At 66.8% G+C, this 115343-nt stretch carries 89 protein-coding genes and 1 tRNA gene (2 of these 90 cut by a window edge); 29 read left to right on the forward strand and 61 right to left on the reverse strand.

What is annotated here, in order from left to right; translation table 11 throughout:
- A protein-coding gene (locus tag KF833_06725) for a potassium transporter Kup (protein MBX3744987.1) crosses the window boundary here: on the reverse strand, window positions 1-1083 show its 5' portion. It extends 798 nt beyond the left edge of the window; the window shows 1083 of its 1881 coding nt (coding positions 1-1083); the start codon lies at window positions 1081-1083; its stop codon lies off the left edge, out of view.
- A 232-nt stretch (window positions 1084-1315) separates the two neighbouring features.
- Between KF833_06725 and acs the strand changes: the two genes are divergently transcribed.
- The 4 genes from acs to KF833_06745 all read left to right on the forward strand — a co-directional run bounded on the left by acs (window position 1316) and on the right by KF833_06745 (window position 6690).
- On the forward strand, window positions 1316-3328 hold the full coding sequence (acs, locus tag KF833_06730; GenBank protein ID MBX3744988.1) for an acetate--CoA ligase: 2013 nt from the start codon (window positions 1316-1318) through the stop codon (window positions 3326-3328).
- A 249-nt stretch (window positions 3329-3577) separates the two neighbouring features.
- Entirely contained in the window at window positions 3578-4045 is a 468-nt protein-coding gene (locus KF833_06735) for a PTS sugar transporter subunit IIA (protein MBX3744989.1), read from the forward strand.
- Between the two features lie 77 nt (window positions 4046-4122).
- Complete coding sequence (argS, locus tag KF833_06740; GenBank protein ID MBX3744990.1) at window positions 4123-5886, forward strand: arginine--tRNA ligase; 1764 nt, start codon at window positions 4123-4125, stop codon at window positions 5884-5886.
- Between the two features lie 15 nt (window positions 5887-5901).
- Window positions 5902-6690 carry a gamma-glutamyl-gamma-aminobutyrate hydrolase family protein gene (locus KF833_06745; protein MBX3744991.1) on the forward strand — a complete coding sequence of 263 codons (789 nt, stop codon included), beginning with the start codon at window positions 5902-5904 and terminating at the stop codon, window positions 6688-6690.
- Between the two features lie 368 nt (window positions 6691-7058).
- On the opposite strand, the gene KF833_06750 is transcribed toward KF833_06745, so the two are convergent.
- Both KF833_06750 and KF833_06755 read right to left on the reverse strand, forming a co-directional pair.
- Window positions 7059-8255, reverse strand: a complete 1197-nt coding sequence (locus tag KF833_06750) for an outer membrane beta-barrel protein (GenBank protein MBX3744992.1) — start codon at window positions 8253-8255, stop codon at window positions 7059-7061.
- Window positions 8256-8498: 243 nt separating this feature from the next.
- Window positions 8499-9434: an MBL fold metallo-hydrolase gene (locus tag KF833_06755; GenBank protein MBX3744993.1), complete on the reverse strand. Its 936-nt coding sequence runs from the start codon at window positions 9432-9434 to the stop codon at window positions 8499-8501.
- A 104-nt stretch (window positions 9435-9538) separates the two neighbouring features.
- Between KF833_06755 and KF833_06760 the strand changes: the two genes are divergently transcribed.
- Window positions 9539-10015 (forward strand): hypothetical protein, encoded by a 477-nt coding sequence (locus KF833_06760; protein MBX3744994.1) that lies wholly within the window; start codon window positions 9539-9541, stop codon window positions 10013-10015.
- Between the two features lie 126 nt (window positions 10016-10141).
- A complete protein-coding gene (locus KF833_06765) occupies window positions 10142-10759 on the forward strand; it encodes a gamma carbonic anhydrase family protein (GenBank protein ID MBX3744995.1) in 618 nt (205 codons plus the stop codon).
- On the opposite strand, the gene mutY is transcribed toward KF833_06765, so the two are convergent.
- Complete coding sequence (gene mutY / locus KF833_06770; GenBank protein ID MBX3744996.1) at window positions 10701-11819, reverse strand: A/G-specific adenine glycosylase; 1119 nt, start codon at window positions 11817-11819, stop codon at window positions 10701-10703. The genes KF833_06765 and mutY overlap by 59 nt on opposite strands.
- Before the next feature lie 441 nt (window positions 11820-12260).
- On the opposite strand from mutY, the gene KF833_06775 reads away from it, so the two are divergent.
- The gene (locus KF833_06775) at window positions 12261-13751 is read left to right on the forward strand and encodes a sulfatase (protein MBX3744997.1); all 1491 of its coding nucleotides are present in this window, start codon (window positions 12261-12263) and stop codon (window positions 13749-13751) included.
- Between the two features lie 17 nt (window positions 13752-13768).
- On the opposite strand, the gene lipA is transcribed toward KF833_06775, so the two are convergent.
- Window positions 13769-14683, reverse strand: a complete 915-nt coding sequence (gene lipA / locus KF833_06780; protein ID MBX3744998.1) for a lipoyl synthase — start codon at window positions 14681-14683, stop codon at window positions 13769-13771.
- A gap of 62 nt (window positions 14684-14745) precedes the next feature.
- Complete coding sequence (locus tag KF833_06785; protein ID MBX3744999.1) at window positions 14746-17607, reverse strand: PAS domain S-box protein; 2862 nt, start codon at window positions 17605-17607, stop codon at window positions 14746-14748.
- Between the two features lie 156 nt (window positions 17608-17763).
- Here KF833_06785 and KF833_06790 point away from each other — a divergent pair, with 156 nt between their 5' ends.
- Window positions 17764-18057 (forward strand): hypothetical protein, encoded by a 294-nt coding sequence (locus tag KF833_06790; protein MBX3745000.1) that lies wholly within the window; start codon window positions 17764-17766, stop codon window positions 18055-18057.
- A gap of 107 nt (window positions 18058-18164) precedes the next feature.
- On the opposite strand, the gene KF833_06795 is transcribed toward KF833_06790, so the two are convergent.
- Together KF833_06795 and KF833_06800 are read right to left on the reverse strand one after the other, a co-directional pair.
- The gene (locus tag KF833_06795) at window positions 18165-20984 is read right to left on the reverse strand and encodes a hypothetical protein (protein MBX3745001.1); all 2820 of its coding nucleotides are present in this window, start codon (window positions 20982-20984) and stop codon (window positions 18165-18167) included.
- A complete protein-coding gene (locus tag KF833_06800; GenBank protein ID MBX3745002.1) occupies window positions 20981-21745 on the reverse strand; it encodes a type II secretion system protein in 765 nt (254 codons plus the stop codon). The genes KF833_06795 and KF833_06800 overlap by 4 nt, the downstream gene beginning before the upstream one ends.
- A gap of 557 nt (window positions 21746-22302) precedes the next feature.
- Here KF833_06800 and KF833_06805 point away from each other — a divergent pair.
- Window positions 22303-25431 carry a PSD1 domain-containing protein gene (locus tag KF833_06805; GenBank protein ID MBX3745003.1) on the forward strand — a complete coding sequence of 1043 codons (3129 nt, stop codon included), beginning with the start codon at window positions 22303-22305 and terminating at the stop codon, window positions 25429-25431.
- A gap of 32 nt (window positions 25432-25463) precedes the next feature.
- Entirely contained in the window at window positions 25464-26945 is a 1482-nt protein-coding gene (locus tag KF833_06810) for a DUF1501 domain-containing protein (GenBank protein ID MBX3745004.1), read from the forward strand.
- 30 nt (window positions 26946-26975) lie between these two features.
- On the opposite strand, the gene KF833_06815 is transcribed toward KF833_06810, so the two are convergent.
- The 3 genes from KF833_06815 to KF833_06825 all read right to left on the reverse strand — a co-directional run bounded on the left by KF833_06815 (window position 26976) and on the right by KF833_06825 (window position 29291).
- Window positions 26976-27060: transfer RNA gene (locus KF833_06815), tRNA-Leu, on the reverse strand.
- 324 nt (window positions 27061-27384) lie between these two features.
- Window positions 27385-28734, reverse strand: coding sequence for a Gfo/Idh/MocA family oxidoreductase (locus KF833_06820; protein MBX3745005.1), 1350 nt, complete (start codon window positions 28732-28734; stop codon window positions 27385-27387).
- Between the two features lie 185 nt (window positions 28735-28919).
- Window positions 28920-29291 carry a hypothetical protein gene (locus tag KF833_06825; GenBank protein ID MBX3745006.1) on the reverse strand — a complete coding sequence of 124 codons (372 nt, stop codon included), beginning with the start codon at window positions 29289-29291 and terminating at the stop codon, window positions 28920-28922.
- A 250-nt stretch (window positions 29292-29541) separates the two neighbouring features.
- Between KF833_06825 and KF833_06830 the strand changes: the two genes are divergently transcribed.
- Window positions 29542-31329 (forward strand): carbon-nitrogen hydrolase family protein, encoded by a 1788-nt coding sequence (locus KF833_06830; protein ID MBX3745007.1) that lies wholly within the window; start codon window positions 29542-29544, stop codon window positions 31327-31329.
- Between the two features lie 444 nt (window positions 31330-31773).
- Here the strand turns inward: KF833_06830 and KF833_06835 are convergent, their stop codons facing one another.
- The 34 genes from KF833_06835 to KF833_07000 form a co-directional block, all read right to left on the reverse strand.
- Entirely contained in the window at window positions 31774-32184 is a 411-nt protein-coding gene (locus KF833_06835; protein ID MBX3745008.1) for an ApaG domain, read from the reverse strand.
- A gap of 104 nt (window positions 32185-32288) precedes the next feature.
- Window positions 32289-32894: a YceI family protein gene (locus KF833_06840; protein ID MBX3745009.1), complete on the reverse strand. Its 606-nt coding sequence runs from the start codon at window positions 32892-32894 to the stop codon at window positions 32289-32291.
- Between the two features lie 30 nt (window positions 32895-32924).
- Window positions 32925-33188, reverse strand: a complete 264-nt coding sequence (locus tag KF833_06845) for a hypothetical protein (GenBank protein ID MBX3745010.1) — start codon at window positions 33186-33188, stop codon at window positions 32925-32927.
- 53 nt (window positions 33189-33241) lie between these two features.
- On the reverse strand, window positions 33242-34117 hold the full coding sequence (gene hflC / locus KF833_06850) for a protease modulator HflC (protein ID MBX3745011.1): 876 nt from the start codon (window positions 34115-34117) through the stop codon (window positions 33242-33244).
- A gap of 19 nt (window positions 34118-34136) precedes the next feature.
- Window positions 34137-35192, reverse strand: coding sequence for an FtsH protease activity modulator HflK (hflK, locus tag KF833_06855; protein MBX3745012.1), 1056 nt, complete (start codon window positions 35190-35192; stop codon window positions 34137-34139).
- A gap of 136 nt (window positions 35193-35328) precedes the next feature.
- Complete coding sequence (locus tag KF833_06860) at window positions 35329-35619, reverse strand: glycoside hydrolase family 13 (protein MBX3745013.1); 291 nt, start codon at window positions 35617-35619, stop codon at window positions 35329-35331.
- A complete protein-coding gene (locus KF833_06865) occupies window positions 35616-36626 on the reverse strand; it encodes a hypothetical protein (GenBank protein MBX3745014.1) in 1011 nt (336 codons plus the stop codon). Before KF833_06865 ends, KF833_06860 begins: the two co-directional genes overlap by 4 nt.
- Before the next feature lie 327 nt (window positions 36627-36953).
- Complete coding sequence (locus KF833_06870; GenBank protein MBX3745015.1) at window positions 36954-39935, reverse strand: hypothetical protein; 2982 nt, start codon at window positions 39933-39935, stop codon at window positions 36954-36956.
- A gap of 400 nt (window positions 39936-40335) precedes the next feature.
- Window positions 40336-40575: a hypothetical protein gene (locus KF833_06875; GenBank protein MBX3745016.1), complete on the reverse strand. Its 240-nt coding sequence runs from the start codon at window positions 40573-40575 to the stop codon at window positions 40336-40338.
- Between the two features lie 222 nt (window positions 40576-40797).
- Window positions 40798-41352, reverse strand: a complete 555-nt coding sequence (locus KF833_06880) for a 4Fe-4S dicluster domain-containing protein (protein ID MBX3745017.1) — start codon at window positions 41350-41352, stop codon at window positions 40798-40800.
- A 22-nt stretch (window positions 41353-41374) separates the two neighbouring features.
- Window positions 41375-42451: an NADH-quinone oxidoreductase subunit D gene (locus KF833_06885; protein ID MBX3745018.1), complete on the reverse strand. Its 1077-nt coding sequence runs from the start codon at window positions 42449-42451 to the stop codon at window positions 41375-41377.
- 104 nt (window positions 42452-42555) lie between these two features.
- Window positions 42556-43179 (reverse strand): NADH-quinone oxidoreductase subunit C, encoded by a 624-nt coding sequence (locus KF833_06890; GenBank protein MBX3745019.1) that lies wholly within the window; start codon window positions 43177-43179, stop codon window positions 42556-42558.
- Entirely contained in the window at window positions 43179-43853 is a 675-nt protein-coding gene (locus tag KF833_06895) for an NADH-quinone oxidoreductase subunit B (GenBank protein ID MBX3745020.1), read from the reverse strand. Before KF833_06895 ends, KF833_06890 begins: the two co-directional genes overlap by 1 nt.
- Before the next feature lie 22 nt (window positions 43854-43875).
- Window positions 43876-44256 (reverse strand): NADH-quinone oxidoreductase subunit A, encoded by a 381-nt coding sequence (locus tag KF833_06900; GenBank protein MBX3745021.1) that lies wholly within the window; start codon window positions 44254-44256, stop codon window positions 43876-43878.
- Window positions 44257-45711: 1455 nt separating this feature from the next.
- Window positions 45712-46257 (reverse strand): PEP-CTERM sorting domain-containing protein, encoded by a 546-nt coding sequence (locus tag KF833_06905; protein ID MBX3745022.1) that lies wholly within the window; start codon window positions 46255-46257, stop codon window positions 45712-45714.
- Between the two features lie 87 nt (window positions 46258-46344).
- Window positions 46345-46974: a hypothetical protein gene (locus KF833_06910; protein MBX3745023.1), complete on the reverse strand. Its 630-nt coding sequence runs from the start codon at window positions 46972-46974 to the stop codon at window positions 46345-46347.
- A 252-nt stretch (window positions 46975-47226) separates the two neighbouring features.
- Window positions 47227-48486: a competence/damage-inducible protein A gene (locus tag KF833_06915; GenBank protein MBX3745024.1), complete on the reverse strand. Its 1260-nt coding sequence runs from the start codon at window positions 48484-48486 to the stop codon at window positions 47227-47229.
- Between the two features lie 608 nt (window positions 48487-49094).
- A complete protein-coding gene (locus KF833_06920) occupies window positions 49095-50528 on the reverse strand; it encodes a TolC family protein (protein ID MBX3745025.1) in 1434 nt (477 codons plus the stop codon).
- An 11-nt stretch (window positions 50529-50539) separates the two neighbouring features.
- Complete coding sequence (locus KF833_06925; GenBank protein MBX3745026.1) at window positions 50540-51829, reverse strand: hypothetical protein; 1290 nt, start codon at window positions 51827-51829, stop codon at window positions 50540-50542.
- Window positions 51830-51851: 22 nt separating this feature from the next.
- Window positions 51852-53093: a cell division protein FtsA gene (gene ftsA, locus KF833_06930; protein MBX3745027.1), complete on the reverse strand. Its 1242-nt coding sequence runs from the start codon at window positions 53091-53093 to the stop codon at window positions 51852-51854.
- Window positions 53086-53994, reverse strand: coding sequence for an FtsQ-type POTRA domain-containing protein (locus tag KF833_06935; GenBank protein ID MBX3745028.1), 909 nt, complete (start codon window positions 53992-53994; stop codon window positions 53086-53088). The genes ftsA and KF833_06935 overlap by 8 nt, the downstream gene beginning before the upstream one ends.
- Window positions 53995-54040: 46 nt before the next feature.
- Entirely contained in the window at window positions 54041-54964 is a 924-nt protein-coding gene (locus KF833_06940; GenBank protein MBX3745029.1) for a D-alanine--D-alanine ligase, read from the reverse strand.
- Window positions 54961-55884 carry a UDP-N-acetylmuramate dehydrogenase gene (murB, locus tag KF833_06945; protein ID MBX3745030.1) on the reverse strand — a complete coding sequence of 308 codons (924 nt, stop codon included), beginning with the start codon at window positions 55882-55884 and terminating at the stop codon, window positions 54961-54963. The genes KF833_06940 and murB overlap by 4 nt, the downstream gene beginning before the upstream one ends.
- A 35-nt stretch (window positions 55885-55919) precedes the next feature.
- Window positions 55920-57101, reverse strand: a complete 1182-nt coding sequence (locus KF833_06950) for a UDP-N-acetylglucosamine--N-acetylmuramyl-(pentapeptide) pyrophosphoryl-undecaprenol N-acetylglucosamine transferase (GenBank protein MBX3745031.1) — start codon at window positions 57099-57101, stop codon at window positions 55920-55922.
- Window positions 57098-58234, reverse strand: a complete 1137-nt coding sequence (locus tag KF833_06955) for a cell division protein FtsW (GenBank protein ID MBX3745032.1) — start codon at window positions 58232-58234, stop codon at window positions 57098-57100. Before KF833_06955 ends, KF833_06950 begins: the two co-directional genes overlap by 4 nt.
- Before the next feature lie 37 nt (window positions 58235-58271).
- Window positions 58272-59087 carry a LysM peptidoglycan-binding domain-containing protein gene (locus KF833_06960; protein ID MBX3745033.1) on the reverse strand — a complete coding sequence of 272 codons (816 nt, stop codon included), beginning with the start codon at window positions 59085-59087 and terminating at the stop codon, window positions 58272-58274.
- An 80-nt stretch (window positions 59088-59167) separates the two neighbouring features.
- Complete coding sequence (locus KF833_06965; protein MBX3745034.1) at window positions 59168-60511, reverse strand: hypothetical protein; 1344 nt, start codon at window positions 60509-60511, stop codon at window positions 59168-59170.
- A 10-nt stretch (window positions 60512-60521) separates the two neighbouring features.
- Window positions 60522-61670, reverse strand: coding sequence for a phospho-N-acetylmuramoyl-pentapeptide-transferase (gene mraY / locus KF833_06970; GenBank protein ID MBX3745035.1), 1149 nt, complete (start codon window positions 61668-61670; stop codon window positions 60522-60524).
- Window positions 61671-61673: 3 nt separating this feature from the next.
- Complete coding sequence (locus KF833_06975; GenBank protein ID MBX3745036.1) at window positions 61674-63071, reverse strand: UDP-N-acetylmuramoyl-tripeptide--D-alanyl-D-alanine ligase; 1398 nt, start codon at window positions 63069-63071, stop codon at window positions 61674-61676.
- 8 nt (window positions 63072-63079) lie between these two features.
- A complete protein-coding gene (locus KF833_06980; GenBank protein MBX3745037.1) occupies window positions 63080-64963 on the reverse strand; it encodes a penicillin-binding protein 2 in 1884 nt (627 codons plus the stop codon).
- 12 nt (window positions 64964-64975) lie between these two features.
- Window positions 64976-65404 (reverse strand): hypothetical protein, encoded by a 429-nt coding sequence (locus tag KF833_06985; protein ID MBX3745038.1) that lies wholly within the window; start codon window positions 65402-65404, stop codon window positions 64976-64978.
- Window positions 65388-66332, reverse strand: coding sequence for a 16S rRNA (cytosine(1402)-N(4))-methyltransferase RsmH (gene rsmH / locus KF833_06990; GenBank protein ID MBX3745039.1), 945 nt, complete (start codon window positions 66330-66332; stop codon window positions 65388-65390). The genes KF833_06985 and rsmH overlap by 17 nt, the downstream gene beginning before the upstream one ends.
- A 17-nt stretch (window positions 66333-66349) precedes the next feature.
- The gene (locus tag KF833_06995; GenBank protein ID MBX3745040.1) at window positions 66350-66820 is read right to left on the reverse strand and encodes a hypothetical protein; all 471 of its coding nucleotides are present in this window, start codon (window positions 66818-66820) and stop codon (window positions 66350-66352) included.
- 21 nt (window positions 66821-66841) lie between these two features.
- On the reverse strand, window positions 66842-67330 hold the full coding sequence (locus KF833_07000) for a hypothetical protein (protein ID MBX3745041.1): 489 nt from the start codon (window positions 67328-67330) through the stop codon (window positions 66842-66844).
- A gap of 248 nt (window positions 67331-67578) precedes the next feature.
- Between KF833_07000 and queA the strand changes: the two genes are divergently transcribed.
- The 3 genes from queA to hflX are packed head-to-tail and all read left to right on the forward strand — an operon-like array spanning window position 67579 to window position 70753.
- The gene (queA, locus tag KF833_07005; GenBank protein ID MBX3745042.1) at window positions 67579-68640 is read left to right on the forward strand and encodes a tRNA preQ1(34) S-adenosylmethionine ribosyltransferase-isomerase QueA; all 1062 of its coding nucleotides are present in this window, start codon (window positions 67579-67581) and stop codon (window positions 68638-68640) included.
- A 23-nt stretch (window positions 68641-68663) separates the two neighbouring features.
- The gene (locus tag KF833_07010) at window positions 68664-69434 is read left to right on the forward strand and encodes a dihydrofolate reductase family protein (GenBank protein ID MBX3745043.1); all 771 of its coding nucleotides are present in this window, start codon (window positions 68664-68666) and stop codon (window positions 69432-69434) included.
- A 5-nt stretch (window positions 69435-69439) separates the two neighbouring features.
- Window positions 69440-70753 carry a GTPase HflX gene (gene hflX, locus KF833_07015; GenBank protein ID MBX3745044.1) on the forward strand — a complete coding sequence of 438 codons (1314 nt, stop codon included), beginning with the start codon at window positions 69440-69442 and terminating at the stop codon, window positions 70751-70753.
- Window positions 70754-70866: 113 nt separating this feature from the next.
- Here hflX and KF833_07020 read toward each other — a convergent pair whose 3' ends face one another.
- Both KF833_07020 and KF833_07025 read right to left on the reverse strand, forming a co-directional pair.
- On the reverse strand, window positions 70867-71754 hold the full coding sequence (locus tag KF833_07020) for an EamA/RhaT family transporter (protein MBX3745045.1): 888 nt from the start codon (window positions 71752-71754) through the stop codon (window positions 70867-70869).
- Window positions 71755-71765: 11 nt separating this feature from the next.
- Window positions 71766-72272, reverse strand: coding sequence for a helix-turn-helix domain-containing protein (locus KF833_07025; GenBank protein MBX3745046.1), 507 nt, complete (start codon window positions 72270-72272; stop codon window positions 71766-71768).
- A 387-nt stretch (window positions 72273-72659) separates the two neighbouring features.
- Between KF833_07025 and KF833_07030 the strand changes: the two genes are divergently transcribed.
- The 4 genes from KF833_07030 to KF833_07045 all read left to right on the forward strand — a co-directional run bounded on the left by KF833_07030 (window position 72660) and on the right by KF833_07045 (window position 77472).
- Entirely contained in the window at window positions 72660-74147 is a 1488-nt protein-coding gene (locus tag KF833_07030) for a sulfatase (protein MBX3745047.1), read from the forward strand.
- Entirely contained in the window at window positions 74144-75355 is a 1212-nt protein-coding gene (locus KF833_07035; GenBank protein MBX3745048.1) for a class I SAM-dependent methyltransferase, read from the forward strand. The genes KF833_07030 and KF833_07035 overlap by 4 nt, the downstream gene beginning before the upstream one ends.
- A gap of 231 nt (window positions 75356-75586) precedes the next feature.
- Window positions 75587-75754 (forward strand): hypothetical protein, encoded by a 168-nt coding sequence (locus KF833_07040; protein ID MBX3745049.1) that lies wholly within the window; start codon window positions 75587-75589, stop codon window positions 75752-75754.
- A 242-nt stretch (window positions 75755-75996) separates the two neighbouring features.
- Window positions 75997-77472: a transposase gene (locus KF833_07045; protein ID MBX3745050.1), complete on the forward strand. Its 1476-nt coding sequence runs from the start codon at window positions 75997-75999 to the stop codon at window positions 77470-77472.
- Window positions 77473-77628: 156 nt separating this feature from the next.
- On the opposite strand, the gene KF833_07050 is transcribed toward KF833_07045, so the two are convergent.
- The 7 genes from KF833_07050 to KF833_07080 form a co-directional block, all read right to left on the reverse strand.
- The gene (locus KF833_07050) at window positions 77629-78087 is read right to left on the reverse strand and encodes a transcriptional repressor (GenBank protein ID MBX3745051.1); all 459 of its coding nucleotides are present in this window, start codon (window positions 78085-78087) and stop codon (window positions 77629-77631) included.
- A complete protein-coding gene (locus tag KF833_07055) occupies window positions 78084-78911 on the reverse strand; it encodes a metal ABC transporter permease (protein ID MBX3745052.1) in 828 nt (275 codons plus the stop codon). Before KF833_07055 ends, KF833_07050 begins: the two co-directional genes overlap by 4 nt.
- Window positions 78901-79665: a metal ABC transporter ATP-binding protein gene (locus tag KF833_07060; protein MBX3745053.1), complete on the reverse strand. Its 765-nt coding sequence runs from the start codon at window positions 79663-79665 to the stop codon at window positions 78901-78903. The genes KF833_07055 and KF833_07060 overlap by 11 nt, the downstream gene beginning before the upstream one ends.
- Window positions 79662-80633 (reverse strand): zinc ABC transporter substrate-binding protein, encoded by a 972-nt coding sequence (locus KF833_07065; GenBank protein ID MBX3745054.1) that lies wholly within the window; start codon window positions 80631-80633, stop codon window positions 79662-79664. Before KF833_07065 ends, KF833_07060 begins: the two co-directional genes overlap by 4 nt.
- A 270-nt stretch (window positions 80634-80903) precedes the next feature.
- On the reverse strand, window positions 80904-81158 hold the full coding sequence (gene rpsR / locus KF833_07070) for a 30S ribosomal protein S18 (protein ID MBX3745055.1): 255 nt from the start codon (window positions 81156-81158) through the stop codon (window positions 80904-80906).
- Window positions 81159-81164: 6 nt separating this feature from the next.
- Window positions 81165-81332, reverse strand: coding sequence for a 50S ribosomal protein L33 (rpmG, locus tag KF833_07075; protein MBX3745056.1), 168 nt, complete (start codon window positions 81330-81332; stop codon window positions 81165-81167).
- Window positions 81333-81334: 2 nt separating this feature from the next.
- Complete coding sequence (locus tag KF833_07080) at window positions 81335-82057, reverse strand: TraR/DksA C4-type zinc finger protein (protein ID MBX3745057.1); 723 nt, start codon at window positions 82055-82057, stop codon at window positions 81335-81337.
- A gap of 168 nt (window positions 82058-82225) precedes the next feature.
- On the opposite strand from KF833_07080, the gene ftsH reads away from it, so the two are divergent.
- Window positions 82226-84271 (forward strand): ATP-dependent zinc metalloprotease FtsH, encoded by a 2046-nt coding sequence (gene ftsH / locus KF833_07085; protein ID MBX3745058.1) that lies wholly within the window; start codon window positions 82226-82228, stop codon window positions 84269-84271.
- 101 nt (window positions 84272-84372) lie between these two features.
- A complete protein-coding gene (gene alaS, locus KF833_07090; protein ID MBX3745059.1) occupies window positions 84373-87105 on the forward strand; it encodes an alanine--tRNA ligase in 2733 nt (910 codons plus the stop codon).
- 15 nt (window positions 87106-87120) lie between these two features.
- Here the strand turns inward: alaS and KF833_07095 are convergent, their stop codons facing one another.
- Window positions 87121-87693 carry a cob(I)yrinic acid a,c-diamide adenosyltransferase gene (locus KF833_07095; protein ID MBX3745060.1) on the reverse strand — a complete coding sequence of 191 codons (573 nt, stop codon included), beginning with the start codon at window positions 87691-87693 and terminating at the stop codon, window positions 87121-87123.
- A gap of 104 nt (window positions 87694-87797) precedes the next feature.
- Between KF833_07095 and KF833_07100 the strand changes: the two genes are divergently transcribed.
- Window positions 87798-88049, forward strand: coding sequence for a hypothetical protein (locus KF833_07100; protein MBX3745061.1), 252 nt, complete (start codon window positions 87798-87800; stop codon window positions 88047-88049).
- 2 nt (window positions 88050-88051) lie between these two features.
- On the forward strand, window positions 88052-89032 hold the full coding sequence (locus KF833_07105; protein ID MBX3745062.1) for a hypothetical protein: 981 nt from the start codon (window positions 88052-88054) through the stop codon (window positions 89030-89032).
- Here the strand turns inward: KF833_07105 and KF833_07110 are convergent.
- On the reverse strand, window positions 88969-90060 hold the full coding sequence (locus KF833_07110) for an N-acetylmuramoyl-L-alanine amidase (protein MBX3745063.1): 1092 nt from the start codon (window positions 90058-90060) through the stop codon (window positions 88969-88971). The genes KF833_07105 and KF833_07110 overlap by 64 nt on opposite strands.
- A gap of 85 nt (window positions 90061-90145) precedes the next feature.
- On the reverse strand, window positions 90146-90934 hold the full coding sequence (locus KF833_07115) for a type II secretion system protein (GenBank protein ID MBX3745064.1): 789 nt from the start codon (window positions 90932-90934) through the stop codon (window positions 90146-90148).
- Between the two features lie 312 nt (window positions 90935-91246).
- Between KF833_07115 and KF833_07120 the strand changes: the two genes are divergently transcribed.
- The 5 genes from KF833_07120 to KF833_07140 all read left to right on the forward strand — a co-directional run bounded on the left by KF833_07120 (window position 91247) and on the right by KF833_07140 (window position 101774).
- Window positions 91247-96820 carry a hypothetical protein gene (locus KF833_07120; GenBank protein MBX3745065.1) on the forward strand — a complete coding sequence of 1858 codons (5574 nt, stop codon included), beginning with the start codon at window positions 91247-91249 and terminating at the stop codon, window positions 96818-96820.
- 22 nt (window positions 96821-96842) lie between these two features.
- Window positions 96843-97466 carry a response regulator transcription factor gene (locus KF833_07125; GenBank protein ID MBX3745066.1) on the forward strand — a complete coding sequence of 208 codons (624 nt, stop codon included), beginning with the start codon at window positions 96843-96845 and terminating at the stop codon, window positions 97464-97466.
- A gap of 327 nt (window positions 97467-97793) precedes the next feature.
- Window positions 97794-99578 (forward strand): (E)-4-hydroxy-3-methylbut-2-enyl-diphosphate synthase, encoded by a 1785-nt coding sequence (ispG, locus tag KF833_07130; protein MBX3745067.1) that lies wholly within the window; start codon window positions 97794-97796, stop codon window positions 99576-99578.
- 269 nt (window positions 99579-99847) lie between these two features.
- Window positions 99848-101539 (forward strand): beta-lactamase family protein, encoded by a 1692-nt coding sequence (locus tag KF833_07135; protein MBX3745068.1) that lies wholly within the window; start codon window positions 99848-99850, stop codon window positions 101537-101539.
- Window positions 101540-101618: 79 nt separating this feature from the next.
- Window positions 101619-101774: a hypothetical protein gene (locus KF833_07140; protein MBX3745069.1), complete on the forward strand. Its 156-nt coding sequence runs from the start codon at window positions 101619-101621 to the stop codon at window positions 101772-101774.
- 341 nt (window positions 101775-102115) lie between these two features.
- Here the strand turns inward: KF833_07140 and KF833_07145 are convergent, their stop codons facing one another.
- The 4 genes from KF833_07145 to KF833_07160 form a co-directional block, all read right to left on the reverse strand.
- Entirely contained in the window at window positions 102116-102316 is a 201-nt protein-coding gene (locus tag KF833_07145; protein MBX3745070.1) for a hypothetical protein, read from the reverse strand.
- A 527-nt stretch (window positions 102317-102843) separates the two neighbouring features.
- The gene (locus KF833_07150; GenBank protein ID MBX3745071.1) at window positions 102844-103035 is read right to left on the reverse strand and encodes a hypothetical protein; all 192 of its coding nucleotides are present in this window, start codon (window positions 103033-103035) and stop codon (window positions 102844-102846) included.
- A gap of 428 nt (window positions 103036-103463) precedes the next feature.
- Window positions 103464-103673, reverse strand: coding sequence for an addiction module protein (locus tag KF833_07155; protein ID MBX3745072.1), 210 nt, complete (start codon window positions 103671-103673; stop codon window positions 103464-103466).
- Window positions 103674-104032: 359 nt separating this feature from the next.
- Window positions 104033-104281, reverse strand: coding sequence for a transposase (locus KF833_07160; protein ID MBX3745073.1), 249 nt, complete (start codon window positions 104279-104281; stop codon window positions 104033-104035).
- 515 nt (window positions 104282-104796) lie between these two features.
- Here KF833_07160 and KF833_07165 point away from each other — a divergent pair.
- Both KF833_07165 and KF833_07170 read left to right on the forward strand, forming a co-directional pair.
- Window positions 104797-108183, forward strand: coding sequence for a VCBS repeat-containing protein (locus KF833_07165; protein MBX3745074.1), 3387 nt, complete (start codon window positions 104797-104799; stop codon window positions 108181-108183).
- A 290-nt stretch (window positions 108184-108473) separates the two neighbouring features.
- Window positions 108474-115343 carry the 5' portion of a VCBS repeat-containing protein gene (locus KF833_07170; protein ID MBX3745075.1) on the forward strand. Its footprint extends 1446 nt past the window's final position, so only the first 6870 of its 8316 coding nucleotides appear in the window; the start codon lies at window positions 108474-108476; the stop codon falls past the right edge of the window.

The following is a 115343-nucleotide window of genomic DNA, read 5'->3' on the forward strand; positions in this document are numbered from 1 at the left end:
AAAACCCACCACCAGACCCACACACACCACCATCAGCAGCCAGTTCACCGCCCCCACATACACCTGACCGCGTTCCGTCGAGGACGTGTGCCGCACCATCAATCGCGGCAGAAACCCCAGCTGCATCGCCTGCCGCGTGATCGAAAAGGCCCCCGATATCATCGCCTGCGACGCCACAATGCTTGCCACCGTCGCCATCCCCACCAGCGGGTACAACCCCCACGACGGCACCAGACTGTAAAACGGATTCACCGCCGCCTCCGGGTGCGCCAGCAGCCACGCCCCCTGTCCCAGGTAATTCAGGAGCAGCGCCGGAAACACCAGCCCGAACCACGCCAGCCGGATCGGCCCGATCCCGAAATGCCCCATGTCCGCGTACAACGCCTCCACCCCGGTCACCGTCAGGAAGACAGCCCCCAGCACGAAGAACGCCTCCCACCCCTGGTGGACCAGGAATCGCACCCCGTGCGTCGGATCGAATGCCTGCAGCACTCCGGGCGACTCCAGGATCCCCCGCACTCCCAGCGCCGCAATGGTCAGAAACCACACCAGCGTGATCGGTCCGTACCATCCCCCCACCCGCCCCGTCCCCACCCGTTGCATCGTGAAAATCCCCAGCAGAATGGCCACCGTGAGCGGCACCACGTACGGCCCCAGTTCCGGCGTCGCCACCTCCAACCCCTCCAGCGCGCTCAACACCGAGATCGGCGGCGTGATCATGCCCTCCCCGATCAGCAGCGCCGCCCCGCACGCCCCCAGGACCAGCAGCGGCGTCTTCGATTTCCCCGTCGGCCACCGGCTCAACGTCAACGCCAGCAGCGCCATGATCCCCCCCTCCCCCCGGTTGTTCGCCCGCGTCACCACCCCCAGATACTTCACGCAGACAATCAGGATCAGCGTCCAGATCACCGCCGACAGCACCCCCAGCACCGTGTCCTCCCGCACCGGTTGCGCGTGCGCCCCGTGAAAACACTCCCGGATCGCGTAAAGCGGGCTCGTCCCGATGTCGCCGTACACCACACCCAGGGCCCCCAGCGCCAGTCCCGCCTGGCGCCCCGGAGTTCGATCGGTCTTCATCATCATGTCCAAGCCCGACGGTCCCCCCCCGGGAGAACCCCACGGCCGGCCCGGTTCCCCATGGCGGAACCGCACCCGTCCCCGGCGGCCCCCTCGACCCTCACCCCCCGCCTTCGGCATCGGAACTCGCCGCGCGTACTGCCGGAAACCCACCCCCCTTGTCAATCCGCACACCGCTCGTCGTTGACCAACCCCACCCCGTCCTCCCTAACATCCCCGCCTGTCCTCGACGTCGCTTATGCCCAAGAAAACTCCCGCCCCTTCCGTCGGCATCACCTCCGTCCTCCAGGAGGCCCGCGTCTTCCCCCCCAACCCCGCTTTCTCCTCCAGCGCCCACATCAAGTCCCTCACCGCCTACCGCAAGCTCTACCGCGAATCCATCCAGTCCCCCGACAAGTTCTGGGGCCGCACCGCCCGCGAGGAACTGGTCTGGTTCACCCCCTTCAAGAAGGTCCTCCAATGGAGGGAACCGGTCGCCAAATGGTTCACCGGCGGACGCCTCAACCTCGCCGCCAACTGCCTCGACCGCTGGCTCGACACCCCCGTCGCCAATAAGGCCGCCATCATCTGGGAAGGTGAACCCGCCTCCGACGGTCGCCCCGGCGAGGAACGCACCCTCACCTACCGCCAGCTCCATCGCGAGGTCTGCCGCTTCGCCAATGTCCTCAAACGCCACGGCGTCACCAAGGGCGACCGCGTCCTCATCTACCTCCCCATGGTCCCCGAGGCCGCCATCGCCATGCTCGCCTGCGCCCGCATCGGCGCCGTCCACTCCGTCGTCTTCGGCGGCTTCTCCGCCCATTCCGTCGCCGATCGCATCTCCGATTCCGGCGCCAAACTCGTCATCACCGCCGATGGCGGCTACCGCCGCGGCGCCATCGTCCAGCTCAAGAAAAACGTCGATGACGCCCTCGCCCTCGAGGACGCCGATGGCCAGCGCCCCGCCGCAGGCGCCCAGACCGTCATCGTCCTCCGCCGCTGCTACAACGACATCCACATGCAGGAAGGGCGCGACTTCTGGTGGCATCGCGAACTCGAATACGTCACCCCCGATTGTCCCCCCGCCAAACTCGACAGCGAAGCCCCCCTCTTCATCCTCTACACCAGCGGGTCCACCGGCAAACCCAAGGGCATCTTCCACACCACTGCCGGCTACCTCCTCGGCGCCAAACTCACCACCCGCCTCGTCTTCGATCTCCGCCCCGAGGACGTCTACTGGTGCACCGCCGACGTCGGCTGGGTCACCGGCCACAGCTACGTCGTCTTCGGCCCCCTCGCCAATGGCGCCACCACCCTCATGTACGAGGGCGCCCCCAACTGGCCCGAACCCGACCGCTTCTGGCGCATCGTCGAGAAATACGGCGTCACCATCCTCTACACCGCCCCCACCGCCATTCGCGCCTTCATGAAATGGGGCGACCAGTGGCCCGCCAAACACAACCTCTCCTCCCTCCGCCTCCTGGGCACCGTCGGCGAACCCATCAATCCCGAGGCCTGGATCTGGTACCACACCGTCATCGGCGGCAAACGCTGCCCCATCGTGGATACCTGGTGGCAGACCGAGACCGGCGCCATCATGATCTCCCCCCTCCCCGGCGCCACCCCCACCAAACCCGGCTCCGCCACCCTCCCCTTCTTCGGCATCCAACCCGAGGTCGTGGACGACCAGGGCCGCGCCGTGCCCCGCAACGCCGGCGGCAAACTCGTCATCCGCAAACCCTGGCCATCCATGCTCCGCGGCGTCTGGGGCGATCCCGAACGCTTCCGCCAAACCTACTGGTCCGAAGTCCCCCACAGCTACTTCACCGGCGACGGCTGCCGCCAGGACGAGGACGGCTACTTCTGGATCGTCGGCCGCATCGACGACGTCCTCAACGTCGCCGGCCATCGCATCGGCACCGCCGAGGTGGAAAGCGCCCTCGTCTCCCATCCCTCCGTCGCCGAAGCCGCTGTCGTCGGGCGCCCCGACGAACTCAAAGGCCAGGCCCTCGTCGCCTTCGTCACCCTCAAGACCGGCATTCCCGCCAAACACGAACTGCGCGAGGAACTTCGCCAGCACGTCGCCCAGGAAATCGGACCCGTCGCCAAACCCGACGACATCCGCTTCGCCGAGGCCCTCCCAAAAACCCGCTCCGGAAAGATCATGCGCCGCTTCCTCAAGCAGGTCGCCTCCGGCGTCGAGATCAAGGGAGATACCACGACCCTCGAGGATCTCTCGGTTGTCGCCCGCCTCGCCCAGGAACCGGAGTAGCGCTTCGCCCCGTGCATCCCGGAGTTGTGGGTAGAGGCGCGAACTTCGCGAAGTATCGCTTCGAAGGGCCGAGTTCCACGAGGCCGCAACGACGTGGTGCGTTGGGATGAGGACTCGCGGAGCTCGTCCCTCCGATTGGCTGCCTCCTCACCGACAACTTGGGGATGCACCGCGCTTCGCCGCCGAGGCCAGTTCCGGCTTGAATCGAGGATGGCCCTCCTCCCAAATCGCTGGGCGAGTTCCGGCTCTATGCACCTGGCGGACATCCTATCCCCTTCCCAGATCATCCCCGAAATGCGGGCCAGCGATCGCTGGGAGGCGATCGACGAATTGGTGGACCAACTCGTCACCGCCGGCCGCATCGCCCCCGAACACCGCCAGGACATCGCCGCGGTCGTCAAGAAGCGCGAGCAGTCCATGAGCACCGGCATCGGGTTCGGCGTCGGTATTCCCCATGCCGTCTCCGACCTCATCTCCGAAGTCGTGGGCGTCCTCGGCCGCTCCTCCCAGGGCATGCAGTTCGAGGCCCTCGACAATCAACCGGTCAAACTGGTCATCCTCTTCCTCGTCCCCCAGGGCCAGTTCCAGAAACATCTCCATACCCTCTCGAACATCGCCAAGAACCTTCATAACGCCGACTTCCGTTCCGCCCTCGCCAAGGCTCCCGATGCCGAAACGGTGTACCGCGTGATCGCCTCGATCCGCCCGGCAAAGTGACGTCCCCCGGACGTCCCCCCCCCCCGCCCCGGGACGCCCCCGTCCGGGTCCTTCCCAGTCCCGCTTCCCCTGATTCCATGCTGATTGTCACCCTCCAGGATCGTCTCCGCGCCGCCGTCGCCTCCGTCCTTCCCGATGCCGACCTCGAACGAGTCCTCCTCCGACCCTGCGCCAATCCCCAGCACGGCGACTACGAAACCACCTCCCTGATGGCCCTCGCCAAGGCCCGCCAGCGCCATCCCCGTGAACTCGCCGCCGAGGTCCAGTCCCGCCTCGATGTCACCGACCTCTGCGAAACCGTCCAGATCTCCGGCGCCGGCTTCCTCAATTTCCGCCTCCAACCCGCCGCCCTAGGCGCCGCCATGGCCGCCGCCGTCCGGGGGGAACACCTCTTCTCACGCCCCGCCAGCCCGCCGCGGACGGTCGTCATCGACTTCAGCTCGCCCAACGTCGCCAAACCCCTCCACGTCGGCCACATCCGATCCACGTTCCTCGGCGACTGCCTCGCCCGCGTTTTCCGCCACCTCGGTCACCACGTCATCACCGACAATCACATCGGCGACTGGGGCACCCAGTTCGGCATGCTCCTCGTCGGCTGGAAACACCACCTCGACCGCCCAGCCCTCGAACGGGATCCCGTCGCCGAAATGGAGCGTCTCTACAAGGAGGTCCACCAGCGCAGCCAGGCCGACTCCGCCGTCCTCGAACAGGCCCGCGCCGAACTGGTCCGGCTCCAGTCCGGCGATCCCGAAAACCTCGCCCTCTGGCGCGAAATGCAGCGCCTCTCCCAGTCCCAGTTCGATGTCCTCTACACCCGCCTCGGCGTCCGCTTCGATGTCACCCTCGGCGAGAGCTTCTACAACCCCCGGCTCCCCGCCGTCGTCGAACGCCTCCTCGCCCTCGGCCTCGCCCGCGAAAGCGATGGCGCCGTCGCCGTGTTCTCCGACGACTCCCTGCCCCCGAAGGAGGATCCCTGGCTGATCCACAAGGACGGCGCCTGGCAGCCCAACCCCTTCCTCATCCGCAAGTCCGACGGCGGCTTCAACTACGCCACCACCGACCTCGCCACCCTCGAATACCGGCTCCACACCTGGAACCCCAGCGACATCCTCTACGTCACCGACGGCCGCCAGCAGCTCCACTTCCGTCAACTTTTCGCCACCTTCCGCCGCTGGCACCCCGACGCCACCGTCCGCCTCGATCACATCTGGTTCGGCACCATCCTCGGCGAAAACGGCAAGCCCTTCAAAACCCGCTCCGGCGATACGGTCAAACTCGCCGACCTCCTCGATGAAGCCGAGGAACGTGCCCTCCAGATCGTCGTCGCCAAGAATCCCGACCTGCCCCCCGACGAACAGCGCGCCATCGCCCGCGTCGTTGGCCTCGGTGCCGTCCGCTACGCCGACCTCCTCCCCAATCGCCAGAGCGATTACGTCTTCAGTTGGGACAAACTTCTCGCCCTCAACGGCAACACCGCCCCCTATCTCCAGTACGCCTACACCCGCACCCGCAGCCTCCAGCGCAAAGGCGCCGCCCCCTCCCCCGCCGACATCCCGCCTGCCCTCCTCCTGGAAGCCCCCGAGGAACTCGCCCTCGCCCGCCACCTGGTCAACTTCGGTTATACCCTCGAGGCCGTTGCCGCCGATGCCCGGCCCAATTTCCTCTGCAATTATCTCTACGACCTCGCCGGCCGCTTTTCCCAGTTCTGGGAAAACTGCCCCGTCCTCAAGGCCGAAGACCCCGCCGTCCGCGCCTCCCGCGCCGCCCTCTGCGACGTCAGCGGTCGCGTCCTCCGCGAAGGTCTCCACCTCCTCGGGATCGAAACCCTCGAACGTATGTAGCCCGGCCCGCGCTCCATGCCGCGCCCCACCATACTCGTCACCCCCCATACCGAGGCCGCCGGCTCCGAGTTCCCCGATCCGGGCGTCAGCCTGTCCCATCGCTACACCCGCGCCCTCTTCGACGCCGGCGCCCTCCCTTGGATCCTTCCCTGCCTCCCCGACCCCGCCGCCGTCCGCGACGCCGTCGCCCAGGCCGATGCCGTGATGCTCTCGGGTGGCGATGACATCCATCCCCACCTCCATTCCAACCCGCTGCCGCCCCACCTCCAGGCCACCGTCGTCCCCGCCGAGGGCGGACGCGACCTCTTCGAAACGCTGGTCCTCCATGAGGTCTTCCGGCAGCGCAAACCGCTCCTCGCCATCTGCCGCGGCCTCCAGATGCTCAACGTCTTCCTGGGCGGCGATCTGATCGTCGATCTCCCCCTCCAACACCCCGGCGCACCCGGTCACAACCGCCAGGCGGAACGCTTCCAACCCGTCCACCCCGTCGACATTGAACCCGGTTCCCTCCTCGACCACGTGCTCGGCTGCCGGCGTCTCGACGTCAACAGCACCCATCACCAGGCTGCCGGTCGCGTCGCCCCGCCCCTGCGCGTCTCGGCCCGCAGCCCCGACGGCGTGATCGAGGCCCTCGAGCTCGTGTCGGATGCCGCCGGTGCCCTGCCCTTCCTCCTCGCCGTCCAGTTCCACCCGGAACGCCTCTACGACCGATTCCCGGTCCACGCCCGCCTCTTCCTGCATTTTGTCCGGACCGCCACCGGAGACCGTCCGAAGCCCGGATCCATTGGCCATTCCGCTCCTTGAAACGGCGCGTGGGCGAATCGCGCATCGGGGGCCCGGCTTGGCTCCTCAGAACGGACCCACTACTGACCCTACAGACCCGTTTGCGGGGGCCCATCCTTCGCCGGCATATAGATAGTCAGGCTCCCAGTTGTTGACACCCCGAACCGGCCCGCCCCTGATCTGCTGGGGGTGACATCGTCGCCGGTAGTCAACTTAGATTGCCGGGCTCATTGACTTGCCGGGCTGATTGAAGAATCCAAGGCAAGAACAAGTACAGAAGCCGTTCGCCGCCCCCCCCGATTCGGGAGGCCTTCCTCGTCCAGACGAAAGCAAAACCCCTCCCCACGGCACCGCAGGGAGGGGTCTGAAAAACTCGGGACGCTCTGGCCTTAGAACGCGTAAATCACGTTCGCACCCACCACGAACGCGCTGTCCTTCGGATCCGCCGTGTTCCCGAAGTTCTTCGAGCCGCCCTTGAGATCGTTGTCCCAACGGAACTCGAGCCGCGTGAGCACATTCGCCCACAGGCTGTAATCCACCGTGGTGGTCAGCCCGAAGAATCGCTCCTTCATCGCGCTGGTCCCCGTCCAGGTGCCGGCCGTGCCCGCGGCGTACTCACCCCGCAGACCCAGCTTCAACTGCTGCGACATCTGGTAGGTCAGGTAACCGCCGATCGCCGTCGCCCACGCCTCGGCCCCAGGAGCCGGCTTGGTGGTGCGATAATCGACCGCGGCACCCACCGCGAGGTTCTCCACCGGGGTCGGAACCGTCAGACCCGCGTAGTACGAGGTCCGCGGCCGGTCGTCATCTCCGGTGCTGGTCAGGCCGTGCACAATGCCGCCGTACAGCGTCGAGCCTTCCAGGAAGCCGGACCCCTCGGGTGCCGTGATGGCCAGCGACCCCATGTAGGTCTGCAGCCCGAAACGGCGGTTTGCCCCCGAATCCACCCCCGGCGCGTTGATGTGCGCATCGTAGGAATTGGCGATGCCGCCGTTGACCGACAGCCAGTCCGTCAGCGCGTAGCTCAACAGCAGCCCGGTGTGCTGCGTCGGTTCGATGAAGTACCCGTAGGAACGGCTGTAGTTCGGATTGCTCCCCGACTCGAACACCTCGTACCCGATGATGGTGTCGAACACACCCACCTTGGCGATCAGGTCGTTGCCCACCGGGGTCTGCAAGGTCACGTACGCCTGCTTGATCCCGAAATCGGTTCCCGTCGTCGAGGAACTCGATCCGCTCGGGAAGGAGGGTGACGTTCCGTAGGTGTTCGCATCCGCACCAAACAGCAGATCGACCTTGTAGCCGGCCGACCAGTCGCCTTCGTCCAGCGGCTTCTCGATGCTCAGCTTGACCACATCGAGGTTGATCTTGTTGAGCTTGTCCTCCGCATCGAACGAGCGGCCGGGCAGTCTCTCCCCCCGGTCGCCCAGGTTGTAGAACGTGGATGCACTGACATATCCACTGATGGTCGTGGCGGTCAGGGCCGTCTCGACCGGGTTCATCCTCGCCTCCTCGGCGTGCCCGACGGAACCGGCGCTGACAATGCCGGCTGCCACCAGGGCCGCCGTGCGCAAATTGGTGTTCATACCTATAAGATTCCTCCGATTGATACTGTGGTGTGTGTTGTGGCCGCCCATGGTTTGCGTCCGGCCCCCTGGCGACCATGCGGGTGCTCGCACCGGACGGTGCATTAATCGCGCCGACACTAGGAAAGCCGCTTCGTCGGGACAACAGCTTTTTCTTGGCTTTTTTTGTCCGCCGCCTCCCCTTCTCCGCTGCTGCCAAGGGGTTGCCCCCGGAGCCCCCCCAACCCTGCTCGCTCACTCCGCTCAAAATACGTGGGGCATCCCCTCCTCAAGTACCTGCACCCGGTCGGTCATGCCATGATGATGGGCCAATTCCGCCAGCCACCGCGGCGGTTCGTCCAGATCCTCAAACGACAGCTTGAACGTCCCGTAGTGCATGGGCACAAACCACGCCGCCCCCAGATCGTGGAAGGCCCGCACCGCCTCGTCCGGTCCCATGTGCACCTTCCTGAAGGTCTCCGGATGGTACGCACCGATCGGCAGCAGCGCGATCTGCGGAGCCAGTTGCCGCCCAATCTCCCGGAAGCCCTCGAAATACGCGCTGTCCCCCGCGTGATACACCGATCGCCCCTGGTGTTGCAGCACGAACCCCCCGTAGCCCCGGTGATGATCGTGCAGCGTCCGCGCCCCCCAATGGCGGCACGGTGTCAGCGTCACCTTCCAGTCCCCATGCCCGAAACTCTCCCACCACTGCAACTCGATGATCCTGTGAAATCCCAACCCCCGCGCCAGATCCCCCATCCCCCACGGCATCACCCCGATCCTGGGCTCCGGCAGGCGCCGCAACGTCGGCTTGTGGAAATGGTCGAAGTGCGCGTGCGTCAGCAGCACCAGGTCGATCGGCGGCAAATCCGAGATCTTCAATCCCGTCCGGCGCAGTCGCTTCAACAGGAACAGCCAGTTGGCAAAGTTCGGATCGATCAGGACGTTCAGATCCGTGAACTGCACCAGGAACGATGCGTGCCCGATCCACGTCACCGCCACCTGCCCGTGCTCCAACCGCGGAAACACCGGCTCCTTCGTCGTCCCCGTCCGCCGCGTCAGGAACGCCTTCCACACCATCTGGTGGAAGAACGTCCGCGGGTTGAAGTGGTTGCTGGGAGTCAGTTCCTTGAAGGACCGCGGAAGACGTCGGCGCGGACGCTCCGGTTGGGCTCGGGACGAACTCGATTTGCTCATGCCAGGTGTCAACCGCCGGCCGGCGGAGTCGCCCCGCCGCACCCCGGCCTGAATACCGCAATTCATCCGGCGTCACAACCCGCGCAAAAAATCGGAAGAACGCCATGAACACCAAAACCCTCGTCGGTCTCACCGTTCTCGCCCTCTCCACCGCTTCGATGACTTCCCGCGCCAGTTCCCGTGATGCCGCCTGGTGGGCCGTCGGCGGCCTCGTCGCCGGTGCCGTCGCCGGTGCCGCCATCGCCTCCGCGGCCGACCGGCCCGTGACCTACACCACCACCGTCGTCACCGCCCAACCCCCGGTCACGGTCCCCGCCCCCGCCCCCGTGGTCGTCTATTCCGCCCCGCCCCCGCGCCGCCGCCACCGGCCCGTCGTCGTCTACCCCGCCCCGGTCGTCGTTCACGCTGCGCCCGTCGTCGTGCATCCAGCCCCGGTCGTGGTCACTCCTCCGCCAGTCTACGCCTGCCCGCCTCCCGTCGTGGTCCACCCCTTCCCGGTTGCCTATCCGCCTCCGGTCATCGTTCACCCGCATCCCCATCCCCATCCCAAGATCCACGTCGGCATCGGCGTCCGCTGGTAAACCCCCTTCCCCGAAACACCCACCCATCAACCCGCGCCGCAAGGCGCGGGTTCTTCATTGCCGCCCGCGCCGCAAGGCGCGGGTTTTTCGTTGGCGCCCGTGCCCCGCCGTCGTACACCCCCGCCCATGGACTCGCTTCGCGCCCAGCTCGAACGCCATCTCCGAAGCTCCCCGCGCCTCGGCCGCAATGTCTTCATCGCCCGCGGCGCCACCGTGGTCGGTGACGTGACCCTCGGCGATCACGCCAGCGTCTGGTATGGAGCCGTCCTCCGCGGAGACATCCACCGCATCGTCGTCGGCGAAGGTTCCAACATCCAGGACAACGCGGTCGTCCACCTGGCTGACGACTACGGCGCCCTCATCGGCCGCTACGTCACCGTCGGCCATTCCGCCATCGTTCATGCCTGCACCATCGGCGACGAATGCCTCGTCGGCATGGGCGCCACCATTCTCGACGGCGCCGAGATCGGCGAACAATGCATCATCGGCGCCCACGCCCTGGTCACCCAACGATCCCGCATCCCCCCGGGTTCCATGGTCCTCGGCGCCCCCGCCCGCGTCGTCCGCACGCTCACCGGCGAGGAACGTCGCGGCCTGCGCTATTGGGCGGAGAAATACGTGGCCAATGCCGCCTATCACCTCGAACACGGCCTCCACCTCGGCGCCCCCCTGATGGACCCTGCGTTCAATCCAATTCCGCCAACGCCCCCAGGGCCCGCACCAACCGACGGTGGGCACTGCTGAACGCCAAATCCCGCAACTCAGAATACCGTCGCCATTCCCCCCCGTTCGTACGGGCAGGAACCGCCGGCAGCTCAACCCGATACGCCCTCTGCGTCACCCGGTATCGCGTGATGGCATGCCGGACCACCATCCATTCGGACGCCCTTACCCGCCGCCCAAGTCCCGCTTCGGAGAGGAACCTTTCGGGTCCCGCCTCCGGATCCTCGACCTCGCCATTCGGAAACTCCCACAGACCCCCATTGACTTCTCCCGACGGACGCCGTCGCACCCAGTAGCGTCCCTCCGCCCGGACGATCAACACGACGTAATACCGCGCCGTCGTGGGCACCCTCACCGCACGCGTTGGATACCGTTCCGGCCGCCCCGCCTCCCTGCCCGCGCACCACGCTGCGACGGGACACCGCCCGCAATCCGGCGACTTCGGCGTGCAGACGATCGCCCCAAGCTCCATCAGGGCCTGGTTGAAATCCGAACACGCCCTTCGACGCCGCGTTCTTTGTGCCATCCGCACCAGCGCCTCCGCATCGGCCCACAATCGCTCCTGCACCGCCCGCTCCCGCGGATCCCCCGTCTCCGCCCGCAACCGCGTCAGCACCCGGATCACATTGCCGTCCACAATCGGATACGGCCGGTCGAAGGCGATGCTCCCCACCGCGCCCGCGGTATACCGTCCCACTCCAGGCAACGACCGCAGGGCCTCCAACTCACTGGGCACCGCCCCCCCGAATTCTTCCACCATGCGCCGGGCCGCGGACTGCAGGTGCCGGACCCGCCGGTAATAACCCAGGCCCTCCCATAACTTCAGCAACTGCGACTCCGCCGCCGCCGCCAGGCTCCGCACATCCGGCATCTCCCGCATCCAGCGTTGCCAGTACGGGATCACAGTCTTCACCTGCGTCTGCTGCAGCATCGCCTCCGAAATCCAGATCGCGTACGGATCCCGGCTCCCCCGCCACGGCAGATCCCGTCCCTCGACCGCGAACCAGTCCAGCAACCGCACGATCATGTCCCGCTCCCAAGTCACCCGCCCACCCTCGCGGTCCCACCCCGTCGCCGCCAAGTCCCCTCCCTCCGCACCTCCGAGGCGTAACCTCCGGCCTCGCTCCTCAGTCGCCGTCCACCGGCTGGAGTAGATCCCGCAATGAACGGGGTATGAGGATCACCTGAACCGCCAAAATAGCAGGATAGCCGGCCAGGCCGCTATTGTTGCCAACCTGCTCCAACCCGCACTCCCCGCCTCCCAAAATAGTAGGTCAGACTTAACTTGTTGACGATGTCTTCCAGCCCGCCCCTCTCGCCCAAGAAGTTCATCCAACCGCGCAGTTAAACATAAAGTCAGGCTTATATTGTTGACGCATCCAGCCGTGATGGATGCCTTGGTCGCCGGTCGGTCAACAATACATTGCCTGCCTAACTATTAAAAGAAGTATGGCTTGCAGCACGCTCCCCGCGGGTCAAAACCTCCCGCATGCCCCGCCGGTCCAACGCCCTCAACGCCCTCCTGCGGCGCCTGTCACTCCTCGCGCTGCTCCTGCTTTGCCCCGGCACCTTCCCCGCTCCCGCCATCCCGGTCCCGCCGCCGCCCAACGTCCTGTTCATCGCCATCGATGACCTGAACGACTGGGTGGGTCCTCTGAAAGGCCACCCCCACGTCCGCACGCCTCACCTCGACCGCCTCGCCGCCCGTGGCACGACCTTTCTCAACGCCCATTGCCAGGCTCCCCTGTGCAATCCGTCCCGCACCAGCCTCATGCTCGGGCTGCGGCCCACCACCACCGGCGTGTACGGACTGGCCCCCTGGTTCCGATCCCTTCCGGAGTGGCGCGATCGCGTCACCCTCCCCCAGCACTTCCGAGCCAACGGCTACCGCACCTACGCCGCTGGCAAGGTCTATCACGGTGGCGTCGGTGGACCGGAACAGCGCGCCCACGAATTCGATGTCTGGGGCCCGCCCGGAGGCATCGGGATCACCCCGCCCTCCAAACTCATTCCGCCCACGCCCATGGGGAACCATCCCCTCATGGACTGGGGCGTCTTTCCGCACCGCGATGACGAAAAGCAGGATCACCGCGTCGCCTCATGGGCCATCGACCAACTCACCGCCCATGCCGCCGACCTCCCCTTCTTCCTCGCCGTCGGCTTCTTCCTGCCGCATGTCCCCTGCTACGCAACCCAGTCCTGGTTCGACCTCTATCCCGACGACGATTCCCTCCTGCCGCTCATCCACGAGGGCGACCGCGCCGACACCCCGCCCTTCTCCTGGTATCTGCACTGGCAACTCCCCGAACCCCGGCTCCGCTGGGTCCGCGACAACGGCCAGTGGCGCAACCTGGTCCGCTCCTACCTCGCCTGTGTCAGCTTCATCGATGCCCAGGTCGGACGACTCCTCGACGCGCTGGATGCCTCCCCCCACGCCGACCGCACCCTCCTCGTTCTCTGGAGCGACCACGGCTACCACCTCGGCGAAAAGGGCATCACCGGCAAGAACACCCTCTGGGAAAGGTCCACCCGCGTGCCCCTCCTGATCGCCGGCCCCGGTGTCCGCGCCAATTCCCGAACCTCACGCCCGGCCGAACTGCTCGATCTCTATCCCACCCTGATCGAACTGTGCCGACTCGATCCCCGCACCGATCTCGAAGGACTCAGCCTCGTCCCTCAACTGCGCGATCCCGACGCCCCGCGGTCCCGCCCGGCCATCACGTCCCACAACCAGGGCAATCATGCCGTCCGTTCGGAGCGCCACCGCTACATCCGTTACGCCGACGGCACCGAGGAGTTCTACGATGTCCAAGCCGATCCCGCCGAATGGACCAATCTCGCCTCCGACCCCCAATTCGCCGACCTTCTCGCCGCCCATCGCCGCTGGTTGCCGCGCCTCGACGCCCCGCCCGCCGAAGGCAGTGCCCATCGCATCCTCACCTACGATCCCAACCAGGACATCGCCATCTGGGAGGGACGCCCCATCCACCGAAACGATCCCGTCCCGGAATAACCCCTTCCCCGGCCCGCTCACGGCACTGCCCGCCTCTCCACGGGCTCCGCCCAAGGCAGCACCACGTCGCCCGCATGGTACGAACTGCGCACCATCGGTCCGCTGGCCACGTGCCGGAACCCCATCCCCTCGGCCATTTCCCGATACTGTTCGAACCGGGCCGGGGTCACGAACTCGACCACCGGCAGATGCTCCCGCGTCGGCTGCAAATACTGCCCCAACGTCAACAGATCACATCCCGCCACGCGCAAATCCGACATCGCCGCCGCCACCTCGTCCTCGCTCTCGCCCAGCCCGAGCATCATGCCGGACTTGGTGAAGATCCTGTCTCCCGCCCGCTCCCGGACCTTTCGTAGCACGCTCAACGAACGATCATAAGTGGCCCGATGCCGCACCTGCGGCGTCAGACGGCGCACGGTCTCAAGATTGTGATTAAAAATGTCCGGCCGCGCCGCCAACACCCGGTCGATCGCGTCGTCCCGGTCCTGAAAATCCGGCGTCAATACCTCCACCACAATCCCCGGATTCTTCTCCCGCACCGCCTCAATGGTACGCCGGAAATGCTCCGCCCCGCCGTCGCCCAGATCATCCCGGGCCACCGCGGTGATCACCACATGGCGCAATCCCATCCGGTGCGTCGCCTCCGCCACACGGCGCGGTTCGTCCTCCTCCAGCGCCAGCGGCTTGGCCGTGTTCACCGCACAAAACCCGCACGCCCGGGTGCAACGGTCCCCCGCAATCATGAAGGTCGCCGTCCCCTGGCTCCAGCACTCCCAGTGGTTCGGACACTTCGCGCTCTCGCAAACCGTGTGCAACCGCAGGTCGTCCAGCAGATTCCGCGTCCGCGCAAACCGGCTCGAGGTGGGCAACCGGAGCCGCAGCCACTCCGGCAATCGGGGCCGGGCCGCCCCGCACGCTTCCAACGTCGTCATCGCGCCGCCACCCTATCCCCAACCCCCTCCCCATCGCCAAACCATTCCCGCAACCCCTCCCCTCACGCCCCGGTCATCGCCTCGTGCACCGCGGCCAGGAGGGCCGGCGCCGTGTAGGGCTTCCTCAGGAATCGACGCACCCCGTTGCCCGAACCGAAGGCCGTGGGGCCCGGACCGCTCACGCCGCTCACCGCCACAACCCTCGCTTCAGGCTCGATCTCCAGCAGCGAACGGATCGCCGTCGTCCCATCCATCGTCGGCATCATCATGTCCATCAGCACCACCGCGATCTTTTCACGGCGACGCCGGAAGATCTCGACCGCCTCGGCCCCGTCCGACGCCAGCAGCACCCGGTACCCGAACGCTTCGAGCGTCTGGCGGGTGATCTGCCGGATCGCCGCCTCGTCGTCCGCCACCAGCACCCATTCCCCGCTGCCCCGGGGGCTTGGCGTCAGACCTGCCCCGGCTTGGGCATCCGACGACGCTCCCAGTGCCGGTAGATCGATCCGAAACCGCGCGCCCTTGCCCGCCCCGCCAAACGCCCGGAGCACGCCGCCATGGCTGCGGATGATGGACAGGGAGGTGGACAACCCCAGGCCGGTGCCCTTCCCGACCTCCTTGGTGGTGAAGAAGGGATCGAAGATCTTGTCCAGAATCTCCCCCGGAATCCCCGAACCCGTGTCCTCCACCTCGATCCGAACATGCGGTCCCGGCCGCAAATCCAGACTCATCGCGGCGTCGCGCTCATCCACCATCACGTTCTCCGCTGAGATCAGGATCTGCCCCCCTTCCGGCATCGCGTCCCGCGCGTTGACGCACAGGTTGATCAACACCTGGTGAAGCTGGGTCGGTTCCGCCTGGACCGACCACAGGTCCGAGGCCAGCCGGTCGAGGGTCCGGATGCTCTTCGGAAAGGTGTCCCGGACGATCCGGATGACATCGTGGATGACCTGGGCGGGCCGCACCTCGACCCGTTGGGACTCCATCCCCCGCGCGAAGGTCAGCACCTGCCGAACCATCGCCGCCCCGCGCTCAGCGCTCCGCCCGATGGTGGACAGAATCTCCCGGCATTCCGGGTCGGTCACCAGCAGCTTGAGCAGATCGATCGACATCATGATCGGCGCCAGAACGTTGTTCAGGTCGTGCGCGATGCCCCCGGCCAGCGTCCCGATGCTCTCGAGGCGCTGTGCCCGCAGAAACTGCGCCTCGAGCCGCTTGCGCTGGGTGACGTCGGTGTTGATCGCCAGGATGCACTTGGGCTTTCCCTCATCGTCGCGCACCAGCGTCCATCGCCCCTCCACCGTCAGCGACTCCCCCTCCCGCGTGCGCTGTTCCAATTCGCCAATCCATTCCCCGTCCCGTCGGGTGGCCGCGACCACCGCCCGGTATGCCTCCGGGTCCTGAAAGAGCAACTCCTCCACCGACCGTCCGAGGATCTCCTCGACGGGCCATCCATACAGGCGTTCGGCGCTCTTGTTCCAATACAGCACCCGGTGCTCCAGGTCCCGCACAACGATCGCATCCTGCGCCTTGTCCAGGAGTTCCGCCTGCGCCCGCAGCGCCTCCCGGTTGCGCCGCTGCTCCGTCACTTCCCGGAAATACACCGCCAGCCCGTCAGGCGATGGATACGCCTTCACATCAAACCACTTCTCCAGCGTCGGGTAATGGGCCTCGACGGCCACCGTCACACCCTCCGCCACCGCCCGCCGGTACTCCGTTTCGAACCGCGTCCCCACCACCTCGGGAAACGCTTCCCAGATGGAAACGCCCAACACCTGCGCCCGGGCCCGTTCCATCAACCTCTCGGCCTCCGCGTTCAGGTAGGTGAACCGCCACTGGGCATCCAGGGTGAACAGCGCGTCGCTGATCCGCTCCAGGGTCGCCGTCAACCGCCGCCCCAGCCGGGCCGCCTCCGCCTCCGCCGTCCGCTGCTGCGTGATGTCCTCCGCCACCACCACCATCCGCACCGGCCGCCCCTTCGAATCCCTCTGTGGTGCCACGCTCACCCGAATCCACACCGCACCGCCGCCCACCCGAACAGCCCGCTTCTCCGTCACCAACCGCTCACGATAACCCCCAATCAGTTCCGTCCACCACGCCCAGAAGTGCTCCCGATCCCCCGGGTGCGTCAGGGCCGTGATGTCCGTCGCCCGCAACGCCTCCTCATCGCGCCCCAGCATCGTCCGGTAGGCCGGGTTGGTCTCTATGAACCTCCCCTCCAGCGTGGTGATGGCCAGTCCGACCGCGGCGTCGTCGAACACCCGCCGAAACCGCTCCTCACTGGCCCGCAACTCGGCCTCCTTCCGGTCCCGCTCCACCGCAATCCCCACCAGATGCGCCGTGCGCCGGATCAGCTCCAGTTCCTCCGGCCTCGGGACGCGGGATTCCCGGTAGTACAGGGCAAACGTCGCCAGCACCGCGCCCGTCGCCCCGATCACCGGCATCGACCAGCAGGCCCTCAGCCCGTTCGACAATGCCCATTCCCGGGCGTTCTCCCACAGGGGATCCGTCGCGATGTCCATCGCGATCACCGCCTCCCGTCGATAAGCCGCCGTCCCGCACGAGCCCGCCCGGGGCCCGATCGGCACGCCGTCCAGTTCGGCCGGGTGCATCTCCAGCAGCGTCGGCGCCACTCCCGGCCGCAACCGCGCACCATCCTCGTCCACCAGCAGAATCGAAGCCAGCGCCGGCGGGATCATCTCCTCCACACCCCGCGCCAGGCACATCAGCACCTCATGCAGCGCCTTCCCCTCCGAAATGCCCTCGAGGACCCGCGATTCCCAAGCCTGACGCCGCAACAGGCCCGCCACCTCTGCCATCCCGCCAGACGTTCCCATACCCGATCCCACCCCCCCCGTGTCGCCGCCCCCCGATCCTCCCCGGACTCCGCCCAGTGCATTCCCTTCCCCGGATCGTTCATTCATGGTCTGGTCGCGTCGCCGTTGGTGGACCCCGAAGACTCCCCACTCCTGCCGCGCTTCCGCAATCCCCCTAAAGGGTGAAGACCTGCCTTCACCATCAGGCACCCGACCTGCCCCTCGTGGCTTCCCCCGGCCCGATCCATCCTTCAACCTCCCCTCATGACCCGCCCTGAAGCCTCCACCCCGTCACCCCTCCAAACCCGCCGCATCCCGTCCGACTTCGCGCCCGGGTTCCTGCCCCTCATCCTGGTCGGCGTCCTCCTGACCTTTGCCGGGTGCGCCGGGAACTCCCGTTGCTGCACCCGCCCGACAGCCGTCCCGGATCCCCAGGACCGTGCCGTCCTTGAACCCGCCGCGAATTCATGGGCCACCTACCCTTCCCCCTGGGAACGGGAACGACGGCACCAGGAGAAACGCCTCGAACAGGATCGCGCCGATTTCCAACGCCGCTGACCGCAATCCGGCACCGCCCGCCACCGCCCGCGTCCGGCCCCAACACGTCCGGCAACCCACACCCCTCCCAAGGCGTGTGGGTCACCGGCGAGGGCGACGCCATCCAGTCACTGGGCCAGCCGGAAATACCCGGCCGCACCCTCCGCGGACACGGTGACCACCCAGTCGCCACCCTCCTGCGTCGCCGTTTCCGCCACCGCCGTCCACCCCCCGCCAAGCGCGCCCGTCCGTTGCAGCGCGAAGCCGGCGGCTTCCACAGGCCATCGCAATTGTACCCCCCCCGCCACCCGCACCGCCCGCAACATCGGTGGCTCCGATCCCGCTTCCACCGTCACCACCGCCACCTCGCTGCCCACCGTCCCCAACCCGTCGCTGACCAGTACCGTGTAATTCCCGGCGTCGGCCGCCATCACCCCGGTAATCCGCAGCGTCGCGGTCCTCGCCCCCGCAATCCGCCCGCCGTCGATCAACGCAACCCCATTGAGGCGCCACTGGTACCGAAGGTCTGTCCCGCTCGCCGCCGTGCTCAGTTCGAGTGTGGCGCCCGCCGCCACCTCCTGCCCCGCCGGATCCAGCGTCACCACCGGAGGCGTCCGTTCCCCGTGCACCACATGCACATCGTCCAGCAGCAATGATACGTCGCCGCCCGCCGGCCCCGTCACTTCAAACCGGATGGTCCCCTCGCTCGCCGAAGCCGTGAACGGCAGGTATAGCGCCCGGAACGGCTGCCGCCCGCCCGCCGGAAGAATCTCCTCTTCCAACAACACCTCCCCATCCACCGACACCGCCGCCGTCGGAACCCCGGAGCAGCAGTTTCGCGCGTTGATCGCCACCACCAGCGTGTAGCGCTGCCCCGGCGTCAGCCCGTGCACCGTCTGCGCCAGGTACGATCCCACATTCTGCAGAAATGCCGCCCGGTCCTGGTCCGGGGACGCCCCGTTGTCCGTGAACGGCCCCGCCCCATCCACGTTCACCCCGCGCCCGCCCGAGCCCCCTTCCCATCCGGCCATCCGGTACGGCTGCAGATATCCCACACCGGGAGGCGATCCGCTCGCCTCGAAGCTCGGATTCCATACCGGCATCTCGTCCGCCCGACGGGCCACAATGGTCACCCCATCCAGCACCACCGACGCATCCCCGCTGGCCACCTCATGCACGAATTCCAGCAGACCGGAACTTGCCTGCGCCGTGAACGGCAGGTGCGCCGCGAAGTAATCCACCTCCCCCAGCACCGCCGCCGGCAGCAGGTCCGGGAACTCCGCCAGCACCTCGCCCGCAAACCGCACCGTCAGCCCGTGCGACCTCTCCCCGCAACAGTCCCGTGCATTGTAATGAAACTGGAGCCAGTACCGCTGGCCCGGCTCCAATCCGACGATCTCCTGATGCAACCGCCCGTTCCCCTGGATGAACGCCACCTGCTCCCGGTCGGGCACCACCCCGTTGTCCCCAAACGGACCCGCCGGATCGTTCGGTCCACCCGCCCGGTTCAAGCCCGTCCCACCCTCGGCACCCCAGCCCAGGATCTCCCCATACCCCGGAAACGCCCCCGCCACGTTGCTCTCGAACGAGGCGTTCTTCACCAGCGACATCACCACCTGCACCGATGGCGCAAACAACAGCGGGATCCCCGCCGCCTCCACCACGTTGATCGCCGCGCTCCCACGCCCCACCGCCTCCACCTCGAACGTCCGCTGGGTGACCGCCGCCTCCCCGCCCATCGCCGGCGTGAACCGCAGGGTCAGCGTCCCATCCACCGACGCCCCAACCAGCCGCGCCACATTCGCATTTCCGCTCGCCAACCGGACCTCCACCGGCCCCCCTTCCAACGCCCGCACCGGGATCGTCAGCGTATGCGCCATCACCTGGCCCGGTCCCACCTCCGAAACCACCGGCGCAAAGTCCATCGGCGGCAGCGGCTCGGACGTCGCCCCCAGCACCCGCACATCATCCAGCAATACCGTGTCCGAACCCTCCCGCGTCTGCGCCAGCACCAGCGTCACCGCAGTCTCCGCCGCCGTGAACGTGCCGCTCACCTCCTGGAACGACCCCGACGGCACATCTCGTGCCACCACCACCGTCTCCCCCGCGCGCACCTCCAGACGCGGCGCGGTCCCGCTCCTCGCATTGGCCCGCAACACCACCCGGTATTCCGTCCCCACCACCAACCCCCGCAGCGTCTGCGACAACGATCCCGACCCCTCGATGAACCCGACCAGGTCCTGGTCCGGCGCCACCCCATTGTCAAAGATCCCCCCCGACCCGTCGTCCGCTCCCGCCGTCCCCTCGATCTCCCAACCCGCCATCGCCGTCAGATACCCCGTCTCCGGCAGCACCCCGCTCGCCTCGAAACTCGGATTCCGCACCACCACATCCTCCGCCGTTCGCGCCACCACCGTCACCCCGTCCAGCAGGAGCGTTCGGTCCCCCGACACAATGTGATGAATCCGGATCGTCCCGAAATCGTTCTCCGGGACGAACGGCGCGTTCATGAAGTAGTATCCGGTGTCCGACGGCCGGATGTTTGGGTCCCGACCGATCTCCTCGTCATCGAAATACACGATCATCGACTGCGCCGCCCCGCCGCCCCGCCGCCCATCATAAAAGAACTGCAGCCAGTACCGGCTCCCGGGATCGAGCCCGTAAATCTCCTGCGTGACATCTCCGCCCCCCTGTTTGAACCCCACCCGCACCCGGTCCGGCACCGGCGTCCCCGCGTTGTGAAACGGCCCGCCCGCATCGATCACCACATCGTTCACCCCGCTCGCCCCGGGCCACTCGTCCACCGCCCCGTAATAGGGCCACAGCTCCGGGAAGTTGCTTTCGAAGCTCGGGTTCCGGACGAACGCGGTCTGCGCCGACGACGCCGGGCCGCCCAGCAGGACGCCAAGCGCGGCACCGGCCACAAGGAAATGCAATGGGAGACTCATGGTTGGGTTGGCTTGAAATTCAGAATCACGTCGTTGGTCTGCCGCCGGTTCCTCGAAGACACGTGGTAGTCGAAAAACAAAATCGTCGCTGTCCCGTTTGGATGCCCATTGCCGTGCCGGTAGCCGATGTCGTGCATCCCGTCCGGCCCCCGCCCGGCCCGGATCACCGCCGGATGATTCAACTCCAGCGAAACGTCCACCCCGCCCAGCGTCTCGCTCGGACGCGGCACCGCCGCCAGTCTCTCCGTACGGGGACTCGTCACCGCCGGCGGGAACCCGGCCAGCGTGTGCTGATTCAACGCGTAGCTGATCTTCCACGGATTGCCCGGTACGCCCGGTCGGTATTCACGGTAGGTCCGGTAGTGGTTCTCCCGCATTCGCTCCGGACACGGATACACCAGGGTCGCAAAGTCGCTGTTGGTCGTCCGCGTGCCCGACCGGAACGCCGCGGCCCGCAGATACGGCTGCAGCAGATGATGGAAATTGTTCACGTCTGCCGAGTCGTTCCCCGCGTTGTACCACCAGGCGTAAGGCAGGTGCCCGTCGTGATCGTCCACGTACATCGCCATTGCCAGCCCGATCTGCTTCAGGTGATTCCGGCACTTCGTCGTCATCGCCTGCTGCTTCGCCTTCGCCAGCGCCGGCAGCAGCATGCCCGCCAGAATCGCGATGATCGCGATGACCACCAGCAACTCGATCAGTGTGAAGCCGCCACGCCGTGGGCCGCTCGACGATGCCCAAGGCACCACGCCCCCTGCCATGCGCTGCCGCTCTTCAATCTCCATAAACCGGGAATCCCAGCACCCTGCCCCCACGCCCTCCCCCTTGCCAACCGCAAATCCCCCCCCCCTCCCGGCTGCCGTCGGCACCTCCAAGTTGCGGGTAAGGAGACAGCGAATCGGCCGAGCTCCGCGAGTCCTCAATCCAACGCCCCACACCGTTGCGGCCTCGTGGAACTCGGCCCCAAGATATCAAGTCGGACTTTAAGTTGCTGACACCACTCCAGCCAAGAGCCAGGTACCCCATGGGAATCCAATCCGGCCGGGGTGGATGATTCTGTCGCACGTCGTCAACAATACAAAGTCGGTCAATAATAAAGCGTCAGTCTTACTATAGGAATTCGTCAACATTAGCCTGCCAGCCTCTTTGTTTTGGCCTCCCAGCCGCTCGCATCCTCTACGGTTTGATCCCAATCGGCCTTTCGATGGCGCCGTTGCCTTCGTGTCCTTCGTGGTTTCTTGGGCGCCGATTTGGGTCCTCCGGCTTCGGTCCTCCGGCTTCGGTTGCATCCGCCCGGGATCCTGTGAAATTGTCACCCATGCGCCCCGCGCCCGTGTCCATCGCCGCCTGGTTCTTTGGAATCGTCCTCGCCTCCGGCGGTGCCATCCCCCTCCCCTCCCCGGGGACCGACACCGTCCAGTTTAATCGCGACATCCGCCCAATCCTCTCCGACAACTGCTTCGCCTGCCACGGCTTCGATCCCAATACCCGCAAGTCCCGCCTGCGCCTCGACACTCCGGAAGGCGCCTTCGGCACCGGACGCAGTGGTGAAGTCGCCATCCGCCCAGGAGACCCCCAGGGCAGCGAGGTCTGGCTCCGCATCGCCACCGATAATCCCAACGACATCATGCCGCCCCCGGACTCCCACAAGTCCCTCACGGCGGAACAACGGGAACTCGTGCGCCGCTGGATCGAACAGGGCGCCCGCTATCAGCAGCATTGGGCCTTCGAATCCCCGTCCGCCACCCCCCCCCCGGCCGATCTCACTGCCACCCATCCCATCGACCGTTTCATCGTTGCCGACCTCCGCACCCGGAACCTCAGCCTCCAACCCGAGGCCGACCGCCCCACCCTGCTGCGCCGCCTCTCCTTCGACCTCATCGGCCTTCCTCCAACCCCCGCGGAAGTCGAGGCCTTCCTCGCCGATACCGCCCCCGGCGCCTACGAACGCGTGGTCGATCGCCTCCTCAACTCCCCCCATTACGGCGAACAGATGGCACGCCACTGGCTCGATGTCGCCCGCTACGCCGACACCCACGGCCTCCACCTGGACAACGAACGCTCCATCTGGCCGTACCGAGACTGGGTCGTGAACGCCTTCAATCGCAATCTCCCCTTCGACCAGTTCACCATCGAGCAGCTCGCCGGCGATCTCCTCCCCGATCCCACCCTCGACCAGCTCGTCGCCACCGGCTTCAACCGCAATAACGTCACCACCAGCGAAGGCGGTTCCATCGACGCCGAATTCATCTTCCGCTACGCCGTCGATCGCGCAGCCACCACCGCCCAGGCCTGGATGGGCCTTACCGCCGGTTGCGCGGTCTGCCACGACCACAAGTTCGACCCCATCTCCGCCAGGGAGTTCTATTCCCTGTACGCCTTCTTCCATAGCTCCGCCGACCCCGCCATGGACGGCAATATCCGCCTCACCAAGCCGTTCCTCCGCCTCAAATCCCCCGAAGACGAAGCCCGGCTCGCCGAATACGACGAACTCATCGCCGCCGCCCGGTCCCGCGTCGCTGCCGCCCTCGAAACCATTGCCTACACCGATCCCGCCACCCTCGATCCCGCCCCGCCCGCCCTCGACGTCGAAAACGTCTGGGCCGACGATGCCATCCCCGAAGGCTGGAAAATCTCAGCCAGCCCCGGCGCCCCGCCCAACTTCATCACCGCCTCCGACAGCCCCGTCCGCCCCTTCCGCGGCGATCGCGCCCTGCGCCGCCAGGACACCGGCCGCGCCCAGGACGTCATCGAGGCCGGCCCCGCCCCACTCGAGATTCCTGCCGATGCCCGCCTCTTCGCCCATGTGTATCTCGATCCTAACGACCTTCCCCAGGCCATCATGCTCCAATACCGCACCGGCGAATGGAAGCATCGCGCCATCTGGGGCGACTACGATGCCATCGACTGGGGCGCCGCCAATACCACCGAACGCGTCCACCAGGGCCCCCTCCCCGAGGCCGGCATCTGGGTCCGACTCGAAGTCGATGCCTCAACCCTCGGCCTCCATCGCGGCGACCGCGTCAACGGCTTCGCCCTCACCCAGCAGGGCGGTACCGTGTACTGGGACTACATCGGCGTCGCCGGCCGTATCGACCCGGCCACCGACCCCACCCGCTCCTTTCTGGTCTGGACCCGCCAGTTCGAAGGCAAGGCCCCCAGGGACCTCCCGGAGAATGTTCGTGCCATTTTCAAGGATACCCCCGCCGACCAGCGCACCGAGGAGCAGCAGCGCACCCTTCTCCATCACTTCCTCTCCCGCGTCTCCGCCGACGCCCGGCCCACCTTCGAACCCCTCCTCGCCGCGGTTGCCGATACCCGCAAGAAGCGCGAAACCTTCGAGGAGTCCCTCCCAGCAACCCTCGTCTGGAGCGACCTCGAAGACCCCCGCGAAAGCTTCGTCATGGAACGGGGCGCCTACGATCGCCCGGCGGAAAAGGTTGAACCCGGCGTCCCCGCCTTCCTCCCGCCACTTGCCCCCGCAGGTTCCCGTCCCACCCGCCTCGACCTCGCCCGCTGGCTCGTTCGAGACGACCACCCCCTCACCGCCCGCGTGACCGTCAACCGCTTCTGGCAGCAGTTCTTTGGGGCCGGCCTGGTGCGCACCCCCGATGACTTCGGTTCCCAGGGCGAACTCCCCAGTCACCCCGAGCTGCTCGATTGGCTGGCAGTCCACTTCCCCCAATCCGGCTGGGACGTCAAAGCCCTCGTCCGCCTCTTCGTCACTTCCGATGCCTACCGCCAGTCGTCCCGGGTCACCCCGGAACTTCTCCAGCGCGACCCCGAAAACCGATGGCTCGCCCGCGGCCCCCGCTTCCGCCTCGACGCCGAGCAACTCCGCGACAACGCCCTCTTCGTGAGCGGACTCCTCGTCCCCGACATGGGCGGCCCCGGCGTCAAACCCTACCAACCACCCAACATCTGGGAACCCGTCGGCTTCGTCGGTTCCAATACCCGCGAATACCGCCAGGATACCGGGCCCGCCCTCTACCGGCGCAGCCTCTACACCTTCTTCAAACGCACCGCCCCGCCCCCGTTCATGGCCGCCTTCGATGCGCCCAACCGGGAACAGTCCTGCAGCGGCCGCGAACGCAGCAACACCCCCCTCCAGGCGCTCCAGTTGATGAACGACGTCCAGCACTTCGAAGCCGCCCGCGCCCTCGCCGAACGGATGCTCGTCGAAGGCGGTTCCACACCCTCCGATCGCCTCGCTTTCGCCTACCGCGTCGTCCTCGCCCGCCCCCCGGCCCCCGAGGAACTCGAAATCGTCCAACACGCCCTCACCACCCACCTCCACCGCTATTCCCTCGATCCGGAAACCGCCAGCCGCGTGATCCACGCCGGCGAATCCCAACCCCGCCCCGACCTCCCCGTCCACGAACTCGCCGCCTACACCCTCACCGCCAACCTCCTCCTCAACCTCGACGAAACCCTCACCCGCAACTGACCCGCCCCCGAGGTCTTTCCCTCCTCCACGCCATGAATCCCCTGCTCGAACATCGCCTCCTCCAAACCCGCCGCCAGTTCTTCGGCCAGTCCGGACTCCGCCTCGGCGGCGTCGCCCTTGGCTGGCTCATGGCTGGACGCCTCGGCGGTCTCCGTGCCCTCGCCTCCGATCCCGCCGCCGGCCGCGTCCACCCCCCCCTCCCCGGCCTTCCCCACTTCCCCCCCAAGGCCAAGGCCATGATCTACCTCCATATGAACGGGGCCCCATCTCAGATCGATCTCTGGGACCACAAACCCCAGCTCAAAGCCCACTTCGATCAGGACCTCCCCGATTCCGTCCGCATGAGCCAGCGCCTCAGCACCATGACCAGCGGACAAAGCCGCTTCCCGGTGGCCCCGTCGAAGTTCGCCTTCCATCAGCACGGCCAGTCCGGTCGCTGGGTCAGCGAACTCCTGCCCCATACCGCCGGAATCGTGGACGACCTTGCCCTCATCAAGACCGTCCACACCCATGCCATCAACCACGACCCCGCCTGCACCTTCGTCATGACCGGCAGCGAAGTCCCCGGCAAGGCCTCCATCGGCTCCTGGCTGGCCTATGGCCTCGGTTCCGAAAGCGACGACCTCCCAGCCTTCGTCGTCCTCACCCCCGCCTTCCCTTCCACCGGCAACGGACAGGCCCTCTACCACCGCCTCTGGGGCAGCGGTTTCCTCCCCGGCAAGTACTCCGGTGTCGCCCTCCGTGGCATCGGCGACCCCGTCCTCTACCTCCAGAATCCCGACGGCGTGGATCGTTCCGACCGTCGCGTCATGCTCGATGCCCTCAACGCCCTCAACCAGCGCAGCTTCGAGGCCTTCGGCGATCCCGAAATCCAAACCCGCATCGCCCAGTACGAAATGGCCTTCCGCATGCAGGCCAGCGTCCCGGACCTCACCGATCTCAGCGGCGAATCCGCCGAGACCCTCGCCCTCTACGGCCCCAAGGCCACCGTCTCAGGCTCCTACTCCCACTCCGCCCTCCTCGCCCGCCGCCTCGTCGAACGCGGCGTCCGCGTCGTCCAGATCCTCCATCGCGGCTGGGACCAGCACGACAACCTGCCCACCGCCCTCAAGAACCAGTGCGAAGACACCGACCAGGCCACCGCCGGCCTCATCCGTGACCTCAAACAACGCGGCCTCCTCGACTCCACACTCGTGGTCTGGGGCGGCGAATTCGGCCGCACCGTCTATTCCCAGGGCCAGCTCACCGCCGACAACTACGGCCGCGACCATCACCCGCGAAACTTCTGCATGTGGCTCGCCGGCGCCGGCGTGAAAGGGGGCGTCTCCTACGGCGAAACCGACGACTTCAGCTACAACATCGTCGAAAACCCCGTCCACGTGAACGACATCAACGCCACCGTCCTCCACGGCCTCGGTATCGACCACAACCGGTTCACCTTCAAGTTCCAAGGCCTCGACCAGCGCCTCACCGGCGTCGAACCCCAGCGTGTCGTGTCCGAAGTCCTTTCCTGAAGTATCCAAACCCGCTTCCCGGAAGACCGATGGTGCGCCCGGCAGGACTTGAACCTGCACGGTGTTACCCACTAGAACCTGAATCTAGCGCGTCTGCCAATTCCGCCACGGGCGCATCGCCATCTCGCCATCTCGCGTCGAACCTGCCTCGAACGGGATCTCTTGCCTCCAGTTCCGGCCGCTCAACCCCGCCGGCACCCTGCGATGCCCGCGACGCCCCTTGGTTAATCGTCCGCCGACTTCGCCGCAAGCCGAATCTCGGAGTGGTGGGGAAAGCTGCGAACTTCGGCAGGCATCGCTCCGGAGGGCCGGGTTCCACGAGGCCGCAACGGTGTGGAGCGTTGGGTTGAGGACTCGCGGAGCTCGTCCCTCCGATTCCCTGCCTCCTCACCCACAACGCCGGGATGCCCCCAACCCCACCCCACCTTCAATCCCCCGCTCACAACGTCCATCCCGCCCGGTACGGCGGATTCACCCACGCATTCGCCTCGTCGTGATTCGTGAACCGCATCGCCGCGCTGTCCCACTCCAGTCGTACCCCGGGAAACTTGATGGCGATCACCCCCAGCAGCCCCACTTCCGTCAACGGACCCCCGTACGCAAAATCCGATCCGGCACGCGTCCCACCCCGGATCGCCCGCAACCAGTCCTGTTGATGCCCCCCCGGCACCCGCGCCAGTGTCCGCTCCGGTCGCCGGAAGGTTTCCATCCGGCTCTCCGGCACCAACCGCACCCCGCCCGCCCCGTGTGACCCGTACACAATCGTTCCCCGGTCGCCCATCACCACCGCACCGGTCCCAATTCCCCGTTCCTCCCCCTCCATCTCAGGCGGCTTCGGAATCCGCTCCGTCCCGCTGTGCCAGCGCAGGGTCACCGGCCCACGATCCCCCCGGGCCGGAAACTCGAACGTGATGATCTCCCCCTTGGGAAATGCCGCCCCCTGCGTCCTGGGATCATAGCCCTTCACCTCCGCCACCACCGAGGTCGGTGCCCCCAGATCCAACGCCCAGAACACCGGGTCCACCACATGGCAAATCCAATCCCCCACCGTGCCATTCCCGTACGGCACCCATCCCCGCCAACTCCCGGGCAGGTACGCCGGATGATACGGCCGCTCCAGCGCCGGCCCCTGCCAGAGATCCCAGTTCAACCCGTCCGGCACCGGATGCCGCTCCACCAGCCTGGGCAACTGGTCGATCCCCGAGTTCACCGCCTCGCACCCCGCGTGGATGGTATGCACCTTCCCGATCGTCCCCGCCCAGATCCACTCGCAGAAGTCCCGGATCGAATCGAACGAATGCCCCTGGTTCCCCAGTTGCGTCACCACCCCGTGCTCCTTCGCCGCCCCCATCAACGCCCGTATCTCATGGACCGAATGCGCCAGCGGCTTCTCGCAATACACGTGCTTCCCCCGCCGTATCGCCGCCATCGCCGCCACCGCATGCGTGTGGTCCGGCGTGGCCACCACCACCGCGTCGATCTCCTGCTCCATCGCATCGAACATCCGCCGGAAATCCTCGAAAAACCGCGCGTCCGGATGCTGCCGGACCGTCCCCGCCGCCCGCCGCCCATCCACATCGCACAACGCCACAATCCGGTTCCCCGGCGCCACCGCCGCAATGTCCCCTGCCCCCATCCCCCCCACGCCAATCGCCGCAATGTTCAAGGGCTCCACCCGCTCCGCCGCCCGCGCCCGCCCCGCCCAGCGCGGCACCATCGCCCCCGTCGCCACCACCGCACCCTGTCGGAGAAACTGCCGTCGTGAGGAACCTCGAAGAATGGGCTTCATGGGGAATCAGCGGTTGGGGAACGTCTCCCCAAACCGTGCCCGTCACCCCCAATCCAGGTCAAGCGACCTGCCGGAACCCAAATCGCCGCGCAAGCGGCGAAGAGAAGGACGGGGGACCCTCGGAATGGCGCTGGAAACCTGACCAGCCTATCCGCATCCGGCCAGCGCACCCCAGCCCTCCTGCCCTAAGGCCCTTTCACAGGCGGGATGAGGAATCCTTCGAAGCTGATGCTGATATCCTGAGTCGTTCCAGAGACGAGATACAGCGCGACCAACCCGTCCTTGCTGTAAGGGACCTTGGCATCCGACGAATGCTTCTCCCCAAGCTCCGCGTGAACTCTGGGCCAGATAATGGCACCTTCCGTGAACAATTCGGGATACTTGGCAAGGTCGATGGTATCCTTGTCCCCGATCTTGACCCAATCCCGAGATGGGGTCGCAACAACGTTGCCATTGGGAAGCCGGGTCTCAACCTTCCAACTGAATATGAAAATGCCCTTGCTGAGCACGGTCACCGCGCGGGCACCCTTGATGTCAACCGTTTGAGTCGCGTTCATTTCTTGTTCCTTTTCAGTTCGTGGTGACCTTCCGCCTGCCACCACAGGGTAACGCGCCCTTTTGAACGGAATTGGGCCAACCACAGTGTGGTCCCTTCCGGGTTCAATGGGCGGGCCCCGGACAACCGCAGCGAAGACCGCGCCCCGGAGGCTGTCCGCCATCTCCCACCCGAACCCGCCGTGTCCGCTTCCCGCGGGGACGGCGTACCGCTACCGTGCCTCGACTTTCCGCTCCGAACCCCCACCCGCCATGCCCCAGCGCCTCCTGCTCACCCTCGCGACCCTCGTCGCCGTCAACCTCGCCATGGCCAACCCCCTCCCGACTCCGGTCATCGTCTCCGCCTATCAGGGGCCATCTCACCAGCACGATGCCGCCGCCAACCTCCAGATCGCCCGCAATGTCATCGCCCAGGCTCTGGCCCGCGGAAGCCGGTTCCTCGTCTTCCCGGAAAGGTTCCTCTCCGGTCCGGCCTCTCCCAACGCCCCCCTCAGCAGCGCCCGCTCTCCCGATGACCCCGCGCTCCAGGCCTTCATCGCCGACTCCACCGCCCACGACCTGGTGGTGGTCCTCGGCCTCGTCCGGCAGTCCGGAGCCCAACGCTTCAACAGCGCCCTGGTCCTCCATCGAGGTCACGTCCTCGGCTGGCACGACAAAATCCTCCTCACCCCGTCCGAACGGGCGGACCAGCGCCTGGTCGCGGGAACCCAGGTGCCCGTCTTCGAAGCGCATGGGATCCGCTTCGCAACTCCCGTCGGAGCCGACGCTGCCCATCTCCCGATCGGCCTTGCCGCCCGCCTCCAAGGCGCCCGCCTCCTGCTCACCCCTCACGCCGACACCCGAAGCCCCGAGCCGGCCGGGGGACTTGATCGCCGGATCCGCAGCACCCACCCCGGACTCGCCACCCACCTGAACGTCGCGATCGCCCGCGCCAGCACGCCCGCCACGGATTCCCCGAACGCACCCACGCACAGCGACACCTTCATCCTCAGTCCCCAGGGTTCGCCCCTCGCCGAAGCGAACCCCACCCAAACCACCCTCCTCCACGCCACTCTGACGCCGGACCTTTTCCACCCGCCCATCCCCTCGGCCGCCTGGGAGGCCACCCCGACCTGGCTTCGCGACCAACTGGGTGACCTGTTCCAGTCCCATCGACGTCCCCGCGACGACGCCGACCTCCGCTCGTGGCTGGTCAACATGCGTCTGCTCCACAACTACACCGACCACGAAATCGCCGCCGCCACCGGCATGCCCCTCGACGAAATCGCCGCCTCCCTTCACTCCCTCACTGACGCCGCCGCGACACTCGCACCTCCGTCCCCGGGTGAACCGATCCGGGTCGCTCCGTACCCGGGCGGACGCCATCCCCGGCGTGGATTCTTCGACGGGGCCGTCGCCCCGCAACGCGAGACCAAGATCAGCGTCTTCCCGCCCTGGAAGGATGGCGGCTACGTCGTCGTGGACGTCCCCGAGGCGATCTTCTCCAACCTGGGTCTCACCTACCTCGCCCACACCCACATTCCCACCCTCTGGGACCGCCAGGGCATCACCCTCGAACGACGCGAATGGGAACCCGATGGCTCCGGCGGATGGAGCGCCGAACGTACCCTCCCCAACCGGATCGCCTTCGGCACCCGTGTTTCACCCCGGCCCGACGGTGTCCGCATGGAATTGTGGCTCCGCAACGGCACCGCCGAACCTCTCACCGGCCTGCGCGTCCAGAATTGCGTCATGCTCGGCCACGCCACCGGGTTCGGGGAACAGACCCTCACCAACAAGGTCTTCGACCCCCCGTTCGCCGCGGTGAAATCCCCGGACGGAAACCGCTGGATCCTCACCGCCTGGCAACGATGCGGTCGCGCCTGGGGCAACGTGCTGGTCCCCTGCCTCCACTCCGACCCGGTCTTCCCCGATTGCCCACCAGGAGCCACCGTGCGCCTCCAAGGCTGGCTCTCCTTCTACGAAGGACCGGATCCGGAACCGGAGTTCCTTCGTCTCCTCAAGGCCGGCATCCTCAACGCCGAACCGGACTCGCCTTGAAGGCACGCCGGTGCATCCCCAAGTTGTCGGTACCGAGCCAGCGAACCGGAGGGACGAGCTCCGCGAGTCCTCAACCCAACGCTCCACACCCTTGCGGCCTCGTGGAACTCGGCCCTCCGAAGCGCCGCTTGGCGGAGTTCGCACCTCTTCCGACAACTCCGGGATGCACTGAAGGCACGCCAATGGCGGATGGAAGACTCGCGAAGCTCGTCCCCAAGCCGTATCCATGCAGTAAGGTGGAAAGCGATGGCGCCGCAGATTTTCGGGCAAGGCGAGGAGTGAGCGAGGCGCGCATCGGAACGCAGAGACGCAACGAGCGAACGACGAAGCGCCTGCCCGAAAAGTTCAAGCCAGCGCGCCCGACCTGACTGCATGGCTACGGCTAAGATGCGCTGCCTCCTCACCCACAACCCGGGGATGCACCGACTGCATGCCCCCCTGCCCTCACACCCGCCCCTGACCTGCCTTCGGCACCGTCATCCGAAACGCCGGAATGCGTGTGAACACCCGGCGCCCGTCCGCATCCACCCCGAGGTACGCCCCCTCGGCCACCGCCGATTCCGTCTGCATCAGGTGGAAGCTGTTGTAGGAGAACTGATCCCCCGGCAGGACCAGGGGCGTCTTGCCGACCACCCCGTCTCCTTCCAGCGCCGCAATCTGCCCGTCGTCCCCCCGCACCACCCATTTGCGTCCCACGATCGTCACCGGCGTCTCCGAGTCGTTGTGAATGGTGATGAAGTACACGAAGCAATGCGGACGGTCCGCCGGAGTCTGCGCCTCGGCATGATACAACACCCGGTCCACGGTCACCCGCAGGCCCGGCAATTCAATCGGTGGATTCGAAGCTTCTTCCATCGCGCACTCCAACTCTCCCCTCTCCCCGTCGGTGTCCAGCCCGGAGCAGCCATCAGCTCCCGGGCTCTCGCATCGTCCAGGCTCCGCAAACCCGTCGGCCCCCATCAACCCGCCCGTGGCGCCGCCCCCGCCACGCTCAAGGACAACTCGACCTCCTCCGAGACCTTGTCCGTGGGTGCCTTCGGATTGATTCCGAAATCGCTCCGCTGAATCGTGAAGCTGGCCCGTACCACGAGCAGATCCCCCTGCATCCGCCCATTGCTTCGCGCCCCCAGACGATCCTTCAGATACGTCAGCCGAACCGGAATCGTCACCGTCTTGCTGACCCCCTTGATCGTGAGCTTGCCGGTCGCATCGGCGGTCGTCACTTCGCCCGAGGTCTTCACGTTGGCCAGCGATTCCACCTCGAAGCTCAACGTCGGGTGCGTCGCCACATCCATCCAGTCCTTCGCATGCATATGCTCCTTCATTGTCGGATTCGGCACATGCATGGTGGCCGTCTCCACAACGATCCGTCCCCGGGTGGCACCAGGATTGGCCGGATCGAACCGGACCTCTCCCGAGACACCGTTGGCGGAACCGCTGATGGCCTCCAGCGGGGCGTCCAGGTTGAACGTCACAGTGTTCACCCCCTTGGCATCCTTGAAGTCGAACGTCAACGGCGCCGCCTGGCCCGCCCAGGCCATCAGCACCACCATCCCGATTCCCATCCGCTTCCAGCAGGTCTTCATATTCGGTAACTACAATTGAGGTTGTGTCGGTCGATGTCGTGCCAGCCAGGAGAGTCCGAAGACCACCCCGGCGGCGGCCAGAAACCCTCCCAGAAAATCCACTCCCGGAATGAAGTTCTTCTCCCACTCGATATACTCGATCTCCGTGATCGGATCGAACTTCGCCACCGGGACCGTCGTCTTCGTCCATCCAAAGTGGGGCCCCCCAAAAAACCAGAAGGCGACCCCGACCACCAGGATCGCCAATGCCGCCAGCCTGAGCCCCGTTCGCATGCGCCCGGACCTTTCGCCTGACCTTCGCCCCTGGCAACCCGTCCCGCCCCACCTCAGCGGTTCGCCCCCCCCGGTGTTCCCAGATAACGGAACAGGTCCGAATCCGCCGGCAGCAGCAGCGTGCTCCGCGTTCCCATGAACTTCTCATACGCCTGAAGACTCCGGGTGAACCCGTAAAACTCCGGGTCCTGTCCGTAGGCTTCCGCGTAAATCCGGGTCGCCGCCCCATCCCCTTCGCCGCGCAACTGCGACGCCCTCTGCTGCGCCGTCGCCAGCAGAATGGTCTTCTCCTTGTCCGTCTCCGCGCGCAGCTTGGCCGACTCCTCCTCCCCTTCGCTCCGGTATCGCTTCGCCTCCCGCTCGCGCTCCGCCTGCATCCGCTGGTACACGCTCATCTGCACCTCCTGCGGCAGGTCGGCCCGCTTGATCCGCACATCCACCACTTCGATCCCGAACTCCCGCGCCTTCTCCCGGGCCGTCCTCGCCACATTGTCCATGATCGTCTCCCGCTTCGGCCCGATCACCACATCGAACGTGTGGCTCGCCACCTCCCGGCGCAGCTCCGAAAACACCAGGTCGTCCAGTCGCGCCCGTGCCCCGGACTCGTCCCGGACGGTCTTGAAGAACAACAGCGGATTGTCGATCCGCCAGCGCGTCACCGGGTCCGCCACAAGGCGCTTCTTGTCCTGCGTCAGGTACTCCGCCTTCGGCGCGTCGCTCGAAAGGATCCGCCGGTCAAACCGGTTCACCAACTGGATGAATGGCACCTTGGTCGCCAATCCCGGCTCGCGAATGGTCCGCTTGTACTCGCCAAACTGCGTGATGATCACCTGGTCCGGCTCGTCCACCGTGAAAAACACCTGCCGCCCCAGCACGACGCCAAGAAAGACCACCACCAACCCGCCCAATCCCAAAATGCGATGCTTCATGTTCAGTCTCCGTTCTCGTTCAACGCGGCCGTAGTACCGTCACGGCTTCCCCGATCCCCGGCACTCCCGTCCCCATCCCCGCCGCCGCCGGCTGGATCGGCAGCAACGGCAGCACCCGCTGCTGCGTCTCCGATCCCATGATCACCTTGTCGATGTTCGGCAGGATCTTCTCAACGGTCTCCAGATGCAGCCGCTCCCGGGTCACATCCTTCGCCTTCGAATACTCGTCCAGCACACTCAGAAACCGCGCCGACTCGCCCCGCGCCAGCAGCACACGCTCCTCCCGGTACCCCTCCGCCTCCCGCAGGATCCGCTCCGCCTCGCCGCGCGCCTTCGGCAGCACGTCCGCCTGGTACCCCATCGCCTGGTTGATCAAGCGCTCCTTGTCCTCCCGGGCCCGCACCACATCATGAAACGCGTCCCGCACCTGGTCCGGCGGATCCGCCGCCTGCAACCGCACCTCCGTAATGCTCAATCCCGATTCGTAATTGTCCATCAACCGTTGGATGAACGACCGCGCATCCTCCTGCACCCGCGCCCGCTCCTCGATCATCACCTGGTCAATGGTCATCCCCCCCACCACGCTCCGCAAGGACACCTCGGTCGCCGTCCGCAAGGCCCCCTCGGGATCCCGCAACCGGAACAAATACCGCGAAGGATCCGCAATCCGGTACTGCACCACCATCTGCGCCTCCACGATGTTCTCGTCCCCCGTCAGCATCATCGCCTCCTCGTGGATGCGCTGGCCGCCGCGAAAGCCCACCTCCACCCGCCGGATCTGCTCGACGCTCACCACGTCCACCCGCTGCACCGGCCACGGCACCCGGTAGTTCAACCCGGGCTCCGTGCGGGCCGTCTCCTTCCCGAAGGTCCGTACCACCCCCACATGCCCCGGCTCGACAATGTACGCCCCCGACGCCAGCCACAGCACCACCACGGCCGCCCCTGCCAGCGCCAGCAACCCGGTCAACTGGCGCCCAGGTAGGTTCCGCCGCAGCCATTCCTGGCCCTGTTCGAGTATCTGCCCCAGTTGCTGATCCAACGGGGGTTCCTTGTCGTTGTACTTGTAACTCATGGTCGTCGATCCAGCCCATAATGGCTGCCCCGAAGGGACTGCCAGAGCGGAGCCCAAAGTGGGTCGGACATCCGATCTGTTCAAGCGCGAACGGATCCCGTCCGCCGTTTCCTTCCCCCCGCCACCCCACTCCACCCTAGCTCACCGGCACCAACGAGACGCGTTCGCCCCGGTCGTTCCGCGTCACTCCCTGCGCCCGCGGATCCAACGTCAATTGCCCGTCCACCCAGAACGCATATCGATGGTGCCCGTGCCGCAATGCCACCGTGGCCGCCCATGCCCCGTCCGGCGTCTGCGTCATCGGATTCGCCCCCGGCTCCCACTCGTTGAAATCCCCGACCACGCTCACGGCCGTCGCCGTCTCTGCCACGCAGAAGAACCGCACCTCCCGCAGGTTCCGGTGCGCGCCATACCGTCCGGAGGTCACGATTTTCCTCCCCGGATCACCGCCACGACCGGTCCTCCCGATCGCCGTTTCCGCCGCGGTTCAGACCCCAGCACGTTCTCGAGCACCGTCAGGGCCGCCTTGCGCACATGCTCGGACTGCTCCTCCAGGCGCCGGTACTGCTCACTCCATGCCGTCCTTGCCCCGTGCCGCTCCCGCCACAAACTCTTGAGCACCCGCTCCGTCCTCTCCACCTGCTGGATCGCCGAGGTCAGGCTCTCCCGCCCCTCCGGCAGATCCGAAAGGTTGCCCACCGAAAACCGGGTGATGCGCCGCCCCCCGAACACCGCATGCAGCAGCATCACCATGGTCTGCTCATACGCATACCATCGCCGCTTCAGCATCTCCCCCAGGAAGGCGTGTCCCACCGCGAAGAACTCCGACCGCGGCCGCTCGGTGTAACTCCGGATCTCCCGCGCCTCCCCCGGAAACCACGTGTACAGCAGCCCGAAGGTCCCGTGCCCGTCGATCAACTGCTTCGGATGACTCGGCTCCGTCTCGATCTCCCCGATGCACAGGTCCTGCCCCAGCTCGCAACAGATCTCCGGAAGCTCGTGCAACCGCCCCAGCACATGCCCCCCCACCGGACTCCCATAGTCGAAGTCCCCCGGAATCAACCAGTACACATCCCTCCCCCCACCCCGCTCCCACGCCATCCCCAGCCCCGCGTACCACATCTGACACGTGTCCACAAACCACCCGTCCAGGATGTCCGAATGCGCCGCCACCACATCTCTCCGGAACGCCTCAAACCGACGGTCCCCCGCCATCCGGTGAAACGTCTTCCGATCCATCACCGTGATCGGCCGCTGATACGTCTCCCGGTTCGCGTCCAGCCCCTCGATCATTTCGTACAACGCCTCCAGATCGCGGAAGTCCTCCCCCTGACGGTACGGGTAGATCACCACCGGATGAATCCGCGCCGCTCCCGCCCGACGACGACCCTTCGCATCCATGGCAGTGGCCGGTTCCACCTTCGAGGAGTTCATGCGCCGAAGCTGCTCCCGTCCACCCGCACTTCCAAGCCGGATTCAAAGTCAGGTTCGAAGTGCCGTGCATCCCGGAGTTGTGGGGAGAGGTGCGAACTTCGCCAGGCGTCACTTCGGAGAGCCGAGTTCCACGAGGCCGCAACAGTGTGGAGCGTTGGGTTGAGGACTCGCGGAGCTCGTCCCTCCGATTCGCGTCTCGCCACTCGCCATTCCCCACTCGCCATTCCCCTCTCCCCTCCTGGCAGGCGCACCCGTGGAGAATAAAGAAAGACCGCGGACCGGGCCCCGTGGCCCGATCCGCGGCATGGGATCTGCACCAACTCCCGCTCAGCGCCGCACGGCGCGCAGGAAGGTCGTCGAGTCCCCGATGGTCACGGTCAGCGGCGTCGTCGCGCCGGTCTGCACCGTCCACGGACCGCCCACCGCCGGCGCCGTTTCCAGCACGAAGCCTTCAGGCAGCGGTTGCGGATCGGAGGTGACCGTCAGGCTGTTCCCCACCCGCGTGACGGTCAGTTTCGGGCCTTCCACCGGCTCCGCCGGGGCATCGTTGAAGTTCCAGTAGGCGACCAACCCGGCCGCGGCCGGCAGCGCCGACGGCAGGGTCCCGCCCGCCAACTGGGCCACATGGGCCGGCGTCAGCGCCGTCCGGAATACCGCGAAGTCATCCACCACCCCGCGCATCGTTGCATTGTCGGCCGGATTGAAACCGACCCACATCTGCGTGAAGTCGGTCGGCAGCGGACTGGTGTTGTACCCTTCGAGGAAGAGTTCGCCATCGATCCAGATCTGCTTCACCTCGCCCTGCTTCTGGAAAACGATGTGTCGCCATTCCTGCCACCAGGTCTGCTCCCCGCTGTAATCCGGAAATGCGTCGATCCCCTGGTTGATCCGCTGGGTCGTCCCGTCGCAGCAACCCGCCGTGTCAAAGTACAGGATGTTGTTGCTCCACGGCGCGTGCGACGAAAAACCCCGTCCTCCGCCCGAAGAGGACGGCGAAGAGGCCCAGAACAGTGCGGAGTCGGAGATCATGTACAGCTTCTGCCACGCGGCGAACGCCAGTTCATCCTGGGCTGTCGCCGCGTTCAGGAAACTCGCGTCCAGCACATGCACCGACTGCTGCGCATTCACCATCCCAAGGTCAATGCCGAGGTCCCCGGCCTGCCCCGTCCGACCTCCTCCGGCCTCGGTGAACCGCGCCGGACCCGTCAGGAGGCCGATGCGACCCTCGATCGTATCCCGCGTGTAAGCACCCACGGTGAAACTCCAGTCCCGGGTGAGCATCTGTCCGTCCGGTCCCGGATACGCCAGGCTCGCGGTGTGCGTCGAGCGCGCCGCGAAGATCGGGTTGGGCACGTAACGCACCGTCACCACGCCCCCTTCGAGTTGCACCGAGGCGTCCACCGGCGCCCCGTCGATGCGCAGACTGACCTGCGCCAGATTCCACGCAGCCGTTCCCTGCACGTGCGTCACCTGCACCAGATTCGGCGCCGCGGTCTGGCTGCCCGGAGCCGGCAGGATCGTCCCGAAGATCCCACCCGTTGGCATGTCATTGAAGTCCCACGCCGCCAGCACCTGCGGACTTCCCGGCAGCGCCGAGGGTGCCGACCCCTGCGCCAGGGCCCGGATCTGCGCCTCGTTGAGCGCCACCCCGAAGATCGCGAAATCATCCATCAACCCCGCCATCCGGTTGTCCGCCACCCCGGGCCCGCCACCCAGAATGAGACTGGTGAAATCCGACGGCAAAGGATCGCCCCAACCCGAATGGAACAGCTCGCCATCGATCCAGATCTCCTTGGCCTCCTTGTTCTTCACAAACACGTAGTGCCGCCAGGTCTGCCACCAGGTGGCGTCCTCATACCCCGACACCGTGTCCGCGTTCACATTCAAATTGATCCGCGTCACATCCCCATCGCAGCACCCGGCGCTGTCGAAGTAGATCGTCTGATCCCCCCACGGCGAATGCGCCTGGAACCCTCGCGAACTGCTCGGGCTCGAGGGCGACAACGCCCAGAACGCCGAGGCGTTCCGAACCGTGTGCAGCCTCTGCCAGAATGAGAAGGTCAGCGTGTCCTCGGCCCCCGCCCCGTTGAGGAACGTCGCATCCCCCACGCGCACCGACCCCGCCGGCGCAGTCGGGAAGTTCATCGCGAAATCCCCCGCCTGACCGCTCCGCCCCTGACCGCCCGGTGTGAACTGCGCTCCGCCCTGCAAGGTCCCCACACGCGACGCCACCTGGTCCTTGATGTACAACCCGACCGTGAACTCCCAGTCGCTGGTGGTCGGCGCCCCGCCCGCCCCGGGATAGGTGATCGACGCCGTGTACGTCGTCAGCGGATCCAGCAGCGGACTCGGCACATACCGCAGTGTGGCCGTGCTTCCATCCATCGTCACGGTCGGTGTCACCGCCACGCCGTTCAGCCGCAGGCTCACGTTGGATTCGCTCCAGGCCGTTCCACTGCCCAGGTTCACCACCTCGATCAGGTCCGGTCCCGCCCCCGTCGAGCCCGGCGCCGGTGTCACCCGCGTGAACTGCCCGCCCGCCGGCACGTCGTTGAAATCCCAGAAGGCCAGCAACCCCGCCGCCGCCGGAAGCGCCGACGGCGCCGTGCCGCCGTACAACTGCCCGATCTGCGCCTCCGTCAACGCACTCCCGAAGATCGCGAAGTCGTCCACCAACCCGTGGTACAATCCGCCCCCCGCGCCGTCCGACCCGATGTTCAGGTTCACGAAGTCGGTCGGCAGCGGTCCCGCCTCGTACCCCTCGAAGAAGAGCTGCCCGTTGATCCAGATCTGCTTCACCTCCGCGTTCTTCACGAAGACGAAATGGTTCCAGGTGTCCGTCCACCAGGTCGTGTCGCCGGTGTACTCCGCGAAGAACTCGACCGATTCATCGATCCGCTGCGACACCTCGCAGCATCCCGCCGTGTCGAAGTAGATCCGGTTGTTGCTCCACGGCAGATGCACCTGCGCCCCCCGCTGCCCGTTGTTGCTCGACGGCGAGTTCGCCCAGAACACCGAACTGGCCGCGATGTCGTACTTCTTCGCCCACAGGGCGAACGTCATCCTGTCCTCCGCCGCCGCCGCGTTCAGAAACGCCGCGTCCGCCACATGCACCGGACCCGTCCCCATCCCGAAATCCACCGCGTGATCCCCCGACTGTCCCGTCCGGCCACCCCCCGAAGGCGTGAACACCGAGCCGCCTCGAAACTCGCCGATGCGTCCGGCCACCCGGTCCTGCGTCTCCAATACGAGCTGCCCCTGGGCCAACATGGAGAGGCCGGTCGCGGAAGCCGCCAAGGCGGCCGCCATGACCCACCTCCCCGTACAACGAAGAATGCGCTGTCGATGATACATGGTTGTCTTGCTTGTCTGTGGTTGTGTTGCGTCGCGCCGCCCATCCCCCGGACGACCTGTCGTCCGCGGCGAAACCTCGGTCGCAGGCAAAGGAATAACCCTCCGCATGAGCGGAGCAGTCCCGGATGTCTGGCGAGGCACTCAACCTAGAGAAGCAACGCGACTCGGGGCAATAAGATTGCGAACCTCTGAGCGTCCCCGCCCATGGCCTCCTGGTGGAGATTTCCAACTCGTCCAGGAGTGGAGGGTTGGCGAACTTGATAAGCGGAATCGGCCCGAAAGCCCATTCTTGCCAGGTGCGTTGGAGTTGCTGGCTGCGCCGCAACGGCCCGAGGCGTGCCAGGAAGGCCTCGCCTCACACGCGGGCGAGCACATTGCGGTCCGATCCAGGCCGTTGGGTTCCCTCTCTGAGACTCTCCAAAGGATCCCGGATTCCCGCAGCCGCAAAGCACGCCGGTTTCCGCTGGGAGCCGTGTCGAGCCTGGTCGTTCTGGGACTGCTCCGGGGCCATGTGCACCTCCATCCCGTCGTGCGCCAGGCGACACGACTCAACCAGCAACATCGCCCAGCCGTGCCGCGCGATCGGCGAGTCCATGCGGTGGGGTGATCCGCACCGGCTGAGGCGAAGGCATCGGATTCCTCTACCTGTCCGGTGACCCACCGTTCGGCGTCCCGGCTTCAGTCGGCCACGGCCCTGCCCCACCTTCCAAACCCTCACACGCCAAAGGGTGGACACCCTGCCGCCATCACCCATTCCCGGATTGCTGGAATGGCTCCGGCGGCAGGACGGCGCCAGAGGAGCAAATCCAGCCCAGCCCTACCCATCCCTGGCCTTCGCCTTGGCCGCCGCCTTCGCCCGTTCGGCCTCCCGCTGCGCATCGATCTCCCCGGCTTCTGTCGGGCGGATCTTCCCGAAATAGACGTTCGACCGCGCCAGCTGATGCTTGTCGTAGAGCAGGCCCCCGAACCGGTCGGTTGTGCTCAATTCAAACTCCTGATCCATCTTGATGGCCTCGAACGGGCACACCTCGACACAGATCTGGCAGCTCATGCAGACCGAGACATCGATGTTGAACACCGCCGGATAAAACTGGGGCTTGCCCAGGTGATCCGGCTTCTTGTCCTTGCTCTTCTCGATGTAGATGCACTGCGGCGGACACTCCTTCTCGCAGATCTGGCACGCCACACACCGCAGACCCGCCGCCTCGTCCTCCCCGTCATACACGAGAAACGGAAACTGACGGAACCGCTCCCGCAACGGCACCCGTTCCTCCGGGTACTGCACCGTCGTCAACCGGTCCCGGTCGAAATACGAGCCCACAAAATTTCGCCCCGTCACCGTCAGGCCCTTGAGCAGTCCGAGTCCTAGCATGGTGTCTCGATCGGTTGGGTTCTCAGCGGTCCACTTCCCCAAGGACAATATCAATGCTGCCCAGGATGATCACGGTATCCGCCACGTTGTGTCCCAGACAGAGATCCTCGAGGACCGTCAGGTTGATCAGGCTCGGTGGCCGCACCCGGTACCGGTACGGATTCGGCCCGCCATCGCTGATCAGATAGAAACCCAGCTCCCCCTTGGGCGCCTCAATCCGGCCGTACGCCTCGCCCGCCTTGGGGCGGAATCCGCGCAGCTTGGCCTTCGGATCCATCACCGGCCCGTCCGGAATGCCATCGAGCGCCTGGCGCAGGATCGACAGCGACTCCCGCATCTCCAGGATCCGCATCATGTAGCGGTCGTACGTGTCCCCGTGGTCACCCAACGGCACCCGGAACTCGAACCGCGGATAGATGCCGTACCCGTCCACCTTGCGCAGATCGTAATCCACCCCCGTGGCCCGCAGCATCGGACCCGTGATGCCCGCGCTGACCGCCAGTTCGGGCGACAGCACGCCCACCTGCTGGGTTCGCGCCATCAGAATCTCGTTGCCCGTCAACAAAGCCTCGAACTCGTCCAGAAACCGCGGATACCCGTCCACCACCTGCCGCACCTCCTCGATCCACCCGGACGGCACATCGCACCGGCATCCGCCGAATCGCATGTAGTTGCACATCATCCGCGCCCCGGTGAGGGCCTCGAACAGGTCCAGGATCCGTTCCCGCTCCCGGAAGCCGTACATCAGCGGCGTTCCCGAAGCGCCCATGTCCTGCATCAGGAAACCCGCCAGACAGGTGTGATTCTGCAACCGCGTCAATTCTGCGGTGATGACCCGCAAATACTCCGCCCGCTCGGGCACCGCCAGCCCCGCCAGCTTCTCGACCGCCAGCGCGTACGCCCAGTTGTTGGTCAGCGAACAGAAGTAGTCGAGCCGGTCGGTGTACGGCATCGACCCCAGATACGAGGTCGATTCCGCGATCTTCTCGTGGTTCCGATGCAGATACCCGAAGACCGGCTTCAGCTTCACCACGGTCTCCCCGTCCAGCACCACATCCATCCGGAACACCCCGTGCGTCGAGGGATGCTGCGGCCCCATCGAAATCTCGATCCACGATTCGCTCCCCTCCCCCCCGCCGTCATGGACCGTCAGCAGACCGCTTCCACCCGACGTCAGGGCCTCCGAAAGCGGCGCCGATTCCCTCACGGCCGCTCCTTTCCGGCGCGATGCGCCAGGGCCCGTTCGCGCACCTGGTCATGCGCCGTCGGCTCGTACTCGTAGTCGTCCGGCTCAACGTAGTCCTTCCGCATCGGATGATCTTCGAATCCCTCCCACATCAGCAACCGCCGCAAATCCGGATGCCCTTCGAACTGGACCCCGAAAAGATCGAACACCTCCCGCTCCTGCAGCTCGCAACTCCGCCAAACCGGGGTCATCGAAGGCAGCCGGGTGTCCGTCGTCCGGTCCGGCGTCCGAACCCGCACCACCACCGGGCCCTGCTTCCCCGCCATCGAATAGAGGTGATACACCACCTCCAGACAGCCCGGCTCCGTGCGGCTTTCCTCCACCTCCCTGGCGTCCTCCCCTTCCCCGTGCCGCACCTTCACCTTCACCGTCCGATCCAGCCAGTCCACCCCCGTCACATTCGAACAGTAGTCCAGCCGCCACCCCGGATCGTCCCGCAGAAACCGCGCCAGGCGCGGCCAATCGTCTCGCGCCACCCGCAAACTGTGCTGAGCCGACGGCGCCGGATTCGGCATGGGCTCGACCTGAATTCCAGGCAGCGCCTCCTGCAACGCCGCCACCATCGCCTCCGCATTCCCCATCATCGTCCCCCTCCCGCACCTGGCTCCGTCGTGCCCCCCCCGCCGGCAGCAGCTCCAGGCGCACCCGAAGGCGCGCTCCAGACCTCCGGATTGCAGGGGGGTTCGATGTCGTGCTTCCCATGGACCGGGATGGCAAATTCGCTGGGCGCCTCGGCCCGCAGATGGCGGGGCCGATCCTCGCCAGTCAACCGCTGCGACCCGATCTTCTCCTGCAAGGTCATCAACGCGTGCAACAGCGCCTCCGGTCGGGGCGGACATCCGGGAATATGCACATCCACCGGAATGTACCGATCAATCCCTTTCAGCACGTTGTACCCCTGCTTGAATGGACCGCCGGAAATCGCGCACGCCCCCATGGCCACCACATACTTCGGCTCCGCCATCTGGTTGTAGAGCCGCACGATCTGCGGGACCATCTTCTTGGTCACCGTCCCCGAAACAATCATCAGGTCGGCCTGGCGTGGCGACGGACGAAACACCTCCGACCCAAACCGCGCCATGTCGAAGCGGGCCATCGTCGTGGCAATCATCTCAATGGCGCAACAGGCCAATCCGAACTGCAACGGCCACACCGAGTTCCGACGACCCCAGTTGTAGAGATCCTCCAGCGACGTGACGATCACCCCCTGCGCACGGAGCGCATCGTTGGGGACAGGCTGAGGTTGCGGCTCCATGTTCACGTGCGACGTCCGGGGATCAATGCCAGCTCAGAATGCCCTTGAGCCACGCCCAGACCAAGCCTTCGGCCAGCAAAAGCAGAAACACCGCCATCGCCACCACCGCCCCCAGGGGCAAGCCGCTGTACGCCGCCGCAAAGGGGATCAGGAAGACGCTCTCCACGTCGAAAACCAGAAAAACGATGGCGTAGAGATAGTAATCCACGCTCTGGTGGCTTCCCGGATTCCCCGCCGATTCCAGACCGCACTCGTAATTGGCCGTCTTCACCGGCCCGCCCTTGGCTGGCGAAAAGACCCGCGCCCACCACCACGCCAGAACCAGCGGCACCACCCCCATGGCGATCGCCATCGCGGTGAAGGTCACCACGACATGAAACGGAAACGCGGATGGCGGTTCCATGGCCAAGACCTAGCAAGCGGGGCTCCAGATGGGAAGCCAATCGTCATCGTGTCGCGCGGAAGCGCTGCACAGCCCAACAGCGCCGTCCACGACGATGGTCCCTTTGGCATTCCCCTTTCTTCTCCGTGCCTTTGTGCCTCCGTGAGAGGCATCATTCGTTGGGTGTCCACGCTTCAGCGTGTCGGGGTGCTTGGGGGGCTCACGCTGAAGCGTGTACATCCAGCCGTCCTGGCGGAACGAGGACGTGGGGGCTCAGGGTTGGCCGCCCTTCGTTGGGTGTACACGCTTTAGCGTGTCGGGGTCGTTTGGGAAGCTCACGCTGAAGCGTGTACACCCAGCCGTCCTGGCGGAACGAGGACGTGGGGGCTCAGGGTTGGCCGCCCTTCGTTGGGTGTACACGCTTTAGCGTGTCGGGGTGGCTGGGGGGCTCACGTTGAAGCGTGTACATCCGGCCGTCCTGACGGAACGAGGACGTGGGGGCTCAGGGTTGGCCGCCCTTCGTTGGGTGTACACGCTTTAGCGTGTCGGGGTCGTTTGGGAAGCTCACGCTGAAGCGTGTACACCCATCCTTGGCGGTGCGAGAACGTGGGGGCTCAGGGTTGGCCGCCCTTCGTTGGGTGTACACGCTTCAGCGTGTCGGGGTCGTTTGGGAAGCTCACGCTGAAGCGTGTACACCCAACCGTCGTTGGCGGTGCGAGGACGTGGGGGCTCAGGGTTGGCCGCCCTTCGTTGGGTGTACACGCTTTAGCGTGTCGGGGTGGTTGGGGGGCTCACGTTGAAGCGTGTACATCCGGCCGTCCTGACGGAACGAGGACGTGGGGGCTCAGAATACCCTCTTCCTGCCCCCGCCCCACAATTCTGGCAGCCCGACTACTTCGACCGCACCATCCGCAATCAGGACCACTTTCGGCGGATCGTGCGCTATATCGGGAACAACCGGGTGAAATCCGGCCTGGTATGCACCGCGCAGGAGTGGGCGACGAGCAGCGCTCGCTACCGTGGCTGCCATGACTCCCACAAGTTGCCCCAGATCCCCCGGTGCCAATCCTAGCCGGATCCCACCTGTCCCCCCTTCCGCTCTCCCCCCCCTCCGACCCGCACCCCGCGGACAAGGCTGTCCGCGCTCCGAACACCTGCGATCACCCCCACTCGCAATAGCGAGCCCCACTCCCCATACCCCGCCTCCCCTCGCAATGCTCCCCACTCCATGCGGGAGCGCGGACAGCCCTGTCCGCCCTTCCCACCTCCAACCCGCACCCCGCGGACAAGGCTGTCCGCGCTCCGAACTCCTGCGATCACCCCCGTTCCCATTAGCGAGCCCCACTCCCCCCACCCCGCCTCCCCTCGCACTGCTCCCCACTCCATGCCGCACCCCGCGGACAAGGCTGTCCGCGCTCCGTAAAAGCGAAAAGGCCGCCCGGAAGGGCGGCCTTGATTCGACACATCAGCAACACATTACTTCTTGCGACGAACGAGCAGCAAGCCCGCGCCGAGAAGACCAAGAGCGGCGATGGAAGGCTCGGGGATGACTTGAGAAACCTCAAAGCCTGTCATTCCGGTAAGAACAGCCGGAAGGCTTGGAGGAGTACCCGCACCGCCCGTCGCCACGGTCACTGTCGCGGATTGACCGACACCACCCAGATCGAGGGCTTGAGCCGCTTCCCAACTCGTCACGCCCAGATCGGCGTGCCAGACGCGAAGCACGACATCCGCTTGGGAACCCGGTGCCACGCCCGCAACCACCGTATCGGGCACAGCCAAGGTGAAGCCGGCATTCGCGCCGCTACGGAAGTTGACCGGCGCACCAATGGCCGTCAACGCACCCCCGGCAGGACCCGCATAGTACTGAGCCCACGCTGCAGTACCGGCAATGCGCTCACCGTTGTAGGTCACCGGCGCCTCGAACACGCCCACCGAACGGTTGGCGAAGTTCACCGTTCCCTGGCCATAAGCAGCGGCACCCGCCAGCAGCGTAGCCACAATAATCGCAGTGTTTTTCATTTGTTTGGAGTTCTCCTTCGAGTAAGCCGTCGATTTTGGTTTTGGTTCCTTTGACCGACTGTTTCTCAGGAAAAGGGGATTGATTCCTCAGTTCACACTGAACGTGCGGGTCCAGCTTCCGGCGGCCGATTTCGACACCCAGAACCCTTGACCCACGGCGATGCTCGGATCACCGAAATCCCAGCCGTCACCCGCAAAGTAGGAGTTGCCGGAATAGGCCGTCCCATTCCACGTGTACACCGTGTCGCCGTCCGCAGGCACGAAACCCAGCACCGCCTGCAAGCCACCCGCCTGGGGAACCTGCGAAGCCACCAGATTCAAACCGGCCAGCAAAGGCGTGGTCAGAGTACCCTGCGGAACTTCACCCACGAACGTCAGCGTGATCGGGTTGGCCGTCGGGTTCTGAACGAAGAACGCAGAGCCAGGAGCCACCGAGGCGCTGGGAGCATCCCATCCGTCCCCGTCGAAGTACGAGTTCGGCGCGAAGCCGCCCGCCTGCGAGTAACGGTAGATGGTCGTCCCGTCCGCCACCGACGGAAGAACTTCCGCGATGGTGTTGCCACCGTTGTTCAACTGGTTCGCGATCAACGCCAGGCCGTTCGCCGGGACGGTGATGTTGATGTATCCAACCGCGTTGACCGAGTACACTTGGGCATAGGCCCCAAGGGAGCTCGCCACGCCGAGGGCTGCTGTCGTGAGGATGAGTTTGGTTCTCATTTGTGTTGCTGCTCGTGTTTCCGTGTGTGCGAGAGACGCTTACAGACCCCCCCAAACCTGTCAAAACTTTTTTGTGCCCGGCAGGGGCTCTCTCACCACCCCACGTAATCCGCTGCCATCCAAGCCGTTGTCCGGTCCTCAATGCAACCTTTTTCGCTCCCCGCCGCCGGGAATCGGTGCCGTGGGAGTCCCCTTTGCCCTTCGCCACCCGCTCCTCCGCCAGTCCGACGCCCCGCTTCCGGCCTTTCCAGCTCACGGCAACAGGCGCCGGCGAAGCGCATCCAAGGCGTGCTGGGTGGTCACTTGCTTGAACGTCTCCCGGTCGTACGGATGCAACCGCTGCAGCACTTCGGTGCACCGACCCGCCTGAGCCAAGCCGATGTACACGGTTCCCACAGGCTTTTCCGGTGAACCGCCCGAGGGCCCCGCAATGCCGGTGATCGCCACGGCATGCGTGGCGCCGGCACGGGCCAGGGCGCCTTCCGCCATGGCCGCCGCGCACGCCTCGCTCACCGCGCCCTGTTCCCGCAACAATGCCGCATCGACCCCGAGCAATCCCTGCTTGGCCTGGTTGTCGTAGGCGATCCAACCGCCCCAAAACACCGCGGACGCCCCGGGCACGTTGGTCAGGCGATGGGCCAGCAGGCCGCCCGTGCAGGACTCGGCGACGGTCAGCCTGGCACCGCGATTCGCCGCGAGGGCAATGACCGCCGATTCGATCGCTTCGTCGCCGGTCCCGTAAACTGCGGGACCCAGCTGCTCCCGCACCATGACAGCCGCGCCGCCCACCAGGGCCGCACCCTCCGCGCCTCGCGCCACCAACCGAACATCCACCTCGCCCGTGCGCGCGCAGTAGCCGATCTCGAGGCCCCGCTCCCTCCAGGATGCGAGATGGGGATCCAACTGCTCTTCCACCCACGACTCGCCCAACCCGGTGGTCCGCAACGTCACGCAATGAAACGGCACGGACGGCGGCAGCACCTGTGGCAGCAGCGGAAGAACCTGCCCGTCGAACATGGGGTACAGTTCCCGCGGCGGCCCGGGCAGCATGATCAACCACGCGGCATGCGGACCGAACCGTCCCTCCTCCACCCCGATGGCCAGTCCGGGAGCCGTCCCGTTGGCATTGGGCAGGACCGTCGCCCCTTCGGGAACCAACGCCTGCACCAGCACCCGATCCGGCACCGCCCGTCCCCGCGCGGCGAAGAACGCCAGGATGCCCGCCCTCGCGTCCGCGTTCTCCACCAACCGCCGCCCCAGCAACCCGGCCACCCGCTCGCGGGTCACGTCATCCGCCGTCGGACCCAAGCCCCCCGTGGTGATCACCAGTTCCGCCCGCCTCAATCCTTCCGACACGGCATCGCCAATGGCCACGGCGGTGTCGGCAACGGCCACCTGGCGCGTGACCGGGCGACCGATGTCGGCAAGGCGCCGGCAAAGCCAGCGTTGATGGCTGTTGAGGACACGGCCGAGCATCAGCTCGGACCCGGTGTTGATCAGTTCGACATTCACGGCTCGGCGCGCGCCCAAGGCTGAGGGGACGCGTTCGACCAAACCAGCACGGGTTTCAGTATAATGGGACTGACTTTGTACTGTTGACTTAATGGGCCTGGCTCATTACCGTTGACAATTGCGGACAAATTCATCCCCAGCGGCCGGCAGGGATTGCTTGTCGATCGCGGGGGGAGGCGTCGCCGAAAAATCTTGCCTGACTTATTCTTGTTTATCGTCAGCAAGATTCTGCCTGACTTATTTTGCTCTTGGGCGGCGGAGGTGAACCGGCGAGTCGGGGAGGATCCGGACGCGATCCGGGCAGGACGAGCGCGGCGGGGGCAACTGCGGCCGGACCAGATCCCGCGGTGCAGGTGCAGATCAGTCCATCACGAACGGGGTGTTCCCGGGGGCGAAGGAGCCTGCGGACCCGGTTTTGGGGCGCGCGTCTCTCCCGCGGGGTGTCCCGGCTTCAGCCGGCCGCAACCATGCCCCACATTCCTGCTCCAATTCCCAATCCCAAGCGCCGGCACGCCAAAGCAGTTTGGACCTCCGGAATAACGCCTGTGGACCCATGGAGCCCGGCCCGCCGGATGCTGCACATCCGCCTCAGCGAGCCAGCCCTCCGATCACCGCAGATCGCGCCGCTCCAGCTCGTGGTCAAGACCGGCCGCCCGGAGCAGCCGGGCCCAGGCAACCAGATAATCGCGGCGGCCGAGGTTCTGCGTCGTTCGGGCCTCGGTGAGTGCGGTCTGGGCGCTGAGGACATCAAGCTGGGTGCCGCTGCCGGCCTCGGCGCGGGCGGTGGCCAGGCGGAGTGCCTCGGTGGCCTGCTCGACGACCCGCTCCTGCGACGCGAGCACCTCCCCGGCCTCGCTGAAATTCGCGTGGGCGGTGCGCACTTCGACCGAGATCTGCCGGTCGGCGTTCTCCAGGTCGATCCCGGCCTGGTCCAGGCGGGCGGCAGCTTCGATGACGCGCCCCCGCGTCAGACGGCCATCGAAAAGGTTCCACTGGGCCTGCACGCCGACGTTCCATCCGTGCCGTTCCGAATCCAGCCGCTCGCCAAACTGCGAGCGTCGCACTCCATAGCCGGCGAAGGCCTGCAGGCTTGGCCGATGTCCCGAGCGCGCCACCACCACGCCCTGCCGCCGGAGTTCCTCCGTCGCGCGCAAGGCCTTGAGTTCAGTCCGACGCGATTGCGCCAGGGCCAGGGCCTGACCCAGGTCCACCTCGAACGGCGGCGCCTCGAGGCGGTCGGCGAGCCGCAGCGGCACGTCTCCGGTGATGTCATCGGGCACCCGGTGGCCGAGCAGATGGGCCAGATGGGTCCGGGCATTGCGCCAGGCGTTGCGGGCGCGAATCAGCCGGGGCCGGGCGCTGGCCAGTTCCACCTCCGCGCGCAGTACATTGAAACGGGGCACGCTTCCGGCATCGAAGCGGCGCTGGTTGTCCAGCAACTCCCGTTCGAGAAGGGTCACCGAGGCCTCCTGGACAACGATCTGTTCCTGGGCCAGCAGCGCGTCGTAGTAGGCCACCCGCACTTCGAGGAGGGTGTCGAGGACGACGGTCTGAAACCTCTGGATGGCGGCCTCGCGCGTGTGCCGGGCCGAACGCACGGCGGCCGCCAGGCGCCCCCCCTCGTAGATCGACTGCACCAGCCGCACCCCGACCTCCCAGGTCTCGGTCTGCCCGAAATTGAAGCGCCCGAACGGGGTCTCGGCCACCTCCAATGCCGACTCGTCCACGGCCGAGAACTCCCCGCCGAGCCGCACGGTGGGAAAGATCACCGCCCGCGTCTGAATGACAATCCCCTCGGCAGCCTCGAGCTCCTTCCTCGCCGCCGCCACGGTCCCGTTTCCCGCCTCCGCCAGATTGAGGCAGTCCAACAGCGTGAGAGGTCGATCCGGCCAGGGCAGAGCCATGCCATTCTCCGTCCCCGGTTCGGCCCCGCACACGTGGCCCCCGATCCAGCCCATCATCGCCAGGATGACTGCAGCCGCCCAACCTCCCCGCCATGCGGAGCGGCAGGCATCGGTGAGGGGACGGACGCAGCCCTGCATGACGCGAGCACTCAATTCAAGGGCACACCCCGCCGCAGGTAGGTGGGCTGGTCAAGGTTATTGCCGCGGCGAACCGTCGGTTCGCACTTCTCGAACCGCCCCTTGGTGATCACCTCGAACGGAAGCTGGACCTGTTGCGGCTTCTTGCGGCGACCCCGTCCGGCCCCGCCCCCTTGCGCCATGACCTGCCGCGCCAGGTCCGGTGTCAATTCCGGCGCCGGCGGCACCAGGTGGCGCATCGGACCGGAACCCTCCCCCTCCCGCGGCGCACCAATGGCGGCCGGCAGGGACACCGTGCGGATGGGATCCTCGGCCGTCTCGTGGATCACCAACTGCCGCGTCGAGGCAAGGACCGACAAGGTGAGCCGGTCTGATTCGGTCTCGGTCAGGGAGGCCCCCACGACCACCCTCGCGCCTTCGGCCTGCCGGTTGAGTTCATCCATGATGCGCCGGATCTCCGCCATCCCGAGGTCCGCACCGGCATCGAAGCTGACCAGGAGCGATTCCGCCCGGCGGAGGGTCTCCCCACGGGCCAGAAGCGGATGGGCCATCAATCCTTCGAGGGCGCGCTCCGCACGTTCCGGCCCCCCGGCCGTCACCCGGGCGAAGGCGCTCTCGAGGTTGGGTCCGCGCAGAACCGAACACAGGTCGGCATAGGACACATTGAGCAGCCCCGGACGGGTCAGCAGGTTCCAGACGCAGAGCACGGCGTCCCGGATGTGCTCGCGACTGGCCTCGAAGGCCCCGAGCAGCGTGGTGCGATCGTCCGACAACGCCAGCAGCTTCTCGGCGGGCAGACACAACACGCCATCCGCGACGGTCTTCAACCGGTACAGCCCGGCCAGCGCCTGCTGCTGGCGGCGGGAACCCTCGCAGGCGAAGGGAAGCGAGACGAAGGCGAACACCGAGGCGCCCGTCTCGCGAGCCACCCGTGCCACCACCGGCGCAATCCCGGTACCGCTTCCCCCACCCAGCCCGGCGAGGAGAAAGACCAGCCCGTGCCCGTCGCACAACGCCCGCAGGGCCGGCACCTCATCGTCGGCCGCCGCCCGCGCCAGATCCGGATCGCCGCCCGCCCCGAAGCCCCGCGTCAACCGCGCCCCGACAAAGACCTTGTCCTCCCACGGGAGCTGCTCCACCGCGACGGCATCGCCATCCAGCGCCGCGAACGAGAACCCGGGATCGCCCGCGGCCTGAAGCGCGGCCGCCATTTCGGCCCCGGCCCGACCGATGGCGACCACCCGGGCCGAGGCGAAGGGAGTGGCGGACGTGGACGGGATCGGGCGGGGGCCGGGATTCATGGGACCGGGACGGGTTGGGGTTCTAGACGAGGTTGGACATGAACCGGGTGGGCGACCACTGGGCGAGCCGTCGCAGGCGGCTGCGCTCGCCTTTGCGCCGCACCTGTCCGGCTCCGAACTTCAGCAGACCGATGGCGGTGGCGAACTCGGGCTGGTCGAGGGCGGAAGCCAGCCCGCTGATGCCGCGCGCGCTGCCGGGAAACGCCGGCAGCTCGAACACCCTCTCGGCCATTTCGACAATCCGCGGAATCCGGGCGCCCCCGCCGCAGAGATACACCCCGGACCGCAGATGGTTCATCCAGCCGGCCTGCTCGACCTCCTCCCGGATGATCTCGAAGGTCTCCTGCAACCGGAGGGACATGATGCAGCGGAGGTTCTCGATGTTGAGCGGGCGTTCGGGCAGCCCGAGTTCATTGTGCGGCGTGAACGTCAGGCCCCGCGCCGTCTCGTCAAACAGCGCGTCGCCGTGGTCGAGCTTCAGTTTCTCGGCCCGTCCCTGGGCCACCTTCAGCCCCAGCGCAATGTCCTGGGCGACGTGATCCCCGCCCACCGCCAGCACTCCCGTGTGCTTCACCACCCCGCGCGAATACACGACGTACTCGGTGGCGCCCGCCCCAAGGTCGATCACCAGGGAACCGAGTTCCTTCTGCTCCGCCGTCAGCACCGCCAGCGAACTCGCCAGCCCCGTGAACACGATGTCCTCCACGTCGAGATGCATCCCCTTCACCATCCGGATCGCGTTCTGAAACCGGTTCGTCCGCCCGTGAACCACATGCATCTCCACCTCCAGACGCCCCCCGATCATCCCCGTCGGATCCCGGATCTCGTCCTGGTCGTCCACGCTGAAATGCTGCCGGATGGCATGCACCACGTAGTGCTCGGACGGGATGTTGATGGCCTTGGCGTTGCGGATGACGTCGTTGACATCGTCCTCCGCAATCTCGCGATCCCGGGACACGATCGGCTGGACGCCGCGATTGTTGAACCCGATGACGTGACCGCCCGAGACGCCGAGATACACCGAGCGGATCTCGACGTCGGCGGAATGCTCGGCCTCGGCGAGCGCCTGGCGCACATCCTCCTCCGCCAGGTGCGGCTCGACGATCTCGGCCTTTCGCACACCGCGGGACGGGCTCTGGCCGATGCCGATGACGTTCAGGACGCCCTCGGAATTGATCTCGCCAACGATGGCGCAGACCTTGGCCGTGCCGATTTCGAGCCCGACGATGAGCGGGCGCCGTTCGAGGAAGCGGAAGTCAAACATGGCGGGGCGGGGACCTCTTGGGTTTGGCCGGGCGGGGTGGGGGCGATTCGGGAGAAACCGCGTTCGTGCGCCACCGCACGGGCAGGTTGTTGGTGATCGACAGATCGAGCGACGCAGCGACCAGGCCATGACGCTCTCCGTAGTCGTGAATGCTGCGCCAGTGCCTCATCTGGCGCTCGAAATCGAACGTGGCGAAGGTCACTTCCGTGCCCTGGCGCAACATCCCCGTCAGCAGGTGCGATCCGCTGACATCCACGCGATCAAGGTCCACCAGGGGATACAGGGAGGACCATTCGTAGGCGCGGATCAATTCCAGCGCGGCATGCGCCATCCGGTGCCGCAGAACCTGGCCCGGAATCACCGGGTACCCGTCCAACCCCACCAGTTGCGGCAGAAAACTGAAGTCGATCGACTCCCCCGGCTTGACCCACTCGCGCCTCAGCGGCGGCAGGACGAATCCCGCGGCGTCGAGGTAGTTGGTCTCCGGCCACGCCCGGCCATCCCCGACGCTGAACCGCCACACCACCACCTGCGCCACCGGCTCCCGTTCCCAGACCGTCAGGCGGATGCCGTCCGGCCGATGGGCCTCGACATCCGCCCAGGCAATCCACGGGTTCAACTCGAGGTCGTACCGCACGCGGTCAAGATCGAGCGCCAGCAGGTTCTGCCCCGGATGGACGTTGGCCCATTGCCGGATCTGATCCGGTCGCAACCGTCCTTCATGGCGCAGTTCCAGGCGCCGGATGGCATACGCCTCGTTGCTGTAAACGAACCGGTCCAGAGCCCACTGATACCCCTGCCACAGCAACACCCCGCCAGTTGCCGTCCCGGCCACCACGCTCACGGCGGTGGTCAATGCCCGCATCCGCCCGCGACGGGCGTCCCGGGACCGCATCTTCACTTCAAGGACCGCCTCCCGCCCGACCCGGCGGTTCCTGCCTTTGCGCTTAAACCACACGCGCCCCCCCTTCCTCACGACGTCGCCACGCGAACTCCACCATCCTCCGGCAAAGGTCCGCGAAACCTATCCCCGCCGCCGCCGCCGCCTTGGGCAGCAGACTCGTCTCCGTCATGCCCGGCAGCGTGTTCACCTCCAGAACGACCGGCTCCCCGCCAGGCCGCACCATGGCGTCGATCCGGCCGTAGTCCCGTCCCCCCACCGCCCGGAAGGCACCCAGCGCCGCCTCCTGGAGGCGCTGGGTCGTCCCGTCATCGAACGGCGCCGGACACAAGTACCCGGTCGCGCCCGGCGTGTACTTGTTCCGGTAATCGTAAACCCCCTCGTTCGGCCGGATCTCCACCACCGGCAGGGCCCGGTCCCCGAGTATCCCCACGGTGATCTCGCGACCGCCAATCCGCTCTTCCACCAGAGCCTCGGTGTCGTGCTCCAGGCACGCGGCCAGCGCCGCCGGCCACTCGTTCTCCCGATCCACAAACCTCAGCCCGACACTCGATCCCTGCCGCACCGGCTTGAGGACCACCGGGGGACGCCACCCCGCCGGCCACGGCGCACGGGAGTCGGTGACGGTCAAAAACGGCGCGGTGGGCACGCCCGCCTCCTGGAGCCGCCGCTTGGTCAGGACCTTGTCGAACGCCACCCGGCTGGCGTCCGCCCCGCACCCCGTGTAGGCCATGCCCTGCGCATCCAGGACCGCCTGGACCGTGCCGTCCTCCCCCCAGGTCCCGTGCAGGGCCAGGAACACCACCTCCGTCCCCGCCGGAATCCGCCAGTCGCCCACCGGATCCACCTCGGTCACCGTGAACCCCGCCGACCGCAGCGCTCCGGCCACCGCCGCCCCCGACCGAAGCGACACCTCGCGTTCCGAAGAGGGTCCTCCCAGCAAGACACAGATGTTTCGCGGCTCGCTCATTCGCCCAGAATCTCCACCTCCGTCTGCAGTTCGATGCCCCGTTCCTCCCGCGCCCGGCAACGAATCCGGTCGATCAGCGCCAGCACATCCGCCGCCGTGGCGCCGCCTTCGTTGATGATGAAGTTCCCGTGCACGGTCGAGACCGACGCCCCGCCAATCCGTGTCCCCTTGAGGCCCAGTTCATCGATCAACCGGCCGGCCGGGATCCCCGCCGGGTTCTTGAAGATGCATCCCGCACTCGATTGCGGTGGCTGGCTGGCCCACCGCCGCTCGTTCAACTCCCGCATCCGCCCCGCCACCGCCTCCGGCGATGACGGTTCCCCCCGAAAAACAGCCCCGACAGCAATGCACTCCCGAAACAGGTCGCACCGGCGGTAGGCCGCGGGAACCTCCGAGGCCGGCCGGTCTTCAAACCGCCCCTCCCGATGGAGAACCCGGATCGACTCGACGCATCGGAAGGTGTCCGACTCCCACGCTCCGGCATTCATCCGCAACGCCCCACCCACGCTCCCCGGGATGCCTCCCAGAAACTCCAGCCCCGCCAACCCGGCCCGCTGGGCCGCACCGGCCAGATCCTTGAGGCGCACTCCCGCCCCCGCCACCAAGCGGCGTTCCTCGACACGGATCTCCGCAAAGGCCGGCCGGCACAGATTCAGCACCAACCCCCGCACCCCGCCGTCGCGAACCAGCAGATTCGATCCACGCCCGATCACGCGCCACGGAACCCCCAGTCGGTCCGCCTCGCCCACCGCATACGCCAGATCCGCCTCACCCCCCGGTTCCACCAGCACGTCGGCCACCCCGCCCACCCGCATGGTGGTCCGCCGGGCCAGCGGTTCGTCCGTCCACATCCCGGCCGCCGCCGTCAATCCGGCCCTCAGCCGGGCCGCCAGCGCTTCCGTCGCCGATCGAACAGCCACCCCGCAGTCTGGAATTGGGATCGGAGCGGAAGTCGTCATGCAGGGGTCGGATGTCGATCCAGTACCGTCGCCGGAAGCTCGGGAGCGCCCCGGCCGGAATCCGATTCGCACGCCCACTCGTACAGGTCGTTGGCCAGGTGCAGGTCGGCATCCGGACGGTGCCACGCCGCCACGCCATCCCGCAGGCCGGCGCGTCCCCGGGCATCCTCGAACCACCGGACAATCTCGGCCCCCAGCCGGTCCGGAGTCGCCGCCGATTCGTCGAGCCAGACCGCCCCGCCGCTGCGCGCCACCGCCCGCGCGTTGGCCCGCTGGTGATCGTCGGCGGCATGCGGATACGGCAGCAGAATGGCCGGCACCCGCAACGCGGCAAACTCCGCCAGCGACGACGCCCCGGCCCGGGACACCGCCAGATCCGCCGCGCCCAATGCCAGGTCCATCTCGGTGAGAAAGGCCCGCACCACCGCCCGCGCACCCATCGTCCGGCAGGCCTCGCGAACCGTCGCCTCATCCCGCGCCCCGGTGAGGTGCAGGACCTGGAGATCGGGCAACCGCGAGAGAACCCGCGGCAGCGCCGCCACCACCCGGCGGTTGATCCCCGACGCCCCCTGGCTCCCGCCCATCACCAGCAATACCGGCGCATCCGCCAGCAGGCCCAAGGCCGACCGGCAGGCGCCAGGATCCAGGTCCGGATTCCGAAATGCCTCGCGAACCGGCATGCCCACCACCCGGGCCTCGCCCGGACCCGGCAGACGTTCCAGGGCTTCCGGAAAGAAGACATACCGTCGGTGGGCCCAGCGGGACACCCAGCGGTTCGCGCGTCCCGGAATGGCATTCGCCTCATGCAACGCGACACGGATGCCCAACCGCTGCCCGGCCAGCGCCGGAGGCGCCCCGGTGAAACTCCCCATCGACAGCACCGCCCGCGGCGGCGTCTGCCGGAACTCCGCCCGGGCACGGCGGTAAGAACCGCGGAACCGCAGCGCGAAGGTCAGCACACCGCGCAGGGAGAAACCCACCCCCGGCAGCGTCACCACCCGGAACCGCCGGTCATACTCGACCGCCCGCCGGTCCACCGCCTTGTCCGCCACCAGCAGCGTCACCTCGGCCCCCCGCTCCAGCAGCCGTTCCCCGACCGCCAGACCCGGGTACAAGTGCCCGCCGGTTCCACCGCAGGCGATCGCGATCCGGCATGGCGCTGGTCCGTTCCTGTTCACGCGTTTTGCAGGGCGGACGCCTCGCGGTCCTCCGATTGAGGCAGGAACTCGGCCCCCTCCTCGCGGGCGGCCCTCAGGGCCACGTTGATGAGAAGACCCACCAGGGCCAGCATCGTGACCAGACACGAACCGCCATAGCTGACAAAGGGAAGCGCCAGGCCCTTGTTGGGAATCGAGCCGGTGGTCACCGCAATGTTGAACGCCGCCTGCATCCCCACCAACACCGCGATCCCGTACGCAATCATCGACCCGTAAAAGTCCGGCGCCCGCCGGGCAATGCTCAGCGCCGCCAGGGAAAACGCCAGATAGGCCGCCAGGATCGGCAGCGTCACCCGCAACCCCAGCTCCTCCCCGATCACCGAGAAGATGAAGTCCGTCGGCTGCTCAGGCACAAACCCCGCCTTGTGAATCCCATTCCCCAGTCCGCGCCCCACCGTCCCCCCCGACCCGATCGCCACCTTCGATTGCTCGGACTGATGGGCCAGCGTCTCGGCAAAGCGTTCCGGGTGAAAATGCGCCTCGAATCGCCGCCACCGAACCGGGTCCGTCACCAGGTAGGCCCCCAGCAGCACCACCACGATGATCCCGGCCGGCACCAGATGCCGGAGCCGCGTCCCCGCCGCAAACAACATCGCCGTCGCCAACCCCGCCAGCAGCGCCGTCGTCCCCAGATCCTTGCCCAACAGCACCAGGCCCAGGATCAGACTGATGACCACACCCGGCACCAGCAGGCCATACTGCAGTTCCGCCATGCGCCGGCGGCACGAGTGGGCATACGAGGCGATGGCCAGGATCAACGCCACCTTGGCCAGTTCCGACGGCTGCACCGTCACCGGACCCACCTGCAACCAGCGCCAGGCGCCCTTGATCGGCTCCCCCACCCCGGGCGTGCGCGCCAACACCAGCAATACCGCCACCACGCCCAGCAGCCCGTACGAGAGCAGCCGCGTCCGCCGGTAATCCACCGCCGCCGCCACGGCGCACACCCCCAGACCGATCAGCAGCCACCAGCCTTGCTGGTAAAAGAAATGAAGCCCCTTGGGATGATGCATCCCGATGCTGTGAAGCATGGTGAGCCCCAGGATCACCAGCAGTCCCACGACAACCGTCACGGTTCCGATGGCCAGGCGCATGATCAGGCGAAACGAGGGATCCGAAGACCCAAGGCGACTAGTAAGACCTCCCGCCCCCCGAGGTCCCCGATGTCGTCGGGGCCTTGGGCGGGATGATCAGCCGCTGGTTGGGAAGGATCCGGTCCCCCCGGATGTTGTTCGCAGTCCGGAGGGCGTTCACGGTCACCCCGTGCTTCGAGGCGATACGGGACAGCGTGTCCCCCGACCTCACCACGTACTCCGACCCCCCGGGCGGCACCGGGGGCGCAGCGGGCGCGGACGCGCGAGGGGCGCTGGGCGGCGCCGCCGGCGGAATCTTCAGACGGTCGTCGATCTTCAGAGCCCGCGGCTGCACCCCGGGATTCGCATCCATGATCGCCTTCTCCGAAACGCCGTACTTCCTCGCCAGCGCTCCGATGGTGTCACCCCTCTGGATCACATGCTCGGTGGCCGGGATGGTCGGAGGCGGAAGGATCGACGGCGGCGGGATCCGCAGCGGCGGCGGCTCCGAGTAGGACGGGATCGAAGGCGGCACTTCGACGGCAGGAGGAATCGCGGGAGGCACCTGGCTGTACGACGGCGGGCGGTACGGTTCCGGGTCGATCGGCGGAGGCGGGCTGCCGGCCCCCAGGGTGTCGCCGGGGAAACTCGAGAAATAGTTGGTGTCATGCAGCGGCGGCAGGGTGGTCACCCGGTTCGTCGGAGAATCGCCCGCACCCGACCCGGTGTTGTTGTTGCAGCCTTGCAGCAACAGCCCGCCAATGAAGACGACGTGCAGGATCAGGATGGTGAGAATGGTGAAGCGGATCCGCGACTTGGGCGCGGAGGCGCCTTCCAGGGCGTCCTGGGGAACCAGTGGGTTCGGGGTGCTCATGTTCGGGGTGCGATGATCAGGGTTGGATCCGGGCTCGGTGGCAAGAAGTTCGGGATGCACGCTCGTGGTTTCAGTGGCTTTCACTGGTCGGGTCCTCCCTTCGACCGTCCCAAATGGCGATCGGCCACTCGGCGGAACGCCCCTCTCTCGGAGGACGGATACTCCGGTCCCTCCGGACGAGGACAGGCGGGGGAAAACAGGATGGTGTCGCCCCGGGTGGCCTGCTCGAGCACCCGGTTCGCCGCATCTAACAATGAGGGCACCGGGCTGCAAGGCGTAAATAGACTCCACGCCGCCCGCATCGCCTGGGCCGCCTCGCCGTACACCAACGCCTGCTTCACCCGGGGCGATAACAGGGGACCCAAATCGTAAAACTGCCGCCCCGCCAGGGCACCCCCGGCGATCAACCAGATGTTCGGCGTCTCCGGAGGCGCCGGTGCCAGCGTCAACAGCGCCTTGGCCAGCGCATCCAGATGCGCCGACCTCCCGTCATCCACCCACCGCACCCCGTCGGCACTCCCCAGAATCTCACAGCAGCCCGCCGCCGGACGATACCCGTCCAGCGCATGCGTCATCTCGTCGAGCGTCAGGCGCAGGACGCGCCCGACCGCCAGGGCCGCCAGGGCGTCCTCGGCCAGGTGGGGTCCCTGCAGTTGACCCCGCCCCATGTCCCACAACCGACCCGCCCAACCCTCCCACCGGCTCACCAGCAGGCCGCGCTCGACCCCAAGGTCCGCCTGCCGGCTCGCGGCACTGAACGTGATGACCTTGCCCGGCAGCTCGATCCCCAATGCCTTCAACTGCGCCAGCGCTTCGGTCTGGATCACCGCCCAGTCAAACGGCTGCTGCCGGGCGAACAGCCGGGAAACCCGCCGCAATGCCGCATCCCGACCTTCGCCCGCCTCCGGATACTCCGCCGGCGCATTCAGCAACACCGCCACCACCGGCCGGAAATAGTCCAGATGCTCGAATTCGCAGGCCTCCACCCGGTGCACCATCAAATCGAGATCCCGCGTCCCTTCCGCCAGGGCGGACGCCGGAGCCTCAGCCCCTCCCGCCACCGCCACACGACGGCCGGCATCCTGGAGGAGTCGCGCGATCAGGTTCACCGTGGTGCTCTTGCCCCCGGCCCCGGCCACCGCCACATGCAGGCAATAGCTCTCCCGGAACGCCAGTTCCCTCTCCCCGATCACCGGCACTCCCCGCTCCTTCCAAAACCGCGCCAAAGGGGGCAGGCCAACGGTCGCGGTGCCCAACACCACCAACTCCGGTCCTTCCCCTCCCGCAGCTTCCCCTCCCGCAGACGTCTCGCCGCCATCCGCCCGGCGCACCACCACCCCGCGCCGCTCCAGCAGCGCCGCCGCCGCGTCCGCGCCGGAGTCCCGACCCACCACCAGTGCCCGGCTTCCGGGTAGCATCTTCATGCGCGTGCCCTCACCGGAGCTTGATGGTGCTCAGCGCCACCAGGGCGCAGAGAATCGACAGGATGTAGAACCGGATGGTCACCTTCGATTCGTGCCATCCCCGCTTCATGAAATGGTAGTGAAGCGGCGCCATGAGAAACACCCGCCGCCCGGTGCCGGTCCGCAACCGCGTGTACTTGAACCACCCCCGCTGGAGGGCCACCGACATCCCCTCCGCCACAAACACCCCGCCCGCGATCAACAGGATGAACGGTTGGTGTATCAATACCGCCACAATCCCCAACGCCCCCCCCAGCGCCAGCGCCCCCGTGTCCCCCATGAACACCTGCGCGGGATGGCAGTTGAACCATAGAAACCCGAGACCTGCCCCCACCAGCGCCGCCGTGAACACCACCAGCTCGCCCGCCCCGTCCACATACGGCAGCAGCAACTGCGTCGCGAAATTCCGGTTGCTCACCAGGTAGGCAAATACCATCAACACCGACGACGCGATCACCGTGCACCCGATGGCCAGTCCGTCCAGCCCGTCGGTCAGATTCACCGCGTTCGAACTCCCCACGATCGCCAGGACGGTGATCAGGATCCCCACCGCCGCCGCCCCGCTGAGCACCGGTTCCTTGAAAAAGGGCACCATGATGTCCGTCACCAGCGGCCGGGTGTCGAGATTCCACCAGAGATAGCCCCCGATGAAGGCTGCCAGCCCAAACTGCACCGCCAGCTTCACCCGTTCCGTCGCCCCCGCCTCCCGCCGTTGACGGCTGATCTTGGCGTAGTCGTCGTAAAACCCCAGCCCCGCCAGCACCACCACCGAGAGGAGCGTCAGTTGCAGCAGCGTGTTCCAGCGCCCCCATAGCACCGCCGAAATGTCCAGCGTGAGCACAATCAGCAGGCCCCCCATGGTCGGCACCCCGATCTTCCGGGCCGCTTCCGTCGTCAATCCCGCCTGCGCACCCGGATCCGCGTACTGCTGGCCGAACCGCCATCGAACCAGTTCCCGAAAGAAACGCGGCCCCAGCGTCAGCGACAACAGCAGCGCCGTCAGCGCCGCCCCCGCGCTCCGAAAGGTCACATAGTCGAAGACCCGCAGGGGCCCCACCCAATCGGCCCATTCGGTGCCTTCCGCCCAGCGGCGCACCCAGACACTGAGATAGTAGAGCATCGTTCACGCGGCATGTTGCAGGGGCAACCGCTCCCGCAGGAGATCGCCCAACCGTTCCAGATGCGCCGAGCGCGAACCCTTGATCAACAGACAATCCCCCGGTCGCAACACCGCCCGCAGATGCTCCGCCGCCTCCCCGATGTCCGCCACCTCGATCGCCTGCGCCAGGCCCGCCGCCGCCGCCGCCCGCGCCGACATCGCCGCCACCGGCCCCACGGTGATCAACCGGTCGATCCCCAGTTCCGCCGCCCGACGGCCGGCCACCCCATGAGCCCGGGCGGTATGGCCGCCCAACTCGGCCATACCACCCAGGACGACCACACGGCGGCCCGCACACGGAAACGAGCGCACCGTCTCCAGGGCCGCCAGCGTGGAATCCAGATTCGCGTTGTAGCAGTCGTCGATCACTTCCACCCCGTCCCATTGCCACCGGTGCATCCGCCATCGCGCCGGGCGGCAGGCCGCCAATCCCCGGCGGATCTCCTCCCGCCCCAACCCAAACTCCGCCCCGACCGCCGCCGCCAGCACCGCATGCGTCACCTGGTGCCCGCCCAGCAGGTTCACCCGGTACTCCCCGCTCAGTCCGTGCTTCGGCGCCCGCACCGAAAAGGTCGTCCCGTCCGCGTCGGCCTCCGTCTCGAGAATCCGCCAGTCGTGCGAAGCCTCGAACCCAACCCTCACCACCCGCGCCCGCCCCCGTCCGAGGATCGCTTCCGCACCGGCCACCGCCCCCGGCAAAATCAACGTGCCGTCGGGCGGCAACAACTCCGCGATCCAGCCCTCCTCTTCAATCACCCCCGCCAGACTGCCGAAATACTCGAGGTGCTCCTCGCCCACCTGGGTGAGCACCCCGACCTTCGGCTGCGCCATCCGCAGCAGCGGCGCCAGTTCCCCGGGATGGTTCGTCCCCACCTCGATCACCGCCGCCACATGCCGATCCTCCAGCCCCAGCAGCGTGGCCGGCACCCCCACGTCGTTGTTGAAGCTCTCCGGACTCCGCAGGGTCTCGAAACACCCGCCCAGCACCGAACCGATCAGATCCTTCGTCGTCGTCTTGCCGTTCGACCCCGCCACCGCCACCACCGGCAACACAAATCCCGCCCGGTAGGCCGCCGCCATCGCCCCGTAGGCCGTGCGCGTGTCCCCCACCACCAGCACAGGCCGTCCCGCCCATTCCTCCGCCCGGTCCCGCGCCACCACCACCGCCACCGCCCCCCGCCGCAAGGCCTCACCCGCAAACGCGTGCCCGTCGAACCGATCCCCCCGCAGCGCCACAAACAAATCCCCGGCCTGCACCGCCCGCGAATCCGTCACCACCCGACGAACCCGCTCGTCCGGCCGCACCGACCGCAGTTCCCCGCGGCAGGCCTCGGCAAGAAAGACGATGGGGCGCATCTCCATGGCAGGCGTCAGGGTCGGCTCCGGGCCGAGGTCAATACCCGTGCCGCTTCCTCCATCGAGTCCGGCGACGGAAGATCGGGCACAATCCCAAGGTAGTCCGCCGCCCGCTCCGCAATGTTCCGAAAGGCGGGGCCGGCCACTCTCCCGCCATAATACCCAATCCGCGGATTGGGATCCTCCACCAGCACGACAATGCACAACTCCGCCCGCTCCGTCGGAAAGAATCCCACGAAACTCGAATGGTATCGCGCCGCCCGGTATGGCGCGATGCGCGCCGTCCCCGTCTTCCCCGCCACCGAATACCGCCCCATCTTCACCAGCGAGCCCGTGCCGTCCTCCACCACCTCCCGCAACGCCTGCCGCACCTTCGCCGCCGTCTCGGGTCGGCACACCTCGCGAACCACCTCGGCCTCCGGCTGGACCAGCACCGTGCCGTCCGGAGCCACGATCCGGTCAATGATCTGCGGCCGCATGAGCCTCCCGTCGTTGGCCAGCGCGCTCATCGCCATGGCCAGTTGCAGTGGGGTGATGGCCACGGTGTACCCCATCGAAATCCGCGAGAAATCGGTCATCGACCAGCGGGAAACCGGACGCAGCAGCCCGGCCTCCTCCAGCGGCAGCCGGATGCCCGACTTCTGATGGAAACCGAACCGGTACAGATAGTCCCCGTACCGCTGCTTCCCCAGACCCAGGGCGAGCTGAAACGTCCCGATGTTCGACGACTTGGCAATCACCCGCTCCAGCGGAACGAACCGGTCCTTCATCGGATGGTCGTCCTTCAACTGCACCCGCTCCCGGCCAAACTGCTGCTGCCACCGCCCCTGGTCCCCGCAGAAGATCGTGTCGTGCAGATCGAACAGCCCCTCGTTCATGGCCGCCGTCGCCGCCACCAGCTTGAAGGTCGATCCCGGTTCGAACGTGTGCGACACCGCCCAGTTTCGCCGCCGCACCTCATCCCCAGGCCCCAGCGGCGGCCGGTTGGGGTCGTAGCCCGGATGATTCGCCATCGCCAGGATTCGCCCCGTCCGCGGATCCACCGCCACCACGCAGCCACCGGACGCCTGAAACCGCCGGACCGTCGCGGCCAGTTCCTGCTCCGCAATCAACTGCAGCCTCGCATCCAGCGTCAGGTACACGTCCCGCCCGTGTTCCGGCGGTATCTGAATCTCCCGGGCCCGCCGCACCTCCCGCCCACGCTCCGTCCGACCGGTCTTGATGTAGCCGTCCACACCCTCCAGCGAGGAGTTCAGAAATCCCTCCAGCCCCTCCAGCCCCCGGCCTTCAATGTCCGTGAATCCCAAAACCGGACCGGCCAGACGGCCGTTCGGATACGCCCGGATCTCGTCCTCTTCGCGGTCGCTGAACACCCCCCGCCGCACCTGCCGGATCTCCGCCCGCCGCTCCGCAGCCATTCCGAAGGTCTCGCCATCCAGCGCGGCCTCGATCCGGCGCCAGTCCTCGTCCGACACCCGCCGGCTCAGCCGGACATACCGGTTGGTCATCGGCCGCCCGCGGGCGTCCAGAAGCACGCCACCCTCGTCATTCAAACGGACCCGGGGACGCAACGCCTCCCGCAAACCGGCCTCCTCCCGTTCCAGCAGGGGCGCCAGCACCCGCGCCACCTCGGCGTAATGGAGGCCCAGCAGCCCCGGATCGGCACAAATGCTGTGCGCCCGCAGGCTGCTGGCCAGAATCTCCCCGCGCCGGTCCCGGATCGCGCCACGATGTCCCTTGATCTTGATCTGCAGCGCATGGGTCCGGTTGGCCTCGCTCAGGAAGGCCTCGTGTCGCACCACCTGCAGATCCACCAGCCGGTACCCCAGCGCCAGAAATGCGAGCACCAGCAACACGCCCATCCAGAAAAACCGGGTTCGCTGTCGGGTCCGTTCCACAAGGTCTCCTGATTAGTGGGTTCCCCCGTGCGGCGACCTCTCGCTCCGCCCCATCGCCAGTTCCTCGCGGCGCGACCAACCCCTTTCCACGCCGCGCCCGGACGCCGGAACCGGCAGTTCCCGCGGCGGCTCCGGCAACACCACCCGCGCACTCTCCCCAGGCGTCACCAGGTTCAGCCGCATCGCCCGCACCCGCTGGTCCAGCCCGGCCGACGACACCATCGTCTCGTAGTCCAGATGCAACCGCTCGTGATCCCGCTTCAGGCGCGCCATGGTCCGGTCCAGATTCCCCAGCTCCGTCTCCATCCGGTGCAGATCCCCCTTCAACCGGATATAACCCAGCAACGCCACCGCCACCGCAAAACACACCAGCAGGCCCGAGGTCACCGTGGACGCATACCCCACCGTCCTCTTCGCTCCGCGATTACGTGTCCGCGCCATGTCCCCTCCTCTCCAGCACGCGAAGTTGTGCACTGCGCGCCCTCACGTTGTTCTCCAGTTCCCACCGCCCGGGCGTGACCGCCCGCCGATGCACCCACGCCAGCTCCGGCTCCCGCGGCCGCCTCAATTCCGGTACGTCCACCTCCCCGTCATAGGTGTAGTCCCGGGTCCGCTCCACCCCGAACCGCTTCACCTCCCGGGCTTCAATCCCCTGAAAGCTGATCACCGCCAGACGCCCCCCCGGCGCCAACGCCCTCGCCGCCACCTCCAGCCCGCGCCGCAATTGGCCCAGCTCGTCGTTGACCACCATCCGCAACGCCTGAAACACACGGGTCGCCGGATGCAGCCGCCCCCCCCGGGGCGCCACCCGTTCGATCAATGTCGCCAGTTGTCCGGTCGTCCTCAGCGGTTGCATGCGTCGCTCCTCGTCGATCCGTCTCGCCAGCCGCCGGGCCCTCGGTTCCTCCCCCAGCGTCGCCAGCATCCGCTCCAACTCCTCCACCGGCGCCGTGTTCACCACCGTCGCCGCCGTCAGCGCCTGGTCCGGGTCCATCCGCATATCCAATGGCCCGTCGGCCTGGAAACTGAACCCGCGCGCCGCCACATCCAACTGGGGGGAACTCACCCCCAAATCCATCAACACCCCGTCCAAACTCCCTTCCGTCACCCACTCCAGCAGCCGGTCGTACGTCCCCCACCTCAACTCAAACCGTCCGCCGAAGGGCGCCAATCGCTCTTCCGCCGCCTTCAAGGCGGCTCCATCGCGATCGACCCCCAGCAGCCAGCCCGCTCCCCCCGTCGCCTTCAGGATCGCGAAGGCGTGCCCACCCCCACCGATGGTGAGGTCCCCATAACGACCCCCCGGACGCGGTCGCAATGCCTCCACCACCTCGGCCACCAGGACCGGGATGTGCGTGTATGCACTCACCTGCTCGCTTCACGTAGCTAAAACAAGGCGTTCCCTATCCGCCGTATCCGTCGCATCCCCTGCTCCCACCAGAGCCGCAACACACGGCCCCGGCACGCCGGACTCAGCCCCGGCCGGCCCGACCCCTCGGGACGCACCACCACCTCCATGTCCGCCGTCTCCAAATCGTTCCGTACCACCTTCACCAACCGCAGATCCAACTCCCCCTGCACCTCGCGCGTCCCCCGTCGCCGGTTCCCCGGACGCAGTACCGCCAACACCAACTGCTCCACCCACAACGGCAACCGCCGTCCCGACCGCGCCCGCCCCCGGCCCACGCCCTCGCCCTCGCGCCCCGCCGCCCGCCCGGGCGCCACCCCCGCCGATGTGCCCGCCGATGCCGTGTCCAACCGCGGCAGTGCCCCGGGTTCCGGCGGGCGATACCGCCCCGGACGCCCCTCGCTCGGCGTGAAACTCCGCCCCAGCGGCAGCAAGCTCTTGAAACTCATCGCTCTCTCTCCTCACCGTCGTCACACCAGATCGAACGCCTCGGTCACCCGCTCGTCATCCCCCGCCTCCACCTGGGCGTACCGCTCCGGACTCCAGATCTCAAACCAGTCCAGCATCCCCGCCAAAACCACCCGCTCCTTCACGTCCACCGCCTTCGTCGCATCATCCGGCAGGCAGATCCGCCCCGCGCTGTCCGTCTCCACCTCGCTGGCGCGCGTCGCCAGCAACCGCCTCAACGAATCCGCCCGGTCATCCGAAATCTTCATCGTCCGCAATTCCGCCACCGTCCGCATAAACCGCTCCGGCGGCATCACCACCAGACACGCCGGTCGCCAGTTCCGCTTCGGCACCGGCAACAGGAGGAATCGCAACCCTCCCGTCTGCCCGCGCCGCCACACACTCGGTATCTGCACCCGCCGCTTCTCATCGACCTTGTTCTCGAAGCGCGAAACGTACAGCGGAGAGGCCTGCTCCCGTTCGCCGCCGTTGCTGGATTCGATCGCCGCCATGGCTTCGGACCGATGGGATTCGAGCCCCCATCCGCCCCACACCGCCACACTTTGCTACACTTTGCCCCACCATGACAACGAAGAAACGCGCCGCACCGGCGCAGAGTTGTTCGCGGAGTGGCCAGCCTCGGTGAACAACATGTGAATAAGTGCATGACGACGGCCCCGCGACGCAAGCCGAATCGCTCCCCGAATTGCTCCCCATCTCCAGCCTCGCCTCCCCTCCCGCCCCAAGGCACAAGTCCCCCATGCGCGCCGACGATTTCGATTATCCCCTCCCCGTGGAGCGCATCGCCCAGCATCCCCCACCCCTCCGCACCCACGCCCGCCTCCTCGTCGTCCATCGCTCCACCGGCACCTTCGACCATTCCCGCATCGACCGCCTCCCCCTCCACCTCCAACCCGGTGACCTCCTCGTCCGCAACGACTCCCGCGTGTTCCCAGCCCGCCTCCGCGGTCACAAGCCCGACACCCATGGCCGAATCGAAATCCTTCTCCTCGAACCGGTCGGCCCCGACGCCTGGCGCGCCCTGCTCCGCCCCGGCAAAAGGGTCCGCCCCGGCACCCCTCTGGCCTTCGGTACCGATCACGACCCCCTCCATGCCCGGGTCCGCGAAAAGGATCCCGAGGGCGTCTGCGTCCTCGAATTCCCTCCCGGCACCGACGTCATCGCCTTCGCCGAACGCCACGGCGAGGTCCCTCTTCCCCCCTACATCCACCGGGACTCCCCGGCCCCCGCAGACCGCGATCGTTACCAGACCGTGTATGCCCGTACCCCGGGCTCCGTCGCGGCACCCACCGCCGGACTCCACTTCACCCCGGAACTCCTCGCCGAACTGGAAACGGCCGGCGTAACCCACTGCGATGTCACACTCCATGTCGGGGCGGGAACGTTTGCGCCGGTCAAGACCGACCGGATCGAGGATCATGTGATGCATGCCGAACGTTATCGAATCGGCACCGAGGCCGCCGCCGCCATCGAGACCGCCCGCCGGGAAGGCCGGCGCGTCATCGCCGTGGGAACCACCTCCCTCCGCGTGCTGGAGACCTGCGCCCGCCAGCACGGCGGATCGATCCACCCCGGGGAAGGTGTGACCCGCCTGTTCGTTCATCCACCCGCCACCTTCCACGTCGTCGAGGGTCTGCTCACCAACTTCCACCTGCCCAGATCCACCCTCCTGATGCTCGTGGCAGCCCTGGCAGCCCCGGGGTCCACCACCGGTCGCGACCTCATCCTCCGCGCCTACCGCGAGGCCGTCGAACACCAGTACCGCTTCTTCAGCTACGGCGATGCCATGCTTCTCCTCTGACCCGCCGGCCCTCACCCCTCCCCATGAACCCCGGCACCGCCACCCTCCCCGCCCCTCCCGACCCCCCTTCCCGCCAACGCCCCTTCCTCCTGGTCAACATGGCCATGACCGCCGACGGCAAGATCGCCACCGCCAATCGCGTCGTCGGCACCTTCGGAAGCCGGCGTGACCACGCCCACCTGCTTGCACTCCGCGCCACCGCCGACGCCATCCTCTGCGGCGCCGGGACCGTCAATCTCCCCGGCATCACCCTGGGTCCCGGCGGCCCCCGCTACCGCCGGCTCCGCCACTCCCGCGGCCTCGCCACCGAACCCCTCCGCATCGTGGTCAGCGGCCAGGCCCGGCTGCGGCCCGACGCCGACCTCTTCCTCCATCCCGGCTCTCCCATCCAGGTCTGGGTCTCCGCCAACGCCCCGACCCGCCGGGTGGCAAGGTTGCAGGCCGCCGGTGCCGAAGTCCTCGCCTTCGGCGGGGACGACGTGGACCTCGCCGCGGCGCTGTCCTGGCTCGCCCGCCAGCACCGTGTGCGCCGTGTCGTCGCCGAGGGAGGCGCCCTCCTCAACGATGCCCTCTTCCGTGCCGGCCTCGTCGACGAACTCCACCTCACTCTCTGCCCCCTCGTCTTTGGCGGCCGCACCGCCCCCACCCTCGCCAACGGCCGGGGCTTTCCGTCCCTCGCAGACGCCGCTCGCTTCCATCCTCCGCGTGTCCGGCGGGCCGGCAACGAACTCTTTCTGGTCTTTCGCGCGATCTTGGCTCGCGGCCCCGACTGCGATAAGACTCAGTCCGATTGAAAGCACTGGTCTCGGACAACGCCGTTCAAACCAGCGAACGGGCCTTCCTCATCGGGGCCCAGTTCAAGGCCCGCTCCGAATGGGACGTTCAGGACTCCCTGAGCGAACTCGGCCAGCTCGCCCGCACCGCCGGCGCGGAAATCGTTGGCACCGGCACCCAGAAGATCGACCGGCCCGCCGCCCGCACCTTCATCGGCCCGGGCAAGGCCGACGAATTCGCCGCCCGTTGCCGCGGCGAGGGCGTGGATACGGTGATCTTCGACGACGAACTCTCCCCCGCACAAAGCCGCAACCTCGAGACCGTCTTCGAACTCAAGATCCTCGACCGCACCCAGCTCATCCTCGACATCTTCGGCCAGCGCGCCCGCACCCGCGAAGGCAAGCTCCAGGTCGAACTCGCCCAACTCCAGCACCTCCTCCCCCGCCTCACCCGCTTCTGGACCCACCTCTCCCGCCAGAAAGGCGGCATCGGCATGCGGGGCGGCGAAGGCGAAACCCAGCTCGAAGCCGACCGCCGCAAGGTCCAGGAACGCATCGACAAACTCATCCGTGAACTCGAAAGCGTCCGCCGCCAGCGCGCCACCCAGCGCGAAGGCCGCAAACGCCACCAGTGGCCCCTCGCCTCCATCGTCGGCTACACCAACGCCGGCAAGTCCACCCTCCTCAACACCCTCACCGGCGCCGCCGCCCTCGCCGAGGACAAACTCTTTGCCACCCTCGACCCCACCACCCGGCGCCTCCGCCTGCCCACCAATCAGAACGTCCTTCTCAGCGACACCGTCGGCTTCATCCGCAAACTCCCCCACCGCCTCGTCGAGGCCTTCAAAGCCACCCTCGAGGAAGTCGTCGAAGCCGATCTCCTCCTCCACGTCGTCGATGTCAGCCACCCCAAGGCCGATGAACAAATCGCCGCCGTCCACGACGTCCTCTCCGAACTCCACGCCGCCGACAAGCCCACCCTCATGGTCTTCAACAAGACCGACTGCCTCGGCATCGACACCTCCATCGAACGTTTCCGCGAACTCTACCCCCACGCCGTCTTCCTCTCCGCCCGCACCGGCACCGGCCTCCCCGAGCTCCTGGCCGAACTCGGCACCCAGCTCCGACCCGTTCGCGATCTCCTCGAACTCCACATCCCCCACACCCGCTCGGCCGCCATCGCCCGCCTCCACGCCGTCGGTCAGGTGGTGGACAGCGATTACTCCGCCGACGACGTCGCCCGGTTCAAGGCCCTCGTTCCGCCTCATCTCCGCCACGAATTCGATCCCTTCCTCACCAGGACCGAAGCGCCCCGCAAGCCCTCCCGCCGACGCCGCTGACCTGCCTCCCTCCCCTCGAAATCGGAATCGGAATCGGAATCGGAGTCGAAATCGGAGTCGGAGTCCGGATCCTCATCGCACCCGTCCAGCCTCTTGATCGACTCCCGCTCCCTTCATCCCCCCACCGTGGCCAGCACCACCGCCACCGTCATCAGCAGCGCCCCCACCAACCTCCTCCCCAGTACCCGCCCCCCGAGCCCCTGCTCGCTGTTGCGAAACCAATGGCCCACCCCCCACACCGCCAGCACCGTCCACAGGCTCCTCGCCGAATACACCACGTTCACCGCCGTCGCGTCACCGTACACCGCCACCGTCCCGATCAGCAGGATCCCCTGCACCGCGATGCACACAGAACCCATCGCCAGCGGACCCCACGCCGGGCGCGCAATCCGCGCCAGCGGTTCGCGAAACAAGGGGATCATCCCCAGCGAACCCGCCCCCGCCAGGGCCATCACCAGTGGCAGCAGGCGACCCGCCCCCCACGCCGGCGCCCACTTCTGCACCAGCACGTCGAACAGCGCGAACGCCAGGGCCGCCGCCAGACCGGCACCCAGACCGAATCTCACACCCCGACCGCTGCCCCGACCGCTCCAACTCAGCACGGCGATCGCCCCGGTGCTCAACCCGGCCGCCACCCACAACCGCGCCGGAACCTCCAATCCCAACAGCCCCACCGTCAGCGCCGCCACCATCACCGTCTTGGCCCCCAGCACCGGCGTCGCCACCGTCACATCGCCACGGCTCAACGCCAGAAAGCCCAGTGTCTGACCCAGCACCAGCACCGCAGCCAGCACGGCGGGCTGCCAAAGCATGGCGAGCGGCTGACCTGGCCCGCCCAACACCGCCAGCGGCGCAAACAACACCGCCGAAAAAACATTCGCCACGAACGTGGTGCGCCATACCCCCACCCCGAGATCCGCCGCCCGTCGCACCCACAAAGCCCCGAACACGTAAAGCACGCTGCTGAACAACGGCAGCAGCAGATGCATCCTGTCCGACACGGGCGCTCCGCTCACAGCGACGGCGGCACCGGAGGCAAGGGAAGCAGATCACCCTCCGAAGTCGGCCCTGGCCGGTACAGCCCCGGACCAAGTCGCGTCAGCGGATCCTCCCGGACCCGGTGGGTCCAGGCCTGCCAGCTCCAATAGCCCCCTCCCACCACCACGACCACCGCCCCAATAATCCCGGTCACCCGCCAGTTCACCCGCGACAACTGGTAGGTCAGCCAGTCCAGCGGACCCCGCCGTTCCCCCGTCAGGCTCGGCGGATTGCTGAACTCCGGCGACCGCGCCAGTTCCTCGTCCAGGGCCTGCAGGACCGCCGGCACATCCATCTTCAGCACCCCGGCGCACGTGCGCACCGACCCCCGGATGTAAACCGGCGCCGGAAACGGCTCATAATCCGCACGCTCCAGTGCCTCCAGATGGTCCGTCCGGATCTTCGTCTGCTCCGCCAGATCGTGCAGCGACATCCCCTGGGCTTCCCGTGCGCTGCGGAGTTGTTCGGCCACGGAGGACATCGCGCAAGAAATACCGGAAACCTCCCTGCCGAAGCAATCTCCCCCGGATCGGTATTGGATCCTGCTCCGCCCGCAGCCAAGCCCCCGCACCAAAACATGATGCCAGACTTACTGTCGTTGACTCCAAAACATAATGCCAGACAGCATGCTTGTTGACCCTTTCAAACGTTCAGCCTGACTATTTGTTGTTGACTCTCGGCATCGGCCCGTCGGCAGGCTACCGCCGACCACCCGGTGCATCCCGGAGTCGTGTGGGAGGGGGGCGGCGAATCGGAGGGACGAGCTCCGCGAGTCCTCAACCCAACGCTCCACACCGTTGCGCCCTCGGAATCTCGGCCCTCCAAGGCGAGGCCTTGCGAAATTCCCACCTCTCCCCACGACTCCGGGATGGACCGCCCCCACCCCCCCTCCAAGAAGGGTTTGCCCAAACGCCACGTTTTGGCACCGTCCACCCCCGTGCACAGGCTCCGATTCCTTCTCCTCGGCCTCCTGTCCGCGACGGCGCCCCTCGCCGTCGGAGGCGATCGCCCCCCGAACATCGTCCTTATCCTCGCCGACGACCTCGGCTGGGCCGACACCGCCTTCTCGGGATCGCGCTATTACGAAACCCCCCACCTCGACGCCTTCGCCGCTTCGGGGATGCGCTTCACCAGCTTCTATACCTCGCCCAACTGCGCCCCCACCCGCGCCTCCCTCCTCTCCGGTCAGTATGCCTCCCGCACCGGCGTCTATACCGTCGGCTCCCTCGAACGTGGCGAGGACGCCGCCCGCCGGATGATTCCACCCCCGAACCAAACCCATCTTCCGTCCGGACTTCCCACCCTCGCCTCGACCCTCCGCAATGCCGGCTACCTCACCGGGCTCATCGGGAAATGGCACCTCGGTGAAGGGAGTGAACATCACCCGACGCGCTTCGGATTTGTCGAAACCGTCGTCACCACAGGCCCGCACAAAGCCTTCGACACCGATCCTCACGACCCTCGTGCGGAGGGTGCTTACCTGACCGATTACCTCACCGACCGCGCCATCGAGTTCGTCGAACGCCACCAGGATCGCCCCTTCTTCCTCTACCTCGCCCACCTCGCTGTCCACTCGCCCTACCAGGCCAAGCCCGAATGGATTGAACGCTTCGCCCGAAGACCGCCTGCCGGCACCCATCGCGACGCCGTCTATGCCGCCATGATCGCCAGCCTCGACGAGGCCGTCGGACGTCTCCTCGCCCGCCTCGATCAACTCGAGCTCTCCCGCAGGACTGTGGTCATCTTCGCCTCCGACAACGGGGGCGTGGGCGGCTACGCCACGACCGACGCCGCAGGCCGTCGCATCGGCCCCACCGACAACGCCCCTCTCCGCGGTGGCAAAGGCATGCTCTACGAGGGCGGCATCCGGGTCCCATTCCTCATCCGCTGGCCCAACGTCACCCAACCCGGTTCCCGCTCGGCCCAACCCGCCATCCACGTCGATCTCCTCCCCACCCTCGCCGAGATTGCCCGCACCCGCCCCCCAACCGGTCATCCCATCGATGGCGTCAGCCTGGTTCCCATCCTTCGCGACCCCAACGCACGTCTCGGTCGCGATGCCATCTACTGGCACTTCCCCGGCTACCTCGAAGGACCGGGCCGGTCCGGCTGGCGCATCACCCCTTCCGGAGCCATCCGCGCCGGCAACTTCAAGCTCATCGAATCGTTCGAAGACCAGCGCCTCGAGCTCTACAACCTCGCCGAGGACATCGGCGAGCGGAACAATCTCGTGCGCAGCCTCCCCGACAAGACCGCCGAACTCCGGGCCAAACTCGCCGCCTGGCGCCAGGACCTCAACGCTGCCATGCCCCAGCCCAACCCCCCCGCCGCCGAACCCGCACGGGCCCGCCCATGAGCGGTCCCTCCCGCCTCCGACTCCACCTCTCCCCGGCCGCCGTCCGCGCCGTCCGTCACGGTCACCCCTGGATCTATCCGGACCGCATCCGCACCCACAACCGGCCGGGCGACATCGGAGACCTCGCCGCCCTCTACGATCCCCAGGACCGCTTCCTCGGCCTCGGCTTCTTCGATCCCGAGTCCCCCATCCGCGTCCGTGTCCTCCATGCCGGTCCTCGCGTTACCCTCGACGACGCCTGGTGGAGCCGCCACCTCGACCAGGCTCTCGAACGGCGCCTGCCCTTCTTCGATCCCGCCCTCACCACCGGCTGGCGCTGTCTCCACGGCGAAAACGACGGCTGGCCCGGGCTCGTCCTTGACCGCTACCACGACCGCTTCGTCCTTAAGCTCTATTCGACCGTCTGGCTCCCCCGGCTCGAACCCGTCGTCGCGCTCCTCGTTCACCGCCTGCACCCGCGCTCCCTCATCCTCCGCCTCAGCCGCAACATCGCCCCGCTCGCCCGGGATCGCTTCCATCGCCGCGACGGCGACACCCTCGCCGGTGAACCCGTCACCGAACCCGTTGTATTCCTCGAACACGGCCTCCGATTCGAGGCCGATCCCGTGCGCGGGCAGAAGACCGGCTTCTTCCTCGATCAGCGCGACAACCGCCATCTCGTCGGGTCCCTCGCCGCCGGCGCCGCCGTCCTCAACGCCTTCAGCTTTTCCGGCGGCTTTTCCCTCCACGCCGCCCGCGGCGGCGCCCTGTCCATCACCGACCTCGACATCAGTCCCCACGCCCTCGCCGCCGCCCGCCGGAATCTCGCCCTCAACCAACACCTTCCCGAGGTCTCCGCCGCCCGCCACGAAACCGTTCAGGCCGACACCTTCGACTGGCTCGCCCAGTCCACCGCCCGCTCCTTCGACCTCGTCATCCTCGATCCCCCTTCCATGGCCCGACGCTCCGACGAGAGGGACGGCGCCCTCGCTGCCTACGCCCGCCTTGCCCGCCTCGGCGCCCCCCGCGTCCGGCCCCGCGGCTGGTTCGTCGCCGCCTCCTGTTCGGCCCACGTCGCCGCCCCCGACTTCTTCGAAACCGTCCGCCGCGAGACCCGGCGTTCCGGCCTCCGCTTCACCGAATGGCGCACCACCGGGCATCCCCTCGATCACCCCGCGACCTTCCCCGAAGCCCATTACCTCAAGGCGATCTACCTCCGCCGCCTCTGACATCCCCTCCCTCTGCCCACGATGGAGTCGCGGCGGTCACAGCTCAGTAAAATTTCTGTTGCCGACGATTCGATCCGGCGTTACAGAGGTCATCGCAGAGCGTCAATGAGGACTTTACTCGGAGACGTCATGGTGGAGCCGAAGCCCCTTCCCCCAAGAGGCGATTCCAACGGCGCCATCTCCTTCCAATCGGGTGGCGATCCCACCCACCAACACCCAACGAATCGTATCATGGCGAAGTCCAACGAACAAATCGTGGAAGTGATCCAAAGCCATCGGCATCACCTCAGGCATGTCGATACCCGGCCCCAGAAGGCGCACAAACATCGCTACGAACGCCGCAAGATCCGGGAGTTCATCCGATCCAGCGATTGGGATGGCGAACCCATGCAGGCCTGAACCAACCTTCCAACCCAATTCTACGAAAGGGCCGCGCCGGGGGGGCGCGGCCCTTTCCTCGTCGCCGCATCCATGCCCGTGCGGCCAAGGGCGAGCCGGGGCGCTTCACCCTAGAAACGGCAGTTCGCTGACTTGCCAATGGGGTCAAGCGACTGGTGTCGTTGGGGATGCCGCTGCAAATCGCTCGGGTAGAGGCTCACCCACCGGGTGAACTCGTCGATGGGAAGCCAGAGCCGCGTTTTGTGCTTCCCGAATCGCTCGCCGTCGACACCGAGGGCCGGCGCTTCCACGTCGAATGGGATCCCCAGGCGCCGGTGACGCCGTTGGGTCAGTTGGTCTTCTTCAGCCAGTTCCTCGCCACCGGCGGACTGTTCCAGAATTGGGTCCGAAGCTGCCCGCTGCGCTTCGAGAGTCCGCGGGCGCCCTCGCTGACCGATCTGTTGGGCACCATCACGCTGTCGATCCTGGCGGGACAATTCCGCTACGCGCACATCACGGCGCTGCGTGCGGACACCGTCAATCCGCAGGGTCTTGGAATGACCAAGGTCTGCAGCGAGGACAGCGTGCGGCGCGCGTTCAAGGACGCCGATGCGCAGGCCTGTGCGCGATGGCAGCGCGACGCCTTGCAAGAGACCTGGCTGCCGGCCCTGCGTCACCCGTGGGTGATGGATCTGGACGTCACCATCAAGCCGATCTACGGGCACCAGGAAGGGGCCGAGATCGGCTACAATCCCCACAAGCCCGGCCGTCCCAGCCACGCCTACCACACGATGCTGGTCCGCGGTCTTCGCCTGGTCTTGGACGTGGAAGTGCGAGCGGGCAAGCAGCACGCTCCGGTGCATGGGCGGGCGAGTTTGTGGCGGGTGTGGGAGAGTCTGCCGCCGGAATGCCGTCCCTGGCTGATGTGCGGGGATACTGCGTACGGCAACGAGGAGTTGATGGCGGAGTGCGAGGCGCACGCGGTGAAGTACCTCTTCCGGCAGCGACAAACTCGCGGGGTCAAGCAGTTGATCGCGTCGCTGGAGCGTCAGGGCGGTTGGCGTCCCACGCTCAACGGGTGGGAGGGGGTGGAAGGACAACTGTGTTTGCAGGGGTGGAGTCAGAAGCGACGGGTGGTGGTGCTGCGACGGCAACCGTCTCCGCCGCCAGCCCGGCCCTGCCTTGGGGACGGAAAGGTGGGGCAATTGGCGCTGTCGATCAGCGTGGTGGAGGCTCCAGCCTACGAATACCAAGTCCTGGTGACCAATCTGAGCGACGAGATCGTGACGATCGCGGATCTGTATCGGCAGCGGGCCGATGCGGAGAACACGTACGACGAACTGAAGAACCAGTGGGGTTGGGGAGGGTTCATGAGCAAAGATCTGCTGCGCTGCCAGGTGGCGGCGCGCAACGTGGCCCTGATCTACAACTGGTGGAGCCTGTTCGTCGCGTGCGCCCAACCGGATCGGGGGCGGGAGGCGATTACGAGCCGACCGTTGTTGTTGTGCGCGGTGGGACGGCTCATCGAGAGCGGGCGCCAGTTGGTGCTTCGGCTGACCAGCACGCACGGGCAAGCGGCGGAAGCGCAGCGCTTACTGACGGGATTGAGCCTGTTTTTGAGCGGGCTGAGGAATACTGCGGAGCAGTTGAGTCCGGCGCAGTGTTGGGAACGAATCTGGGATCGGATCTTGTCGCCGTGGCTGCGTCCAACCGCGGCACTGCCGGCACCGAGCGGGTGAGGTGGCCGACCAAAACGACGGCGCCGGGGAGATCTTGGGGGGTAAGCGGACGCCGCGAGCGTCCGCGTCGGCCAAGCGCCGCCTCAGTCAACTGCCGTTTCTAGGTTCACCCACTCCACCCCGCCAGAACCACCCGTCCCGGCCTGCCCCACCCGGCTACTGGCATCGCGGACACAACCCAAAGAATTCGAGCTTGTGCGTCACGCTCTTGAAGCCGTTCTGCTCCGCAATTCGCGCCTCCCACTCCGCCGCCAGGCAATCCTCAATCTCAATCACCGCCGAACAGCCCGTGCAGACCAAATGATGATGGTGCCCGGCCGGGCAATCCCTCGCCACTTCGAACCGTGCCACCCCATCGCCAAAATCGTACCTCGTCACCAATCCGAGGTCCTCCAGCAGGTGCAGCGACCGGTACACCGTCGCGAGGTCACATTCGCCAGCCGGCAAAGCCGCGAAAATCTCCTTGTTGGAAAGCGGATGCGGATGACCCTGCAACACCTTGAGGATGGCCTGCCGCGGACCCGTCACCCGCCGGGCATCCCGCCGCAACCGCTCCGTCAAGTCGCCAAGCTCCGGGCGCCTGGACGGACCGTGTTGATGGGAAGGACAGCTCATGACGACACCCTGGGTCCGGAACGCTGCAGACCCGTCAGCCGGTTGATGACCAAAGCCATCAGAAACAGCCCGATGGCCAGCAGGACGATCGCCGGACCGCACGGCAAATCCGCCGTATAAGACAGCGTGACGCCCGCGCCGCCAGCCAGCAGCCCGAAGGCGATCGCCAGCCAGATCTCCTGCCGCAGGTTCCGTCCCAGCAAACGGGCCGCCGCCGGCGGAATCACCAGCAAGGCCCCGACCAGTAGTATGCCCACCAACCGGATGGTGACGGTCACCGTGAGCGTCAGCACCAGCACAAACCCGTAGTTGTACCAACGCACCGGAATGCCGGAAACATGGGCCAGATCCTCGCTGGCGGAGAGCAGCGACAGCGGACTCAGAAACCAGGCCGCCCCCACCACGACAACCAGAAGCAATACCCCGGCCACGACCAATTCCGTGAGTCCGACGCCCAGAATGTCCCCAAACAGCACCCGGTGAAGCTCCACCCGGAATCCCCGGAAACGGCTCATAATGACCGTCCCCACCGCCACCGAACCGGTCAGCAACAGGGCCATGATCGTATCGCTGTACAGCTCGGTCTTTTCCCGCAGCCAGATGATGGTGACCGCCACCAGGAGGCTCACCAGGATCATCCCCGGTGTGGGTTCGCTCAACCCAATCAGCATCGCGAAGGCCGTTCCGGCCAGCGATGCATGGGCCACGGTGTCGCTGAAGAAGGCCATCCGCCGGGCGGTCACGAACACTCCCAGCAGCGCACAGAGCGGTGCCAGAATGATGGCGCCCAACAGCGCCCGCTGCAGAAACGGTTCACTCAGCATGATGATGGTGATAGGAGGTCACATGCAGCCCATAGGCCTCCCGCAGCGCCTCGCCCCGGATGACCTCGTCCGGAGCCCCCTGGCAGCAGACCCGGCCGTTCAAAGCCACCACCACCGAGGCGTGCCGATGCACCATGGACAAGTCGTGCGAAACCAGCACGACGGTCAGCGGATGGTTGCGATGAATGTCGGCGATGACTTCGTAAAACGTGCGCTCGCCCGGGGCGTCCACCCCCTCCGTCGGCTCGTCCAGAAACAGAAGCTGCGGATGGCTCAGAAGGCTGAAGGCAATCAGCACCCGCTGCAGCTGCCCCCCCGAGAGTCGGGCCATCGGCCGGTCCAGCAAACCCACCACCCCCAGCTCATGCGCCATGGGCGGAAGCTGCCCGTCGAGGGAGAGGTTCGTGCGCCAGAACCAGTTGCGGGTCTCCGTGCGACGCAGCGACAAGAACTCGCGCACGCTCAGCGGGAGTCCCGTTTCCAGAGCCAGCCGCTGGGGCACATACCCGATCCTGGGCAGCGCCCGGCGCACGTCCGTCTCGCCCAGTACCCGCATCTCGCCGGACTCGATTGGAATCAGTCCCAGCAGACTCCGCAGCAACGTCGTCTTGCCCGCTCCGTTGGGGCCTATCAGGGCAACCAGTTCGCCGGTCCCGATATCCAGGTCCACCCCTTCCAGCACCCGCCTCCCCCCAAGGCGCACGTTCAAGCCTCGAATCCGGACGGCCAGCGCCTTTTCATTCTCCAAGGTCATGGGATCGTCCCGGGACGCAGGGACGCCTGGAGCGCCTTCAGATTGCGCCGCATGCCCGACTCATACGCCTCCGGCACCAGGTCCCCCGTCTCCAGCGTCTCCAGTGTGGCCACCTCAATCTTCAAGTCGGCGGCCAGGCGCCGGGCCAGGCGCGTCGGTGACCCGTCCGTGAAAAGCACCCGTACTCCCTCCTGCCGCACCAGGCGCGACAACTCGGCAAGTTCCCTGGCCGATGGCTCCTCCGCCGCCGTGCCTTCCACGACGCCCACAAGACGCAGGCCGTATCGCTTGGCAAGGTAGGGAAAGGCGTTGTGGTAGGTGATGAACGGCACCGACCGGCGATCATGCAGGCCAGCCGCGTATTCCCTATGCAGCGCATACAACATCGAGGCGTAGGCCACCGCGTTTTCCTGGTACACCGCCGCCCCCGCCGGATCCATTTCGCTCATCGCCGCGGCCACCGGTCCAACCGCATGGGCCATCAGCAATGGATCCAGCCAGAAGTGGGGATTCGGGCCCCCATGGTGCGAGTGATCATGGTCGTGCCCGTGGTCGTGATCATGATCGTGCCGGCACGCATCGTGAATCAACACCGCCCCCGGAAGGACGGCCCCGGCCTCGACCAACCGCAATCGATCGTTGCCCGACATCCGCCTCAGCCGGGCCTCGGTCCACCCCTCGAGACCCAACCCTCCGGCAATCAGGACGTCCGCCTCGCGCAGACGCCGCAGGTCCGCAGGCGAAAACTGGAAATCGTGCGGATCCACTCCCGCGGGCAGCCAGTTCTCCACCGACGCACGCGATCCGGCAATCGCCACAGCCATCGAATGCACCGGAAGGAACGAAGTGAGGACCCTCAGGGCCGGCCTGCCGTCCGGGGATGCGGCCGCAGCCGCCACCCCGGTGCCGCCAAACCATGCCGACATCACCCACAACGCCACGAGGAAGGAAGGAACCGTCCGTCGCATAGGGGGCCATCGATACCGCCCTCGCAAACCGTTTGCAACAACGACGGGGAGTGTGCGGTGAAATGTCAGGGGGCTGCCCCGGGATCGCCAGGGAGAGGCGTGGGAGGGTTGGCTTGAACCCCGGGTGAGGAGGAGGCCATGAAGAGCCGCCCCCGCCCCGCGTCCTCTCGGTCAGCGAGTCGGGCCGTTCAGGAGCAGCCTCCGGAATCCACCCTCTGAATCCACCCTCGAAACGGGGAGTTTCACCCGCTCCGAGTCATCCCGGCTCCTTCACTTCATCAACAACATCTGCCGCGCACGCTTGATCGCGAGCGTCAGGCGTCGCTGGTAATGCGCGGGAAGCCCGGTGTACTTGCGCGGCAGAATCCGCCCCTGCTCGGTAACAAACTGGCGGAGGAGGTTGACGTTCTTGAAGTCCAGCGCATCGACCGTGAAGTCGATCTTGGGCTTGGGCCTGGGGGTGCGGGTTTCGGCGCTCCGGGAACGAGGCCCGGAATCGCGATCGGCGTGGGTCTTGCGAGGCATACGCGCTTACTTGATCTCGCGATGGAGGGTGTGGCGGCGGAGATGCTTATTGAATTTCATCAACTCGAGCTTCTCCGTCTTGAGCTTCTTGTTGCGAGTGGTGGTGTAGCGGCTGGGGGATCCCCCCTCCTTGCGCGCTTCCGTGCACTCGATGGTCACAATTTCGCGGGGCATGGCTATTCCTTTTCCTTGGAGGGCTTCTCCTCAACCTCGTCGTCTTCCTCGATCTCCGCCGGGGCACCGGCGTCCAGAGTGCCCAGCGACCCAAGCCGGCGATGGCGCAATGCGCCCTCACGTTCCAACTGAGCCTGGGCCTCGACGGTGAACCGCGCCCACGGAATGGCATCCAGCCGCGCCTTGGGAATCGCCTTTCCGGTCAGCTCGCACACACCGTAGCTGCCCCGCTCAATCCGCTTGAGCGCCTCGTCGATCTCGTAAATCGCGTCCTGATCGCTCGATAGCAGGCTGAGCGCGAAGTCGCGGTCGAAATTGTCCGTGCCCGAATCCGCCATGTGCATGCTGTACCCGGGCAACTGTTCCGCCGATTCCTTGGCCAGCCCGTTCATCTGCCGGACCAACTGCTCCCGCAGATCCAGAAGAATCTGGCGATACCGTTCCCACTCGGGGTCGATCGCCCGCGAGGTGGCGGCTCTTGGACTTGGCCCACCCCCCCCGAGGATCGCCGCAGCCGTGGCCGTGCCCACAATCTTGCCCCGGCTCCCTCCGGCCGCTTTCTTGACGGGTTGCTTCTTGGAGCTCACGTCGATGGTTCCTGGATGTCTCTCCGTTTTGACAGCGTTACAGCCCCCCGCACCACTCGACGCCCTCGTGGAGCGGTGCAAGGGCCGGGGACGATACCAGAGGCGAGATCGGGCGCCACAAAAATCGGAGTGCCGCATGCGCAGACGGTGCATCCCGGAGTTGTGGGGGAGGAGGCAGCGAATCGGAGGGACGAGCTCTGCGAGTCCTCAACCCAACGCGCCACACCCCTCTTGCCGGCTGTACCGCCGGCGCTGCGGTGCATTGCACCGCCCGGAACCCGATGCTAACGTCCGCGCCACAAGTCCATGTCGGAAGATCCGAAGCCCACCGATAATCCCCGCGCCCCCCGTGGCGGCGACCCGCGCGTCCCCACCCGGGGATGGCTGTTTCTCATCGCAATCCTCGGGTTCCTTCCACTCCTCTTCATGCTCCGGCGTCAGGCCGACACGAAGTTCCACCCGCTCTCGCCGTCCGAGTTCTTCTCCAAACTCGAGTCCGGGCAGATCGTTCAGGGGACCATCACCTTCGATCCCCAGTCGCCCCTGCAGGAGATCACCGGCAGATACCTTGCCACCTCCGAGTCCGCTTCCGGCAGCCTGATCGGCAGCGACGGCTCGACGGCCCGCGAAACACCCTTCGTCACCCGGGTCGTTCTCGTCGAGGACGACGTCAAGGATCTGCAGCGCAATTCGCGCTTCGAGGTCAAGACACCCAACACCTACCTGATGAACGTCTTCGTCACGGTGGTGCTTCCCTTCCTCCTCCTTGCCGCCCTGATCTACTTCTTCTTCATCCGGCAGATCAAGATGGCGGGCCGCGGCGCCCTCAGCTTTGGAAAGAGCCGGGCCCGGATGCTCACCAAGGAGAAGAACAAGACCACCTTCAAGGACGTCGCCGGGGTCGAGGAGGCCAAGGACGAGGTCTCGGAGCTGGTGGATTTCCTCCGGGACCCCAAGCGCTTCCAGAAACTCGGCGGCCGGATCCCCAAGGGCATCCTGATGGTCGGCCCGCCCGGTACCGGCAAGACGCTCCTTGCCAAGGCCATCGCCGGCGAGGCGGATGCCGCCTTCTACAGCATCAGCGGCTCGGACTTCGTGGAGATGTTCGTCGGCGTGGGGGCCAGCCGCGTGCGCGACATGTTCGAGCAGGCCCGCAAGAACACCCCCTGCCTGATCTTCATCGACGAGATCGACGCCGTCGGGCGCAGTCGCGGCGTCGGCCTCGGCGGCGGCAACGACGAGCGGGAACAGACCCTCAATGCGCTCCTCGTCGAGATGGACGGCTTCGACACCCAGGAGGGCATCATCATCATCGCCGCCACCAACCGGCCCGATGTCCTGGATCCCGCCCTTCTCCGCCCCGGCCGCTTCGACCGCCAGATCACCGTCAATCTCCCCGACGTCAAGGGACGCGAGGCCATCCTCAAAGTCCATGCCCGCAGCGTGAAGCTGGACCCCATGGCGGATCTCGCCGTGATCGCCCGGGGCACCCCCGGGTTCTCCGGGGCGGAACTCGCCAACCTCCTCAACGAGGCCGCACTTCTCGCCGCCCGCACGGGGAAGAAGGCCGTCGGCATGAAGGAACTCGAGGAGGCCCGCGACAAGGTCCGCTGGGGCCGCGAACGCCGAAGCCTGGCCATGACCGACGAGGAGAAGCGCTTCACCGCCTGGCACGAGGCAGGCCACGCCCTGGTCAATGTCCTCCTCAACCACACCTACCCGCTCCACAAGGTCACCATCATCCCTCGCGGTCAGTCCCTCGGTTCCACCATGTACCTTCCCGAGAAGGACATCATCAACCAGGGCCGCAAACAGATGCTGGATGTCATCGCCGTGATCATGGCCGGGCGGATCGCCGAGGAGGTGATCTCGGGCGACATCTCGACCGGAGCCTCCAGCGACATCAAACAGGCCACCAACCTCGCCCGCTCCATGGTCTGCCAGTGGGGCATGAGCAGCAAGCTGGGCATGGTTCAATACGGGTCCGACGACGAATACTTCCTCGGGCGCGACATGGTCCGTCGCAAGGACTACAGCGAAGCCACCGCCCGCGAGATCGACGAGGAGGTGCGGAAGATCATCGAGGTCCAAAACCAGGTCGCCCGCGAACTGATCGAGTCCCACCGGGCCCACCTCGAGACCATCGCCAAGGCGCTGCTCGAATACGAGACCCTGGAGGGTTGGCAGGTCCGGGAGATCATCCAGACCGGCAAGTTCACCCCCCCTGAGCCGACCCCCAACGTCGATCCGCCCTCCGGTGCCGACGCCGCCACGGTGCTGCCGGAGGTCCCCAAGCCACCGGCTCCGCCCAAGCTCCCCGGCCTCGGCGCCCCGGCCCCTGCGGCCATCTGATCCCCCAAACTCGCCCTCGCCTCGGCGGTGGCTCCCTGCCACACTCCCCGGCCCGCGCGGCTCGCCGTGCCGGGGATCTCTTCCTTGCCGCCATGCACGTGATGACCAGCGCCGAAATCCGCCGCAGCTTCCTCGAGTTCTTCCGCTCCCGGCAGCACACCCTCGTTCCTTCAAGCTCCCTGATGCCGGACAGCCCGAACCTGCTGTTCACCAACGCCGGCATGAACCAGTTCGTCCCCATCTTCCTCGGGGAACGCCAGCCGGATGTCCACCAGTGGGCCGGGGCCGTGCCCGGCCTCCCCACCCGCGCCGCCGATACCCAGAAGTGCATCCGGGCCGGCGGCAAACACAACGACCTCGAAGATGTCGGTCTCGACACCTACCACCACACCTTCTTCGAGATGCTCGGCAACTGGTCCTTCGGCGACTACTTCAAACGCGAAGCCATCGAGTGGGCCTGGGAACTCATCACCCGCATCTGGCGGTTCCCGGCCGAACGCCTCTACGCCACCGTGTACGCCCCGAACCGCGGGCAGGGCGATCCGGCCGAGTTCGACCAGGAGGCATGGGACCTCTGGGCCCGTCTCTTCCGTGAAGCCGGCCTCGATCCCGAGGTCCACATCGTCCACGGAAACAAGAAGGACAACTTCTGGATGATGGGCGAAACCGGCCCCTGCGGGCCTTGCAGCGAACTTCATGTCGATCTCACCCCCGCCGGCGACACCCGCGGCGCCCTGGTGAACCGCGGCAGCGCCGAGTGCATCGAGATCTGGAACCTCGTCTTCATCCAGTTCAATGCCAATCCCGACGGCTCCTTCTCCCCCCTGCCCGCCCGCCACGTGGACACCGGCATGGGCTTCGAGCGCGTCGCCAGCATCATCCAGGGCACGCGAGGCTTCACCGACTTCGCCCACGCCCGCATCTCCAACTACGAGACCGACGTCTTCCGGCCCATCTTCGATGTCCTCGAACGTCTCAGCGGCCGCCGCTACGGATCCACCCTCCCCGCCGCCGGCAGCACCGGCACGACCGGGCAGGAGAAGATCGATGTCGCGTTCCGCGTGATCGCCGATCACATCCGTACCCTCACCTTCTCGATCGCCGACGGCATCCAACCCGGCAACACCGACCGCCATTACGTCCTCCGCCGCATCCTCCGCCGCGCCGTCCGCTACGGGCGCACCCTTGGATTCACCGAGCCCTTCTTCTACAAGCTGGTCGATGTCCTGGCCGACACCATGGGCGAGGTCTTCCCCGAGATCCGCGCCCGCCGTCAGCACGTGCAGGACGTGCTCAAACTGGAGGAGGAGGCCTTCAACCGCACCCTGGATCATGGCATCGCCCTGTTCACCGAGGCCGCCGCCGCCAGTCAGGGCATCCCCGGCGAATTCGCCTTCCGCCTCTACGACACCTACGGCTTCCCGCTCGACCTCACCGAATTGATGGCGCGGGAACGCGGCCTGACCGTGGACGTCGAGGGTTTCCACCGGTTGATGGAGGAGCAGCGTGCCCGCGCCCGGGCCGCCCAGAAGAAGCAGGTGATCGAATTGTCCCAGATCGAAACCAGGACCCCCACCGCCTTCCTCGGCTACGACACCCTCGAAACCCCGGCGCAGGTCCTCGAAACCGTGCGCGTCAAGGACCGCACCGCGGTGATCCTCGACACGTCCTGCTGCTACGCCGAAATGGGCGGGCAGGTCGGCGATACCGGAGAGCTTTCAGGCTCGGGCCGCCTGTGGCGGATCGCCAACACCCAGAAGTCCGGCGACGCCTGGCTCCACCTGATCGAGGGGGGGCCCGACGGCCCCTCGGCCGATGTGCCGGAGGTCGGCTCGACCGTGACGCTCCGGGTGGACCGCGCCCGTCGGCTGGCCATCCAACGGCACCACACCGTCACCCACCTCCTTCACTGGGCCCTCCACGAATTGGTCAGCCGCGACGCGTCCCAGAAGGGCTCCTCCGTGGGACCGGACAAACTGACCTTCGATTTCAACGCCGCCCCCCTGACCGCGCCCCAACTCGCCGAGGTCGAGGCCCTCGTCAATGCCCGCATCGTGGACAACGCCGTCGTGAGCTGGACCGAAGCCCCCTTCGCCGAGGTGCGGTCGCGTCCGGACATCATGCAGTTCTTCGGCGACAAGTACGGCGAAACGGTTCGGGTGGTCCAGATCGGCGGGCGTCCCGGCGCGCTCGACGGCTACAGCATGGAACTGTGTGGCGGCACCCACGCCCGGGCGACGGGCGAGATCGGCGTGTTCCGGATCGTGGGCGAGAGCGCCATCGCCGCAGGCGTGCGCCGCATCGAGGCGGTGGCGGGCGGACTGGCCTTCGAGGCCATGTGCGCCGATCGGGAACGCCTCCGCACCCTCGCGACCCGCATCAACGCGCCGCTCCACGAACTCGAAAAGAAGTTCGAAGCCCTGCTGGCCCACCAGAAGGACCTCGAAAAGGCCCTCAAGTCCGCCCAGCAGCGCGAGGCCTCCAACGTGGCCAGCAACCTCAAGTCCGCCGCCTCCGTCCTCAATGGCATCCCCGCCATCGTGCATCATGTGGGCGCCGTGGATGGCGACTTCCTCCAGGCCGTTGCCGACGCGCTCAAAGGCGGGTTCCCCGGGGTCATCGTCCTGGGCGGCGCCGCCCACGGCGCCGTTTCGCTGGTGGCCGTCGTCGGCCCCGAATTCCGGACCCGCTTCCCCGCCGGCCGCATCATCCAGGAAATCGCCCCCATCGTCGGCGGGCGTGGCGGTGGCAAGCCGGACCATGCCCGCGGCGGCGGCAAGGACGCCGCGAAACTGGACGAAGCCCTGTCCCTGGCCCGCAGCCTCCTGTCCTGAAAGGCACCGGTCCGATCACGCGATCGCCGGTGCGGCCGGGTCGGGCGGAGGCGCCATCCCGGCCTGATGCTCGACCCAGCGGGCCAGGAGCCACAGGAGATCGCTGAGCCGGTTCAGATAGATCACGATCTCCTCGTTGCGGAGCTGATCCGCCTCCTCCAACGCGCAAACCCGGCGCTCCGCCCGCCGCGCCGTGGTCCGCGCCAGATCGAGGGCCGCCGCATCCGCCGTGTGTCCCGGGGTCGCCCAACCCCGGAAACTGACGTTCTGCCCCTCGATCTCCGCCACCCAGCCATCCAGTTTGTCAATCAGGTCCGGCGTGACCCGCGGATAGCCGTCGGCCGCGTACCGGGGCAGGTCGTCCACCGCCGTCGCCAACTCGCCCATCACGGTCACCAGATCCTTCTGGATCGGCAGCAGGCACTCCCGCACAAACGCATGGTCCGTCGTCGCCCGCGCCAGCCCGAGGGCTGCGTTCAGCTCGTCCACCGTTCCATACGCCTCGACGCGCGGGTGGGATTTCGAGACGCGACGGTTGTACATCAGTCCGGTGGTGCCGCGGTCTCCGGTTCGGGTGGCAATGCTCATGGTGGCAACAAGGCCGGGCAGTATGGTGAAAACCCGCCGTCCCGCCACCGAGCAAAATTGACGGCCCGGAGCAGCGGGTTAGTGTCCGCCGCCGCGCCTCCGTCATGAACGCCAAGATCATCCTCAAGTCCCTCTTCCTGGTTCTGGTCCTGCTGTTGCTCGTGCTGATGGGGATGCACAACCGTGGAACGGTCGATTTCGTGCTCCCGCCCCTGATCGAGAAGGCCATCAAACAGCCCGCCGCCCTCATGTACTTCGCCTTCTTCGCCATCGGCTTCCTCACCGGCACCATCGTCTGGGCCGGCGGCGGAACCAAGGGCGGCTCGGGAAGTCGCGGCGGAGGAGACCGCAAGTAGGCATGCCGCCCCGACATCGCCCTCCCGCCGGCTGCCGGTTCCCCGTCCGGCCGTCCATCTCGATCCCCCGGGTTCTGGGCGCCATCCTCGCCGCCGGATCCCTCCTCCTGCCTGCCCACGCCCCTGCCGCGACGACCCCGCCGGACGCATGGCTGCCCGCCGGGTGGACCCACCCGGCCAGCGCCGCCATCGACCGGGACGACGCCCTGTACCAGCGCCTCGCGGGTCGATCCTCGGGTCGCCGCCTCGAAATCCGATGGGAACCGGAGCCGGGTCCGGAGGTGGACCATGCCACCGCCTGGGTCAGCACCGACCCCCTCGACGAACGGGTCGTCCGCGATTGGCGGACGGTTCCCATGGAACGGGAATCCGGCGCATGGACCGCGCGAATCGCCCTCCCGACCATCGACGCCCCCTCCCTCTACTTCGTCCAGGCCGGCCGGAACGGCCGCGTCACCGCCTCCCCGGCCCGGGCCTTTCACCCGCGCCCCGCCGGCTGGGATGCACCCACCTACCCGTTCAGTGGCTACCTCGAAGGATTCGAGGACGGTGCCGACGCCTGGGAACTCGTCGCCGGTGGCAAATCCGGGGACCTCTCCGTCAGTGCCCAGGCCCTCTCCGGTCGCGCCGCACTGCGCGTCCAGGTCCCGTCCGGGCGCGGCTCGGTCACCATAGGCTCCGCGCGCCTCCGGGGCTGGATGATCGAGGAACACCGGCCCCTGGCCGTGCGCTTGGCCGTACGGACGGAATTCGCCAGCGGCCGCGTGCACCTCAGCCTCCACAGCCGCGCCCGAACCCCCGACCTGGCCGTGCATCCGGCCGCCTGGGGGGTGATGGTGGACGATCGATGGCGCCGCGTCGAAGTGCCCCTCGGCGATTTCGCCAGCCTGCGCGCCCCCCAAGTGGATTGGCTGACGATTCAGTTCTTCGCCGACAGCGGGACCGCATTGCTTCTGGACGACGTGGAATTGGTGATGCGCTGACCCGGAGACGGGGCGCGTTCGACCGCCTGGGCGTAAGCCCGAAGGCCGGCCACGATCGAAGCCGCCGCCTGTCGGCGCCCGGCCTCGCTGTAGATCCATCGGGCATCCGACGGGTTGGACATGAAGCCCAGTTCCACCAGCGCCGCCGGCATCTCCGCCAGGCGAAGAATCACAAACCGCGCCCGGCGCACCCCCCGGTCCACCGTTCCAGGAAGATCCCGGACCAGGGCCCGCTGGAGGTGGTAGGCGAGCAGCAGATTGCGCGGATCGTGACGGTTGCCGGCTGCCTCCTGCCAGGGACCCGCGTCGACACTCGCGTTGGTGGATCGGGCGCCCTCCGGGGTGAGGGCGTACACCTCCACCCCGCTCGCCTCCGATCCCCCATTGGGACTGGCATTGAAGTGAAGACTGACCAGCAGATCCGCCCCCCGCCGCTGGGCGATGGCCGCCCGTTCCACCAGATCCACCGTTTCGTCGGACTCGCGGGTCATGATCACCTGGAAACCGGCCCTCACCAACTGACGCCGCACTTCCTCCGCCAATGCCAGGGTGTAGGTCTTCTCCAGCCGTGTGCCGTTCTTCTGTCCCGGCTCCCGCCCCCCATGGCCGGGGTCCAGGCAGATCGTTCGCACCCGCCCGCCCGCCACGTACGGTCCGGGCCGGATCAGCGGCTGCAGCACCCCGTCCAGATCCTGCACCGCCACCCAGACCTCCCCGTTCACCAGCCGCACCGGATGCGAAAGCCAGACCGCCACCCCGTTGAAGGTGATCCGGCTCGCCTCCGTAAGCAGCGCCATCCGGATCTCCGGCCCGGTCACCAGAATATCCCGGGAGAGCGGCGCCCGTTCGACCCGCAACCCCTGCAGCCGCGCCCAATCCTCCAGACGCCGGTAGGGACGGCTGGATGGCTGGGAGGCCTCGAAAACACTGCCGGCGACAGGGCGCGGCTCGGGCAATCCCAAGCCGCCCGCCACCAGGGCCAGCGCCAGCACCGTCCGGCCAGCCGTCCGCCAGGAACGGGATGCCACGGATCGCAGACCTCCGCCCGAACCGCCAGGACGGGCGGCGCCAATAGTGGGTGGGTTCAACACGGTGAGGACTTGGCGACCGGCCTCACCGCTTTCGCATCGACCCGCGCTCGTTGATCCACGGCACATCCCGCGGACCCCGCCGGGTTCCGGCCACGCCCGGGCGCAGCGTGTCCGGGTCCTTCCACTTGCGGATCTCCGCATGGCCGTCCGCAAACGACAGCCCGCTGGCCCCGTTGTGATAGATCGCGGGAAGATTCCCCCAATCCTCCGTCCGGTTCACAAACACCAGGAAGTACCCGTCATCGATGCTCTCCTCCCGCTCGTCGATGAAGACAAACTGGCTCGATGGCAGGGTGATGTCCGTCAGCTTGCGATAGGTCCACCACCCTTCCCGCTCGAGATCCTGGGTATGCCAGGAATTGCCGTTCATGCAGCCGTTCATCGAGATGCTCCGCGTCCGCGGATGCCGCTGGCCTCCGATCCGCACCATGAACTTGTCCGCCGGGCACTTGTAGATCTCCACCGCGGGATTGTACGGGTACAGCAGCCCGTGCGGCGGCTTCAGCAGGTTCACATTCGTGCAGTCCGAAAGATTGACCGGGCCCGCCGTGGTGTGGATCCAACCTCCCACCCACCCGCCCCGTGCCGTCCCATCCACATTCGGCGGCAGCTTCTCCTCGTGGTCCCCCGAGTACATGATCCACGCCAGCGACAACTGCTTCCCGTTGTTCAGGCACTTGATCCCGTCCGCCTTCGTCTTTGCCTTGGCCAGCGCCGGAAGAAGCATGCTGGCCAGAATCGCGATGATCGCGATGACCACCAGCAACTCGATCAGGGTGAAGCCGCGCGGTCCTCCGTTGGGCGCTTTCATCGGTACGCTCCATGCCAGACAGCCGCGTGCCCCGAGTCAAGCCCGCCGTGCCGGTGCCCGGCGGCGTTCGGTGCATCCCGGAGTTGTGGGTGAGGAGGCGGCAGATCGGAGGGACGAGCTCCGCGAGTCCCCGACCCAACGCGCCACTCCCTTGCGGCCTCGCGGAACCCGGCCCTCCGAAGCGCCGCTTCGCGAAGTTCGCACCTCTCCCCACAATTCCGGGATGCACGGGCCCGGGGGCCCGCTCCACGCCGCTGTTGATGCGGGGCCGGGAACGGGTAAGGTCGCCGCCGCCCAAACCCGCACTCTTCTATGGAATCGCCTTTGCGCCCCTGGAGTCCCCTGGTCCTGCTGTTGGTCTTGTGTTCAGGTAACCGGATCGCGTCGGGGGAGGAATGGACGATCGACCGGGGACGGGACCACGCGGTACGGCAGCGCTGGGTGGAAGGCGGCGAAGGGGGCGGGCGGGTGGCGACCTGGATCCGGCTCGAACCGGGGATGCACTTCCGCGATCCGGACACCGGCGGGTGGCGGGAGACGCGGGAGGAGATCGAGATCACGGCGACGGGGGCGGTGGCGCGGCACGGGCCACACCGGGCGATCTTTTCGCCCAACGTCAACGATCCGGCAGGAACATTGGATTTCGAGATCGAGCCAGGGGTGCGGCTGCGGAGTTCGGTGCTGGCGCTGCGATACTTCGATCCGTTGAGCGGACGCGACGCGGTGGTGGCGGTGGTGCGGGATGCGCGTGGGGAGTTGCTGCCGCCAAACCAGATCCTCTATCGGGGGGCCTTCGACGCGGTGCGGGCGGACGTGGTGTACACCTACCGGAAGGACGGGATGGCGGCGGATGTGGTGCTGCGGGAGGTGCCGCCTTCGCCGGCGACGTTTGGACTGAACCCGGAGACAGCCCGGTTGGAGGTGGTGACCGAGTTCTTCGAGACGCCGGAGCCGCAGAAGCGGCGGCGCACCCTGGCGACGGTGTCGGACCCGCGCCTGCGGGCCCGGGTGGCGGAGCCGGACTGGGTGGACGAGGCGCTGCATTTCGGGGAGGCGCGGATCGGCGAGGGCCGGGCGTTCGCGTGGTCGGCGCGGGAGGCGGCCGCGTTCCGTCCGGACGCCCATGCGGTGGTGGGAAAGCACTGGGTGCGGACGGGACCGCGGCGCGCGATCCTGATCGAATCGGTGGAGTACGCGCGGCTGTTCGACGCATTGCTGGAGCTGCCGGGACCTCCGGCGCGGGTGCAGACCTTGCGGGCGGAGGTGCGGGCCGCGGCGGAACAAACCCCGGAGGCGCGGCGGCTGGCAGCATTCGAGCGTTGGGCGGCGGGCGGACTGGAACCGGCGGAGCGAATCGGGGCGGGGTTGCTGCCGGAGCGGCAGTGGGCGGGCGTGTCGGGCGGTTTTGACCGGCCGATGGAACTGGCGTCGGCGGCCGTGCGGGACGAGCCGGGGGTGGTGGTGGACTGGACGGCGCTGACGGCGTCGTACGTGGATTTCACGTTCTCGGCGACGAACACGTATCTCGTGGCCGGGAACTGCTGGTTCACGGGGACCACGGTGATCGAAGGGGGAACGGTGGTGAAATTCCCGGCGCACGACGGGACCGCGTTTCACGGGGTGACCCTCGACGGGCCCCTGGCGAGCCACACCGGGCCCTACCGGTCGGCGATCTTCACGGCCGACCACGATAACACCGTGGGCGAATCGATCGCGGTGGGGATGCCGGGATTGAAGACGGACTACGGATGGATGCCGCTGCGGTTCGTGGACCGGGGCGAGCCGGTTGTGGTCGAGCATTTCCGGTTCAAGCACGGCGCGCACGGCGTGTATTTCCAGGGGAACAATCCGGACAACGCCGTGCGGCATTCCCAGTTCGTGAACTGCCGGTACCCGGTGTGGAACACGGCCGGGACCCCGGTGCGCCTTGAAAACGTGCTCATCGACGGGCTCAAGACTCCGGGGGCGGCGTTGTCGGGCAGCGGGACGCCGTTCATCGGGGAACACCTGACCGTGCATGGGATGGCGCAGCTTCTGAACGGCGGAACGCTGGTGCTGACCAACAGCCTGATCGCCGGGGTGGCCTCGGCGGGGAGTTACAGCGGCGCGGGCAATCACCAGGCGGCCAGCGCGGCCGGCCTGTTCCAGACGGTGGGCACGGGCCACTTCTATCTGGCCCCCGGGAGTCCGTTGCGCGACGCCGGCGTGACGGGCATCAACCCGGCCTTGAGCGGGGAACTGGCCGGGTTGACGACGCACGCGCCGGTGGTGCTCGGAGCGGACATCGGGTCCTCCGTGACGCTCGAACCGCAGGCCCAGCGGGACACGGGCATTCCGGATATCGGCTACCACTACGCCCCGATCGACCACGTGGTGAGCGGGCGCAGCGTGACCCACGCCACACTGGGTCTGACCAACGGGGTGGTCCTGGGCGTGTTCGGTCCGGCCGGGTTTCGGTTGGAAAGCGGCGCACGGATCGATTCCGACGGGATGCCCGGAGTGCCGAACCGGATCGTGTATTACACAGCGGTGCAGGAGCAATCGACCCTCGGCTGGATGGCGCCGGCCGGCGAGGTGGGTCTGTTCGAGTTGGAGATCCCATCCGGCGGCCCGGCGCCGGAGATCCGCTTCACCTTCACCGAGGTGTCCATGCCGGCGGAACTCCCCGCTCGGCGCCGGCTCGTGCGGCAGTCCGCGAACGGGCCGCTCCGGCTGACCTCGCTCCACTCGCACTGGGCCGGGCTGGACTTCGAAGTGCGCGGGGACCACCCGGGAACGGCCCTCGTGCTGAACAACAACATCCTCGAACACGGCCGCTTCGCCGTCACGGAATCGGCGTCCCCCGGTCAGCACGCGGTGGGGCTGCTGGCGTACAACAACCTGTTCCGGGGCGGCCACGTCGGACTGGCAAGCGATCGTCCCGGTTCGGCCTGGGTCGTTCGGGACAACCTGTTCGATGCCGACACCCTCACGGCGGCGCCCGGATCGGGCAGCTTTTCGCACAACGGATTCCGGGCGGGCCTGGCGGCTTTCGGATCGGCGGCGGTGACCGGATTGGAACCGGACTATGTCGCGACGGCCCTGGGAAGGTATGCCTATCCGTCCAGTGGCGGGGTGACGAGTCTGGCGGGGCTGATCGACGCGGGCAGCCGGTCGGCGGGCGCGGCGGGGCTTTACCACTTCACGACGCGGGCCGACGGGCAGAAGGAAGGGTTCACGACCGTGGACATCGGATTTCACTATCTCGATCCGGTGGACACCGACGGGGACGGGATCCCCGACTGGATCGAGGATCGGAACGGGAACGGGCTGCTGGATCCGGGCGAGACCTTGTACACCGAGTCGGACACGGATTACGACGGGAGGAGCGATTCGGAGGAGCTGGCGGAAGGGACGGATCCGAGGGATGTGCGGAGTGTCCGGCCGGGCGTGCTGGCGCGGTGGCTGTTCGACGATCCCGTGCATCCGTGGCGGACCAGCACCGGCGGGGAACCGATCGAACGGACGTCGGTCTCGCTGGTGCCGACGGCGCCGTTTCAGCACGGGGCCGAACTGAACGCACCGGGATCGGTGCTTCGCTATCGCGAGGTCGAGGACGGAGGCGTGGCCAACATCAACTGCCGCGAGGGAACCGTGCAGATCTATATCTCGCCGTATTGGGCCAGTGCCGGCGACGGATGTCCCCCGGGGTGGGGCGGAACCGGGCCGGGAGAGCCCGTGTCGTTGATCGCGGTCGGGGACTTTTCGATCGGGATCGACGCGACGGGCACGCGGGTGTCGTTGCGGTCCCCGGACGGCGAAGGCGGCGTGGTGACCAATCTCGAGGTGCCGCTGACGATCTGCGAGGACGATTTCCCGCCGGACTTCTCCCTTGGCATCCAGGTGTCCTACTCGACCAACACCTCGGCGATCTTCGTGAACGGGAGGCTGATGGGCCATGGAACCGGGATTCGCGCCTGGCCGGATGCGGCCACCCGGGCCGCGGAAGGGATCACCATCGGAAGCGCCGGGGCGGGGGTCGGACCTCTGAAGGGCATTGTGGATGCGGTGGTGACCTACAACGCCCCGTTGCACCTGGTGACCAACACCCCCTACGTGGCACCCCGGGTGACCGACATCCGCCCCACGGTGCTGCTGAGCTGGACCGGTGTCTCGAATGCCCTCTACCAGATCGATCGCCGCTCGGGGCCGGACGATCCGTGGGTCACCGTGCGTTCCTCCCGTCCGACCTGGTGGCTCGACACGCAGGTGAGCGTGGGCCGCGAGTACGAGTATCGGATCAGTCCCGACGTGCATGTTCCCCCGGAGATCCTGCTCAACACCGGTCCGAACTACGCCACGGTGCATTGCGGCCTGCGCTTGCCGCCGGACGATCTGCCGGGGCGTGTGCTGCTGGTGGTGGATGAGAGCCTCACCGCCGATCCGGCCTTTGCGGCGGCCGTGGAGGGCCTGATCCGGGATCTGTGGATGGAAGGCTGGGAAGTCGCCCGGTTCGATGGACCACGACACGACGACGGCAACTGGCTCAAGAATGTGTCGCGCATCGCGGAGGTGAAGTCGTGGATCGTGGCGCAATACGCCCTCGATCCGGTGCGGACGCGCGCGGTCCTGCTGCTGGGTCATGTCCCGGTGCCGTACTCGGGAATGCTGAGCCCGGACGGCCACCTTTACCGGCCGCTGCCGGCGGATGCGTATTACGGCGATGTCGATGGGATCTGGACCGACACACGGCACCTGCCGCTGCAGCCTGGCATCGAGACGCCCAACCTCGCCGGGGACGGCATCTTCGATCAGGAACTGATTCCGCCCAATGCGGCCGGAGTGGCGGCGGTGGAACTGGCGGTGGGCCGGGTGGATTTCGCCCGGATGCCCGCCTTCGCCGGGGCGGTGCCACCGCGGACCGAGGTGGACCTGCTCGTGCAGTACATCGAGAAGGCGCGCCGTCATCGGCGCGGCGAGGTGACGCTTCCGGAGCGGGCCGTGGTGGGGGCCTACTTCAGCGCCAACGCCAACGAGGAGGCGAACAGCGTTCATCGCCGGGAGATGGAGGCGATCGGACGGCGCATGAGCATCGGCTGGGTGGGAACCAATGAGGTGGCGAATCTGCCGGGCGATTTCTTCGTCGCGGGCACGCCGGCTCTCTGGGGTCTTCAGGGCGGGTTCGCGGGAGGCGTGGACTGGTTGCATTCGCGTGGGGCGGTGAACGCCTTCCATGGCATCGGGCCGCACCGGACGGCCGACCTGGTGGCGGAGGCGGCGGAACCTCCGGTGGCGTTTTCCGTGATCGAGGGATCGTGGATGACGCATTGGAACAACCCGGATCACCTGGGACGCGCCCTGCTGGCCACGCGGTCGCACGGTCTGGCCTGGTTCTATGCCGGTTTGCCGCGGGTGCGCTGGCAGCTCCAAAGTGCCGCCCTCGGCAAAACCCTGGGCGACCTCTGGCGCAAGACGCAGAACGACGCCTGGATGTGGCCCTGGGTGTCCGTGACCTACGAATCCGGCATGGGCACCGGCGTCCCCGTGTACTCCGGCTCGCGGTCCCAGGGAGGGTATGTCTTCACCTCACTCCTGGGAGATCCCACGTTGCGGCCCGTCGCCGCCCCTCGCAGCGGGACGGTCTCCGGAACGACGCTGTCCAATGGAACCCTGGTCCTGACCTGGCAGGTCAGTTCCGACCCGGCCGCCCGGTATGCGGTGTACCGGACGGCGCAGGGCCCCGGGGGAGCCTGGACGCGGGTGAACCCGGCGCCCCTGACGCGGCCGGCCTGGACGGATCCCTCGCCGCCGCCCGGGGCCCACACGTACATGGTGCGGGCCCTGACGTTGAGCCGGACGGCATCGGGTTCGTACACCAATGCCGCCGTGGGCCGCCTCTGGCCCTGACCTCCGGAAATCTGTCGCCGCCATGAAAACCGTGCTGGTGATCGAGGACGAACCGGAAATGCGCCGCAACATCACGCGGTTGCTCAAGTTGGAGGGCTATGAGGCGATCCCGGCCGAGGACGGCCGGGCCGGGCTGGAACTGGCGCGACGAAGCCGGCCGGACCTGATCCTGTGTGATGTGATGATGCCGGCCATGGACGGCCACGAGGTGCTCCAGGCGCTGCGGTCGGAGCCGGAGGGGCGGTCGGTGCCGTTCATCTTCCTGACCGCGAAGGGCGAAAAGGCGGATCTGCGTGGGGGCATGAACCTCGGGGCCGACGACTACCTGACCAAACCGGTGGACAACGACGAGTTGCTGGCCGCGGTGGCCGCCCGTCTCCTCCGGGCCGAGCAGGCGGTGCGGTCGGCGTTCGATCCCGACTTCGGATCGGCGGTGCCGCTCGAAGCGCTGGGGTTGACGCCGCGCGAGGCGGAGGTGCTTCTCTGGGCCTCCCAGGGCAAGACCAATCCGGAAATCGCCACCATCCTGTCCATCAGCGAGGAGACCGTGAAGAAGCACATGAAGGCGGTGCTGGCGACGCTCGGGGTGGAAACGCGGACTGCTGCGAGTCTGCGCGCGCTCGAACTGCTGCAGCGCCGCGCCTGATCCGCCGCCGGAGGCGAGCAGGGACGTGGAGCGTTCAAAGGCACCGGTGCATCCCGGAGTTGTGGGTGAGAAGGCAGCGCTTCGGAGGGACGAGCTCTGCGAGTCCCCAATCCAACGCTCCACACCCTTGCGGCCTCGCGGAACCCGGCCCTCCAGATCGCCGCTCGGCGGAGTTCGCACCTCTCCCCACAACTCCGGGATGCACCCGCGCGATGTCCCAGCGTTTGACACGGGTGGGGCGGGGCTTAGCCTCGGCGACATGGTTCGGTTCTTGCCCTGAAGCCGGTGCGGACGCCCGGGCGTCCGCGGGGTTCGGGGTCTCTCGCCATGCGCTATTGCGAATCCATTTATCGGCATCGTCGTCGTCGTTCCCGCGAAGTGGTCATCGGGGATCCCCACCGGGGCGGAGTGGTGATGGGGGGCGGGCATCCGGTCGTGGTGCAGTCGATGATCACCTGCGACACGATGGACACGGCGGCATGCGTGCGGGAGACAATCGATCTGGTGAAGGTCGGCTGCCAGATCGTGCGGATCACGGCCCCGACGGTGAAGGACGCCGCCAACCTCCAGGCCATCGTGGCGGAACTGCGGGCCCGGGACTGCCATGTGCCCATCGTGGCCGACATCCATTTCAAGCCCGAGGCGGCCATGGAGGCGGTGAAATGGGTGGAGAAGGTGCGCGTGAACCCCGGCAACTACGCCGACAAAAAGAAGTTCGCGGTCAAGGAGTACACGGACGAGCAATACGCGGACGAAGTCCGGCGGGTGGAGGAGGCGTTCGCGCCGCTGGTGCGGGAGTGCGTGCGGCTGGGGCGGGCAATGCGGATCGGAACCAACCACGGTTCCCTCAGCGACCGCATCATGAACCGCTGGGGCGACACCCCGGCGGGAATGGTCGAAAGTGCCCTCGAATTCGCCCGGGTGTGCCGGCGCCATGACTTCCACAACTTCACCTTCTCGATGAAGGCCTCGAATCCGAAGGTCATGATCGAGTGCTACCGGCTGCTCGTGGCGCGGTTGGAGGAACTGGGGCCGGATTGGAATTACCCGGTCCACCTCGGCGTGACCGAGGCCGGCGAGGGCGAGGACGGCCGGATCAAGTCCGCCATCGGCATCGGGTCGCTGCTGTGCGACGGCCTCGGCGACACAATTCGCGTCAGCCTGACCGAGGACAGTCCGAGGGAGATCCCAGTGTGCCGCGAACTGGTGGCGCAGGTGTCCGGATTGACCGCCTGGCCGGAAGGGGGTGGCGGACTGGACCTGCCCGCGCTGCTGCCCTGGGACCCCTTCACCTATGCCCGCCGGGCCAGTGTCGAATCCGCCCTGGGCGAGGCGCCCGGCGGCGGAGAGCAACCGGTCCGGGTGGTGGTGACGCGGGCGGTCCATGACCGCGTGGCCCCCAAGCTGACGCCGACCACCGATGTCCGGCCGGAGGCCGTGTACGAGGATCTGCCCGTGCTGGAGCTGGATCCGTCGCAGCCGTTGTCCGGCGACGCGGTTCCTTGCGACACGCAGTGGGTGACGGTGCGGGACGGCGTGGCCCTGCCACCGATTGCGGCGTTCCGGCTGCTGGCGGTCCGGCTGGCACAGCTCGGACGGCGCAATCCGATTCTGCTGAAGGACACCCTGGCGTTCGGCGCGGTGCCGTGGACGCCCGATGTGGCGATGCTGCGAGCCTCGGTGGTGCTGGGGTCCCTGCTGGCGGACGGCATCGGGGACGCCGTCCTGGTGCGCGGTGAGTCGGGGGCCGGCTCCTCGTTGCGGCTGGCCTACAACATCCTCCAGGCGGCCGGCGGCCGCAGTTTCAAGACCGATTACGTGGCCTGTCCAAGCTGCGGACGGACGCTCTTCAATCTCCAGACCGTGACCGCGCGCATCAAGGCCCGGACCGAGCACCTCAAGGGTGTCAAGATCGCCATCATGGGATGCATCGTGAACGGCCCCGGCGAAATGGCCGACGCGGATTTCGGGTACGTCGGCGGGGCGCCCGGGAAGATCAACCTGTACGTCGGCAAGACCGCGGTGAAGTTCAACATCCCCGAGGCCGACGCCGTGGAGAAGTTGGTGGACCTGATCCGGGAACACGGGAAGTGGCTCGAGCCGGTGGCGTGAGCGGAACGGGCGCATCTCCCTGGTGTCGGCGATGCGATCGGTCGAGGGATGCGGCGAGGGGACCGTCGGGGTCGGGGTCGGAATCGGGATCGAACCGGAACGATCTCTGGGGATGCGCGAAGCTCCATTTCTGCTTTCGATACCGATTCCGATACCGACCCCGACCCCGATTCCGTTGCGCCTTCCGACACCTCGCAGATGCGCCCGGGCCGGGCCAGCCCACCCGTGTCCTGTTGGCAGTCCATGGAGGTTCGGGCAGCCTCAGGCCGATGAGCCTCTCAGCCTTTCCGCTTCGTGCGGTGGGTCGCTTCCGCCCATCCATCCGGGTTCAAGTGGGCTGGCTGCTGTTGGCGGGTGCCTGTGTCGTTGGCGCCACACCGCCCGTCATTCCGGCATCCGTCACGCAAGCCGTCCGGCAGCGGGTTGATTTTGGATACAGCGCTGGCATTGCGGTCGGCCTGATCCACCGCGATGGACGCGCCTTCCACGGATACGGCAGGCGCGATCGCGATCGTCCGGGTGCCCCCGACGAGCATACGCTGTTCGAGATCGGTTCCGTGACCAAGGTGCTGACCAGCCTGCTGCTGGCGGAGGCGGTGCACCGCGGGGAACTCGACGGGAATGACACCGTCGCCAGCCTGTTGCCGGACCGGATCCTGCCCCGGGGCCGTGATCGCGAAATGACCCTCCTGCAACTGGCAACGCATCGGTCGGGGTTGCCGGTGAACCCGGACAACCTTTGCGTGGAGGACGTGACCCGGCCTTTCGAGTGCTACACCGAAGAGCGGTGGAGGGATTTTCTGGAACGGCACGTGCCGCCGAGGGAACCGGGGTCGGCCTGGGAGTATTCCAACACCGGATTCGGTCTGCTTGGTTACGCGCTGGCCGCGCGTGCGGGTGTCAGCTACGAGGCGTTGCTGCGCGAGCGCGTGCTGGGCCCGCTGGGCATGACATCCACCATCATCGACCCCGACGACGATCAGGCGGAGCGCCTGGCGAAAGGCCATTCATCCGTGCTCAAGAGGCCGCCTTTCCGCCTGCCGGTGCTCGAGGGTGCGGGAGCCCTGCGATCCACCGTGTCGGATCTGCTGACCTTCCTCTCATTCCAGCTTGGACTCGAGGATACCCCGCTCCGACCGGCGATGCGGGACATCGAGACCTTCCGCACCGCCACCACCTACCCGGGCATGGGGATGGGAATGGGTTGGTTTCTGTGGGATCTGCCGGGCGGGCGCGTGCTTCAGCATGGTGGCGAGACACCTGGCTTCACGGCCTTCGTGGGCTGTCATCCGGCGCGCGGCATCGGCGCCGTCGTGTTGTCGAATTCGCGCGTCAATGCCTACACGGCCGTCACCGACATCGGCCTGCGGTTGCTGGACAGTTCCTACCCGTTGACCCCGATCCGGCGTCCCGCCGACGTTCCCCAAGAGACCCTCGCCTCCTACATGGGCGTCTATCAGGGTCCAGGAGGCGACTCGTTCGAAATCGGCCGGGTTCTAAACCGCCTGGTGGGATACCATGTGCGGTCGGACTTCGAATTCGTCCTCGTCCCCGAATCGGCCCGGCGCCTGCTCGTTCTCGAAATCGAAGTCGGTCCCAACGTCGCCGCCCAGTTTCAGGTGGCCGCGAACGGACGGGTCACCGGCATGGACTGGACCCAGGGCGGCCAGACTGCCTCCTACACGCGCACGGGCGATCCGGCCCGTCTGACGTTGAGCCCCTCGGGGCACGAGATCGGGATCGGGATCGTAGGTGGCGGAGACGTTCCGTACGAGATCCAGGCCTCGTCGGACCAGACCCGTTGGGAGAAGATCGGGTCCGTGACGGCGAACTCCGAACCTCTGCATGAGGTCATCCGCCGCGCCGAACCGCGTTTCTACCGTGCTGTCCGCCGGCGTAACGCCGGACTGGAGTTTGGCCATTTCCAGGTTCCTGAGCCCCTAAGGGGCGAAAGGCGATAGCCCGGAGGCGGGCCCGCCGGGGCACTTGCGTGCTTTGACCGGCTGGCGGGACAACGGCGGTCGGGGTCTCGGTTTCGCAATGAGTTCCCCGGAGGTGGCACGACGTCCGTGGGAAATCCTTCTGCGCACCGACGGTCTGCGCGGGGACATTCCCCCGGGGAGCACAGACTGGAGGTGGGATTATCTGCCGCCCGATGTCCGGGGTCTCCGTGCCGAGCTTGAATTCCAACCCTGACTTCCATGGCCTGGCGCATCCCCGAGGCGGACATCGAGCGGGTCAAACTGTGGGGCAGTTGCCACCTGCTTCGCCACACCTGCGCCCGCACATGCTCGAGGGCGGGCCCGACATCCCCAGCATCCAGCAACAGAGATTCTGCGGCGTTTGGAAGAGCTTCAAAGCGGCCAGGTTCAAGCCATCCCGGGAGACGGGGTGTCCGCCAGAATCCGCCAAATCGTGGGTCGGTCAATCCCCACTCCTTCCACCCGGCCGCCGATGCCGAGTACACGCATGCGGCTGAGTATCACGACCTCCAACAGCTCGAGGTGTATGCAGACGCAAAAAGGGTCCATCAGAGATCAGGCCTTGCAGTCCAAGCGATCTTCAAAATCATCCGGGGTCAGCCAGTGAGCAGAATTCTTGTCCTCGATTCGCTTGGCCACCGCTGATGCGTATCGACTGTCCTCCCGATGTCGTATATGGAACATGAACGCCATCAACTCGTTCTGCGCCTCAATTGGAAGAGCGGCGATCTGGTCTTTCAGCTCCTGAACGCTCATGACGGCTTTATGGGGCAGGTTTCTTGGCGTGGGCAAGCACCCGCGTCCAGTGTCATGCCGGTGGCATCGTCCATCTGGGCGCCTTGGCGCCGGCACCGGCACCACCGTCCACGGTTCCGCTCTGTCCGTGCTGCGGTCGGCCCATGCAATTCCTGCGACGGATCCCCTCTCCGTATCGCCAGCGCAGGCCTCCGTAGCCAATCACTCCCGTGTCATCATCTCCCAACCTGTCCTGTGCGCCGCCATCGCCATCTTTCCGCGAATGGGTCACGGGTGTCCTGTGCCCCGCACACACCCACGCCGTGACGAATGGGGCAAAATCCAGGCTCCGGACGACGTCAGGCTCCCCGAGGGTCACCCCCGAACGCTGGGAAGGGCCTCAAGACCGAGACACGATGTACCACTTGCGGCTTTCGAGGTGGGGTGTTGTGCCAACCTGACGGTACTTCAAAGGTTTGGCTGAAAACATAAGCGCCATAGCCGGTCTGGCCGACTGATCCAATTCCGCCTTCCTCACCCGGGCTCGTTCAACCAAGGGTGTAGTTGCTGGCTCCGCTTCGCTCCGCAGCAATACACCCTTTATTGTTAGTCGGAACCGCCGGAATCACCCGACGGCCCAGCGTCGTAGGTTCCATGATCAGTGTGGTCATGATTGCATTAATTTCTTCTTTGTGGTGCTCTGCGACGTAAGTCACACGTTTGAGATTCGGAGCTGGCATGGTCGTTCCTTGTGAATGGAAGGGGTTGGGCAGAACGCCTGCGTGAGCGACAGAAGGCAGCGGGAAACGGGCTCAAGAATGGAAGCGAATGTGGAGGCTGCCTCCTGTTCGCTCGACGCAATGGTCGATGCCTACTGGAAGAGGCGTGCCTTGATCCACGAAGGATCTCGTCTCATGTCGAGAATTGCCCAGATCATCACTGCCTCCTGCTCAACTGTGTAAAAGATCCCGAACGGGAAGACACGACTCAGTAGCCGATGATAATCCTGATAGACAACCCGATGGATCCCAGCGTAGAGCTCGGAGCGACTCAATGTCAGCGCGGAGGCATGAAGTAAAGTAATCGCCAAGTCCTTGATCTTGGGCTTCGTAAAATCGATATCCGTCGGAAAGGTCGTCCAACGCCTCGTCGGAGATCCGGATCAGCCTCATGTGCGTCCCAGGCTGCCTTTGACGGCGTCCCAGTCATGCATCTGGGAACCTCCACTGCGATATCGAGCGCGTCGAGCATCCAATAAGTCTCTGATTTCCTGAGAGATAGGAGACGAATCGGAACGTGCGCGGAGATCCTCCCAGAGCGTTTCCATGATCTGGAACTTCTCTGCCATCGGAAGCGCCTTGAGCTCTTCAACCGTCATAAGGGAAGCATAGCCAAGAGGTACGGCCCGGGCGACCGAAATTCCATCGAACGATTCCGCTCACCGATCCCGCGAAGCGGGATTTGGTGCAGCGCCTGTTCGACGCGTTCGTATGACATGTGCAATCTCTCTGCCAATGCCCTGACTTTCTCCTCTGGAAACTCGCCAGTGAGGTGACTGTTCAGATCCCCAAAGGGGGGGCGCGGGTGCGGTGCAAGTGATGGCTCCGGCGAGGACGGGTAGGCGGGGAGGGTCGCTGTTGTTGCGGCTTTCCGCAGTAGAGGGTCCTGGGAAGTCGGGAAATCGGAGCAGGAGGGCCTCGGTCGCGGGCTTGTCCGCGCCGCTGCGAGGTTGCCCGCTCAGGGGCCGGCGGCCGGAACCTCGGGCATGAAGGGTTGTCCGAGCGCCAGGCGCCGGCAGGCGTCCCAGAGATTGTGTCCCTGCTTGCGGCAGGTGGAGAGGTAGCTGCGAATGCGCGCGAAGAGGTTTGCCCCGCGCAAGGTCCGGAAGCAGCCGCTGATTTTCTGCTTCACCTTGATCATGCGAATGTCCTGCTCGCCATGGTTGTTGGTGAAGGGGACCTTGGGATCGATCAGGTAGGCCGGCACCGATGGCATCCGCCACAAGTCAGATCCCGGTTCCCCCTCGACCGCCGGTTGGCCGGGGCCCTATGATCGCACCGGTCGGTGACAGACCTCAATCACGGCCGCGATGACCACGACGCACCACGAGTGAACCGGGGAACCCATGGCGACCTGACTGGGCCCTGAAGGTTTTTCCGAACGCTTCGCGGTTTTCTCCTTAGCGACAGATAGGACCCAGTGTGCGGCGCGTGCGTCCCGGAAATGGTCCGCATCGCAGCCGTGGCTCTGCTTCGACCAGGGGTCGAAGGCTCGTGGCGGGTGTGGCCAATGAACCGACTGCCACGAGTCCGATCCAGGAACCGCTGACCCGCGGGAACCGCCGGGCACCCTGTCCGGCACCGCGGCAGGCCGGGCGTCTGCCGCAACCCGCCGGCGGTTCATGGAGGGCCACCGCTGACGGTGCCGGGTTGGCCGGGGTTCCGACCGGTGCCGCACCCCCTGGGAGAGAGCTACCCACGAAGCGTCAACCCTCGAAAACCATGAAGACTCGACGGATCTCCCGCGGTGGTGAAGGCGGACACTGTTGCCCCGGCTTCAGTTTCCCCCTGTTGACTTCGGCCCTGGCCGCAGGGTGGATCCTGCTGTTCTGGCTCGGCGGTGCCCGCCTCGCGAGCGCCGCCGAACACCTCTTCGTCCGGGTCGATTCTCCCGGCCTTCTCTCCGAACGTGGCAATGTCTGGCCCCTGGCCTGGGGGGACTACGACGGGGACGGCTACCTGGACCTGTACGTGCCGCTCAGCGGTCCGGACTGGACTCCGGCGGTGAACCGGCTCTACCGGAACAACGGCGACGGGACCTTCACCCTGAGGACCGCGGAGGATGCCGGTCCCATCGTGAGCGACCGGGATCGGTCCGTCGGGGCTTTTTGGGGCGACGTGAACAACGACGGTCGCCTCGACCTGCTGGTTCAGGTTGACGTTTATTCGGACGACGCGCCGAAACTGCCGCTGCGCCTGTACCTCAACCACGGAGGTGGACGGTTCGGATCGGTCCTGGCCGGTGCCCTGAGCGGCGTTTATCGGCTACCCGGTTGGGGCAACTTGTGCGATTACGATGGCGACGGCTGGCTGGATGCCTTTATGGGGGGGGACGGCCGCGACCCTAGGGATAGGTACCACATGCTGTTCCACGGCCGAGGCGACGCCGCCTTTGACCGCCTCCGAGAGGGAGAACTCGCCACCCAACGCATCACCAACGGCTACGCCAACAATTCCTTGTGGACGGACATCGATGGGGACGGCGATCCCGACCTGCTGGTCGCCAACGTCGGTACGCGCGCTCACGACTTTGTCTATCGCAACGATGGCCGGGGCACGTTCACCCGCCTGACCAACAGCATTCTCGAAACACCCAACCATCGGTCCTTTCACATCATCTCCGCCGACCTGGACAACGATGGCGACATCGACATCGTGTCGGCCGGCGACACCACCCGCATTTATCTGAACGACGGCGCAGGCAACTTCACCTTGTCTCAAGACCTGATCGCCTATGCCGGGCCGAAGACCGGTGACTACGACAACGACGGCGATGTGGACCTCTTGTTGTGGGCGGGTGAGGACGTCGCCCAACTGTATCGAAACGACGGCACGGGACGCTTCGAGAGTGTCGAGGAGGCGTTCACGGTGAAGGGCTGGCTCGATCAGTCGCCCTTCGTGGACTACGACAACGACGGGTTTCTCGATGCGGCTGGAGTGGGGGAGGATGGAACCGCCTGGAAGATTGTCCTGTTCCGCAACCAGGGGAACGGCAACCACTGGATCAAGTTCCGCCTCACCGGCACCGCCTCGAACCGCTCCGCCATCGGTGCCAAGGTCCGTGTCAAGGCCACCCTCGGGGGACAGACCGTCTGGCAGATGCGCGAACTCTTCTCCTGGGTTCTCGCCGAAGACGGCCTTCGCGCGCACTTCGGCCTCGGCGATGCCACGGTGGTCGAGGAGGTCCGCATCGAGTGGCCTTCCGGAAATACCACCACCCTGACGGATCTTTCCGTGAACCAGATCGTGGACGTGACCGAGTCCGCGTGGATCCGGCCAGCCCGTCCGGTGGTCACCGTCAACGGCGCCGTGAGCATGACCAACGTGGTTTCAGCCCTCTCCCGCCAATGGTACTTCGACGGACAGCCGCTGGAGGGTCAGACGGAACACGTGCTCACCCTCACCAACGTGCAGCCCCGACAGGCCGGACGTTACTCGGTCGTGTGCCAGACGGCTGGCGGCACGGAGACCTATTACGTCTATGTGCGCGTCCTCGACCACTTCACCAAGGTCGTCGAGGGCGAAATCGCGACCGAGGAGTTCGGCAATGACCGCGCCATCTGGTTCGACATGGATCGCGACGGCTGGCTCGATGTCTTTATCCCCAACGACTACGATGTTCGTGGGCTGAGCGACTCGCTCTTCCGCAACCTGGAGGGGCAAGGGTTCGTGCGGGTGACTGATTCCCCCGTCACGGTGCGTCCGATCGGTTCCCCGGGCGGCGCCGCCGCGGACTATGACAATGACGGGTGGCCCGATCTCTTCATCACCCGGGCCGGCACGAGTGACCTCTTCCGCAATCTGGGCGGCGGCCAGTTCGTCGCGGTGCCAGCTCCGTACAATTTGCCGAGCCGGCAGGGGTACGGTTCCTCCTGGGGGGATTACGATCGCGACGGCCACCTGGATCTCCTGGTGGCCTACTCGGCCAGTGCCGCGGTCGATCGGGAGGGCCTTTACCGGAATAACGGCGACGGGACCTTCACCGGCATGACTGCTGCCCTGGTTGGAAGCCTGCTCGCGGAGGATGCTCACTCCTGGGACTGCTCATGGCGTGATATCGATCAGGACGGCTGGCCGGATGCCCTCTATGGGAACCTGTCCGGACTCCGTCTCCACCGCAATCTGCGCGACGGCAGCTTCTCGCGCGTCGCGTCGGCCAGCCTCGACCGGGTCCAGGTCAGTGCGAGCTTCGCCTGGGGCGACTTCGATCAGGACGGCGATCTCGACCTGTTTGTCACTTGTTGGAGTTCGGGCCCCGCCGGCCTGTATCGTAATCAGGGCGACTTCCAGTTCGAACGGGTCGTGGCGGCCGGCGATCTGGTCGGCTCGCAGTTTGCCGTCGATAGTTTTCCTGCCTGGGGCGATTACGACAATGACGGTTACCTCGATCTGTTCGTCGCCGTTCACGACGGAACCCGACCCAGCGGCCTCTACCGCAACCGTGGCGACGGAACGTTCCAGCGGGTGGATGCCGGCGACCTGCTCACCGCAGGCGAGCGACGTCTCTACCCCGTCTGGGTCGATGTCGACAACAACGGGTTCCTCGATCTTTTCATCCCCTGCGGCGATGTCGTCACTGAGGATTTCCCACCCGTCCGCAACCCGTTCTTCCTGAACTCCGGCAACGGGAACTCCTGGCTCAAGGTCCGGCTCATCGGCACCACCTCCAACCGCGACGGCATCGGCGCAAAGATCCGCGTTCAAGCCACCGTCGCCGGTCGGACACTCACCCAGATGACCGAGGTGAATGGGGAGAACGGTGCCCCGCTCCTCGCCCACTTCGGCCTCGGCGATGCCGTTCGCGCGACCTCGGTCCGCATCGAATGGCCCTCCGGCATCGTGCAGAAGCTCGCCAATGTCGGGGTCAACCAGACCCTCACGGTCACTGAACCCGAGCGGATCCGACTCACCTTCACTCCCACGGCGGAAGGACTGCGGGTCACCTGCCACGGGCTTCCCAACACAAGGTACGTGCTGCAGCGGTCGTCGGATCTCAAGACGTGGTCGACGGTATCGGGTTTGCCCGATACCGACACCGATGGCGCAGCGACTGCGGTGGTGTATCCCGGCACCGACGGTTCCCGGTTCTTCCGGGTGTACAAGCCATAGGACCACCCTTTCCGTCCGGATGGACGGAACTCGGGCTCTGGCCGCTGAAACCTGTGTTCTCCCGTGTGCCGGCCAGAGCCTGCGAGATCCCTGGTCATGGTGCGCCAGGTTCCAGGGACAACACCGCGTCGCCGGTACGATTTCCGGAAACAGACCCGGGATGACTCCTTAAGGTGAGGTGGGGTCCGATCTGTCCGCGCTGGTCCCTGCCTCCCGCCACATCACCGGACCCGGTTGCGGATCGCCGAAAGTCGAACGGATCGGCCCCACTGAAAGCAGGAAATGCAGCCATGAACCCTCCTCATGCAGCCGGGCAACACCCCGCATCCGGCACCCTGACATCGACACGACCGGGCTGGCGGACGTTCGCGACCCATGGTCTCGCGGTCCTCTGCGGACTTGCCCTCCACGTCATCCTGTCGTCCCCCGCCGCCACGAACTTCGTGAGCGCCCGGGCCCAGGGTCGCGGCGACGGCAGTTCGTGGGCGAACGCCTTCACCAACCTCCATCTGGCCCTGGCGCGCGCGCAGTTCGGGGATTCGATCCACGTCGCCGAAGGCACCTACCGTTCCGGCGCACAGGGACAAGACTCCTTCCGCATGGTGGATGGGGTGCAGATTCGTGGCGGGTACAGCGGGTCCACCAACAACCCGTTCTTCCGGGACCCTGTCCGGCATCGGAGCATCCTGAGCGGGGATGGTTCCCGGCGTGTGGTGATGAACGAGAATGTGGGGCATCGGTCGGTGTGGGACGGCTTCACCATCACCGGCGGCAGTGCCGACCGGGGCGGCGGCATGTTCAACCGCAACGCCATGATCGTGGTGCGGGATTGCGTGTTCGAGGGCAACAGCGCGGGCGAACGCGGAGGGGGTGTGTTCAACGAGTCGTCGGCTGCGCTCTTCGACCGGTGCGAGTTTCGGAACAACAACGCCTTTTCCGGCGGGGGCGTCTCCGATGACGCCTCCACGTCGCTGCTGATCGACTGCCTGTTCGAGCGCAATCAAGGCGCCTACGATGCCGGCGCCGTCTTCGAATGGAACTCGCAGGCCCTGCTTTCACGCTGCGTCTTCCGGAACAACTGGGTCTGGGACACCGCGGGCGCCTTGGGGGCTCAATGCCAGAGCCGGGTGTTCCTGGTCGCCTGCACCTTCGAGGACAACATCGCCGAGGCGGGAAGCGCCGGGGCCATCTGGAATCGCATGGAGGGCGACATCACCCTGGACCGCTGCCTCTTTCGCGGCCACCGCCGCGGCGTCATCGTCAACGGGATGTCATCCCGTCTCACCGCCTTGAACTGTCTCTTCTTCGAGAACACCAGCGACAGGGCCGGCGGTGTCATCGACGCGACCGAGCGTTCAACGACCGTCATCGAGAGCTGCACATTCGCTTCGAACACGGCTCCGAATGGACGGGCCATCGCCGCCGGATCCTGGGGAACCGAACCCGCCTTCATTGAAATCATCAACTCGATCCTGTGGAACGGCGGCAACGAAGTCTGGAGCCAGAACAATTCCACCATCCGAATTCGGTTCAGCACCGTGACGGGTGGCTATCCCGGGATCTCCAACAGCGCCGAGGATCCCCGCTTCGTCGGGAGCGGCGATTACCGGCTGCAAGCCGGGTCGCCCTGCATTGACCGGGGCGACAGCCTGGCTTCGGGCTTTCGCAGGGATCTCGACCACCGCGAGCGTCCCGCGGACGGCGATGGCGACGGCGTTGCCGCATGGGATCAGGGTGCCTTCGAGCGGGGCGGCGTTCTACCCCGCGGGCCCTTCATGACCTTCGAACCCGCCGACGTGGAGGCGATCGAGGGAACCACGCTCCGGTTGGTCGGCGCGACCGCCGGGACGCCTTACTGCTCCTACCAATGGCGCCAATGGCAAACCAACAGCTCGCGATGGGTGGATCTGCCCGGGGCGACGGAACCCCGACTCATCCTGACCAACCTTCAGGCCGTTCACGCGGGCCGGTATCGCGTGGTGGCTTGGGATACCACGGGCAGCGTCACCAGCGCCGTGGCGACGGTGACGGTCCGTCCTGTGCCCGGGTTCTGGGTGCCGGCCCCCTCCATGGCGTCTCCCAGGTTTCGCCATACCGCCACCGTGCTGGCCGACGGACGTGTCCTGGTGGCGGGGGGTGACACAGGGAACGGTCGGCCTCTCGCATCCGCGGAGATCTTCGACCCGGGTACCGATCAATGGACGACCCTCCGTTCCATGAACGAACCCCGTCTCCACCACGAAGCGATCCTCCTGCCCTCCGGCAGGGTCCTGGTGGCCGGAGGCACGACCGAATTCGGCCAAACGACCGCCTCGGCCGAGCTTTATGATCCCTCGGCCGGGGGGTGGACCCGAGTCTCTCCCATGACCACCTCCCGGTCCTCGTTCACCGTGGTTCTCCTCCACGGCTCGAGACATCCTGGCAAGGTGCTGGCCATCGGCGGCAACAGCTACCCGAACGGAGACCGAGGCGCCGGCAGCGTGGACGCCCTCGATCGCACCGAAGTGTACGATCCCGTGGCGGATCGATGGTCCCCCACCGCCAACCTGATCACCGGAAGGACCCTCTCATCCCCTGCGGCCGTGCCATTCGCCGATGGCTCCGTCCTCGTGGTCGGAAACGGATCGTGCTGCCCGCTTCGGTGGACCGCCGCACCCGAACTTGCCCATCCCGACTTGACCCGCTGGGAATCCCTTGACCTCAAGGCCACCCGGGCCACCCAGAAAACCGTTCTCCTGTCGTCCGGTGAGGTTCTTGTGGCGGGGGGACTGTCTGGCATTCACGACCGCTCGATCGTCACGGCCGATGCCGAAATCTACAACCCGGCAACGCGCACCTGGCGGGCCACTGGGACCATGTTCACCGGCCGGCGTGATTTCACCCTGACCCGGCTCCCCGATGGCGAAGTGCTGGCGGCAGGCGGTTCGAGCGGATGGTGGGAGAGATGTCGCAACCTCTCCAACGCCGAACTCTACAACCCGGTCACGGGACTGTGGACGCCCATCGCTCCCCTCCAGGTGGCCCGCGCCCTCCACACCGCAAGCCGCCTGCCCGACGGCCGGGTTCTCATTGTGGGTGGGCAGTCGCGCGACCTCTATTGTTCCGGACCTGTCCTCGCCTCCGTCGAGATGTACGTCCCCACCGCCCTTCCCCAACCGCCCAGCCTCGTCCTCGAAGCCCGCACAGTGGGTCAATGGCCGCCCCTCCTGAAAATCCCCGCCTGGCGGCTTGCCGTCGACCAGGGCCGCGTCTTTTCCCTGCGGCTCCAGGGAACCTTCTCCTGCCTCGGCCTCGATGCCGATGACACTCCGGTCGAGCTCGGACGCCTCGAAATCCCAGCCACCCTGTGGGACTTCGATGTGGAAGGCGACGTCGCCCTCGTCACGGTCGCCTACCTTGGTCAATTGCTCTTCATCGATGTCCGGGACCCCGCCAACCCCCGGTTGATCCTCACCCACACCCCACCCCGCCCCCCGCGCCTCGTCCGTATCCGCGATGGGCACGCCTTCGTCCTGGCCCACGACGGCACCCTCGACATCCTGGATATCAGGGATCCGCTGCATCCGGTCCCGGTCGGTTCCCTCGCCACCCTGGCGACGGACGCCTTCGATCTTCACATCACGGAAACCGACGCCTGGTTGGTGTCCGATTTTGCCTCGCCTCCGGGAAATGTTCGCCGCATTGACATTCGCAATCCCTCCGCACCCATCGACCGCACCCCGGGGGAGCTTCCGAATCTTGGGCGGATCGACTCGAGTGTCCGAATCCGCGGCGCCGTGCTGTACGGCACGTCCCTGGTGCAGGGCGGACTCCGGGTCGTGAGCCTGCAGAATCCGGATCAACCGGTTCTCCTCGGCACCGTTCCCTTCACTCAAGGCGCCCGTCGGTTCGCCCTGGGCCTGTCCATCGCCGCTGTGCCCGCCTCCGGAGGGGTTCAGATGCTCGGTCTGACCGATCCCCGCCAACCCCGACCCATCGCCACCCTCGTCAGCCGCGGCGGAGCCGAGGATGTCGCGTGGGACGGTGCCCGATTCTGGATCGCCGGTCCCGCGGGAATCACGGTTGTCGATCCCGCGCACCTTCCGTTGCATCCCGACTTCGTTCCGACCCTGCCGCTCTCCCGCCGGGAATTCTGTGCGGTCGACGTCCAGGACAACCTGGCCGCCGTCGCCAGCGAAACCCTCGGTGTGACGTTCTTCGATGTTTCCCGACCCAAGCGGCCGCGTCCGCTTTCGTTCATTCCCATCCCCGATGCGCGCGATATCCGTTTGGAGGGTCCGTGGGCCCATGTGGCATCGGCCTCCGAGCCGGGTTACACCCTCCTCGATATCCGCAATCCCGCGAACCCGCTCCCCGTCGCGCACGCTGTCATCGACCGCGCCCACGGGGTGGACATCCGGGGGACGAACGCCTTTCTGGGCATGCTCCGGGGCGGGTTGCGTGTTCTCGACCTGACCCGACCCGGGGAGCCGATCCAGGTGGCCTCCATATTCACCCGGTTCCCCACCAACCGGATCCGGATTGCCGGTGAGCACGCGTGGGTTTCGGGCCACGGCGGTTTCGAGGTGTTCGATATCCGCCAACCCGTCTCGATCGGGTGGCTCGGCCGCTACGAAACCACGAACGCCCTCGCCGAACTCGACATCGCGGGTTCGCTGGCTTGCCTGGCGACCAGCTCGGGCGCCTTGCTCGGATTCGATATCAGCCGACCGGAAGATCTGCGTCCGGTTTGGTCCACCTCGGCGGGGTCTCCCGTCATCACCCTGGCAGCTTCGGAACAGATGGCGGTCGCCATCGCTCAAACCAGCCCGAACCGGTTGATCGCGGTCCCCCTCGGCTCCCCGGGCGCCCCCGAAGTCGCCAGCCTCGAGATCGAACCCGGCGGACTTCGAGCCCTGGCGCTCCAGGGTTCCAGAGCATTCCTCACCGACGGACCGATGGGTCTGCGCATCCTGGACCTCCGCATCGGGCGTGTCCAAACACTCGAGTTCCCGCTGCCTGCCGAACGGTTCGTGGACGATCTGCCCCTCGAACTCCACCCCATTGCCAGCAGCGGTCTGCCGGTAACCTTCTCGGTGCTGAGCGGTCCCGCCCGACTGGAGAACCACCTGCTCATCCCCACCGGCCCAGGCCAGGTGATCCTGCGTGCCGAACAGGCCGGAAACGACCTGTGGCAACCCGTTTCGATCCAGGTCTCGATCCAACTGCTCCGCCGACCCCAAACCATCGCCTGGATCCAGGCGCCGACCGGCCCGCTGGAGATGGGTCAGACCTACTTCATCGAGGCGGTTGCCAGCAGCGGCCTGCCTGTCGCTGTCCGCGTCGCCCAGGGCAACGCGGAGCTGTCCACAAACCAATTCACACCCACCGGGCGGGGAGTTCTCTCCTTGTCCGCGCTTCAGGTCGGCGACGACACATGGGAACCCGCTTCTGCGGAAGTCGCCTTCCAGGTCTCCGGATGGCCGCAATCCATCGAGTGGATGGATCCCAGCCCCACCCAGCTTCAAGTCGGCGAAACCTACTCCCTCGATGCCGTCGCCAGCAGCGGACTCCCAGTTACCGTCTCGATCTCAAGTGGCTTCGCCACGCTCGACGCGAACCAGCTTCGCCCGGCATTCCGTGGAACCCTCGTGGTCCGGGCCGCGCAGGCCGGGGACCTACGCTGGGAACCGATCACCCGGGACCGCGTGTTCGAAGTCGCTGGACCTCCCCAAGCCCTACTCGTCTGGCAGGAGAGCCCGAATCCCACGCCACCCTACGACACCTGGGCCAATGCCGCCCGCACCCTCCCGAACGCCATTGCCCTGGCCGCCCCCGATGACCTCGTTCTGGTCACCAACGGCGTCTATCGCACCGGCTCCATGGCAACCCCGGACGGCCCAAGCCGTGTCGCCATTCCCGACGGCGTCATCGTCCGCAGTGTCCATGGCCCGCAGCTCACCGTGATCGAGGGCGACCCCTCCGGGATCCGCTGTGTCCACCTCGGCGACGGCGCCGTGCTCTCCGGGTTCACTCTCCGCCAAGGCCGCGCCGAGGCCGGCGGCGCGGTCTTCTCCACCAGTCCGCGCAGTCTCCTGACCGATTGCATCCTCACCGACAATTCCGCCTCCACGCATGGCGGCGGGGCCGTTGGCGGGACGCTTCAAACCTGCACCCTGTCCGCCAACCGCGCCCCGGTCGGTGGGGGCGCTTCCGGCAGCCGCCTCGAAGACTGCGTGTTGCGTGCAAACATCGCGGAGTACGGCGGCGGTGGCACCTTTGGCGCCATCCTCTTGCGCTGCTCGATCGAGGGCAACTCAGCCGCCCTGGGCGGTGGAGTCCATCACGGGGAACTCGATCGATGCACGCTGATCGGCAACTCGGCGGAGGACGGCGGCGGCGCCTACGATGCCACCCTCCGCAGTTGTGTCGTGATCGGCAATTCCGCCCGCAACCGGGGCGGAGGGGTGATCAGTTCCAGCCTGTACCAATGCACCCTGACCGAGAATACCGCCTCGGAAGGCGGGGGGGCGGCGGGCCGATGGACCGAGATCCCCGGATTGGGTTTCCAGGTGCCTCTGCCCTGCCGGTTGTTCAACTGCATCGTGGTGGGCAACACGGCGACGAATCCCACCCACGCCAACCATGCGATGGCGCAGTTCAGTCATTCCTGCACCTCCCCGCACCCCGGCGGCGCCGGCAACCTCGACACCGACCCGCGATGGCTCACCGCCAGTCACCTCGCCCCCGATTCACCCTGCCTCGCCGCGGGCCACCCGGACCATGCCACCGGCCTCGACATCGATGGCGATCCCTGGGAATCGCCTCCGTCCATGGGCGCCGATCAGCCGCGCTCCAGCGGTCCCTTGAGCGTTCGAATCCTCGCCGCGACCCTGGAAGGGCGAAGCGAGGACACCCTGCGCTTCGTCGCGCTCGGCGCCGGTGCCCTCACCCGCACCGTGTGGGACTTCGGCGATGGCATCACCTTCTCCAACGTGCCGGTGGCCACCCATGCCTGGATCCGTGGCGGCATCCATACCGTCACCCTCACCGGCTACAACGACACCCTGCCGGACGGCGTGCAGGACAGCGTTCAGGTGACGATCACCGAGATGTCGCCCCGCCCCAGCATCAGCGAACCCCTGGTGCCCTCGGCGGCGGCCCCTTACGGCCCGGCGTTT

The organism is Verrucomicrobiia bacterium, assembly GCA_019634625.1.
Lineage (GTDB): Bacteria > Verrucomicrobiota > Verrucomicrobiia > Limisphaerales > CAIMTB01 > CAIMTB01.

What these genes read in the sequence shown, in the direction of transcription:
- KF833_06870 (MBX3745015.1), bottom strand. Translation starts at nt 39,935, where the DNA reads ATGGCGGCCGCCTTGGCGGCTTCCGCGACCGGCCTCTCCATGTTGGCC.
- KF833_06875 (MBX3745016.1), bottom strand. Translation starts at nt 40,575, where the DNA reads ATGGACTCGCCGATCGCGCGGCACGGCTGGGCGATGTTGCTGGTTGAG.
- KF833_06910 (MBX3745023.1), bottom strand. Translation starts at nt 46,974, where the DNA reads ATGAGAACCAAACTCATCCTCACGACAGCAGCCCTCGGCGTGGCGAGC.
- queA (MBX3745042.1), top strand. Translation starts at nt 67,579, where the DNA reads ATGCGCGCCGACGATTTCGATTATCCCCTCCCCGTGGAGCGCATCGCC.
- KF833_06750 (MBX3744992.1), bottom strand. Translation starts at nt 8,255, where the DNA reads ATGAACACCAATTTGCGCACGGCGGCCCTGGTGGCAGCCGGCATTGTC.
- KF833_07000 (MBX3745041.1), bottom strand. Translation starts at nt 67,330, where the DNA reads ATGGCGGCGATCGAATCCAGCAACGGCGGCGAACGGGAGCAGGCCTCT.
- KF833_07120 (MBX3745065.1), top strand. Translation starts at nt 91,247, where the DNA reads ATGGAATCGCCTTTGCGCCCCTGGAGTCCCCTGGTCCTGCTGTTGGTC.
- KF833_06865 (MBX3745014.1), bottom strand. Translation starts at nt 36,626, where the DNA reads ATGAACTCCTCGAAGGTGGAACCGGCCACTGCCATGGATGCGAAGGGT.
- KF833_07115 (MBX3745064.1), bottom strand. Translation starts at nt 90,934, where the DNA reads ATGAAAGCGCCCAACGGAGGACCGCGCGGCTTCACCCTGATCGAGTTG.
- KF833_06960 (MBX3745033.1), bottom strand. Translation starts at nt 59,087, where the DNA reads ATGAGCACCCCGAACCCACTGGTTCCCCAGGACGCCCTGGAAGGCGCC.
- KF833_07150 (MBX3745071.1), bottom strand. Translation starts at nt 103,035, where the DNA reads ATGCCAGCTCCGAATCTCAAACGTGTGACTTACGTCGCAGAGCACCAC.
- KF833_06790 (MBX3745000.1), top strand. Translation starts at nt 17,764, where the DNA reads ATGACCCGCCCTGAAGCCTCCACCCCGTCACCCCTCCAAACCCGCCGC.
- KF833_06835 (MBX3745008.1), bottom strand. Translation starts at nt 32,184, where the DNA reads ATGGAAGAAGCTTCGAATCCACCGATTGAATTGCCGGGCCTGCGGGTG.
- KF833_06845 (MBX3745010.1), bottom strand. Translation starts at nt 33,188, where the DNA reads ATGCGAACGGGGCTCAGGCTGGCGGCATTGGCGATCCTGGTGGTCGGG.
- KF833_07135 (MBX3745068.1), top strand. Translation starts at nt 99,848, where the DNA reads ATGAGCCTCTCAGCCTTTCCGCTTCGTGCGGTGGGTCGCTTCCGCCCA.
- KF833_07095 (MBX3745060.1), bottom strand. Translation starts at nt 87,693, where the DNA reads ATGAGCATTGCCACCCGAACCGGAGACCGCGGCACCACCGGACTGATG.
- rpmG (MBX3745056.1), bottom strand. Translation starts at nt 81,332, where the DNA reads ATGCCCCGCGAAATTGTGACCATCGAGTGCACGGAAGCGCGCAAGGAG.
- KF833_07035 (MBX3745048.1), top strand. Translation starts at nt 74,144, where the DNA reads ATGAGCGGTCCCTCCCGCCTCCGACTCCACCTCTCCCCGGCCGCCGTC.
- lipA (MBX3744998.1), bottom strand. Translation starts at nt 14,683, where the DNA reads ATGACGACGTTGGAAGCGTGCGGGGCGGCCCGGCCCCGATTGCCGGAG.
- KF833_07080 (MBX3745057.1), bottom strand. Translation starts at nt 82,057, where the DNA reads ATGCGGCACTCCGATTTTTGTGGCGCCCGATCTCGCCTCTGGTATCGT.
- ftsH (MBX3745058.1), top strand. Translation starts at nt 82,226, where the DNA reads ATGTCGGAAGATCCGAAGCCCACCGATAATCCCCGCGCCCCCCGTGGC.
- KF833_07025 (MBX3745046.1), bottom strand. Translation starts at nt 72,272, where the DNA reads ATGTCCTCCGTGGCCGAACAACTCCGCAGCGCACGGGAAGCCCAGGGG.
- KF833_06895 (MBX3745020.1), bottom strand. Translation starts at nt 43,853, where the DNA reads ATGGAGCCGCAACCTCAGCCTGTCCCCAACGATGCGCTCCGTGCGCAG.
- KF833_06820 (MBX3745005.1), bottom strand. Translation starts at nt 28,734, where the DNA reads ATGAAGCCCATTCTTCGAGGTTCCTCACGACGGCAGTTTCTCCGACAG.
- rpsR (MBX3745055.1), bottom strand. Translation starts at nt 81,158, where the DNA reads ATGCCTCGCAAGACCCACGCCGATCGCGATTCCGGGCCTCGTTCCCGG.
- KF833_07125 (MBX3745066.1), top strand. Translation starts at nt 96,843, where the DNA reads ATGAAAACCGTGCTGGTGATCGAGGACGAACCGGAAATGCGCCGCAAC.
- mraY (MBX3745035.1), bottom strand. Translation starts at nt 61,670, where the DNA reads ATGCTCTACTATCTCAGTGTCTGGGTGCGCCGCTGGGCGGAAGGCACC.
- alaS (MBX3745059.1), top strand. Translation starts at nt 84,373, where the DNA reads ATGACCAGCGCCGAAATCCGCCGCAGCTTCCTCGAGTTCTTCCGCTCC.
- KF833_06805 (MBX3745003.1), top strand. Translation starts at nt 22,303, where the DNA reads ATGCGCCCCGCGCCCGTGTCCATCGCCGCCTGGTTCTTTGGAATCGTC.
- KF833_06755 (MBX3744993.1), bottom strand. Translation starts at nt 9,434, where the DNA reads ATGAGCAAATCGAGTTCGTCCCGAGCCCAACCGGAGCGTCCGCGCCGA.
- KF833_06785 (MBX3744999.1), bottom strand. Translation starts at nt 17,607, where the DNA reads ATGAATGAACGATCCGGGGAAGGGAATGCACTGGGCGGAGTCCGGGGA.
- KF833_07065 (MBX3745054.1), bottom strand. Translation starts at nt 80,633, where the DNA reads ATGCGACGGACGGTTCCTTCCTTCCTCGTGGCGTTGTGGGTGATGTCG.
- KF833_06810 (MBX3745004.1), top strand. Translation starts at nt 25,464, where the DNA reads ATGAATCCCCTGCTCGAACATCGCCTCCTCCAAACCCGCCGCCAGTTC.
- KF833_06920 (MBX3745025.1), bottom strand. Translation starts at nt 50,528, where the DNA reads ATGCAGGGCTGCGTCCGTCCCCTCACCGATGCCTGCCGCTCCGCATGG.
- KF833_07050 (MBX3745051.1), bottom strand. Translation starts at nt 78,087, where the DNA reads ATGAGCTGTCCTTCCCATCAACACGGTCCGTCCAGGCGCCCGGAGCTT.
- KF833_07140 (MBX3745069.1), top strand. Translation starts at nt 101,619, where the DNA reads ATGAGTTCCCCGGAGGTGGCACGACGTCCGTGGGAAATCCTTCTGCGC.
- KF833_06905 (MBX3745022.1), bottom strand. Translation starts at nt 46,257, where the DNA reads ATGAAAAACACTGCGATTATTGTGGCTACGCTGCTGGCGGGTGCCGCT.
- KF833_06760 (MBX3744994.1), top strand. Translation starts at nt 9,539, where the DNA reads ATGAACACCAAAACCCTCGTCGGTCTCACCGTTCTCGCCCTCTCCACC.
- KF833_06890 (MBX3745019.1), bottom strand. Translation starts at nt 43,179, where the DNA reads ATGGGGAATGCGGAGGCGATGGTGGCGGCGTTGCAGGAGGCGCTGCCT.
- KF833_06765 (MBX3744995.1), top strand. Translation starts at nt 10,142, where the DNA reads ATGGACTCGCTTCGCGCCCAGCTCGAACGCCATCTCCGAAGCTCCCCG.
- KF833_06880 (MBX3745017.1), bottom strand. Translation starts at nt 41,352, where the DNA reads ATGCTAGGACTCGGACTGCTCAAGGGCCTGACGGTGACGGGGCGAAAT.
- KF833_06795 (MBX3745001.1), bottom strand. Translation starts at nt 20,984, where the DNA reads ATGAGTCTCCCATTGCATTTCCTTGTGGCCGGTGCCGCGCTTGGCGTC.
- KF833_07060 (MBX3745053.1), bottom strand. Translation starts at nt 79,665, where the DNA reads ATGACCTTGGAGAATGAAAAGGCGCTGGCCGTCCGGATTCGAGGCTTG.
- KF833_07040 (MBX3745049.1), top strand. Translation starts at nt 75,587, where the DNA reads ATGGCGAAGTCCAACGAACAAATCGTGGAAGTGATCCAAAGCCATCGG.
- KF833_07030 (MBX3745047.1), top strand. Translation starts at nt 72,660, where the DNA reads ATGGACCGCCCCCACCCCCCCTCCAAGAAGGGTTTGCCCAAACGCCAC.
- KF833_06940 (MBX3745029.1), bottom strand. Translation starts at nt 54,964, where the DNA reads ATGAGCGAGCCGCGAAACATCTGTGTCTTGCTGGGAGGACCCTCTTCG.
- ftsA (MBX3745027.1), bottom strand. Translation starts at nt 53,093, where the DNA reads ATGTTTGACTTCCGCTTCCTCGAACGGCGCCCGCTCATCGTCGGGCTC.
- KF833_06735 (MBX3744989.1), top strand. Translation starts at nt 3,578, where the DNA reads ATGCACCTGGCGGACATCCTATCCCCTTCCCAGATCATCCCCGAAATG.
- KF833_07165 (MBX3745074.1), top strand. Translation starts at nt 104,797, where the DNA reads ATGAAGACTCGACGGATCTCCCGCGGTGGTGAAGGCGGACACTGTTGC.
- KF833_06745 (MBX3744991.1), top strand. Translation starts at nt 5,902, where the DNA reads ATGCCGCGCCCCACCATACTCGTCACCCCCCATACCGAGGCCGCCGGC.
- acs (MBX3744988.1), top strand. Translation starts at nt 1,316, where the DNA reads ATGCCCAAGAAAACTCCCGCCCCTTCCGTCGGCATCACCTCCGTCCTC.
- KF833_07105 (MBX3745062.1), top strand. Translation starts at nt 88,052, where the DNA reads ATGCCGCCCCGACATCGCCCTCCCGCCGGCTGCCGGTTCCCCGTCCGG.
- KF833_06975 (MBX3745036.1), bottom strand. Translation starts at nt 63,071, where the DNA reads ATGGAGATGCGCCCCATCGTCTTTCTTGCCGAGGCCTGCCGCGGGGAA.
- KF833_06995 (MBX3745040.1), bottom strand. Translation starts at nt 66,820, where the DNA reads ATGAGTTTCAAGAGCTTGCTGCCGCTGGGGCGGAGTTTCACGCCGAGC.
- KF833_07155 (MBX3745072.1), bottom strand. Translation starts at nt 103,673, where the DNA reads ATGACGGTTGAAGAGCTCAAGGCGCTTCCGATGGCAGAGAAGTTCCAG.
- KF833_06900 (MBX3745021.1), bottom strand. Translation starts at nt 44,256, where the DNA reads ATGGAACCGCCATCCGCGTTTCCGTTTCATGTCGTGGTGACCTTCACC.
- KF833_07145 (MBX3745070.1), bottom strand. Translation starts at nt 102,316, where the DNA reads ATGAGCGTTCAGGAGCTGAAAGACCAGATCGCCGCTCTTCCAATTGAG.
- KF833_06825 (MBX3745006.1), bottom strand. Translation starts at nt 29,291, where the DNA reads ATGAACGCGACTCAAACGGTTGACATCAAGGGTGCCCGCGCGGTGACC.
- KF833_06830 (MBX3745007.1), top strand. Translation starts at nt 29,542, where the DNA reads ATGCCCCAGCGCCTCCTGCTCACCCTCGCGACCCTCGTCGCCGTCAAC.
- KF833_07055 (MBX3745052.1), bottom strand. Translation starts at nt 78,911, where the DNA reads ATGCTGAGTGAACCGTTTCTGCAGCGGGCGCTGTTGGGCGCCATCATT.
- hflC (MBX3745011.1), bottom strand. Translation starts at nt 34,117, where the DNA reads ATGAAGCATCGCATTTTGGGATTGGGCGGGTTGGTGGTGGTCTTTCTT.
- argS (MBX3744990.1), top strand. Translation starts at nt 4,123, where the DNA reads ATGCTGATTGTCACCCTCCAGGATCGTCTCCGCGCCGCCGTCGCCTCC.
- KF833_06965 (MBX3745034.1), bottom strand. Translation starts at nt 60,511, where the DNA reads ATGAAGATGCTACCCGGAAGCCGGGCACTGGTGGTGGGTCGGGACTCC.
- ispG (MBX3745067.1), top strand. Translation starts at nt 97,794, where the DNA reads ATGCGCTATTGCGAATCCATTTATCGGCATCGTCGTCGTCGTTCCCGC.
- KF833_06955 (MBX3745032.1), bottom strand. Translation starts at nt 58,234, where the DNA reads ATGCGCCTGGCCATCGGAACCGTGACGGTTGTCGTGGGACTGCTGGTG.
- KF833_06800 (MBX3745002.1), bottom strand. Translation starts at nt 21,745, where the DNA reads ATGGCAGGGGGCGTGGTGCCTTGGGCATCGTCGAGCGGCCCACGGCGT.
- hflK (MBX3745012.1), bottom strand. Translation starts at nt 35,192, where the DNA reads ATGAGTTACAAGTACAACGACAAGGAACCCCCGTTGGATCAGCAACTG.
- KF833_06840 (MBX3745009.1), bottom strand. Translation starts at nt 32,894, where the DNA reads ATGGGAATCGGGATGGTGGTGCTGATGGCCTGGGCGGGCCAGGCGGCG.
- KF833_06925 (MBX3745026.1), bottom strand. Translation starts at nt 51,829, where the DNA reads ATGAATCCCGGCCCCCGCCCGATCCCGTCCACGTCCGCCACTCCCTTC.
- KF833_07010 (MBX3745043.1), top strand. Translation starts at nt 68,664, where the DNA reads ATGAACCCCGGCACCGCCACCCTCCCCGCCCCTCCCGACCCCCCTTCC.
- KF833_06985 (MBX3745038.1), bottom strand. Translation starts at nt 65,404, where the DNA reads ATGGCGCGGACACGTAATCGCGGAGCGAAGAGGACGGTGGGGTATGCG.
- KF833_07100 (MBX3745061.1), top strand. Translation starts at nt 87,798, where the DNA reads ATGAACGCCAAGATCATCCTCAAGTCCCTCTTCCTGGTTCTGGTCCTG.
- KF833_06885 (MBX3745018.1), bottom strand. Translation starts at nt 42,451, where the DNA reads ATGGGGCCGCAGCATCCCTCGACGCACGGGGTGTTCCGGATGGATGTG.